The organism is Shewanella hanedai, assembly GCF_007197645.1.
GTDB classification, from domain to species: Bacteria; Pseudomonadota; Gammaproteobacteria; order Enterobacterales; family Shewanellaceae; genus Shewanella; species Shewanella hanedai.
In genome coordinates, this window is sequence record NZ_VKGK01000009.1 from 1 (window position 1) to 115,343 (window position 115,343).

Consider the following 115,343-nt stretch of genomic DNA (forward strand, 5'->3'; position numbering starts at 1 on the left):
TTGCTCGAATGGCTAATAAAGAAGACAAATGCACAGGTCGATTCTGGGAAGGTCGCTTTAAAAGCCAGGCCTTGCTTGATGATGCGGCAGTACTGGCTTGCATGGCATATGTTGACCTCAATCCTATCAGAGCTAAGATGGCGAAAATACCTGAGACCTCTGACTTCACCAGCATACAACGACGTATAAAGGCCGCATTTAATGGTGAGCAGCCAAAATCACTGCTGCCATTTGTGGGCAATGAGCGCAAAAATATGCCTAAAGGTCTGATGTTCAGTGCTCAAGATTACCTGCAGCTGGTTGATGATACTGGTCGTATTATTAGAGATGATAAACGTGGTGCCATTAGCCAAACATCACAACAGATACTGGATAGGCTCAATATTCCTCAAGAGAACTGGCTAAAACTCACTACAGATTTTGGACGGTTATTTAAGGGCGCTGTAGGGACTCTGCAAGAACTTGATGTTTACTGTGAGCATTTAGAGAAAAAACGCAGACAGGGCGCAGCAAACTGTCATCGATGGCTAGACAGCGCCTAACTCCACCATTTCATAAATTGCATAAGAATTAGCATCAAACTCCTGTTTGATGCTTTTACTGCCTACTTTTCAGAAAATCCCTCCAACTCTTTCCTTCAAATTAATTTCTATTAGCACTCAATGAGGTGATCAACCTCAGAAAGAAAAAAGAGCTTCATTTTTGATATACAAGGGCATTTACTTTTGTGAGAATAAAAATGGGTGTCTTGATAAAACCTTGAGAATAAAAATGGGTGTCTTGATAAAACCTTGACTGATAGAGAAGTGGTTGAGCATTGGCATCACTTGTTTAAAGGGACTGATATCACTCGAAAGTTTGCCAAAGACGAAGTAATAGAGAGCTTTGAGGTTAATAGTCTAAAACATTCTATTGCCCTATATCGAAGTAGATTATGTGATATATCCTGGTTTATGCGAGCTCTCAATGAACCCATTGCTCGAATGGCTAATAAAGAAGACAAATGCACAGGTCGATTCTGGGAAGGTCGCTTTAAAAGCCAGGCCTTGCTTGATGATGCGGCAGTACTGGCTTGTATGGCATATGTTGACCTCAATCCTATCAGAGCTAAGATGGCGAAAATGCCTGAGACCTCTGACTTCACCAGCATACAACGACGTATAAAGGCCGCATTTAATGGTGAGCAGCCAAAATCACTGCTGCCATTTGTGGGCAATGAGCGCAAAGATATGCCTAAAGGTCTGATGTTCAGTGCTCAAGATTACCTGCAGTTGGTTGATGATACTGGTCGTATTATTAGAGATGATAAACGTGGTGCCATTAGCCAAACATCACAACAGATACTGGATAGGCTCAATATTCCTCAAGAGAACTGGCTAAAACTCACTACAGATTTTGGACGGTTATTTAAGGGCGCTGTAGGGACTCTGCAAGAACTTGATGTTTACTGTGAGCATTTAGAGAAAAAACGCAGACAGGGCGCAGCAAACTGTCATCGATGGCTAGACAGCGCCTAACTCCACCATTTCATAAATTGCATAAGAATTAGCATCAAACTCCTGTTTGATGCTTTTACTGCCTACTTTTCAGAAAATCCCTCCAACTCTTTCCTTCAAATTAATTTCTATTAGCACTCAATGAGGTGATCAACCTCAGAAAGAAAAAAGAGCTTCATTTTTGATATACAAGGGCATTTACTTTTGTGAGAATAAAAATGGGTGTCTTGATAAAACCAACCTGGTGTGTCTAGGTGTGTGATAAACCAACAGCAGGAAGAGCTTGGCAGGCTAAATTACCATCAGAAAAATTTGGAAAATTATGAAATTAATTGAACTCGTTGATGGCTTTCCTCATCAAGAAAGTGTGAAGTTATTTAAACAGGAAATAAAAGGGCTGACGGAAAAGGAGTTACTAGAGCTATCTATTCCATTACTAGATAAAACGGAAGGGAGAGGAAGGGTAAGCTTGGTTAAGATTCTATCTATTGCACTTAAAAAGGAATCTAGCCTTTTGGTAATTTTAGATATTGGTTGTAAAAAGAAACTTGTTAGTGAGATTGGTGAATGGCTTAATTTTTTAGTCCCTAGAATAAGTTTTAATAATCTTATTAAGTTAGTTGATAGCTATAAAAACTATGACATGGATATTGTCAATATCATACTTTACAAGCTCCAATTTATCATAGAGCCGGATAAGCTTAGAGAGTTTGAATAGTATTTCTTATGGAATTATATGGCCACCCATAGTTCTGGATGAATAATCAACCTCTGACTAAGCTTTCATTATCGCTTTAGGAGGAGATTGTAATGGCCAGACCAAGAAGTACATTAATCAGTATCGAAAGAAAAAATTATATGCCCACCCATAGTTCTGGATGAATCATCAACCTCTGACTAAGCTTTCATTATCGCTTTAGGAGGAGATTGTAATGGCCAGACCAAGAAGTACATTAATCAGTATCGAAGACACGCCATTTTATCACTGTGTGTCTAGGTGTGTGCGTAAAAACTTCTTAATGGGTATTGATAAAGACACGGGTAAATCCTATGCAAAATTATATGGCCACCCATAGCTCTGGATGAATCATCAACCTTCTAGCTAAGTTTTACCCGCGAATTCAAGTAGGAGGTTCCCCCCCTACCACACAACTCTAAGTTAACATCTCAACATTACTATTCAGGTAACCACTCTAAAATAGCTTCGCCTATCTCATGGGGAGAGTCTTCTTGGATGAAATGGGCACCACTTACCGTGACTTCGGTTAAATTTGGCCAGGTTCGGACAAAGTCACGGGCATAGCCAACCAGAAATGCGCCAGGTTCTGCATTAATAAATAATTTAGGGATCGATGTAGAGTTTGCCAAATAGTCCGCATAGCTTGCGACTATGGCAACGGTATCTGCTGGTTCCCCCGCGATGGGTAACTGTCGAGGACCTGCCAGTGTCGCTCTTCTATCTTCTCCAGATTCCAAAAATGGTCTGCGATATTCAGCATGCTCTTTGTCACTTAAAGGTCGTGAGATGGTTGCTGGTAACAGGGTTTCAATAAAAAAGTTTTCATCTAAAACGAGTTTATCCCCTTCGGCAGAGCGTAAGGTTCCAATAGGACCATGGAGTTCTTTTGGAAACTCATCCCAAGTGGGGAATGGGGTGACAATCGCTTCCATAAAGGCAATGGCTTTAACAGCACCTTGATGTTGGTTGGCCCAATTGAAACCAACGCCAGAACCCCAGTCATGAAGTACTAGAGTCACATTTTTCGTTACGCCAAGTTCTTGTAAAAGAGCAAACGTGTACTTGCTGTTTTCCGACAAAGAGTAGTTTCCCTCTTCGGTATTATCTAACTTATCTGAATCTCCCATACCGATCATGTCGATTGCAATTAGGCGCCCCTTCCCCTCTAAGTAAGGCATCACGTTGCGCCATAAATAGATAGACGTTGGATTACCGTGTAGAAACACAATGGGATCCCCCTTGCCTTCATCGACATAAGCCATTTTTTTGCCTAAGACTGTTTTGAATTTTTTTGTGTATTTTAGTATTTCTGAATTGGTTTTCATTTTCTCTGCTCTTTCATATTTACATGACTGAGTCACACATTAATCCGTATTACTTTATTTGTCACTATTTATTTATGAGTGAGTCATATATAATTAGCGCTATGAAAGATGAAAAATACATATCAAATTTAATCGGTGCGTTTGCAACCTCTGTATCTACTGCTATTGAAAGTCAGATTTCAGAGCTTGGTGGACGTAGCTTGAGCCATGAAGCTGCCTTGGTGGCCATCCATAACCACCCTAATGAAACTATTGACGTCTTAAGCAAGGTATTAGGGTTAACGCATTCAGGTGCCGTTAGACTGATCAATACCTTGGAGCAAGAGGGCTTAATTGCGCGGAAAAAATCAGTACAAGATGCGCGCTCAGTGGTGTTGTGTACAACGCAAGAAGGTAGTGAGCGAGTTGCGGAGATACTCAGTAGCCGTGAAGCCGCCATTGTTAAGGTGTTAGATCACTTTAGTGAAGAACAAAAGCAGAGCTTTACGAAACTGCTTGAGGTCGCGATGGGCAATTTAACCGATAAACAGAGCGAAGCCAGACGCATTTGTAGATTGTGTAATGAAGGTGTTTGTAGAAAATTAGGCTGCCCAGTAGAGGGATCGATTAAGCCACTGTAAGTAACTGCTTCAACGCCGATGCAATGTTCTATGATGACTTGCAACAGCTAAGCACTGTCGAATTGATAACTATTATGGGCTGAATTACTACACAGTGATGATGCAAGACGACTTTTAGTCATCTCAACACTAGACACTAAGTATTTCGTCCCCGATACAAACCCACTCCGACACCGTCCATGGTGTTCGCGGATAACTACATCCATGTACAAATACTCCTCGTAATCCATCCATGGCGAGTTGCATAAATGTTCCAGACACAAAAAAGCCCCGTTGATAACAACGAGGCTTCTAATTAGCTGAACACAATCTAACTCTGCATCAGCCTGGATAAGTACTCAATACTTAGCCTTTTGGATATACGTGTGCAACGCCTTTATGACAGTCAACACAGGTCTTACGCTTGTCAGCATCTTTCTTGAAGTTGTTGCTGTGCATTCTCTTCGCCATCTTCTTCATTGTTTCAGGCTGATCTTCGTAAATGCGCGTGTGACAGTGCTGACAGTTAGCTGAATCAGTATCTTTAAAGTACTTAAGCGCTAGGTCGGCTTGTTCTTTACGATTTTCATCTAACCATGCTTGCGTGTTAAAACCGTCAATCGTTAAGTAACCGTAAAGATCTTTAGATACGATGATTTTCTTAACTAGATATTTAACTGGGTTGTGTGGCAAGTGACAATCTTGACACTGTACTGTCACGCCAGCGCTTCCTCCACCGTGAGCAGAAGCAAGCACTTCATCTTTCAAAGAGTGGTTGCTGTGACAGCTCATACAAAACTCATCTGTACTTGTCGCATGTAATGTTTGTTGTGTAGCAAAATAGCCTACTACACCGACAACAATACCTACCACTAACAGGGCTAATATCGAGTATTTCGCGCTTGGTCTAAACAGTGCCCGTAAGTTCATCACTCTTCTCCAGAATTTGAATTATTATATTTGAAACTTATTTTACTTCATCACTTTATGCCCGAATTATAAACCAGATCTTGGTCATTAATCTGGCTGCAATAGTACAAAATGAGACCTAGCTCTAACTCTATTTTGATAAATATAGAAATTGGCGCTTTGTTCAATTTATATTCACAGTTGCTTAAGTTGGACTTTAGCCTTGCATTTTGCAAGGGAATACCCTAGTTAATTGATATAGAACAATTTTTATATATTTTCAGTTATTTTTTATACTTATTGAGTCGTTAAAAGAAGTTAAATCATAAATTTATAAATATTAAATTAAATATGAAACTTATTTCTGAGTGGCTAGGTCTATTACCACAAGGCACTCAAGCACCGTTTAAGGAAACATAGGGAAATATGTCGAAGCAATTAGCACATTTGGTATTAATCATCTCTCTGGTTGGGCAGTTTTTGCTTACTCCAGCGATGGCTATGCCCAGCTTATTGCATGCATTTAGTCATACCCAAATGGTTATCATGGAACATCATTCAAGCGAGATGACAGTTCTATTGAGCACATCACAACAAAGTGCGCTGTTAGATCAGATGCCTCCCCAGAGTAGTACTTCACTTGATATCAGCAGTAACGAACAAAGCTGTGACATGATGATGTCTACCATGCAGATGTCAGATGATGCCGGTGTCGTTATCGATTGCGATGCTTTATGCGAAATGATGGGCTCTGGAGAGTGTGCTTCACATTGTGCCAGCGCGACAGGCATCTTAATTCAAGCCAAATTTGCGCTAGCGTTGCCAGAATCGAGTACCCCAATTCAAACAGGTTCATGGTCGAAGCAAACCGCTGAACCCGCTCCCTTTACTCCTCCTCCAATACGAACAGTTTAGCGCTACTGCCTTTAAGGCTGCGCAAAAATACAATTCAGCCATACTTTTTTATTTTAAATAGAGTCGACATCTGTGTCTGAATTAAGTCATGCCTATCCTATTGGCTGATGATATCGACACCATTTACGCTCGCTCTGTTTAACGCTAGTTTTACTTGGAGTTCAATATGAAAACATTAATTACTGCTGTAGCCCTTACACTTGCAAGCTTCTCATCTCTTGCTGCCAGCGTGTCGTTCCCAGAGTCTTTAGATATCACCGGGGTCAACGGTCAAACTAAGTTCAATAATCGTCAAGTGCAGCTCAATCAAGGAGAGAATCTCATTGAGCTTAAATATTATGATATTTTCGAGGTCAACGCAGATGACTCGGGAGCTTGGGTAAAATCTCAACCTCTATACCTATTAATGACATCTGATAGTCAAGAGCAGTACCAAGCCTTCACGCCTACTATCGACACGGAAGAGGAAGCCTATGCATTTATCAATAATCCAGTCATCACACTGACCGATACTGCAGGGGTGGAAAAAGAGATCGCCTTACTGACTCACCACCAGCTTATGTCTCAACTATTATTTGCTAAGCAGTAAGTTACACTCGGGAGCGATTGGATATTCAATTGGCTCTCATTTTAATTACGTGGCCGGTGCATCGACAGAATGAATAAAATCACACCAAATGCTTAATAAGATTAAGTAAAAAATGTGAATTCAGTCGATGTACTAATCCATACTCATGGTAGACTAGCCATAATTCATTATTGGAAGCTTTATGTTTACGTTTCTGTGTCGTCATACATTATTAGCCTTAACCCTGCTCGCTATGCTGAGCCAAGGGGTATTTGCTAGTGGTTCTATGATTGATATGTCGCAAACACATGAAGTATCAATGTCGGGTTCACACCATGACGCAATGATGAGTATGAAAGATGGAGCGACTTGCCACACAGAGCTGACAGATGAACCATCTCATTGCTGCGATAATGGGCAAAACAGTATGCTTCCCGGCGCTGCTCAGAATTGTTGTGATGGCGACGGTGCCTGCGAAGGTGATTGCAGTCATTGTCTTGTTGTCTCGGTGACAGGCACTCTATTCAGTTCTAAACCTTGGTCAGGGTTTAGTCCCTCTGAGTTTGTTATGGCCACTCCAATGCCTCATTTCCACTCTATATCTCTGCCTCAAGATATCAGACCTCCAATAGCATAACTTAAGGCGGCATCAGCCCCTTATATTTCAGTCTAACGGACTGAACATATGCTTTATATTTAAACAATTTATTTATCGCTTCAATTGATAACCTTGGTATAAACTCAGTCAGCCGAACGCTCTGTATAAAAGCGACGACTCTGTTCATCTAATGCGCTTATCTGTTGTGATTACATTTATTTTAGCCCTTGCTTATCATGATGATTTTTATCGCTTTAGCGATGACACCATAAGCAAAGGCAAAATGGAGTTATTCAATGAAAACCCTTTTAAGTCTAATTTTATCCGCTTTTATCTTTGTATCTATTGTTCCTGTGACCTTTGCTCACGAGCATGCTGAACATCAACAACATGCTCAACACCATGAAATGAAAACCGACCATGCTTGCCCAATGCACCCAGAGGTTACGGGCAAACAGGGAGATACTTGCCCTAAATGCGGTATGAACCTCACCCAAAATCAGGCGGCATCTGAGCAACATAAAAATTGCACATCTTGCCCGAAACATAAGACTCACTCTCATGAGCATGGTGAAACAGCCAATACTCACGCATGCCCGATGAACCCGTCTATCACGGGAAAAGAAGGCGATACTTGCCCTAAATGCGGAATGAACTTGGAGCCAATGCAGGCCAAAGCTGACACTAAGTCAGCAGAACACCACAAGCATTAATTTAGGCTGGAGATGAGGCATTATGAGTCAATTAGAGATGAACAATAAACGCAACAAGCTAGCTTATCTGCTTAGCCTATTTATGGTGGTGACCCCGCAGTTAGCTCACGCTCAACCATTATCAGCTCAGGCAACGACTGAGGACAAACACGAGCTGCATGAGCACAAGCATGCATCGGCGACTTATGTATGCCCTATGCATCCTGAAGAGACCAGCCATGAATCTGGCAGCCGCTGTTCTATCTGCAACATGTTCCTCCTTGAAACAGAAGAGGAGGAAGAGAAAGGTTCGCCAAACGAACTCTTAGCCATGGAACAGAAAACGTATGTGTGCCCTATGCATCCTGAAGAGACCAGCCACGAGGCTGGTAGCCGCTGCTCTATCTGCAACATGTTCCTCCTTGAAACAGAAGAGGAGGAGGAAGAAAAAGGTAAAATGGATCACTCTGCTCATGACATGAATACCATGTCAGCAGAAGATCACTCAGGCCATGCACATCAGGCAGCGACCACACCTGCTGATGCAGTGTTTAATGACGCTAAACCTGCTTCATTAAATGATGGTAGTAACATTAAGTACGTCTGCCCGATGCATGCTCATATCATTAGCGACGTCCCTAGCACTTGCCCTATCTGTGGGATGAACCTTGAGAAAGTCGAACTTAGCGGTGGCGGAAAAGAGATACAAATTGAGGTATCGGGTGGCATGCAGCAAGCCCTAGCCTTAAAAGTTGCGCGAGTCGAAAAAGATACGTTGTGGAAATTTGTTCAGACCGTCGGTCAAGTTGATTACGATGAAAGTCAGATAAATCACCTCCATGCACGTGTTAACGGCTGGATAGAGAAGCTCACCATCACCTCCGTCGGTGACAAGATCACCAAGGGCCAATTACTCTATGAGATCTATTCTCCAGAGCTTATCAATGCACAAGATGACTTCCTATTGGCGCAGGACACGCTCAAACGTGCAGGCAATGATGAAAGTTACAAAGACTTGGTTCGAAAAGCTGGCCTAAGACTTGAGCTACTCGGCTTTCAACCACAACATATCAAAGCCTTGGCTAAATCTAAAAAGACCCAATATCGCGTACCATTTTATGCTCAACATGATGGCATAGTAAAAGCGCTAAATGTCAGAGATGGCATGTATATACAACCTGAAACTGAAGTTATGTCAGTGGTAGATCTCTCTAGAGTCTGGGTTATTGCTGATGTATTTGAAAATGAGCAGAGCTGGTTAGCTGTAGGACAAAAAGCGGAAATCTCAATCCCCGCGATGGGCATTAAGGATATTGAAGGCAAAATTGACTATATCTACCCAGAGCTAGATCCCGTCACCCGAAGCTTAAGGGTACGTATTGTTGTCCAAAACTCAGAGATTGAACTCAGACCTAACACGCTAGCCAAAATAGGCATCTTCGGTGGTCCTAATGAAAATGTACTGGTGATCCCTCAAGAAGCCCTTATTCAAACAGGCAAAGAGAATCGCGTCATCGTCAAACTTGAAGATAATAGCTTTACCGCCCGTAAAGTGACGGTTGGGATGCTAAGCCAAGGCAAAGCTGAAATTAAGGAAGGACTTGCTGAAAATGAACGCGTAGTCACTTCGGGGCAATTTCTTCTCGATTCAGAAGCCAGTCTTAAGGGCAGTTTAATGCGCCTTAGCAGCGGCCACCAGCACTAGGAGGATTAGATATTATGCTTAAGAAAATAATAGAAGCCTCCATTAAACAGAGATTCATGGTGTTGATTATCACCATCATGATCACGGTTTGGGGCGTACAAGAGCTCAGAAATACGCCTCTGGATGCCCTACCGGATCTCTCCGATGTGCAGGTGATAATCAAGACGCCTTTCCCGGGTCAAGCACCTAAACTCGTTGAGGAGCAGGTCACCTACCCGCTCTCAACTGCAATGTTAGCAGTGCCTGGCGCCAAAACGGTTCGTGGCTACTCCTTTTTCGGTGACTCCTATGTTTATGTCATCTTCGAAGATGGCACCGACATCTACTGGGCTCGATCTCGCGTACTGGAGTATCTGAACCAAGTCAGCAGTCGCCTACCTCAAGGGGTTCAACCTTCTCTTGGGCCTGATGCTTCCGGTGTCGGTTGGATCTTTGAATATGCCTTAGTCGATCGTTCTGGCAATTTGGATCTGTCACAACTCAAAAGTTTACAAGACTGGTACCTCAAGCTTGAATTGCAAAGTGTGGCTGGTGTTTCTGAGGTCGCCACTGTTGGCGGCATGGAGCAGACCTATCAGATAGTGATAGAGCCAGATAAATTAGCTATTTATAAGCTCGATATCGCATCGATAAAAGATGCGATCTCTAAGTCGAATACCGAAGCCGGTGGTTCGGTTATCGAGATGGCTGAAGCTGAGTATATGGTTCGAGCCAAAGGTTATCGTCAGACCTTAGATGACTTTAGGGAGATCCCACTGGGGATAACCAGTCCGTCAGGCACGGGTCTATTACTCAAAGATGTGGCCACGGTGCGTAAAGGCCCAGCCTCACGACGTGGTATCGCAGAGCTAGATGGTGAAGGTGAAGTGGTCGGCGGTATCATTGTGATGCGTTATGGTGAAAATGCCTTAGCGACCATCGAAGCGGTTAAAAACAAGCTTGAACAGCTCAAGTCAGGTTTGCCGGAAGGGGTGGAGATCATCCCGACCTACGATCGCTCACAACTTATCGAAAGCTCTGTCGAAAACCTGTTTCATAAGGTTATCGAAGAGATGTTCGTCGTCGGTATCGTCTGCCTACTCTTCCTATTGCACGCTCGCTCAACCTTAGTTGCGGTCATCACGCTACCTTTGGCCATACTTATCGCCTTTATTGTGATGAATAAGATGGGGGTGAATGCCAACATCATGAGCTTAGGCGGTATTGCCATTGCCATCGGTGCGGTGGTCGATGGTGCGATAGTCATGATCGAAAATATGCATAAGCATCTGGAGCATTTTGAGGATAAACATCAACGTCGGCCCAACAATAGTGAACATTGGAAAATCGTCTCCGAAGCATCGACTGAAGTCGGGCCTCCGCTGTTTTTCTCGCTGATTATTATCACTCTTAGTTTCGTGCCTGTATTTGCTCTTGAAGCACAAGAGGGACGTTTGTTTAGTCCACTGGCTTACACCAAAACCTTTGCGATGGCGGCAGCGGCTCTGCTCTCTATCACTTTGGTGCCGATTCTTATGGGTTTCTTTATACGTGGCAAGATCCCCAAGGAGACCAGCAATCCAATTAGCCGAGTGTTAATTGCAATGTATAAGCCCTCACTGACACTGGTACTCAAATTCCCAAAAATGACGCTAGTTGTCGCCTTAATGGCCTTGATGAGTGCATGGTATCCGTTAAGCAATATAGGCAGTGAATTTATGCCTGAACTCGAAGAGGGTGATCTGCTTTATATGCCGACGGCACTACCTGGGATCAGTGCCAGTAAAGCCGCTGAAATCTTGCAGCAAACCGATCGTTTAATAAAAACAGTGCCTGAAGTCAAACGTGTATTCGGCAAAGTCGGTCGCGCAGAAACGGCAACAGATCCTGCACCTCTAACGATGCTAGAAACCACCATAATGCTTAAACCGCGAGATGAGTGGCGTGAAGGTTTTGAACTTAAAGACATCATTGAACAACTGCAACAGACGGTAAAAGTACCTGGGCTGACTAATGCGTGGGTTCAACCAATCAAAACCCGTATTGATATGCTATCGACAGGGATTAAAACCCCGGTTGGCATAAAAATTACTGGCGCTGATGTTGATGAGTTGCAGAAAATAGGCACCAGTATTGAAGCTATTCTTAGCAAGCTACCCAATACAAAGTCAGCCTATGCAGAGCGTGTTGGCGGTGGCAGATATATCGATATTACGCCTAAGTTAGATGTGGCTTCTCGCTACGACATGACCTTAACCGATATTCAAGACGTGGTGCGTTATGCCATTGGCGGCATGGATATAGGCGAGTCAGTTCAAGGGGCTGAGCGTTACCCAATTAACCTACGTTATCCGCGAGAGTTAAGGGACAACATCGAGAAGCTTAGGGAACTGCCAGTGATCACCAAAACAGGTCATTACCTGCCATTGCGTAATTTGGCTGATATTGAGATCACCGATGGTCCACCCATGCTTAAAAGTGAAAATGGTCGTCTCATCTCTTGGGTCTTTGTCGACATTGAAGGTACCTCAATTGGTGAATACATTGAGCAAGCTCAAGCGGCATTGGACAGTGAACTTGTTGTTCCGCCACGATATAGCTATGTGTTTGCGGGTCAGTATGAATACATGCAGCGAGTGGATGCCAAGTTGCAGAAGGTCATTCCGATGGCGCTGGGCGTGATCTTTATCTTGCTGATGCTCACCTTTGGCTCAACGCTACAAGCTAGTATCATCATGATCAGTCTACCTTTCGCTTTAGTCGGCAGTACTTGGTTGCTCTATTTCTTAGATTTCAACATGTCTGTTGCTGTCGCCGTCGGCATGATAGCCCTAGCAGGTGTTGCCGCCGAGTTTGGTGTGGTCATGTTGGTGTATTTAAATAACGCCATTAAGCACAGAAAAGACACCGCCAGTTATGAGTCGGTAAACGACCTCAAAGAGGCCTTAATAGAAGGTGCCGTAATGCGTATTCGTCCTAAGGCGATGACAGTGGCGACCATCTTCTTCGGGCTCTTACCCATTATGTGGGGCACTGGTGCCGGTAATGATGTCATGCAAAAAATAGCTGCACCTATGGTGGGTGGCATGGTCACCGCACCATTACTGTCGCTGTTCGTGCTGCCAGCACTGTATTTGCTGATCTACTCACGCAAGCTTAATAAAGTATAAAGCGATCATTAGAGTTACTGTAAAACAAAACGCCTGCTCACATGAGCAGGCGTTTTTCATTAGGTTAGATCAATCATTAGCTTTCTGAATTAATCGCTATCACAGAAAAGAAGCCACCTTGAGGATCGCTAATCACACTAAAACGGCCGACATCGGGGATATTTGTCGGGGGCACACAAACTTTTGCGCCCAGCTTAGTTGCCTTATCCGCGGCTTCATCACAATCTTCAACAGCAAAATAGAGCATCCAGTGTGCAGGCATCGCTCCCCACTCCTCTGTCATCTCCATCATTCCACCAAATGGGACATCTTCAACCGACCACTGCGTGTACTCAAAGTCTGGCATCGCATCTCGACGAGATTCCCAACCTAAGGCCGAAGCATAGAATGTTTTCGCACCTTGGCTATTACGGCTCGCCAGTTCCACCCAGCATAAACTTGAATTTTCATCTTTTCGAGTCGCACCAATCTGATCTCCGGCCTGCCAGATAGCAAATTGAGCTCCTTCAGGATCACTAAGAAGCGCCATTCGCCCAGCAGTGCCCACATCATGTGGACCCAACACTAGATTGCCTCCAGAAGAGATAACCGATGACACAGTGACATCAACATTATCTACTGCAAAATAGACAGTCCAAGTCGTCGGCACTCCCTGATCTGACATGTCAGCAGGCATCTGATAGGCAGCACCAATATCATAGCGCTCTCCTTCAACTTCCAAAGCAAGGAGAGAATAGACGCCATCGGGTATCGGTATATCCTGCACTTTCCACCCAAAAAGATCGCTGTAAAACTGTTTGCCAGCAAGTGCATCCTGACTCGCAAGTTCAACCCAACAAGGCTGTCCATGAACGTATTGATTCACCTTCATTGATCTATCCTTAACATGTATGAATATGAGTGTTTCACTGCATTTAGTTAAGCTTGTTTTAGGTTTTCTGTCTATGCTAAATGAGATAGGCAAAAAACCATTCGTAAAACAAGCTAATACTTAAAGCGCTATGATTGATATGGTGCGTCTATCTCACGTTCAATCTGGGATACGATGAGATATTAAATTGAGGGTAGCACATGCCATTGACACAAAGACAAATCGAACTAGTTCAACACTCCTTTAGCTTAGTTGAACCCATCTCAGAGCAAGCTGCAGACATTTTCTATGATTCATTGTTTAAAATTGATCCCAGTCTTAGACCACTTTTCAAAAGTAACATAAAGGCGCAAGGTCGCAAGCTGATCACCATGTTAAAAGCGGCCGTACAGGGATTAGAAGATCTCGACGCTTTAGTCCCCGTGCTAAAACAACTAGCCCAAAGACATAACGGTTATGGCGTCAAAAAAAGCCACTTTACTCCGGTAGGAAACGCCCTGCTCTACACCTTAAAAACGGGGCTAGGCAATGAATACACTGATGAAGTTAGACAAGCATGGATTTCAGTCATCCATATCGTGGCTGACACAATGAAAACAGAAATTCAGAACTAGCCAACTCACTAAATTGTCTGCTTTTTATCACAGATGTCGTTATCTCTTTCTTCCTATTTTCTTTACAGGCTTATCACTGATCCTTTTTCAGCTCTCTCAACCCAAGCTCCAAGCTTGGCAAGAGACCCTTGTTGAACTCCCTTATTGGTTACTCTCAATCGTTACATTAATTGCAATACAGTTTAATCGAAGCCGGTTAGCCTATTTGGCTATCCTACTGCTCGCTTACTATGTATGTATAACAGAGCCTAGACTTACCATCGAAGGGTTAGGTCAATATTCAGATCTCCTCTTACTGGGTGGTGCGCTTACCATCACTTGGTTTGCTTTCATTAAGGACAGAGGTTTACTCTCTTCCCACACCTTAGTGCGAACCATTGGAATTATACTTTGCTTCGCAGCTGCTTTTGGTTGGATCTGGGCAAACTCACATTACAGAACACAACTCGACAATTTTTTGCCAGCGCTTATCAGTCATGAGATACGTTTATTCATCCCCTTGTACTTATGTGCTTTATTGGTGCTACTACGCGGGATCTGGTCATCGAACTTAATCAGCACTGCAATCTTAATGACCTTACTGATTTGGGGAGGGCATTTTCTACTGCCCAATCCACTTCCTATCTCTGTCTCAATGTCAGCATTGGCAATCATTTACCTATTAACGGTATTAACAGAATCCTACTTTTTAGCTTATCGAGATGAGTTAACTGGACTTGCCTCTCGTCGGGCACTCTATAACTTGGTCCTTTCCTTAGGCCAAAAGTACAGCGTCGCTATGTTGGATATTGACCATTTCAAAAAGTTTAATGACACTTATGGCCATGATGTTGGTGATCAAGTATTGAAGCTGGTCGCCAGTAAAATTGCAGAAGTAACTGGCGGTGGTAAAGCGTTTCGTTATGGAGGAGAGGAGTTCACTATCGTCTTCTCTCGCAAAGACGCCTCATCGGTATTGGCTCACCTTGAAGGCGTACGTGAATCGATAGAGGAGTACGACATCGTTCTTCGCGATGAGAAACGTAAGAAGCAAACCAAGGCAAAGCGGGCTCAGGCCCAAAGCAAGAGTGGTAAAAAGACTGTTAGTGTGACAATTTCGATTGGCGTTGCCGATCATCAACATGGTGAGAACTTTGATCAAACAATGAAAAATGCAGATTTAGCTCTATATCGCGCGAAACAGAAAGGTCGAAATCAGATCTGCATTTAACATGAATTCTAGTTAACTTTGACCCAACTCCTGTATTGACAGTGAGTTGGGCATGATATCTAAATCGAGTAGAAGTAATATACTTGTGACTTCATTCTTATAATTATCCCGCGGATCACATCTAAAAAGTTGAGTAATGCTGTGGGTTTCTCGCCCGATATCCACGCTAAACCGACGGCACCCACTGGCAGATCGTACTCCCCCTCTTCCAGTTTAAGGCGCACAAAGTGATGCTTGTTATTGAGGTTCTGACCGGTTGTTTGCCGCACATTATCATCTCTGGCTAATAAACTCCCTTGTGCTTCACCCGTGGCTTCAACAATCCCCTCAACCTGAGCACGGAAAACCTTACCCGGATAAACAGCCGAGGCAAACTCTGCACTCTGACCCACTTTGACGTTACGTATCGCCTGGTGATTAACTCTCATCAGGACATATTTCTCATCGGTGTACATTTGAATACGCGGTGCCAGACCAACATACTGCCCTTCTCGCATAATAAAATTAGTCAGGTAACCGTCTGCTGGAGCGTACACCTTAGTGCTATCTAACTCCCATTGCGCCTTTGCTAGGTTTTCAATTTGTCCCTCGAGATCGGATTGCTTACCTGCAACTGCAAGATGGGATTTCTCTATCTCCAAAGCCGCTTTGTGCTCTGCAAACTCCGCCTTTTCAACACTGGCAAGATAGCTATTAACCTGAGCTTGCCCCAAGGCGACTAAGGTTTGTTGCTCATCTAATTGGCTCTTGGTAATCGTGTCTGGCACCACTCGATTTTGTTCGATGTATCGAACAAGTGTTTTCTCTTTCCAGCTTAAGTCTTCCTGCGCTGCAATGACTTGGCTATGGCTAATTTTAGTATCAGCCAACACACTCTGATGTTGCTTCAATGCGAGTTTCACATCTTCATCGGCAAGCTTTAATGCGACTTTTGCCGATTTTAGTGCCACTTCAGCCTTGTTTAGCGCTATTTGGTACGGCTCATCATCCAATTCATATACGAGTTGTCCTTTTTCAATTCGCTGGTTTGGCACAACATAGATATGCTTCACAGAGCCCTTAATTTGGGTCGATGCCGGACGTAACTGAATGTGAGGTGACTGAACCAATGAGCCACCAGAGAGATCCATCGGGGTAAAGTTTAGTAAGCCCACCCACACAAATAGCAGCCAACCACCGCCACCAATATAGGAAAAAGCCTTAGAAAATTGATTCCACGGCATGCCGACTAAACGCAATAGGTAGATAAAGAGAGCCCAAACGGCTAAACCTTCAAGCATTATTGGATACCTCTTTCGCTGATTGTTGTTCATTGATGGCTTGTTGATCTATCAGCTCTGATTTTTCATGCCAGATATCCCTCAACTTCCTTAACGCTTTTTCGCCATCCACAAAAGCAACGAAAACCGCCAGAACCCAAACCCAATGCCAGACAAATCCAATCCATGTGAGCGCGGTGATCAACCCTATCTGATGGTGATCCTCTTTATGTGCTTTATTGATAGGAAGCTCGTGGATTTTCCAGAAGCCCACACCAACAGCAGTAACTGTAGCGACCATAACAACAAGAGCGACAATATGGAGCGCTGTATCAGCACCTGTATCGACAAACGGCATTCCAAATAAACTCATGTAAAAGGCCTCTAAACAATATCAATGAGCACAGTCTGGCTTTTATCCATAAGCAAACAAGGCATACAGGCTAATTGTATCAATTTGAAGTTATTAATGATTAAATTAGCCCTCATCAATCAGGCCATTACCCATGAAATTTAACGCTTCATTTATTCGCGTCTGTTACTTAAAGCCTGTATTTGATGGCATGAAGCAGATATTTGGCATCAGTCACCAAGATCTTAATATTCCAGATGCACTGATGAAAGAGCCGATGGCACTCATCCCCTTTACGCAAGTCGGCCAGTGGCTAACTCAACTTGCAGAACTTAGCCAAGATCCTTGTTACATGGTCAAACTCTACGAGTATCTTCATTTCGATCGATTAGGGATAAGTGGTATCGATCCACTGGGCACTCCTGACATCGTCATGAGCATACGAAGGATCAATTACGGCATTAATAGTCTGCATTCGGGGGCGAGTTATTATGTGAGCCAATCGGGCAAGATAATGAAATGGTGTTATAAGACCGCTTACCTGTCTAAACACCAAAAAAGTCATGACTCCCTCAGAGTCGCGATTATGTTGCTCAATGCCCAACGCCATTTTCTTGGAAAGGAGTATCAACCTATTCGGATCCAAATAAGCGGTTCCAGTATAGGGCATCAGCAGGTTTCAGAGCTATTTGGCTGTACTGTCATTTGGAACGCACCGCACACCGAGATCTGGTTAAATATAGAAGAAACAGCTCAGTCAATAAGTCTAGAACAGACCTGCAATGCTCCAGTCACCATGCCAAGATCTCTGTTTGAAAAATACCTCAATATGCCTCAACCCCATGATGACCCAAAAGTGCTGTTTGAAATGATTAACTATTCTCGTTTCTATGGCCTGCCAACTCTCAAAACCGTAGCCCAACTTTTTGATATATCAGAGCAGCAACTACAGCGCCGCTTGCAGGGGCTAGGATTCAGTTTTTCTAGTCTGTGTAACTATATTTTGAGTAACCAAGCAGTCAAATACATGTTGGATGGTAAAAAGGTAGAAGAGATAGCCAGTTTATTAGGGTATGCCAACCAGCAAAGTTTTAGCCGAGCTTTTAAGAGACTAAGGAAATCCACTCCACAACAGTATTTGGATAAGCTGAACCTGGAGTAACTTGGACACAAAAAAGCCCTCATGAAGAGGGCTTGTAGTTCAGATGCAGTTTTTTGTTTTATACCAATCAGTATAAAGATGTGATCGCTCAGCGAGAGTTTAGCGCTTCTGAGGTAAGGCAACGAGTGAGAAGCATAGTTGTTCTACGTTTAAGCTCGTTAACACAGCATCAGAAGCGCTAAAACTCGCCCTTTGGGTGTGTTTTTGGCTACCTACTTCTGCGTTGAATGAACTCACAAGGGAATAACCATTCCATCATCCAGTCGCCTTGAATTAGATTGCCAAAAGCCACACTGAGTAGATCACTTTCTTATACTGATTGGTATTATTAACCATAAACAGGTAGTAAATCAGCCATCGCTAAGAGATGACAAGCGCCAGTGATCAGGCCAAATAGCATCACGATGACAATAACCACATTACCACCTGGTACTTTAAAGCTCGTCGCATCAGGAAATTTCTTTCTGATCTTGTACGCCATCAACGCAGGTACAATTGCAGTCCAGATTGTCGCTGCAAGGGCTGCAAAGCCAATCGCGACTAAAAAGCCGTTAGGAAATAGCAGTCCGAGTACAGTAGGAGGTAAAAAGGTCACTGCAGCTGTTTTAAAGCGTCCAGTTCTCGACTCGTCAAAACCAAAAAGATCAGCAAGGAAGTCAAATAAGCCTAAGGTCACACCAAGAAACGAAGAGGCAACGGCCAAATTTGCAAAAATTGTCAACATAGTCGTTAGCCAGCTACTGCTCATCACATCTGATAACGCAGAAACCAACACGCCCATATTACCGCCTTGAGCAATAATATCGACAAACTCAATGCGAGAAATGTTCCCCATTGTCGCCACTAACCAGCAAACATAGATCACAAACGCGATAAGGGTACCGATAACGATCGCTTTGATAATGGTACAGGGATCTTTACCGTAATATTTTACTAAACTGGGCACGTTACCGTGATAACCAAAACTGACCAAACCAAACGGAATAGCAGCTAGCATGTAAGGCAGAAACTTATCTTCCCCGCTAGGCATAAACAACTTTACGGTATCAACATCAATGAGCAGATCACCTATGGCAAGGAAGAAGGTAATAATCATGCCACCTAGCATCACAGTTGTGATCCTATCGACAGCCTTGGTGCTAATAAAGACAATAAACGCCAAGCCTAGAGCAAACACTAAACCAGCAATACTTTGCGGCAGCTCTATTCCTGAAGCTTGTAGACTCTGGTTAACGACTGACCCACCACCACTGATGTAAGCATAGGCAAGAATATAGAGGACAAAAGCGATAGATAAGCCATTCACGATTCGCCAAAAGTTACCTAAGGTTTCACGTGTGAGCGTGTCGAAACTTGCACCAGGTTCGAAATGAAGATTAGTCTCAAGCAGTAATAAACCTGAAACTAACATGCAAAACCAAACACCCAGCATCATGAGGATTGAGTAGCTAAACCACATACCAGCACCGACTACAGGCAAAGAAAACATCCCTGCACCGACAGCAGTACCCGCAATAATCATCGCGCCGCCAAGTAACGACTTACCAGCAACCTTATCTTTGGCTGCATTCATATGATTGGCCATATAACCCTATTTCTCCAAGTGTAAACGATGGCCAATGATTGCCAATATAACGAAATGCCTTTTTAACTCATGGGGCTGATTTACAGCCCCAAATTTCAAGCTATTGCTCATCAAGCAGATCTCTCCGCAGCGACACTGTCAACAATGGTTTGTCTAACAGATGCTCTTAATAAGCCATTAGCGTGAGCTCTAATTCTCTGTACGTCAGCCTTATTGCCGTTATCTTTTAAGTACCCAAGATCTTTTAACTTCACGCTCAACGTTCTGTACAAGTTCTTGTCATAGAATTCAGGGGCTGTGATGTCATGTAAAGCACCTAGACGCTTAGCTAATCGGTGACTCTGAGCTTCAAGATCTGAACGCTCCATCTCAGGAGAATCAGCTAGCAAGTTAAAGATGATAGCGTAACGCTGTAAAGTCTCACTCACCGTGCCTGCCAATAGCAATAGTTGGTTGATCTGAGTGTCAACAACAGTGAAACCTGCACCTTCAGTGACCAGCTCTTGCTCAATAAACAGATCGAGTATCCGCTCAACTAATTCAGCAGTATCCTCAACACCCATAAACAGTTCGGCCTGAAGCAGAGGATAGAAATCTGCGGTGATCGCTATTATCTCAGCTCTTGTGATCCGCTCATGTTGAGTCAAACAACTAGCAACAAGTGAAGGGATGATCATCAAGTGAATAATGTTGTTACGGTAATAGGTCATCGCAATTGAGATACTCTCATCAATTGAGACAATATCGCCTAACGGATCGCTGTCTAACTGGAACTTTTTAAGTTCTAGACCCTGTGTAACCAACTGTTTACCATCACCTTCAACCACTGAGGTGTATGAAGTGTAAGGTAGGTCTTTCAGCAATTTAAGATACAGATCCAGTTGCTTCTCAAGCTGACTTCTTTCCAGTGCATTCTGCTCTGAAGCTAACAAAACTAAGCTAGTCAGCGTCACTGAACTCACAGCGGCAGCATCGTTAATGTTAGTCATTACCTGATTTGCAAGCGTGTTCACCACAGGCGTTAACCATGTTGGTTTCTGCTCAGGATCATTTGCGATCTCTGCACGCCAATCGGGAACCTGCTCATTGAGGAAGTTATGTAAGGTGATTGGCTTACCGAAATTGACATAACCTTGGCCAAAGTTGCTCAACTTACGCAAAGCACCAAAAACCTGCCAAACAGACTCTTTCTTTTTCTTCTTACCACTCAATTCTTTATGATAAGTGGCGACTTCCATCACGTGATCATAACCAAGATAAACAGGCACAAGTGTCACAGGACGTTCCATACCGCGCAGAACACTATTAAGTGTCATTGCGATCATTCCTGTTTTAGGTGCAAGTAAGCGTCCAGTTCTAGAACGTCCACCTTCGGTGAAGTACTCGACCGAATAGCCTTTGGTAAATAGTTGATCTAAATATTCACGGAAAACGGCGGTGTACAGCTTATTCCCTCTAAAGCTTCGACGAATAAAGAAAGCACCACCTCGACGGAACATTGGGCCAGCTGGCCAGAAATTCAAATTGATACCAGCAGCAATGTGCGGCGGCACCATACCTTGATAGTAGAGAATATAAGACAGTAACAGGTAATCCATGTGGCTTCGGTGACAAGGAACATAGATGATTTCATGACCATCATGATGCAATTGCCTGATCTGCTCAGCACCTTTGATATTGATCCCTTTATAGAGCTTATTCCATAACCACGTCAGGAATCGCTCAGCAATACGCACCAAACTATCTGAATAATCAGCAGCAATCTCATCTAAGTACTCCATCGCTTTGGCTCTGGCTTCGACTTCGGAGATCTTCTTATTGGTTGCCTCTTCTTGGATCGCCTTTTTTAAGGTTTCGGAGTTAATCAATGCATGGAAAAGGGCTTGTCTCTTTGGTAACACAGGACCCGTCATCACTTTACGCTGACGGCTAAAATGCACACGTGCGACACGAGCAAGTTTCTGAGCGATACGCTTATCTGTACCATGCTCATCCGCCATGTAGCGGATCGAAACAGCATTAGAAAACTGCACAAAATTATGTCGACCTAAGAACAAGATCATCAGACATTTACGCAACCAGGTTGGATTTTCACGTTCAAGCACAGCGGCTTTCATGGTGTCATCTTCTTTACCAGGAGTTCTTCCCCAGTAAAGACTGACTGGTACAAGTTGAATATCCAGCTCTGCGCTATTTTTATGCGCCTTTAATAAGCCCATAAAACTACTCAGAAAGAACTCATTACTCTCTCTTTTCCCCATCAGAGGCTTAGCCCCTTCAAGACAAACGACTCTAGGAGTAGATTCCCCTTCAACGACAAGCGGATCATAAGGGCTAGGTAAACCTAACTCACCAGTGATTTCACTGAGCGCAGCGATATCGCTTAGAGATTCAGTTTTCATGACGTAAACGAGTGGCTTTTCAGGATCTAAATTAAGATCTTTGAAAGGCTCATGAGGCACGACAATAGTGTGCACCAACTTTTTCTGAAGCCAGCGTAGTGATTTAAACCAAAGAGAGTCTTGTTTCGACATTATTCTTATGCTGTGAGTTTTATTTAATAACTGCATAGAGTACCAGAAATTGAATAATTCCACCAAATTAGCTAACCAAAATGATAAGCACCACCACTCATTATCAACAATTAACCCCACTCTTTATGAATAAAAGCCTACTATATAAATTAATGGCGCCTCCTCTCTAACTCAATATCCATGGATGTCTTGGTCAAAATAGTTATGCATGACACAAGTCGTCGATATAACAAATAGCTGCGTAAACTTGGTTAATACTTGCACTGCATTAAATACTGTATATACTGACAGTTACTGTATAGAAAGACAGGATTAACCATGAGACCATTAACACCACGACAAGCTGAAATTCTTGAACTAATTAAGTGCAATATTGCAGAGACAGGTATGCCACCTACCCGTGCTGAGATTGCCAAACGTTTAGGTTTTAAAAGTGCCAACGCTGCAGAGGAACACCTCAAAGCCTTAGCTAAAAAAGGCTGTATTGAGATTATACCCGGCACATCTCGTGGTATCAGGCTAACTCAGGTGATTGAGCCTGAAGAGCCCGGTCTACCTCTAATTGGGCAAGTTGCTGCAGGCGAACCAATCTTGGCCCAAGAGCATGTAGAGCAACATTATCAAGTTGATCCAAACATGTTTCACCCCAGTGCTGACTTTCTACTTAGGGTACGCGGTGACAGCATGAAAAATATCGGTATCCTCGAAGGTGATCTTCTAGCCGTTCACAAATCTGACCAAGCCAGAAATGGCCAGGTTGTTGTGGCCAGGGTTGAAGATGATGTCACTGTTAAGCGTTTCGAGAAAAAAGGCAACACAGTCTATCTTCACGCTGAAAATGAAGATTACAGACCGATAGTCGTTGACCTCACTAACCAAAGCCTAAGTATTGAAGGATTGGCTGTCGGTGTAATTCGCAATGGAGATTGGCAATGAATACATTAATCGGCAACGGCCCTAGACACCCTGGATTATGGTTAGATCTCGACACTCATCACTCGAGTCAGCTGCAATCAAGCACTATCTCAACCGTCACAACCCATACCCATGGACGCGATGAACTACGTCAAGTAAGTGCTCAACTTGCCACATTAAGCCATCAGGGACAGTGGATCGTATTAATCAGCCCACCTAATATTGGTTACAAGCAAGTGTTAGCTGAAGCAGGGGTTAGAATGAACCGAGTCTTACTGGTCCATGCTAAAGATGAAGTCGAAACACTATGGGCAATGGAAAAAGCACTGACCAGTGGTACTTCAAGCGCGGTACTATGCTGGACTCAATCTTTAGATGCACGTGATAACCGCCGTCTTCAAATTGTTGCTAAGAGTGCCAGAGCTCTGGGCATAGTGATAGAAGATACCAGTGCAGCTTTGCCAATAGAAGCTCGTAGCCGCTTACTAGATTCCGCTATAAAACCAAGTTTGTTTAGCTCTGTTCACTAATATGCCAGTTAAATAATAAGCTAATAAACTGACTTCAAGCCCCTTAATGGGGCTTTTTTGTATCTAATTATTTTTAAAATAAAGAAAAAGTGATCTTGATCAATATTTCAACACCAAGTAGGTTAGAGGCATAACAACGATAATTTGTTATATCCAAACGATTTAGTCGTCTGCAAAGTAAATCAATTAACAGTGATATAACTGCATTGTTTTGCCTAGCTGAAATCGGAGCTGATATAGCTAGTAGTTGGTACAAATGCGGTTATCTCTGGCAGCAAACAAACAAGACTGCTTACTTTTTACAATAAAAAAGTAAAACCGCTAATGTACTTTGAAGTCATCGTTGCTTGTTGGGAACTTGAAGAGTTTGCATAGAGCAGAGACTTACTGTGTGACTCTTCTTTGTCTTGTATTTTGACAGAGGAGAAGTCTAGTGAAGAAAGTGTTGTATTGTTTTATGGCGTTGCTGTTTACGCCATCCATGTTGGCATCAGAAATGCCCTTGAATATGACTCAAGGAGTCACCGATATCAGTGGTCAGGTTTATAACCTCCACATGATTATTCTGTATATTTGCTGCGCCATCGGGCTCCTGGTTTTTGGTGTCATGATCTATTCCATGATCAACCACAGAAAATCCAAGGGAGCGGTTGCCTCCAACTTTCATGAAAGTACGAAAGTTGAAATAGCGTGGACAATTATACCTTTCATCATCCTCATTTTAATGGCTATTCCTGCTACTAAAACTTTGATTGCCATGGAAGACTCCTCAGATGCCGACATAACCATTAAGGTCACCGGCTCTCAATGGAAATGGCATTACAGCTATTTCGATCAAGATATTGAATTTTACAGTTTACTCTCGACTCCAAGAGCACAAATTGAAGGAACCGAAGCCAAAGGGGTTAATTACCTTCTTGAAGTCGACAAACCTTTAGTGCTGCCCATCAATAAGAAAGTACGTTTCCTGATGACTTCCGATGATGTTATCCACTCTTGGTGGGTGCCCGCTTTTGCCGTCAAAAAAGATGCAAACCCTGGTTTTATCAATGAGGCTTGGACTCGTATTGATAAGCCCGGTGTCTATCGCGGCCAATGTGCTGAACTGTGTGGTAAAGATCATGGATTCATGCCCATTGTAGTTGAAGCGCTTACTGAAGCTGATTTTGAAATTTGGTTAGCCTCACAGAAAAATGCAGCGAGCAATGCCGCAGCCGAAGCACAAGCCGCACTTTCTCAAACCTTAAGCATGGAAGATCTCATGACTCAAGGAGAGCAAGTGTATATGGCTAGCTGTGCTGCATGTCACCAACCCAATGGTGCAGGCCTACCTGGTGTATTCCCTTCTCTTATTGGCAGTCCCATTATTAAAGGCGCGGTCTCAGGTCATCTCGATATCGTATTAAATGGTAAGCCTGGTACAGCTATGCAAGCATTTGCTAAACAGCTAACAGCAACACAAATTGCTGCTGTCGTCACGTATGAACGTAATGCTTGGGGCAATGATTCAGGTGATACAGTTCAAGCATCAGATGTCAGCTTAGGCACTGCTAGTCCTGCAGCATCAAGCGAATCAAATACCGACATTCCAGTGAATTTACCTGTGGCAGAACAAGCCAACACAGGCGTCATTGATACTGTCATTGATGATGTTAAAGAAGCTGTAGAGGAAGTCGATCTTTCTGATTTAACCATGAGTGAACTTATGGCATTGGGTGAAAAAGTCTATATGACCAATTGCGTTGCTTGTCATCAAGCAACAGGTACAGGTTTACCAGGTGCTTTCCCCTCATTAGTTAACAGCCCCATCATTACAGGGCCTGTAACTGATCACCTTGAAATGGTTATGAATGGTAAACCCGGCACTGCAATGCAGGCATTCGGAAAACAATTGACGGCGCAAGAGATTGCAGCCGTGATCACTTACGAACGAAACGCATGGGATAACAATTCTGGCGATACGGTTCAGGCGGCTGATATTGTTCAGCACGGCCAATAGGGGGGAGACGCAATGACTAGTTTAACGCACGAAGAACATGACAAAGTTGAGCCAGAACTCAATGAAGCGGATCACCATGATGAACATCATGAACCACTACCGACCGGTATCAAACGCTGGCTTTTTACTACTAACCACAAAGATATAGGCACACTCTACCTCTGGTTCAGTTTCATTATGTTCCTGACTGGTGGCGCCATGGCTATGATTATCCGAGCTGAACTTTTTCAGCCCGGATTACAACTTATCGAGCCTAACTTTTTCAATCAGATGACCACAGTCCACGGATTGGTAATGGTATTTGGCGCGGTAATGCCTGCTTTCACCGGATTAGCCAACTGGCTAATTCCGATGATGATTGGCGCACCAGATATGGCACTTCCCAGAATGAATAACTGGAGTTTCTGGATCTTGCCTTTTGCCTTTGCCATCTTATTGAGTTCGCTCTTTATGGAGGGCGGTGGACCTAATTTTGGTTGGACTTTCTACGCTCCTCTATCGACAACCTACAGCCCAGACAGTACAGCTCTGTTTGTTTTCTCAGTACACATTATGGGAATTAGTTCCATCATGGGTGCGATTAATGTCGTCGTGACCATCGTCAATATGCGTGCACCAGGTATGACTTGGATGAAGCTGCCACTGTTCGTATGGACTTGGCTTATCACGGCGTTCTTACTGATAGCTGTAATGCCCGTACTGGCTGGCACTGTCACTATGGTACTGACAGATAAGTACTTCGGCACTAGCTTCTTTGATGCTGCTGGCGGCGGCGACCCTGTGATGTTCCAGCATATATTCTGGTTCTTCGGACACCCCGAAGTTTACATCATGATTTTACCCTCCTTCGGTATCATCTCAGCCATTGTGCCTACCTTTAGTCGAAAACCGCTCTTTGGTTACTCATCGATGGTGTATGCAACAGCAAGTATCGCAATACTTTCATTCCTCGTCTGGGCACACCATATGTTCACCACAGGTATGCCGGTATTTGCAGAACTATTCTTTATGTACTGTACGATGTTGATTGCTGTCCCCACGGGGGTAAAAGTATTTAACTGGGTAGCTACGATGTGGCGAGGCTCTATCACATTCGAAACGCCTATGTTGTTTGCTATCGCTTTCATCATCCTCTTTACTATTGGTGGCTTCTCTGGCTTGATGCTCGCGATTACGCCTGCTGATTTTCAGTATCATGATACCTATTTCGTTGTTGCTCATTTCCACTACGTACTCGTTACGGGCGCTATATTTTCAATAATGGCAGCAGCCTATTATTGGCTGCCGAAGTGGACAGGCTACATGTACGATGAGAAATGGGGCAAGATTCATTTCTGGTGTTCAGTCATTTCTGTAAACGTGTTGTTTTTCCCTATGCATTTCTTAGGCTTAGCAGGTATGCCACGACGTATCCCTGATTACGCGGTGCAATTTGCCGATGTAAATCAAATCGTGTCAATTGGTGGCTTTGCCTTCGGCCTATCACAATTCATCTTACTTTATGTGGTGATTAAGTGTATTCGTGGAGGAGAGAAGGCGCCGGCAAAACCTTGGGAAGGCGCTGAAGGGCTAGAGTGGACGATACCAAGTCCCGCTCCATATCACTCATTTACTACACCACCGGAAGTAAAATAACGATGAGTGAAGAGAAGGTTAAGTCAAACAAGAGATTGATTACTATGCTTATAGCAGGTGCTATTGGCATGTTCGGGTTTGGCTTTGCCTTGGTTCCGCTCTACGACGTATTGTGCGAACAACTTGGTATCAATGGCAAACCTAGTAATACGGCAAGCAGTTATAAGCCGATGATCATAGATACGAGTCGCTTAATCACCGTAGAGTTTATGGCGCAGATACAAAGTGATATGCCTTGGGAGTTTAAGCCTGAGATGAAGCGCATGCAGGTCCATCCTGGTGAGCTTATCAGAACAAACTTTAAGGCCGTTAATCTCTCATCTGAAGAGATACTCGGCCAAGCTATCCCATCTGTATCACCTGGTCAGGGAGCCGCCTACTTCAATAAAACTGAATGCTTCTGCTTTAACCAACAAAGGTTAACAGCCGAAGCCAGCGCAGAGTTACCGCTGATATTTTTTGTGGATCCGGATTTACCAGAATCCATATCAACGTTGACTCTCTCTTATACCCTCTACAACATCACAGATCGTGGATATGTCGATGATGTAGAGCAAGGAGCGACAAGATGACAACGAAGCACGAAAATTATTATGTACCGGCTCAGAGCGCTTGGCCCATTATAGGAGCCGTTGGATTATTCCTTATCGCGTTTGGTGCAGGTAGTTATGTACAACAGCTTAAAACCGAAGGTGGTAGTGGTGGGTACATTCTGCTCGCTGGAATAGCCGTTATTATCTACATGATTTTTGGTTGGTTCAGGACCGTTATTGCAGAGTCCATGAGCGGACTCTATTCAAAACAGATGGATCGTTCGTTTAGGCAAGGAATGAGTTGGTTTATCTTTTCTGAAGTGATGTTCTTTGCCGCATTTTTCGGCGCCTTACTCTATGCCAGAATGATTGCAGTACCTTGGCTTGGCGGCGACTCTAACAATGCCATGACCAATGAAGTCCTTTGGCCTGGTTTTGAAGCAGTTTGGCCACTAGTTACAACACCTGATGGCACAAAAACTGAAGCAATGGGTTGGACTGGCTTACCGCTTTACAACACGATAATCCTGATTATCTCCTCTGTTACTCTTCATATGGCCCACGTTAGTCTCGAAAAAGGTAAGCGTTCAGCAATTGCTGTATGGCTTGGGATAACCATCTTACTCGGTATCTGCTTCTTGGGTCTTCAAGTCGAAGAGTATGTACATGCTTATCAGGAGATGGGGCTTACATTAGATGCTGGTATTTACGGTAATACTTTCTTCCTACTTACAGGCTTCCATGGCATGCATGTTACCTTAGGTACCGTGTTCTTGTTTGTACTGTTTGTGCGTGTGCTAAAAGGGCATTTCACCCCTGAAAAACATTTCGCTTTTCAAGCGGGTAGCTGGTATTGGCATTTTGTCGATGTCGTTTGGTTATGTCTATTCCTCTTTGTTTATGTCCTTTAATACCAATACTTCACATCTCTATGTGAGGCAGTAAGTAAGCTGAAAGCGGGATTGAATATTGACCCGCTGACAGCTGCTTTATCTAGAATATCTCAGCTAAAATCCATAATTGAACATTCATTAATAGGGTCTTGAGTTGGGAGTGATAACTCCTGTTGCCAAGGCGCCTAACAACAATAGAACCACCAGCACTGAGAAGATAACCCTTCGACCAAGATATTGGCTCATAGGGACTTTACTCTCTCCCTTCACGAGTATAAATAAGGCTCGAGCAAGATTAAATAAAATGAAAAGCAGTAGCAGTACTAAGACTAATTTAAACACTAATAATGTATTCACTCGCAATCCTCGACTTTTTTGGGGAGGCACAAAAGTGCTGCTCACTATTGCTACTGTGAGTCTGTTTCTGCTTTTGGTCAAGTTAGGTTTCTGGCAACTGTCTCGTGCAGAGCTTAAAGAGAATATTCAATCTCAGCTAACAGCTAGACAGGCATTAGCGCCACTCTCTTTTGATCAACTTCTTGCACTCCCTCCAACAGAAACCCTGACAGGTTACCGACTTGATGTCATGGTATCTCCAATAGGGGAGAAAGTATTTCTGTTGGATAATCAGACTTTTAATGGCCGAGTTGGCTACCTCGCCTTGCAAGTTTTACAGGTTATGCCTGACAGACCTTGGTTACTGGTCGAATTAGGGTTTGTTCCTGCTGGCAATGATAGACGGCAGCTTCCAACATTCCCCCAGATTACCCAAACTCAAACCTTAGATGGGCGTTTATATCAGAAGCAAGCCAACCCAATGAGCTCAGCACTTATGGCTGAGAGTGGTTGGCCAAAAAGAATTCAAAATTTGAATATCCCTCAAATTGAGGAAGTATTAAACCACCCTGTCGCATTAGCGGTATTTCAGCCTACCAGCATCCCTGAAATCGCTCTGCCACATCCATGGAAGCCAATCCCAATGTCGGCTCAAAAACACTTAGGTTATGCCTTACAGTGGTTTTCGTTGGCATTCGCTTTTGCTTTACTAATGATCTTTTTCATTCGAAGTAGATTGAAAAAGAAATAATAAAAACAAAGAGATGACAATAAACCAAAATGACTATTGCCAATAGAAACAAGACCACGTAGGTTAGGGAATAAGCAGTTTTATCGTCATGAAGTCGTTTCCTAGCCGTCTCGGGGAACAAGATGAGTACTACCCGTATGGATCATATTGCCTATTTGTAGGCCCATATGAGGTACCTAACTAGAGGAGAGAGTATGAACTCCCCCAAAAAGAGCGGCAAAAAACCACTTCTCATTTTACTACTGGTATTCCTATTGCCGGTAGTTGCAGCCAAAATTGTGCTGAGCATGAATCTGTATCAAGGTGGAGCAACCAATAAAGGAGAGCTTCTGTCTATAGGTACTAGTTATGCCTCTCTGGCCATGGAAAATCCAAAACCAAAAGAGTGGCAACTACTCTATCTCCTTCCAGAGCATTGCGATCAATTATGTCTCGATCGTCTCTACATACTGCAGCAAAGTCATGTCGCATTAGGCAGAGAGCAAGACAGAGTTCACACGCTGATTTTACTAAGCGATAAAAGTGATACATCGGCTTTATCTGGTATTTTATTTGAGACAGCCAAAGTCAGTGGTTCTCTGGCTGAGATGCTTAATCAACAACAGATGATTATTGTAGACCCACTCGGCAGTTTAGTGATGAGCTATCCATCGGTATCTGGTCGTGATAATCAAATATTGCAAGGAAAAGCCTTAGTTTCTGATCTCAGAAAAATGCTAAAGCTGTCGAGGGTGGGTTAATGCAGCTCCCCTCTCTGCTCAAAATCACCATTATTTTCACCTTTTGCGTCATCTTAATGGGCGCCTACACTCGACTCTCAGATGCAGGTCTTGGTTGCCCCGACTGGCCAGGTTGTTACGGCATGATGAAGGTACCTAGCCAAGACCATGAGCTCACTCAAGTTCAAAATAACTTCCCAGGTCATGAGGTCGAGCCTAAGAAGGCCTGGCTGGAGATGATACATAGATATATCGCTGGCGCCTTAGGGTTGTTGGTCTTGCTAATATTTATTCTCTGCCTTAGAAATAATGAAGCGCCTAAAAAGCTGCCTACCATTATTGCACTGCTGATCGTATTCCAAGCAGCACTCGGAATGTGGACTGTAACGATGAAATTAATGCCCATTGTGGTCATGTCTCATCTGATCGGCGGTTTCAGCTTAGTGTCTCTATTGCTTTTACTCTACTTAAGAACCAAACCGTTAAGGATACCTGGAGGAGATGCGATCGCACGTAAATTGGCACCTCTGGCCCTGACATGTCTCGGTGTATTAATTTTACAAATAATGATCGGCGGCTGGACCTCTTCAAATTATGCAGCACTTGCTTGCACCGCTTTGCCCATTTGTGAAGGAGACTGGTACAACAATCTCAAGCTCACTCAGGCGTTTAATCCTTTCCAAGAGGTTCACGACACCTATGAGTTCGGGGTCTTAGATTACGCTTCGAGAATGACAATACATGTAGTGCATCGATTTTGGGCGATAGTGACAGCCGGAATGCTATTTTGGTTAGCCTTTAAATTATATAAACAATCACAATCTTCAGTGTTAAAGCGTTCAGCTGTCCTACTTGTTTTGCTGGTGTGTTTACAAGTCGGATTAGGGATCAGTAATGTGGTACTCCACTTACCTTTAGGCATCGCTGTTTCTCATAATGCTGGTGCCGCTTTCTTACTACTCAATTTAGTATTTATCAATTATGCCCTATGGCGAAAAGCATAAGTAAGACCTTAGCTTCAGCCCACAGCAAGTATGATAGCAAGAAGTAAAACAAAAGATTACGCAATATAAAACCAATAATATGGCGTAACGCCAAAGAGAGGAATGAGTATGGCAAAACCACTTTCAATTTCATCTACAAGCAACGAAGTACCGAGCCAACCACTCCAATGGCGAGCTTATTATGAGATGACGAAACCTAAAGTTGTCGCGCTTATGCTGCTAACCGTTTTGGTTGGTATGTGCCTCGCAGTTCCAGGCTCGGTTCCGCTGCAGCCTCTAATTTTTGGAATGCTCGGCATAGGTATGATGGCCGGGGCAGCTGCCGCTTTCAACCATTTGATCGATCGTCGAATCGATGGATTAATGGCTCGAACGTATAACCGTCCTTTACCAAAAGGGAGAGTATCGATCACTAAAGCGCTCACTTTCTCTATCTCTTTGGCTGTTGTCGGCTTTGTCTTACTTTATACCTTAGTCAATGCGTTAACCGCTTGGCTAACCTTCGCCAGCTTACTTGGTTATGCTGTCATTTATACCGCTTATTTAAAGCGAGCAACACCACAAAACATCGTCGTCGGTGGACTCGCCGGAGCAATGCCTCCCCTATTAGGCTGGACATCGGTAACGGGCGAGTTTCATGGTAACGCTCTTCTACTTGTTATCATTATCTTTGCTTGGACACCTCCACACTTTTGGGCGCTGGCCATTCACAGAAAAGCAGAATATGCCAAGGTCGATATTCCGATGCTACCTGTAACTCACGGCACTGAGTTTACTAAAACCTGTATATTGCTCTATACCATATTACTCGCAATCGCATGTCTTCTACCTGTGTTAGTTGGTATGTGTGGACCGGTATATTTGGTGGGTTCAACGTTACTGAGTTGTGGCTTTATCTATAAATCTTGGGAGCTAAAATATGCAGACAAACCTGGTCTTGCAATGCAGGTATTCCGTTTCTCTATCTATCATCTAATGTTGCTATTTATTGTACTCTTAGTCGATCACTATCTTTGGGTTTAGCATTTGAAAAATTTAACAATAAATAGCAGGAACACACTATGATCAAGCAGCTGTCGACTCTAATTTTTGTAGTATTTGGCCTAGTGTTATTAGGATTAGGTGGCGTGACGGCAGTCCAATTAAGAGCAAATAATGCAGAGCCCGAACTGTCAACGAGTTTTCTTTTCCCAACCCCTAAAAAGCTAGCGCCATTTGCACTCAAGGATCAACATGGCGAGTTGTTTTCAAACATACAACTCGCCAACAAATGGAGCCTATTTTTTATTGGCTACACTTCGTGTCCAGATGTGTGCCCTACAACAATGGGGAAACTATCAGCTGCATACCCTGAACTATTGAAAGATGTCGATCTACAAATTATCTTCCTCTCCGTTGATCCACAACGAGACACTCAGGATAAATTACTCTCCTATATGGATTTCTTTAATCCAGAGTTTACAGCTGTAACCGGAGAGCACTCCCAACTGTTCCCACTCACTCGTGATTTAGGTTTTGTTTATGCGATGGTTGGAGAAGGACAGAATTATCAAGTAGATCATAGCGCTTCTATGGCACTAATTTCTCCTGAAGGAGACAAAGTTGCGGTCATCAAACCTAAGTCATCAACACCTGGAACCTTGCCACAAATTCTAACCAAAGAATTAATCTCAGATATACGAAATATCGTCGACACTTATTAATCATAATCATCTGTTATATAACAATTTAAATACAACATCTTAGCCCCTCAAACTGCCCCTCATTGACTCCATTCAATATCCGTTAACCAAATGTATTCAAAAAATTTTATTCTAAAAGAGGAAATACTCCTATTTGCAGACTATCTTTTGATCTTGCAGGGATGGAAAAAAGTAATCCAAAGGAAAATTAAATGTCAGATCAAACTATTAAATTGGATTCAGAAATAACGATTAGAAATATTCAGCCGGTATTTGCTCAACTCTCTGAGCTATTTACACAAACTGAATTACTTCATATCGACGCAAGCCAATTATCTAGAGTAGACACTGCTGGTGCTCAGCTGCTTCATCTATTTTCCAAAACATGTGATGCCCGTTCTTTAAAAGTCGACTGGTTAGGTTGCCAAGCAGACCTTTTAGCAAACTTAAAAGAGCTCGGGGTCATACTTCCACAATTACAAGTGAGTACGCTTGAGGAGGATCCCCAATGAAGAAGATACTTGCAGTCGATGATTCAGCTTCAATGCGCCAAATGGTCGGTTTCACGTTAAAAACCGCTGGATTTGATGTAACTGAAGCCTGTGATGGTGACGAAGCCCTTAAAGCGGCACAAATAGGTGAGTTTGATCTCGTCATCTCCGATGTGAACATGCCCGTTATGGATGGGTTGACGTTAATTCGTAATTTACGAACTCTTCCAGCCTACAAATTCACACCATTATTAATGTTAACGACTGAGTCTGGAATCGACAAAAAACACGAAGGACGTTCAGCAGGTGCTACGGGTTGGATAGTCAAACCGTTCAATCCAGACCAATTACTTGCAACGGTACGCAAAGTACTAGGTTAATCACAACAAATGGACCTCATGGTGGCAACTCAATATGGAAATCGATCTCAGTCAATTTAGTCAGGTATTTTTTGAAGAGAGTTTAGAAGGGCTTGAAAGTATGGAGTCAGAGCTCCTCAAACTTGATGTCAATGAGCCCGATGATGAGTCTATTAATACCATTTTTAGAGCTGCCCATTCAATTAAAGGTGGAAGTGCTACCTTCGGATTCTCTCAAGTTGCAGATTACACTCACCTATTAGAAACACTTCTTGACGAGATCAGAGACGGACGTCGACAGATGACGAGTGATCATCAAGATATGCTACTCCTATCTGTCGATCTGCTACGTAATATGATTGATGCATTAATGCGAAAAGTGGATTTTGAAGACCCTTTACTAGCAGAACTAGAGAGACGGTTTACCGCTGCATTAGCAGTCAATAACGCGAATGATGACTCCCATGATGAGAATACAGTTGAAGCGACAAGTAATGAAGATGATGCCAACCAAATGGCAACTTGGACCATAGACTTTCAACCTGGCATCGATATCTTACGTTGCGGTAACGATCCTAGTTTAATGTTTAATGAGTTAAGGCTTCTGGGTAACCTAGACGTCAAGATAGTAGATTCAACTCTCCCTGACTTTTCAGATATGGATCCTGAAGCCTGCTACCTAAACTGGCAGCTTACTCTGGTCACTGAGCAGACTTTAGAACAGATAAAAGAAGTATTTGAGTGGGTAGAAGATGAGTGCACGATCAACTACCACAAAAAGGTTCATTCACCTCAAGCAGATCAAGCATCAGCATCTGAAAATCAAGAGACAACTCAGTCAGACACTCCTCAACAAAGCCCAGGGACTGAGCTTACAACAACTAAGCCTAAAGCCGTAACACCGGCTAAAACACCAGAGGGCGGATCGATACGAGTCAGTATTGAGAAGATCGATATTCTGATCAATATGGTCGGTGAGCTAGTCATAACCCAAGCAATGCTAGGTCAAATAGGCCAACAAGACTCGATAGATGAAGAGTCTCTACTCTCCATGAAACAAGGGTTAGAACAACTGGCTTCCCATACTCGAGATCTACAAGAAAGTGTCATGCAGATCCGTATGCTCCCCATTAGTTTCGCCTTCAACCGCTTTCCCAGACTCGTTCGAGATATAGGCCAACAACTCGGTAAAAAAGTCGAATTGATTCTCAAGGGGGAAGAAACTGAATTAGATAAAACCGTTATGGAAAAAATTGTCGATCCTATGGTTCATCTCGTCAGAAACTCGCTTGATCACGGACTTGAAACCCCAGAGGTTAGAGTCAGTAAAGGTAAAGAGGAAGTTGGAAGCATCACCCTCAATGCATTTCATCAAGGCGGTAACATCATTATTGAGATCATCGATGATGGAGCAGGATTAGATACGGAGTTAATCCGTAAAAAAGCGCTAGAGAAAGGGCTTATCAGTGAAGATGAAGAGCTCAGTGAAGACGCGATCAACCAGCTCATTTTTAAAGCTGGGTTTTCAACTGCCGAAGCCGTATCGGATCTGTCTGGTCGTGGTGTCGGCATGGATGTAGTACGCCGAAATATTCATGAGCTTAATGGCACAATTGAATTGAAATCAACCAAAGATAAAGGCAGTCGCTTCACCATACGCTTACCACTAACCTTGGCTATACTTGATGGACAGCTGGTCAGAGTGGGTAAGCATACCTATGTTGTGCCTCTAGTCTCTATTCATGAATCTTTACAGGTAGAGGAACAGAGAATTAATCGTATTAGTGAGAGTCACGAACTGATTAGGCTTAGAGATGAATATCTTCCCGTCATAAAAGTATTTCAGGAGTTTGGCCATGATGCAGATTCACATGAGATCAGAGATGGCTTAGTGATGGTAGTAGATTCAAACAACGAAAAAATAGGCTTGCTTGTCGATGAGCTTCTCTCTCAACAGCAGGTCGTCATAAAGAGTCTTGAAGACAACTACTACAAGGTACCAGGAGTGTCAGGAGCAACTATTTTAGGTGACGGCACCGTAGCACTAATTATCGATATTTTCGGGTTAGTCAATTTAGCTGGAATAACCAATGCAAGTGAACATGCCGCTTAACGACGAATGGAATTAAAATCGCATACAAGGAACGACGGAGTTTGAGATATGACGCAAATAACCCAACAAGAACAAGCCAATACAGATGAAACAAGCCAGCAATACCTTACTTTCATCATGGCGAGTGAAGAGTATGGGGTCGATATTCTTTCAGTGCAAGAGATTAGAGGTTGGGAAGCAACCACCATCATACCTAACTCTCCCAGCCATGTTAAAGGGGTAATTAACCTAAGAGGCACTATCGTTCCTATCATAGATCTAAGACAACGGTTTGGAATTGAAACGTTAGAGTATGGTGCAACGACCGTTGTGATAGTCGTTAAGGTCGCAATTTCAAGTGATCACAAGATTATCGGTATCGTTGTCGATGCTGTATCCGATGTATTTAGTGTCAATAATACAGATGTACGTAGTGCTCCTGATTTTGGTGATGACACTGATTTAGGCTTCATAAAAGGATTAACCAACGCACAAGAAAAGATGGTTATTCTCTTGGATATTAATAAGCTTCTTGGAAGTGAAATTCTACCAGAAGCTTCTCAGCTATCTAATTTAATTAATAATATTGATGCTCAACAGCCAAAAGCAGTCAATGAATAAACCGGTATAACGAGGACACACGAATGGAAGCAAATTACGCCAACATCTCAAACACCAAGAGCTTGCCTATCGCAGGTCTCGTGGTCAGTGCTATCGCCTTAGCCTTAACCTTAACGGGACAGGCGACAAGTTGGATAGCAGCATCTCAAATTATCGCTATCGCATTGATCGCCTTTGGCGTGATGAAGCTCAATCAGTGGCAGGAACGAACAGATAAGGCCCTAAATGAAGTCAGTAATGCCTTACTTAATAACGAGACGCCTAACTTCTCTGATATTGAACTGCCTAGTTGGGAGGTTTTAACCAACAGAATTCATGAGCTGCATCAAAAACGAATCAAAGATGAAACAGCAATCAAAGCACTGGATGTCTGCCAAGCAAATGTAATGATGGCCGATAATGACTTTAATATCAGTTATATGAACAATTCAGTTATTGAAATGCTGAATGAAAATGAGAAAGTACTACAGAAAACACTTAATAATTTCGACGTCAAAAACCTCCTTGGACAAAGCATAGATGTATTCCATAACAACCCTGCGCATCAGAGGAGAATACTAGAAGGGATAAATAGTAGCTATGAGGCAAATATTGAAGTCGCTGGATTAAAATTTAATTTAATTGCTAGCCCAATATTTGTTAACGGTAAGCGATCAGGCACTGTTGTCGAATGGCTAGATATGACCGAGAAATTAGCGAAAGAAGCTGATGAGCAACAAAAGTCAGCTGAAACGACTCGAATTAAGCAGGCTCTTGATGTGTGTAAAGCCAACGTAATGATGGCCGATGCGAACTATAATATTATCTATTTCAACGATTCACTTAAAGTGATGCTCACCGACAATGAACGCAAACTACAAGAGAGCTTGAGCAAGTTCGACATGTCTACTTTAATGGGCTGCAATATCGATATATTCCATAAAAATCCTGCCCACCAAAGAGGAGTGCTAGATAACCTAACCAGCACCTACGAAACCGATATCGTCGTCTCAGGACTTACCTTCAGCTTAATCGCAACACCAGTGTTCGATGACGGTGTTCGCACTGGCACTGTCGTTGAGTGGCAAGACATTACAGCTAAGCTTGCCAAAGAGACTGAAGATAAACAATTAATAACTGCCACTGGACGTGTAAAACAGGCACTTGATGTGTGTAAAGCTAACGTTATGATGGCCAACGCTGATTATGACATTATCTATTTCAACGATTCATTAAAAGTCATGCTATCAGACAATGAAAAGGAGCTACAAAAAGAACTCGCTAGATTCGACATGTCTACTTTAATGGGTTCAAATATTGATATCTTCCACAAGAACCCAGCTCACCAGAGAGGGATGCTAGACAGACTCACAAGCACTTATGAAACTCAAATTTCAGTTTCGAGTCTCACATTCAGTTTAATCGCAACGCCCGTGTTCAATAACGGTGAACGCACAGGCACGGTCATTGAATGGCAAGATATTACAACCAAATTAGCAAAAGAGACTGAAGAAAAACAACAAATTGCCGAAACTGGACGGGTGAAGCAAGCACTTGATGTGTGTAAAGCCAATGTCATGATGGCAAACACAAATTATGAAATTATCTACTTCAATGAATCGCTAGAAGCAATGCTCAGCGATAACGAACGTCAACTTCAAAAAACATTAACCAAATTTGATATGTCTACTTTGATGGGCACCAATATTGATATCTTCCATAAGAACCCATCCCACCAGAGAAATATGTTAGATAAGCTCACCAGTACCTACGACACCAGTATACAAGTGTCGGGCTTAACCTTTAATTTAACCGCAACACCCGTATTCAATAATGGTGAACGAACAGGCACAGTCGTTGAATGGCAGGATATTACCGCTAAACTTGCTAAAGAAGCCGAAGATCAGAAAGTATCAGCAGAGAACTCACGCATTAAACAAGCACTAGACAGTGTGTCAGCCAATACAATGGTTGCTGATGGTGATCTTAACATTATTTATATGAACCAAGCTGTTACCAGTATGTTCAAAGCAGCACAAAGCGATATAGTAAAAGATTTGCCGAATTTCGATGCAAGTAGTCTCATCGGCGTCAATATTGATGGATTCCATAAAAACCCAAGCCATCAACGTAATCTACTGGGTAACTTGACCAGCACTTATTCAAGTCAACTCATGGTGGGGGGCAGGACTTTCAAAGTAGTCGCCAACCCAATCAGGGACATTGGCGGTGATAGAATAGGCACTGTTGTCGAGTGGACTGACCGTACTGCAGAAGTCGCCATTGAACATGAGATTGACTCAATCATCTCATCGGCCGCTGCAGGTGATTTAAGTAAGAGGGTATCAACCGAAGGTAAAGAGGGTTTCTTCCTCAATTTATCAAATGGACTTAATCGTCTAGTAGGGATTTCCGATAATGTTATTTCAGACGTTGTGAATATGTTTGATGGGCTGGCGAAAGGCGACTTAACTCGCCAGATCAATGGCGACTACGATGGGCAATTCAGTAAACTGCAATCCGATGCCAATACAACCGCATCTCGTCTCACTGAGGTCATCGGTGGCATTAACGAATCCGCCAATACCGTTACATCAGGCGCAGAAGAGATAGCACAAGGTAACTCAGATCTAAGCCAGCGAACTGAAGAGCAGGCTGCCTCATTGGAAGAAACAGCATCAAGTATGGAAGAGATGACTGCCACGGTCACCCAAAGCGCTCAAAATGCGACCCTTGCAAACGAGCTAGCTCAAGAAGCTAACAGCAAAGCTAACCACGGCGGAAAAGTCGTAGAGCAAGCTGTTACAGCAATGGAAGCCATCAATGACTCTAGCAAGCGCATCTCGGACATCATAGGCGTGATAGATGAGATTGCATTTCAAACCAACCTACTTGCATTAAACGCTGCCGTTGAGGCCGCCAGAGCAGGAGAACAAGGACGTGGTTTCGCCGTTGTCGCCGGAGAAGTACGTAACCTAGCCCAACGAAGTGCAGGAGCGGCTAAGGAGATTAAAGAGCTTATCCGGGACAGTGTAGGCAAGGTCACAGATGGTACTCAACTCGTTAATCAATCAGGTGAGACACTACAAGATATCGTACAAGCAGTGACAAAAGTCGCCGATATGATTAGTCAGATTAGTATCGCTTCAGATCAGCAATCAACGGGGATTCAAGAAGTGAACAAGGCTATATCTCAGATGGATGAGATGACCCAACAAAATGCCGCACTAGTTGAGCAAGTATCCGCAGCCGGTGATGCAATGGCCGAGCAAGCAAGAAATATGAAGGGCCAGCTAAGTTTCTTTCAAGCCAAAGAGCAGAGTAGCTCAGGACTTACTTCTGCCCCACTTGCTTTAGTCTCTGGTGATTCTCACGGTAATTTAAATATTAGCGATGAAGAGTGGAATGAGTTTTAGGAGAGGCAATTGGAAATCATAGACGAAAAGGAATTTTCTATGACGAAGGCAGATTTCGAATTCATCCGAAATCTTGCCTACGACAGTACAGGAATTGTTCTTCCGGAAAGAAAGAAACATATGGTGTATTCACGGTTAAGCCGTCGGCTACGTCAACTGAACCTAAAGGATTTCACTCAATATTGTTCATATGTTGCTAATACTTCAGATGAGCGAATTAACTTTATTAATGCGTTAACCACTAACTTAACAGCATTCTTTAGAGAGGAGCATCACTTTAAATACCTCGAACAAGCCATCGTTCCAGAGTGGAAGAATGGCAATAAAAAACGTCTTAGGATTTGGTCGTCAGCCTGCTCAACAGGAGAGGAGCCTTATAGCATTGCCATGACGCTAGAAAAACATTTTTCATCCCCCCAATGGGATCTGAAAATATTAGCGACTGATCTTGACACTAATGTACTCCAGACTGCATCAACAGGGCGTTATTCCAAAGAGTCGATCACGAACCTTCCTGCCCATTATGCTGAAAAATATATGAATAGCACCTCTGCCAGTCAACATGTAGAGATATGTTCAAATATCAAGAAAATGATTCATTTTAAACAGCTTAACTTACTGGAGAATTGGCCAATGAGTGGGCCCTTCGATGTGATATTTTGTCGAAATGTGCTTATCTATTTTGATAATGAAACCAAGCAAAAAATTATCGCTAAATTTAGAAAAATGCTCAGTCCACAGGGCTACTTATTTATTGGTCACTCGGAAACCTTGATGAATATCTCCGAAGAATTCAAGCTTATTGGCCAAACAATATATAGACCACTAGGTTATAGCGATATAAAAATCAATGACAACATTAATGAGAACTTACTTTTAAAATGTTGAACCAAAACGATTTTGTATTCGTTTGGGCGTGCAAAAATTAAGAACAATAACCGATCCCTGCAATGGTATGCATGTTCAAAAATAAGGATAACGTTATGATAAAAGTTTTAGTCGTCGATGACTCCCCTCTTGTTAGACAATTGCTAAGCCACCTGTTAAGCGATGCTCCAGATATCAAGGTCGTCGGCACTGCAGAAGATCCCTATGAAGCTAGAGAGCAAATAAAAAAGCTCCACCCAGATGTACTTACTCTGGATATAGAGATGCCCAAAATGGATGGCATCGCTTTTCTCAGAAACCTGATGAAATTAAAACCAATGCCCGTCATTATGGTATCGACTCTCACAGAGAAAGGAGCTGCGGTTACCCTTGAAGCTCTCTCTTTAGGTGCGGTTGATTTTATTCTGAAACCTAAATCAGATCTGACCAATAGATTAATGGACTATCGTGAAGAATTAATTGAAAAGATACGCTTTGCATCCAAAAGTAAAATTCGCCCACAAACACCGATACCTAAACCTAGTTCGGTTAACTCTACATCCTCATATGCACAAAACAAGGTTATTGCCATAGGTGCTTCAACAGGTGGAACTGAAGCCATTCAGCGTTTGATATGCCAACTTCCCGATAACATCTCGCCTATCGTTATTGCTCAGCACATCCCCGCCGCTTTTAGCACCTCATTTGCAAAACGCCTTAATAAAAATGTAAGCATGACTGTCATAGAGGCACAGGGAGGGGAGAAACTCATGTCTGGAACAGCTTATTTAGCGCCTGGTAATGCACACTTGGTTGTAGAAAGAAAAGGTATCTCTTTATACACAAAACTATTAGATACCGATCCAGTTAACCGCCATAAACCCTCAGTTGACGTGCTTTTCGATAGTGTGGCCGAATCAATAGGTCAATCAGCCCTTGGCGTAATTTTAACCGGAATGGGAAAAGATGGCGCTAAAGGGTTACTCAATATGAAAAACAAAGGTTCCTTCACCTTAGCTCAAGATGAGGCAAGCTCTGTAGTATGGGGAATGCCTGGTGCCGCTGTCGAAATAGACGCCACCAGCGAAATATTACATATCGATAGAATTCCACCTAAGCTTCTCTCACTATTAAATAAACAATGATCGACATGGCGGTACTTATTCTGTCGTGTCACCCGAACTTCTAACCCAAGCCTGAGAAAACCAATAGTAACCCGTCTTACTTTTACTCGGCACTGTACAGTTATATCGAGAGCGACCTACAGGAAGATCGAATTCTGCTCGTATGCTAAATTCATTTCCACTTAGCCAGAGTGGCTTTTTGGCTCCCTGCCCCTGGATATAACACATCATTTGATGGGGGTAGATATCAGCCACATCTAAAGTTACCTTTAACTCAGGTCGCCAGTGACCATTTTTCAGCTCAGGATCTGTCATATTTTGAGATATCACTGGCATATTTAGGCTATGTAATTTCACTTTCAAACTCGTCAGGTCGGCATAGACTCCAGCGACAGGAAATCTCGGCAAAGCAGTCAGTGAAGAAAAAGCGCCAGCGGCCCCAGATTGCTGCCCTAATCCAATAAAACCATTACGCGTTAACATTGACTCTATATCTTGATTATACTCACCGTAAGGGTAGGCTAGCATCTTATGATTCTGCCCAGTTGCTTGACTAATCTCCCTCTCCGTTCTTAATATATTATCTTCAATTCTTTCAATCCATTGCTCTTTGGACTCACCTTTAACCTTTCGAATTAAGTGTTCATGTGCCCAGCTATGGTTTGCAATTTCAGCCCCCTCTTTGGAAAGAGCGATAAGCTCATCCCAACTCATCATTTCTCGATATTTTGCCTTAATCGGTTCAATAGAGACAAATAGCGTGTAGGGAAAACCATATTCCTTTAAAATAGGATGTGCTGTTTTTGCGATACTTCGATATCCATCATCAAAAGTAATCACCACGGTTTTAGCGGGTATGTCCTGATTATTCTTGATTGCATCGACCACCTCTGAAAGGGGTTTAACAATGAAATCATTTTCGGATAAATACTGCATCTGTTCACGAAATTGCTCTGGTGTCACACTCGTGATAGCGGGCGTCGATGCTGAGACATGGTGATATTGTAAAATCACCGCTGCCTGAGCCGAAAAGCCAATCATAACAAACAGTATTACTAACATGCTTTTAAACATAAAATATCGAACCTCTGAGATAATATGACCCCTGTTGAACTTCTATTAAACAAACAGAAAAACAGACAACTATTGGCACTAGCTTTGCCTATGATATTGTCCAATATCACCGTTCCCTTGTTGGGACTGGTAGATACTGCAGTGGTGGGGCATTTAAGTAACGCCTACTATTTAGGCGGAGTGGCCGTTGGGTCTACCATCATCACGCTTATATTATGGATGCTTGGTTTTCTAAGAATGGCAACAACGGGCTTAGTCGCCCAATCTTACGGTGCAGGTGATACACAAACCCAATATAAGCTGCTACTTCAAGCGGGTAGTTTAGCGCTTATTTTAGGGGTAAGTGCTGTAATACTGCAACTCCCTATTCTAAATGGCGCGTTATCGCTCACAGATGCAAGTGCAGAAGTCGAGCGCTATTGTCGTGAATATTTTAACATCAGGATCTGGTCAACCCCCTTTGCATTGCTCAATTTGGTACTTTTAGGCTGGCTGTTAGGCAGACAACAACCTAAAGCAGCCATGTGGCAACTCATTGTGGCAAACCTAGCAAATGTTGGTCTTGACTTACTCTTTGTCCTAGGTTTGGGATGGGGAGTCAAGGGAGCAGCTTTAGCTTCAGTATTTGCTGATATTGCAGGTTTCCTTGTTGCATTTACGATGGTTTATAAGCAGATTCAACTCACGGGGGAGTTCAATTTTCCCCGACTCTACAAAAGTTTGAACCTTAATAGCTACCGAAAATTACTTAGCTTAAATGCTGATATATTTGTGCGCAGTTTATGTCTGCAAATATCTTTTGCCTTTATGACCTTCCAAGGTGCCGGCCTAGGAGATAATACCGTTGCGGCAAATGCTGTATTACTCAATCTATTACTGCTTATCTCTTATGCGCTAGACGGCATTGCTTACTATGCAGAAGCTGAAGTTGGCAGAGCTTATGGCCAGAAGAATAAAACCTTAATGCGGCAAAGTGTCACATTAGCTTGGCTCTGGTCCGCAATATCAGCCATCCTATTTACGCTGCTTTTCGCTTTTGGGGGAGAAAGTATTATCGGCCTGCTGACCAGTATTGATGATGTCAGAATTGTTGCTAATGAGTACCTATTCTGGATTGTACTTCTGCCACTACTCTCCTTCGGATCTTACCTTTTTGATGGCGTTTATATTGGCGCAGCTAAAGGGAAAATCATGCGAAATAGCATGATAATATCGACTTTTGGTATATTTTTCCCTGTATGGTTCCTGCTTCAAGACTCAGGAAATCACGCATTATGGGCCGCCATGAGCGCCTTTATGTTGGCCAGAAGTCTGACACTCACATTCCACTACAGATATCGGTTAAGTAACATTATCTAGTTTTCAGTAGATACAAAAAAAGCGAGTAGGTCTGAAACCCGCTCGCTTTTTCTATCAGAACCTATCAACTCTTACTGGTAAGAGTGATCGCCCGCTTGGTGCTCTGTTACATCTTTAACACCCGTTAACTCACCAGGGAACATTTCAAGCAGTTGCTTTTCAATTCCATCTTTTAAAGTCACATCAACCATAGAGCAACCGTTACAGCCACCGCCGAATTGTAGAACAGCGGTGCCCTCTTCAGTAACCTCAATAAGCACGATGTTACCACCATGGCTAGCAAGCTGAGGGTTAATTTCAGACTGAATAACATACTCAATGCGCTCATTAAGTGACGCATCAGAGGACACTTTACGCATCTTAGCATTGGGTGCTTTAAGCGTTAATTGTGAACCTAATTGATCAGTAACAAAATCGATGGTGGCGTCTTCAAGGAAAGGGGCTGATTTCTCGTCAACCATGGCATTAAAGCCATTAAATTCGAATTCCATATCATCAGCCTCAACAGCATCAGGCGGACAATACGAAACGCCACACTCAGCTGTTGCTGTACCTGGGCTAATTACGAATACACGAATATGAGTTCCGTCGGGCTGATCTGCTAACAAGGTAACAAAATGAGCCTGAGCGGTTTCGGAAATGGTGATCATTAAGACAAGCTCCGTCAGGTAAAACTTGAGTGTTTTAGTATGGATTACCCTATGATACTCTGACTGGGTTCAGCTTTGTAGTCCTCAATCAAATTGGTTTACCCTTTTTATTAAAAGAATTAAGTAATAACAGGCTCCGAACAAGGAAGTATTTTCAATAAAACATGTGGAAAAAACAGCATCTAAATGCTAATTTAACGTTACATTACAAGTATAAAGACACTCACAATGTTAAGAGCTCTGCTTTATTTTTTTGCGGTAAGCTACGTATTCGGTATCCTGCCTTCAGCATCTGCTGTTACCACTCAAAATTTGAGCTCAGTCGCAAATTTGAATCCGAGTTCCCAACTCACTTCACCCGAAGCATTCCTAGGCTATCCGTTGGGTAAGTGGCACTTGCGCCATGATCAGATCAATTATTACCTACAGCAGCTAGCGAATGAAAGCGACCGGTTGTCCATAGAAAAAAGTGGGCTGAGCTATGAAGAAAGGCAACAACTCACAGCCGTGATCACCTCCAAGTCAAACCAAGCCAACTTAAAGAAGATTCTAGCTCAACGTAAGGAAGTTAAATCAGGTAAAAAACAAGATGGCCCACTGATTATCTGGTTGGCTTATTCCATACATGGCGATGAAGCCAGTGGCGCTCATGCAGCCTTAGCACTGAGCTATCAACTTGCCAGCAGCAACGACCCATGGATTAAACAGCTACTAGACGAAGCAATTGTGCTGATCACTCCGACTCAAAACCCTGATGGTTTTGATCGATTTTCTAACTGGACCAATAACTATCGTGGTCAAGTAGAAGTAAGCGATCCTCGTCACAAGGAGCACAAACAAAACTGGCCAACAGGAAGAACCAATCACTATTTTGCCGATCTCAATCGAGACTGGTTATTCCTACGTCATCCTGAATCTAGAGGCAGAGTCGCACTTTTTCACAAGTGGCAACCTCACTATGTGGGTGACTTTCACGAAATGAACAGCAACGGCAGTTATTTTTTCCAGCCAGGTGTCCCTGATAGAACTCACCCTTTAACGCCTAAGAAAAATCAGGTTTTAACCGAGAAATTAGCTCAATTTCATCGCCAAGCTCTCGATAAAAAACAGCAAGAATACTTTAGCCGTCAGATATTTGATGATTACTTTTATGGTAAAGGCTCAACATACCCGGATATTAATGGCTCCATTGGCGTCTTATTCGAACAATCGAGTACTAAAGGCCAAGCCTTGATGACTGAGAATGGTAAACTTAGACTAAGCGACGCTATCGATAACCACTTAACCACGTCGATATCCAGCCTAAAAGGTAGCTTAGCGCTCAAAGATGACCTACTTGATTATCAAAGCCAGTTTTACAAAGGCAGAGCTAAAGCCGCTATAAAGGGACGCCAATCAGGCTATTTAATTGGCTCACAAGCGAATACAGGCAGAATTGCAGATATAGCTAACCTATTCAACCAACATCAGATTACATTTTACTATTTAACGGAGTCGGTGGCACAAGGTGATAAAGAATTTAGCGCTGCAAGCAGCCTATTTATTCCTCTTCATCAGCCTCAAAAAGACTTATTACTGGCGATATTTGATCAACGGAATGAGTTTGCAGATCCCACATTTTACGATGTGTCGAGCTGGAACCTAGAACATGCTTATGATTTAGATATGGTAAGAAACGCCAAGTTAGATCTTGATGTACTGTCATCTACAGCACCTGATAGCCATGAGTTTGAAGCCGACTCTCAAGCCGTTGCTTTACTCATTAATTGGCAACAAGATGGCGCAGCCTTTGTATTGCAGCAATTACTTGAGAATAAAATCCAAGTAAAATTTGCTGCGAGCCCATTTACCGTCAAAATTGACAGTGTGGAACACAATTTCCCTGCTGGCAGCTTACAAATCCCGCTTAAGCAAGCTAACGTCTCTAGCGATAAGATAACAGCAAAGATTGCCCGTTTGATGGCCATGACTCCTTTAGACATTGCCACGGTAAACAGCAGCGCATCAGTCGCAGGAATTGATTTGGGCAGCCCTGACTTCCACTCAATTAAGCCCGTTAAACCCTTAATCGTTACAGGGTATGGGATTGATGAATCAGAAGCCGGAGAGATTTGGTATTACTTAGATACTAAACTTGGCGTACCAGTCACCTTAGCCGATACTTCACATCTCTCTAAGATTCCCTTGAGTGGCTACACTCATATCTTCCTTCCTGGAGGAAGATACTCCTCACTCAATGAAACACTGACTCGAAAACTAGGTCAATTTGCCAGTCAGGGTGGCATCGTCATCGCCCAAAAAGGGGCACTTAGCTGGCTAAATAAAGGTAACCTATTAAAAGCCAACCTCAAGGAGTCGCGCTTCTTCAAACTACTCTTTGACAGCAGTGACCTAACCTTTGATGAAAAAGAAAAATTATCCGCTCGTCAAGCCATAGGCGGTGCAATACTCGAACTCACTTTGGATATCAGCCACCCACTGAGTTTTGGGATACCTAACGCTCGACTACCAATATTAAAAAATAAGGCACTCGGACTTGAAGATAGTTCGACACCTTTCAGTGTCGCTGCAAAATATGCTAAACAGCCACTGTTAAGCGGTTATCTCGCTAAAGAGTATCAGCGCAGCTTATCTCAAAGCCCAGCCATCTTAGTCGAATCAAGAGGTAAAGGAGCTGTTGTCGTATTGGCCGATAATCTTATGTTTAGAAACATCTGGCTGGGATCAGAAAAAATATATGCTAATGCCCTCTACTTTATCCCCGCATTACACTAATGAATGAGATAACAGCGAGAATATCCTCGCTGTTATTGTCGTACACAAATTAAAGAATATGAGCAGCTAATTAATCCAAAACCCCTGGCGCTTCAGCTCTTGCCAAACACCAGACCTGAACATGAATATGTCGCTTTTCAAACAGCCCAGCTATCTCTTTCGCTGTAGCCCCAGTGGTCACCACATCATCAATTAACGCAATTCTCTGATAGGGAAAGTCATTTGTGAGAGTGAACGCCTCCGATAAATTCTGACGCCGCTGCTTACCGGTAAGTCCGGCTTGTGACTGAGTATCTAGAGTGCGCGCTAAACCCTCAGTCACAATCGGTATGTTAAGTTGCCGATGAATTGCATCGGCAATCAACCAAGCCTGATTAAAACCTCGTTCTCTCTGACGGTTAGGATGTAATGACACTGGAACAAGTACTTGGGGAAGTTGCAACAATCCCAATGCTTCAAGTTCTAAAATACGACCAACCAAAGCTTGAGACAGTGCAGGTAACACGGCAAACTGCCGCTGATATTTAATTAAGCCTATCCACTCGCCTAATCCCTTATGGTAGCTGCAAGGTGCAATCACATTCAGAGGTTGCGTTTTCATGCATTGGCCACAAAATCGAGTCTGAATCTGCATACCACAACCACATCCTAGACAGATAGGTTGATGATACAAGCCACTATCGAGGCACACAGCACACAAACCCTTTGCCGGCAGGTCGATACTTTGATGGCACATAAGACATCGATTAGGTAAACTCCCAGAGAGCAACTGCATCAAATTCATCAGCACTAAACACCAGTTTTATCTATACAAATACGATCTAAAAAGACTCTTTTCAAAGGCCTTATGCGCTTAACCCTAGACGTATTGTTAAGGGAATAATCTCGCCATGATGGGTTAATGAGACCACGAAATGAGCTTGGGTGTGTGGTGAGTTGATAGCACCACTGGATATTATTTAAGTATTAGGAAATCAACTCCATGAGTTCAACCTTACATATAGACTCTATTGGCCAAGGCCAAGAGATAGTTATACTCCATGGCTGGGGAATGAATAGTTCGGTGTTCACACCACTTCACTCTTCTCTCTCTGAGTATAGAGTCCACTATGTCGACTTGCCCGGTTTTGGGTTCAGCGAGGCAATTGAGGGCGACTTAGATACTTGGGTTGACGCTATTATTGCCAAACTGCCAAATAAGGCAATTTGGGTGGGCTGGTCATTAGGGGGCTTAGTCGCAACTAGAGCTGCTTTACGATACCCAACTCAAGTGACAGGACTAGTGACTATCGCTTCCTCCCCCTGCTTTATGGCACATGAAGATCAATCTTGGCCAGGCATACCACCTCAGGTATTGGCGCAGTTTTCTGTTCAACTACAAGATAATATCGGTAAGACAATCGAACGATTTCTTGCAATCCAAGCCATGGGGAGTTCAACGGCGAAAGAGGACATCAGACAACTCAAGAATCTTGTGCTTGCAAGGCCTTTGCCTAAAGACTCTGCACTACGACAGGGACTGGAAATGTTAGAGAAGGTCGACCTTAGATCCCAGCTCACTCAGATAGAGCAACCTTGGCTCAGGATCTGGGGACGCTTAGATGGGCTGGTCCCTAGACGAGTACCACCTTTAATGCCAATAAACTCGGAACTCTATCAAGACTTAGTCCTGCAAAAGGCATCACACGCGCCTTTTTTTTCACACAAGGATGAGTTCCTTGCAGGCTTTACCAGCTGGTTAAATAACATTTCCGGCTAGAGACTTTATCTATATACCAGTCGGTATAAAGATGTGATCGCTCAGCGAGAGTTAGCACTTCTGAGGCAAGGTCATTAATTGCTCCTGCATTAATGACATTCACCACATCCATGTGGCTTGCAACGAGTGAGGAGCATAGTTGTTCTACGTTTAAGCTCGTTAACATAGCATCGGATGTGCTAAAACTCGCCTTTTAGGCGTGTTTTTGGCTGCCTACTTCTGCGTTGAATAAACTCACAAGGGAATAACTATTCCATCATCTATTCGCCTTGAATTAGTTTGCCAAAAAACACGCTGAGTAGAACACTTTCTTATATCGATTGGTATTACGCCCCAAATACGGTTATTATTTAGTCATAGGTCGGAGGTAAATATCATGCTGGTTGTCACCAACTATCCCAATGTGCCCATCGCGACAACTAATGCCGCTACCGATGCTGCGCGCACAGATAACCTGCAAAAACCTCCCGTCATTCCTCCTCAAGAAGCGACAAAAGGACATAATGAGCGTCCTTTTAATTCTCAGCATGAGCGCACTGCACAACAGGCAGAAGTGCTCGCTAGACTCAATGAAAAAAGTCAGGGCAAGCAACAAGGCGCAGCACAGCAAGAGAGTGCAAAACAGCATCTGCAGCAAACCAACCCAGCTGAAGCCCTAAAGCTTAATAATTTACTCAAGGGTAAGCCGGCGCTACAAAGACGGGATATTCGAACTCAACAACAAATAGATACCACTCGAGATGAAGGTAAAAAAGAGGCAAGGCAGGGAATGCTTGGACAAGCACCTGAGGTTTACCAAAAGTTTGGTCAACACATAGAAACATTTTATCAACAGCAGACTGAACCTAAAATCCAGTCTGCTGTTTCCGCACTAATTTAACGCTTATCTTCACTCGACTCTGTACGATATAAGCCTTTCTGGTAAGCCATACTTCCCCATAATGCCCAGCTTAATGCCGCTTGCTTCATCTCTTCGCTCTGGGGACTAGTCGATAACGTCTCAGTTTTGGAGTCATACTTAAACCCTACAGGCTCACGCTCTGGCTGAAGGATAACCACATCATCACCTCGTACATACGCCATATTCTTATCGTATTGCATCAAAGCACGACCAGGCCAATCTTCACTTGTCTGGCTTAAATCACGACCTAACATAGGATAAGAATCAGACACGCCCATTAAAGAGAGCAAGGTTGGCGCCAAGTCTATCTGACTTACAACGCGTTCATCGTGTTTAACCTCAACACCTTCGCCTAAAATAATACCAGGGATCCTAAAACGTGGAATAGGCACCAAGCTTGCTCCGCCAACTCGACTATCATGATCCGCGACCACTAAAAAGATGGTGTCTTTCCAATAATTCGATTTTTTTGCAAGTTTAAAGAACTCCCCAACCGCATAGTCAGCATACTTAGCCGCATTATTACGCGTCTGTTTTGGTTGTTCATATAACTCAATGCGATCATCAGGGAATTCGAATGGATCATGATTACTCGAGCTAAACACTAAACTAAAGAAGGGCTTTCCTTCACGATAAAATTGCTCAAACTCACTGTTAGCTCTGCGCATCAAATCTTCATCTGACACTCCCCAAGAGCCGACAAATGCTGGATCTTTGTAATCATTCTCATCGACAATGTCACTAAAACCATTGCCTAGAAAAAAGCTCTTCATATTATCAAAGTGACTTTCACCACCATAGACAAACTGGGTCTCATAACCGTGGCTTTTTAATAGTTCAGCAATCGAGAAGAAACCATTTTGGCTCTTACCCAGCTTAACCACAGAGCGTGCAGGTGTGGGGGTAAAACCGGTGACGACTGCTTCTATTCCGCGTACAGAACGAGTACCAGTTGCGTATAGATTTTCGAATGACCATCCCTCTTGAGATAATGCATCGATATTCGGTGTTAAAGGTAATCCACCTAAGCTTCCGACGAATTGAGCACCAAGGCTCTCTTGTAAAATGATAACCAGATTTTTCGGTCTACCTTGATAGCTAGCTTGATTAAATGACATGCTTGGCAGTTCTTTCGAAGTAAACGCTTCCAAAGGACGACCACTGTCACGACGCACATTATCGATAACGGCTTGGTCATCCATATGGCCATAAATTTTAGCGGCGTTTGCTTCATTCCCCATCTGGTTAATGGCAAAAATCAAAGAGTACGCCGAGTTAATCACAAGTGAGTTAACTAGCGGATCATCATTAAAAGCAACCATAGCAGGGTTTAATGGGCGATGTCCTAGGGTCGATCTCGCCCCCATTAAGGTCACCGCAATCACAACCAGTGCGATAACCGGACGCCAGAACCAACGTGGATAAATTAGGTTTTTAAGCAGTGCGCCGCTCAGTTTCCAACCTCCCCATAAAGTTAATCCGCTAACTAATCCACCTAAGAGCAGCTCTAGTTTACGCCCACTCCACAACATGGAGAGAACCTCTTTAGGGTAAATAAGGTATTCAACATAGAGACGATTAGGACGGATGCCATACTCTTCAATAAATGACGGTGTCGATATCTCCAAAAATACGATCAACCATAACCCCAAGGTTAACCAGACTCGTAAGATCGTATTCCATGTTCGGCCGATAACATGATCGCCTGAAAAAATAGCGGTACCAAGTGCGGCAATACCCCATAACCAACATAAACCTGCGAAATCGACCCTTGCACCTTGTATCAATAAATGAGACCAACCATCGACCGCAGCGACACGATCGGCTTGCCATATTCCTAAGCCAATACGGCTAAGGGTCAGAAAAATAAATGCGATGATGCAAAAGATGAGAATAGAGCGAAATGGCCCTAAATGTGAGTGCCGAGTCTTCATAAATGTCCCAGAGTTTTTGTCGACCCTCTATGGAGCCCTTATCGAGTAATACTGACATACTTGGAAATATTTAGTTCAAAAAACCCACCTAAAAACTCACATTTATTCAATAAGCATATATTTTGATATAAAAAAGCCGAAGTTATTACTAACTTCGGCTCATTTGTTTCAATTTGTATTATTACTTTTTAAGTTTAGCCAGCGCATCAGCAAAAGCATTACCCATTGCAGCGTTGGCTGGCTGAGCCTTCTGCTTAGGACGATTCTGCGTTTTGTTGTTACCAGTGTAAGGTTTACCACCTGTACTAGGACTTGGACTTGGACGACTCGCAGACTTCTCACCCACTTTCTCATCAAGACGCATGCTCAGCGCAATACGTTTGCGCTCTACATCAATCTCCATCACTTTGACTTTTACCACGTCACCCGCTTTTACAATCGTATGGGGATCGCTAACAAACTTTTCAGTTAAAGACGAGATATGCACCAAACCATCTTGGTGAACTCCAATATCCACAAAAGCACCAAAGTTAGTTACGTTGGTCACAACACCTTCTAGAATCATCTCAGGTTTTAAATCTTTGACCTGCTCGATACCCTCTTTAAATACTGCTGTTTTGAACTCGCCACGTGGATCTCGCCCCGGCTTATCTAATTCTGCCAGTATATCGGTGACAGTTGGCAGTCCAAAAACCTCAGTAATGAAATCTTCAGCTTTTACACTTTTAAGCAATTCTGAATTACCCACTAACGTTTCTAGTGCTTGCCCTTTCGCTTTGGCAATCGACTCAACCAAAGAGTAAGCCTCAGGATGCACAGATGAGGCATCTAACGGATTGGCACCTTTTAGGATGCGTAAGAAACCAGCTGCCTGCTCATAAGCCTTAGGTCCTAAGCGAGCAACTTTAAGTAACTGCTTACGTTCTGTAAACTCGCCATTTTCATCGCGATAAGTGACGATGTTTCTCGCCAATGTCTTATTTAGTCCAGCGACTTGAGCTAACAAAGGTGCTGACGCCATGTTCAAATCGACCCCAACGCTGTTCACACAATCTTCCACTACACCCTCTAGTGACAGAGAAAGCAGACTCTGACTCACATCATGCTGATATTGTCCGACACCGATAGCCTTAGGCTCTATTTTTACGAGTTCAGCAAGAGGATCCTGCAGACGGCGAGCAATCGATACCGCGCCTCGAATCGACACATCAAGATCTGGAAACTCGTTTGCAGCAAATTCAGAGGCCGAGTAAACCGACGCCCCCGCTTCACTTACCATAATCTTAGTGATCTTAGGCAGTTCATCTTTCACGCTAGCGATCAATTCTGCAGCCAACTTATCCGTCTCTCTAGACGCAGTACCATTACCAACAGCAATCAAGTCAACTTTATGCATCTTTGCCAAATTGGCTAAAGTACGCACCGACTTATCCCACTGATTCTGAGGTGCATGGGGGAAAATGGTCGTATGTGCAACCAACTTACCCGTATTATTCACGATAGCGACTTTCACACCACTTCTTAATCCAGGGTCTAACCCTAGTGTCGCCTTAGCACCCGCTGGTGCAGCCATCAGTAGATCGCCTAAATTACGGGCAAACACCTTAATAGCTTCGGTTTCTGCCAGCTCTCGCATTTTAGAAATAAATTCAGTTTCCATCTGTAGCGCGATCTTAATTCGCCACGTCGCAGTCACAACCGTTTTCAACCAAGCATCGACATCACTACTGCCCAAGTTGAGCTTAAAGTGCTCTGCAATAATCACTTCACAATAGCTACCTTGCTTAGATTCATTGCTTGGATCTGCATTCATATTTAAGCTAAGCACACCTTCATTACGACCACGAAGCATGGCTAATGCACGGTGTGAAGGGATCTTATTTAGCGGTTCAGAATGCTCGAAATAATCTCTAAATTTAGCGCCTTCTTTCTCTTTTCCTTTCACCATTTTACTTTCAAGAACAGAGCTCTGGCTTAGGTGCTTTCTAACTTTCTGCAATAATGCTGCATCTTCAGCAAAGCGCTCCATCACGATAAAGCGAGCGCCATCGAGTACTAATTTAGTATCAGCAAAGTTCGCCGTGGCATTAAGAAACTTGCCAGCTTCCTGCTCAATGTTTGCCTGACGATTATTCAATAATAAGTCGGCTAACGGCTCAATGCCTGCTTCAATAGCTATTTGTCCTTTCGTACGACGCTTAGGCTTATATGGCAAATAAAGATCTTCTAAAAGGGTCTTACTGTCGGCATCAAATAGTGCCTTTCTCAATTCAGGGGTGAGTTTTCCCTGAGTGTCAATGCTCGACAAAATCACGGTACGTCTATCATTCAAATCACGTAGGTAACCCAATCGGCTAAACAAGGTTCGCAGCTGAGTATCATCTAATCCCCCAGTCGCTTCCTTACGGTAACGAGCCACAAATGGTACCGTAGCACCGTCATCCAGTAACGCGATGGTAGAGACAACTTGTTGTTCACGAACATTCAGTTCTTGAGCGATGATTTGAGCAATATTGTGCGTCATTTGCATAGGAAGTATTGTCGAGCCTAGATTAAAAACGTAGTGGCGCCCAAGATAGCACAGGCTATATACCCAAGCCACTTGGAAATGCAGGATTCAGTGGGAATTTAATACGCTTTAAACAAGGCATTGATTGCAGGATTAAGGTAGTCAAAAAGTGACGCAGTTCAAGCTTGTTTAAGCCTGACAGAAACAGAATAAGAAATATTAACTGGTTAGCTTTCTAGCCAAGATGGTGTGCTCAGGCATGCCTCTGCGATTTACCAACACCTCAAAACCATGGCGATTCAGCAGTGAAGTAATATCTTGCTTATGCCAAGCTGGTACGAAGGGTTCGTAAACATGCTTAGCAAGCCATTTAAAATAGAAACCAGTAAAACCATAGCCCTTAAACATCGGCCACCAGCCGTCTTTAAATTGAATAGATGAAGGTTCGCAAATAGCGAGTAAGCCTCCCTCATCGAGCACACGATGACACTCACTTAAAGCCCTGTCGATATGTTTAGGCGGCATCTCATGAAACACGAAACTGACAGTAATGCCATCGAAGCGTTTATCGGAAAATTGAAGGTCTTCAGCTAAGCCTTGGACAAACTTAATCTCAGGATTTGCCTTTGCTCCATGCTTCAACAGATAAGGCGAAGGGTCTAATCCCCATACATCCACAACACCTTGAGCTTTTACTTCCGCGGCCATCTGACCGCCAGCACAACCAATATCAAGCACGCTTTCAGCTGAATCAAACCAAGAAGCCATCTCTTTACGCACCGGCTTCATCTTGCCTAGCATAGTGCCATCAAACGCACTGATATAACCTCGGGTAATGTTGTTTGAAAAATTACCATTAGGAATACCGTGGAACTCCTGCTGTAGATATTTAGGCAACAGCTCTTTACCCATCAAGTTATCAGGAAAAACATCAGGCAACTCTATTCGACCATTGCCTTTCTTGAACAGCGAGTGCCATAAACGCCCCACATTGGTCCAAGTTTTAAAGTTAATCTCATCAGCCCAGGTTTTAGGTAGCTCTATGTTGTCCCAATCGGGAACAAGCGGGTCTTTAATTCCCTCTCTAACATCAGCTACCATGGGCTCACTCATCCTTAAATGCCTTATATTGAATCTTATTCACATACCACTCCTTGGATCCTGATGGTGTTGTTACTGTCACTTCATCGTCGACCTGCTTACCGATAAGCGCACGGGCCATTGGCGAGTCGATAGTAATGTAACCTAGCTTGGTATCCAGCTCGTCTTTACCCACTATGCGATATTGAACAATATCACCGGCCTCATTTTCAAGTTCGATCCAAGCTCCAAAGAAGATTTTACCCTCCTGCTGAGGTGAATAATCGACAATAGTAAGATTCTCAACCCGCTGTACCAAATAACGAACCCGGCTATCGATTTGTCTTAGCAAGCGTTTGTTATAAGTGTAATCAGCGTTCTCGGAGCGATCCCCTTGGGCAGCTGCTTCCTGCACCTTCTTGGTGATCTCTGGGCGATACTCTTTCCACAAGTACTTAAGCTCTTTATCTAAGGCCTGCCAGCCTTTCCTTGTGATCAACAAAGCTTTCATATTCGTCTCTATTCCACATCTGCGTAAGCGGTAACTTAATCAGATTCTAGTTTTTTATGTTCGCCAGCCTCTATTGGATTAAGCAGCGACTCAGTCTGATGCTAGTTTACTACGAGGGATTATCCTGTTGTCATCTAATTCTATCTTAATCACCAAAATGATTAGAATCGAGATCCAATTTCCCCTTAAAGCATTGAGATCCAATTTAGTTACAATTTCATTACCGATGAACGGATGATAGTGAAATAAATAACCTTTTCAAAAAGTTAAATACAGCTTAAATTCTTGAAAATCTATAAAATGTAAACACAAAGAAAATAGCTGCTAGTCTTAGACAACAAAAAACAGCTATATTAGCTTACATAAAGAATACTAATATCAGCCAGTTGGCTAGCATAGCCATCGAATCCCTACCGGAAAGGATAATAAGCATGGGACAGGAAACCTCTAAAATACTCGTTGTAGATGATGATATGAGACTAAGAGCTCTACTCGAACGTTATCTAATGGAGCAAGGTTATCAGGTTCGCAGTGCTGCCAATTCAGAGCAGATGGATCGCTTGATTGAGCGAGAAAATTTTCACCTACTGGTTTTAGATTTGATGCTTCCTGGCGAGGATGGCCTTTCAATCTGTCGTCGACTTCGCCAAAACGGCAACCCAATCCCTATCGTCATGTTAACCGCTAAGGGCGATGAAGTAGACCGTATTATCGGTCTGGAACTCGGCGCCGATGATTACCTGCCAAAGCCATTTAATCCTCGTGAGCTGCTTGCCAGAATTAAAGCAGTCATGCGCCGCCAAGTGCAAGATGTACCTGGAGCACCGACTCAGCAAGAGGAAGAGATCACCTTCGGTGAGTTCGCGCTCAACCTTGCGACACGCGAGATGTACCATGGCGAAGAAGCGATTTCACTCACCAGTGGTGAGTTTGCCGTATTGAAGGTGTTGGTGAGTCACCCACGGGAACCTCTCTCTCGAGATAAGTTAATGAATCTCGCCCGCGGACGCGATTATTCCGCCCTCGAACGCTCTATCGATGTGCAAGTATCACGCCTACGACGCTTGATAGAGAAAGATCCCGCTAACCCAAGATACATTCAAACTGTTTGGGGTTTGGGGTATGTGTTTGTGCCCGATGGGGCTGCGCGTCGATAAGCCAGCGAATGAACCTCACTAGATCGAATCTCAAACAGAAGGTAGAACTGAGTTGAAGTGGTTAAAAAAAATGCTTCCCCGCAGCTCGTTCAGTCAAACTGTGATGCTAATTGGCAGTCTATTGCTGATAAACCAATTAGTATCCTATCTTTCTGTTGCCACTTATTTTATTCAACCTACCTATCAGCAGATCAATCAGCTCATCGCGAGACAAGTAAAATACCTTTTCGTCGATGGCGTTGACGTTGGCCGTGAACACCTGACGATGGTCGATGCCCTCAACGCTAAAGTCCGTGGCGATGGCATGAAGATATATAACCAGAAACAAGCACGAGCATCAGGCTTAGAGCAAACCACTTACTATGGTTTTTTATCGTCACAGATGTCCGAACACCTAGGCGGGAAAGCAGAAGTCAGAATAGCGCAAGGCGATGATTTCGAGATCTGGATCCGTCCTCCTCAAGCCCCTTCTATCTGGATAAAAGTTCCCTTAACGGGTTTCAATGAGTACGACCTGTCGCCGTTAACCCTCTATTTAATGGTCATCGGTGCGCTTAGTGTCGCTGGCGGATGGTGGTTTGCTAGACAACAAAATAGACCGTTAAAACGATTACAAAAAGCCGCAATATTAGTCTCCATGGGCGATTACCCAGAGCCTCTTCCGCTAAAGGGGTCAACTGAAATTGTTGAGGTAACCAACGCCTTCAATCAGATGTCCCACAGCATGAAGCAGCTTGAGCAAGACCGAGCACTCTTAATGGCTGGGATCTCCCATGATCTTCGCACCCCCTTGACCCGAATTCGACTCGCCTCGGAAATGATGGTTGAAGAGGATGAGTACCTCAAGGATGGCATCGTGCATGATATTGAAGATATGGATGCCATTATCAACCAATTTATTGCTTATATACGCCAAGATCAGGAATGCGTGCGTGAGCAAGAACAGATCAACTACCTTATTCAAGATGTTGTACTCGCAGAGTCTAACCGTGAAGGTAAAATCGAGGTCGAACTCGCCAGTTGCCCAGATATCCCGATGCAAGGGATCGCCATTAAACGCATACTCAGTAATCTGGTTGAGAATGCCTTTCGCTATGGCGAAGGTTGGGTCAAATTAAGCTCTCACTTCGACGGTCAACGAGTGGGTTTTAGTGTTGAAGACAATGGCCCCGGTATACCTGAAGATCAGATCCCTAAACTCTTTCAACCCTTTACTCAGGGAGACATAGCCAGAGGCAGTGTCGGTTCTGGTTTAGGACTTGCCATCATCAAACGTATCGTCGATCGACATCAAGGAGAAGTGGTACTGACAAACAGAGCCGCTGGAGGCCTGCACGCCCAAGTTTGGTTGCCACTTAACTAATTCTCCTCAACTCACTCCCTCCAAATACACCACTCAGTAATATCCAACTTGCCTTTAGTTATCGTCGTTACGATGGTTTGTGGAAATACGACGATAACAAGTCGTACACCTTGAACGATGTTGCTTTCAGTGTTGTCATTCCTCTAACAAATCAGCGTAATTTACTACGTTTTCAAACTCAGTATATCAACAGAGAATCAGAGCAAGACTTAATCGGATTCGAAGACACCTTATACAGAGCCAGCGTCGAGTACATTCACTATTTTTAACCGTGATGAATGCTAATCGCTATAAAGTAAAAGGAACCTTTATGGTTCCTTTTGACTGTCTTAGCTAATAGTGCCGTTATAACAAATCTAACACCACTTCGGCCTTACTCACTTCAAACATTTTAGGTGCCTCGACATTCAGCTCGGTCACCACTCCATCTTCCAACACCATGGCATAGCGTTGTGAACGTATACCACCAAAACCAGCTGTATCCATCTGTAGGCCTAGTGCCTGAGTAAAGCTCGCATCACCATCCGCCAGCATCATAATTCCAGCAGCCTGTTGGCTATCGCCCCAAGCTTTCATTACAAAGGCATCATTCACTGAAACACACGCAATGATATCAGCCCCTTTGGCTTTGAACTCTTCCAATAAGGCCACAAAACCAGGCAAGTGCGATTCTGAACAGGTCGGTGTAAATGCTCCAGGAACGGCAAATAACACCACTTTCTTACCCGCACATAAATCCGTTACGCAATGAGTTAACATTCCTTCATTGGTTAACTCTCCCAACATGACACCATCAGGAATTCTTTCTCCTTGTTTAATCATCAATCACCTCAGTTAGTAATGAAACTTATAGATTACATATTAGGCTAAGATAGCAGTTGCTGACCCAAAAAACTTATCTCAATGACATCTGAATCGTTAACTTTCATTCACTGTATTTATTATACCAATCAGTATAAGAAGTTGATCTACTCAGAGTGTCTTTTGGCAAACTAATTCAAGGCGAATGGATGACATAGTGGTTGTTCCCTTATGAGTTCATTCAACGCAGAAATAGGCAGCCAAAAACACTCCTTACAGGCGAGTTTTAGCGGTTCTGATCCTGTGTTAACGAGCTTAACCGTAGAATAACTATGCTCTTCACTCGCAGCCTTGCCTCAGGACCGCTAAACTCTCGCTGAGCGATCAAATCTTTATACTGATTGGTATTAGCCCCACTTGGCATAATTTCCTCAACAAGGGATCAAGAAATTAATGCAATGAAGTCATTAACGAAATAAGGGCATTAACAGAATGGAATCAATTAACCATGTATAAGCTCACAGTCAGCATTACCTTAAGCTTCCTTGTCTTTATCATATGGGCTATCTATCAGGCTAACACCGGAAGCAGTAATCCTATTTTTGAACTTGTAGGATCACTCCCCTATGGTGACAAAATCGGGCACTTTAGTTTGTTTGGCATACTGACACTGATGTTTAATTTAACCTCCCGGTTCAAAACTTTCTCCCTAGGCCGCATTAACCTTTATTACGGTACTGCCATCGTCAGTATTTTTGTACTTTTAGAGGAGCTAAGTCAGGGACTAATCCCAACAAGAACATTAGATATTATGGACTTAGCAGCAGATAGCATCGGCATAACTCTGTTTAGCTTACTCAGCTATGTCATCGCCAAACGATTTAAAATGAATTAAATAAGGAAGGAGTGATTAGAAAGTACAAAAGAAATGGACATCTTGCCTTTTAACTCTTGAACTTATATACAACTACACCCCATCGACATACCAGTGAACTTTAAGTTTATTGTAATACTCAAACAACCAAATAATATCAATAACATACTTGGATATTTACCCTAATTACCAACGACACCATGTGTCTCTTTCCATGCAACTATCGAGCATATTAGTAAATTGATACTTTTCACCTACTGCATTAAATGTCTCAATCTTAGTTTGCTTGCTATCATATATTCTCTGCCCTGCTGGACAAATATTCTTTAGCACTCTAGTTTTAATTAACAATCTTTGTAGATTTTGCCTCTTTGATAATCAAGAATAACCAAAGTCGGTCAAGGATGAGATAAACCTACGAGGTAACGTCATGGATTCTGCTCAACTCTATCGGATGCTGGTATTTGCCAATGTTGTCGAACAAGGCTCTCTCACTGCGGCGGCAGATGAGCTGGGGATCAGCCGCTCGATGGTGAGTCAGCATCTTAAAAAACTTGAACAGAGGTGTGACACCAAGTTACTTCAGCGAACCACGCGCAAAATGGCACTGACTGAAGATGGTCAGCAACTCTACCATCACTGTGCAGAGTTATTGTTATTGGCTAAGCAGGCGGAAGAAACCACCCAACCTAAAAATAAAGAGTTAAGGGGGCGCATTACCATTTCAACGCCCATCTGTTTTGGAGAGAAGTTCATCACTCCACATATTGGAGAGTTTCATCAAGAATTCCCCAAAATACAGATAAATGTGCAGTTAGATGATCGGCGCATGAATAGGTTGGAAGACAACGTCGATATCGCCATTCAGAACGAATCCCACGCACCAACTGATTCTGCCTTTATCAAGTTAGGGCAGTTCGATGAATATATGGTTGCCACTCCAGAATATGTAAAACAACATGGGTCACCCTTGCACCCCGATATGCTGTTAGATCATCAATGGCTTCTGCAAACGGCAAGTTACTTACCTCAATCATTCCTGCTTAAAAATAGCTATGGAGATACCTTTACCATTAAGGTGCCACCTTTTATTTGCTGCAATAGCAGACATGCGATTGCACAGATTGCAAAGCAAGGAGTGGGAATTGCCATACTGCCAAGTTACTTAGTGGATGCTGAAATCGCACAAGGGGAGTTGACTCACATCCTACCGGACTATCATCTCAATGAAACGGATGTCTATGCTATACACCCTTTTAATAGCGCTATCCCACCGAGAGTTAAGGCCTTTTTAGAATTCATCCAATTGAAGCTAAAAACAGCATATAATAATTGAATCAGAGTCGAATAAATCTGACCATAGAATAATAAGCTAAGATTATGGTGGCGCAGTTTATTTGAACACCACAATAATGCATATCAATTAGGGGAGATAAGTGATGGAGTTGTTTTATCATCCACTTTCCCGTTATTCGCAAAAAGTGCTCTTGGCACTTTATGAGAAACAAGCCAACTTTTTCCCCAGAGTGATAGAACTATCAGATCCACTTTCTAGACAGGACTTTAGCCTTTTTTACCCTCCAGGAAAAGTGCCATTATTAAAGAGTAAGCAGGAAATTCTAATCCCAGAATCCAGCATTATCATCGAGTATGTTGATAACGAGTTTCCTCAAAAAGGAACCCGTTTAATCCCATTAGATACCTCGATATCCCTAGATACTCGGCTTCAAGATCGATTGATCGATCTGGAATTAAGCAATACGCTTTTTGAATTTGAGCAACAACAGTTAAACCCCGAAACCAGTAACCAAATAAAGCTCAAACAGTTAGAAAAACACATTAACCGTTTCTTGCAATATCTCGATGACATACTTGAAAAAAATCATTGGTTATGTGGCGACAGCTTAACCTTAGCCGATTGTGCCCTTATCCCTTGCTTGCCCTATGCTCGTACGCATTTTCAGCTTTTTAAATACGACAACCTGAGCCGATACTGGGCACAAGCCCAGCTACGAGGGGCTTATCTACAAGTTAAAGAGGAGATAGAGTTAGCACAAACAGAGGTGTTAGTAGGCCGTAGGCCGATACCTTAAAAGCAGATTCTAGGCTTGGATACTAGCTGGCTCTAGGCTAGTGTATTAGCTGGTTCTAGGTTCTAGGTTCTAGGTTCTAGGTTCTAGGTTCTAGGTTCTAGGTTCTAGGTTCTAGGTTCTAGGTTCTAGGTTCTAGGTTCTAGGTTCTAGCAAAAATTTAATGATTAAAATGCACTCGGTTCTACATGTTGCGCTCTTTCTTTAGCTGTAAGAACTCTTTCCACTTCACCACTTCTGGTGGTAACTCTGGTGCTGGACCTTCAAAGTTAACCTCTTTCACCATGGTATCAATCGGCACTTGTTTACCCTTGCATACAAATACGCCACGCACATGCACGATACAATGGAGTTTGTTTTCACTCACAAACTTTTGCTCTATATAAAAATACTTCTCATCCCAGCCCACTAATTTAGTTTCAATCTCAAACTTAGTGAACGGTTTGATATCCTTGATATAAGTGAACTCCGCCGCGTTAACAATCGGCATCCATTTAAGTTTAATAAACCGTTTAAGGAAGCCCATCTCAGCCAGCATATAGGTTCTGGCCAAATCCATAAAAGCCGGATAGCGTGAGTTTGTCACATGTAAATTAATGTCACAATCCAAAGGTAAGGCGCGGTATGCGATACGACTGGTGCCTAAAAAACCAATAGAATTGCAGTGTCGTACACGCCAAATAAACAACCAAAATAACCTAAAATAAAGATTCATCTGCAGCTTTGCCTACATCCTTGAGCAATAAGAACCGAAAGGCTATCAGAGGTCATACCAGATAACAAGGCAAGCTATACCGCTTATCCTTTATCTGGGTTACCTCTAAGTAGAATACGAAGAGAGTAAAGGTACCAGCAAGATGCTATTCCGCTTATATCTCAGAGTGATTTGTATGCCATACTGTGGATAATTTTCTTTTATAAGCAAGAATATAACGAATGAGAATCTTAATTGTTGGCGCTGGAATAGCAGGATTAGCTCTCGCTCGCCGTCTAGATAAGTTACAGCTAGATTACACATTAATAGAGCGTTCGCTAGGATGGAGCAACGACGGAGCAGGTATTTGCTTACCTGCTAATGCTGTTGCTGGGTTAGAAAAATTAGGCTTGAAAGATAAATTACTAGCTATCTCGTATGCTGTTCATAAAATCAGATATGTTAAACCTAATGGCACCTTGCTCTCTTCAGCATCGCTAAAGATCCCACCATTCAATCAACAACCGTTTTTGGCTCTCCCTAGAGCAGAATTGCTCAATCTGTTACGCAAAGGAATGGAGAGTAAAGTTAGGTTTGGCAAGACATTGCTGTCCATTGAGCAACTGACTAATGGGGTATCAGTGACATTCAATGACGGAAAAACAGAGCAGTTTGATTGTGTTATTGGCGCAGATGGCATCAATTCTCAGGTACGTGAACTTGCTTTTGAGGAGCCTGATCTTGAAGATCTGCACGTGACTAACTGGCGCTTTTTAATCGACCAAGAAACTGCAGATCTGCAACCCACCTATTATCTGGGTTCCGATAGTTTTTTCATGCGTTATCCAATGCCAGATAATAAGATCTATTGCTACGCTCACATCCTCGATAAACAGCAGAAATGGGCTCAGAAGCAAGATAAACAGTGGCTGTTAACACGCTTTAACGGGTTTGAAGATAAAGTGCTAGAAGCGATTAAAGCCATCCCCTCAAATGATGACATTATTCCCGGACGCTTAAAGTCAGTCGTGTCCAGAGAGGTCTATTCAGGCTCAATTCTATTAATCGGTGATGCATTGCATGGCTGTCCACCCGCACTGCAACAAGGTGTGGGGATGGGATTAGAGGATGTCCATTGTCTTGCCGATCTACTCGCTAAATATCAAAATGTTGAAACGGTTTTTAGCCACTTTAAACAGCAGAGATTAGAACGGATCTCTTGGGTCATTGACGAATCAAACCGAGTCATCAGATTAGCCTCCAAAGGACGAACATTTTTGGGCCGGGTGATACGCAACTTCATCATCAGAAAGAATGGGCCTGCTAATGTGAATGGGTGGCGTAAGTTACTTCTGTGGGATCGCTAACCTAATACCAATCAGTATAAGAAGTTGATCTACTCAGAGTGTTTTTTGGCAAACTAATTCAAGGCGAATGGATGACATAATGGTTATTCCCTTGTGAGTTCATTCAACGCAGAAATAGGCAGCCAAAAACACTCCTTACAGGCGAGTTTTAGCGGTTCTGATGCTGTGTTAACGAGCTTAACCGTAGAATAACTATGCTCTTCACTCGTTGCCTTACCTCAGTACCGCTAAACTCTCGCTGAGCGATCAAATCTTTATACTGATTGGTATAAGCCAACGTTCACGGCACCGTCAAAAGCAGCGCACAAAAAAGCCTAAACTTTCGTTTAGGCTTTAACAGTGTAACGACGATTACATATTACTTGCTGATTTAAGCATTAATGCCTGAATGACGTAGCAGTGCATCTATTTGAGGTTCACGGCCACGGAATCGTTTAAACAACTCCATTGGCTCTTCGCTACCGCCCATCTGCAATACGTTTTCAAGGAAGCTACGCCCTGTTTCAGCATTAAATATGCCTTCCTCTTCAAAGCGTGAGAAGGCATCAGCTGAAAGCACTTCTGCCCACTTGTAGCTGTAGTAACCAGCGGCATAACCACCAGCGAAGATGTGAGAAAAACTGTGCTGAAAACGATTGAAATCAGCAGGTTTTATCACCGCGACCAGACTACGGACTTCATCAAGTTTACCTTGAATATCAGCGCCAAGCGTTGGGTCGAATTCCAGATGCATGGCAAAATCAAACAGAGAAAACTCAATCTGACGCAGCATTCCCATACCCGATTGGAAGTTCTTCGCCGCCAACATCTTATCTAACATCTCTTTCGGAAGAGGCTCTCCCGTTTCATGGTGGCCAGAAATTTCAGCTAAAGCCTCCTCTTCATAACACCAGTTTTCCATGAACTGACTTGGTAGCTCAACAGCATCCCAAGGCACACCATTGATACCCGATACACCACCGACGTCGATCTTAGTCAGCATATGATGAATACCGTGGCCAAACTCATGGAACAAGGTGGTCACTTCGTCATGGGTAAACAGTGCAGGCTTACCATCCACAGGGGCATTGAAGTTACAGGTTAAGTAAGCCACTGGATTTTGCAGACCATTAGGGGTCTGACGACGACCACGACAGTCATCCATCCACGCACCACCACGTTTACCTTCACGGGCATAGAGATCTAAATAGAAACTCCCTCTGTGGACACCTTCACTGTCTTCGATACTAAAGAAGCGCACATCTTTATGCCAAGTGTCGAACTCTTTCTGCTCAGTGATCGTCAGTCCAAATAAGCGATTCACAGTGTAAAAGAGACCAGATAACACCTTATCTTCAGGGAAATATGGACGTAGAAGCTCTTGAGAAATCTCATAACGATGATGCTTTAGCTTTTCGGCATAGAAGCTTAAATCCCAAGGCGTTAAATCTGTTGCCTGATACGCTTGCTTAGCAAATTCGGTTAATTCAGCCAGCTCAGCTTTACCTTGATCTTTTGAACGCAAGGCTAGCTCATTGAGGAACTCGAGAACCTGCTCTGGGCTTTCTGCCATCTTAGTTGCCAAAGACTTATGGGCAAAACTGTCGAAACCGAGTAACTGAGCGAGTTCATGGCGAAGAGCCAAAATTTCATCCATCAATGGACCGTTATCGAACTCGCCAGCATTGGGACCTTGATCGGAAGCTCGTGTCACAAAAGCACGATAGCACTCTTCACGCAATTCACGGTTTTCACTGTAAGTCATCACAGGTAAATACGAAGGGAAATCTAAGGTAAACAACCAGCCATCCAATTCTTTAGCGACAGCCATCGCTTTTGCAGCCGCAACGGCGGATTCTGGTAGTCCTGCAAGTTCAGCCTCAACTGTGACTAACTTGCTCCACGCTTGAGTTGCATCAAGTACTTGATTTGAAAAGCCACTGGTTAATTCTGACATACGTTTAGCCAGCTCACCGTAACGTAGTTTATCGGCATCATTAAGCCCAATACCTGACAGCTCAAAATCCCTCAAACTATGTTCGATAACCGTTTGTTGTGCCTTACTCATTTGCTCGAATTCGGCTGAAGCTCTCAGGGATTTATACGCCTGATATAAGGGCTGATGTTGGCCGACAAAAGTGCCATATTCAGACAGTAACGGCAGACAAGCATCGTGAGCGGCGCGCCACTCTTCGGTACTCACCACAGAATTCATATGAGAGATAGGAGACCAGATTTTGCCTAGCGCATCATCTGTTTCCTCAAGAGGAACCACCAAGTTGTCCCAAGTAAACGGCTCAGGTTGTGCTAATACTTTCTCAATGTTACGACGACAATCGGCGATGCCTTGCTCAACAGCAGCTTGAATATGTTCAGGTTTAATCTTAGAAAAAGGCGGTAAGATGGAACTGGTTAACAAAGGGTTGCTCATTGTTATTCCTCAGCATCTGTTGATTAGAATGATCGAAAGCTCTATACCCGAGCTTAAAAAAATAGCTTACTCATTAAGTATGGGCTAATGACACAATATTCAAGAAATATCACCATTTAGCCCCATAAAATATCTGCCTATCAGGCTAAACAGGGAGAAACCTTGACCAGCCTCAAACAATTTACTTTACTTAATTTTGACATTGCTCGGTTTGATAACCTGATCGCAAATGTAAAGCGTTATCATTTACATAAGGCCATTAAACCGTACTATTCGATCATTTAAAACAATTACTCTGGTTGCATTAAGCCGCTTATGAAAAAACACATAGCACTATTTTTCCTGACAAGTCTCAGCATCATGGCATTTAGTGCCTATGCCGATACCAATTCAGCCATAGACGATTCGCACAGCACCAGTAAATTTAGCGTGCAAGAATCGAGTGAGGCGCAATATTTATTAGATCTCGGTTGGGATTCTAACTATATTTCTGAAGGCCGAAACAATCTTGAAAATGGCGGCATCTTTTGGAGTACTGCGGCGGTTCAATATCAAAACGTCAATGTCTATGCGATGTTAGGGCGTGGTGATAGTGAACACTACATTGAGTGGGATATTGGCATTGAGTACACCATCACGCTTACTGAGAACCTTGAAACCACACTCGGCTACCAAAGGGTAGAGAGTTATGGCGATGAGCGCTTTAGCGATAATGAGCTATGTGGCTCACTGACTTATGCCGGCGTTGAATGGCTCACACCATCAGTTAATTACACTTATTCGATTGGAGCTGGAGGTTACTTTGTTGAAGCTAGCCTTCACAGTAGTTGGGAGCTAACCGATAAGTTAACGCTGACCCCTTATGTCACCCAAGCTTTTGATTTTCAATATGCAACCGAAGATTACAATGGCCAAAACCACTTCCAATTCGGCGTAGAAGCTGAATATCTATTAAGTCAGAATATCAGCCTATCTGGGCACGTCAGCCACACAATAGCGCAAGAAGATATCAAGCTTGAAGCTGAGATGGATGACATGACATCTGGCTTAGATCAATCCTTTGCCGGTGTGCACTTAACCTGGTTCTTCTGAACTTAAGTCCGCACCTCAAGTAAGTGATCTTAATGCATATGAAGACAGGGAATGTCTTTTACTTTTAGCAAATACAGAGGAACATGGAATGTCACTCTTAGCCCCATTAAAACCCATTGTTGTTCATCGCTTCTTGGCTCTAATCGCCATCCCCCTTTTCAGCTTGAGCACACAATTACATGCCGATACAACACCACTCCCCCTTGGTGCAGTACTCGATAACCAAGGAAACCCTATCCCTATGCCATCTCAGCAACAAAGCGCACTAGAGATACCTTCAATAAAACCCTCAAAATCAAGTAAAGCCACTCAGTATAAGCCCACCAAAAAAACCTCACGTACCAAACCTAAAAAGCGGGCTTTGTCACCAAAGCAACAACTCGCCAGTCGAACCAGTGTGGCGAATGACCCCAGCTGTCGCTGGCTAGATACTCGCATGGATCAACTTGAGAAAAAGCTCACCTATGAAGGTAATTCAGGCTCTAAGGGTTACCATCAAAAAGAGTTAAGTGCCAGAGAACGTGAGTGGAAATGCATGAAGTGCGGCACCGAGGGGCCTAACCGAGTCGATCGTGATAAGTGCCAACAAAAGCGCTAACTATCGCTCGCTTCAGAGACTTTGCGTGAGTTCAATTCTAGTCGTATCTGTATTGAAATGGTAAGTCATAAACCAATCGCCATTTATCCGTAATAAAGCCGCGGTCCATCGGGTCTGGTATAAACGGGGAATATACACAAACAATATCAGACCTTGCCTTCAACCTTTTGAAACTTCGTCGAATGAACTAATAGTAATATGATTGGTATTGCTGGTTTGCTCTATGCTTTCCCCCTACAATGTGAACAATGCTTTTTATAAACCCCTTTTGGAGATAACAATGGCCCAACATTTTGACTATATCTGTCTTGGCGCAGGTAGCGGTGGTATTGCATCGGCAAACCGTGCGGCAATGCGCGGCGCTAAAGTACTATTAATCGAGGCTAAAGCCCTAGGTGGAACCTGTGTCAACGTGGGTTGTGTTCCTAAAAAAGTGATGTGGTACGGGGCTCAAGTTGCCGAAGCACTTCACCTTTATGCAAAAGATTATGGTTTCGACGTTACCGTCAATAAGTTTGACTGGAATACGTTAGTGGCTAGTCGTGAAGCGTATATCGACAGAATTCATGGCTCATACGATCGTGGTTTAGAGAGCAACAAAGTCACGTTAGTTCGAGGTTATGGCCGTTTCGTTAATGAACGTACCATAGAAGTTGATGGCCAAGAGTACAGTGCCGATCATATCCTTATCGCTACCGGTGGCTCACCAAGCATCCCCAATATTCCAGGGGCAGAACTCGGTATCGATTCAGACGGTTTCTTTGCACTCAGAGAACAGCCAAAGCGTGTTGCTGTTATTGGTGCAGGTTATATTGCTGTAGAACTTGCAGGTGTACTGCATTCACTCGGCAGTGAAACTCAGCTTTTTGTGCGTAAACACGCACCGCTACGTAGCTTCGACCCAATGTTAAGTGAAGCACTAATGGAGTCAATGGCAACAGACGGCCCTACGCTTCATACCCATAGCACACCAGAATCGGTCTGTAAAAATGCTGATGGCAGCCTGACACTTAAGCTAGAAAATGGCCAAAGTTTCGAGGTTGATACGCTAATCTGGGCGATTGGTCGTAAACCATCTACGGGTAACATCGGTCTAGAGAACACTCAAGTGAAGCTTAACGACCGTGGTTATGTGGTTGTTGATGATCAGCAAAATACCACCAACCCAGGGATCTACTGTGTCGGTGACATTATCGAAGGCGGCGTCGAGCTAACACCTGTTGCCGTTAAAGCGGGTCGTCTGCTTTCAGAACGTCTATTCAATGGCATGACTGAAGCCAGAATGGATTACAAACTCATCCCAACAGTTGTCTTTAGCCACCCAGCTATCGGCACCATGGGACTTTCTGAGCCTGAAGCCGTTGCCCAATATGGTGCGGATCAAGTTAAGTGCTACAGCTCAGGCTTTACTTCAATGTACACCGCAGTCACTGCTCATCGTCAAGCTTGTAAGATGAAGCTAGTTTGTGCCGGTCCTGAAGAAACCGTCGTCGGTATCCACGGCATTGGTTTTGGTATGGATGAGATCCTGCAAGGTTTTGGTGTGGCAATGAAAATGGGCGCAACAAAAGCGCAGTTTGATGCAGTTGTTGCGATACACCCAACCGGCGCCGAAGAGTTTGTCACCATGAGATAGTTTTACGACTATCCGTTAATACTGCTGCGTCTCGCGTTATAAATCCGTAGGCGCAGCTTTTAATTCTAAGCTTCATCAGTACTAAGCCAAAACAGAGCAAAAAATAACGTCAATCATTTCAACTTCTCCTTTACTGCTCCTCAGTATCCCCCTCTTTAAAGCTCTATTCTATATTTTAAATAACCAATTAATTGCCAAATATACATATTGGTTACCATGGCCATTAAATAAACCCATTATCAAACCAAACACAAAATCACTCACTTGAGATGAACAACAACGCAGCCACTAATACTAATAAAAGAAGCTTTACACCCTATTTTTTCAAATTATCGCATTAACTACGCTTATCTCTATTCTTGAATATTTACACTCAACGCGGGGCATGCGTGCGTCACTTACCTGCTGGCTAACACGATTTACCCAGAGAAAAAATGCTGAGCAGCAAAATCGAAGTATTTCGTAAATTTGGACAATTTAGGCTTTGATTTGACGTCATATTCAGATCTATTTACCGATGTAATCCTTATAGATATTGTATTAGACAAAATCAGAAACCCACTCAATTACATGTTTTTAAAAGGTTTTGTATTTATTTGTATTTACAAAAAAATATTATCAGACAATAATCGCGGGATTTTAAAAAAATCCAAGTGATGCACTTGGTGAAAAAGGCAAAACGCATGAAAGTGCGTGACGCAAAGCAACCAGCCTAAGGGTTTCAACCTAAGGTAGTGGAGTTACCACAAGTGACACGTGCAGTTCTTCTGAACCTGTTACTTTTCTATGTACTTATGAAAAGGACATGATTTAATGACATCGTTTAAATTAAGCCTACTCGCTAGCAGTCTAATCTTAGCTGCCTCGGCTTTTAGCACACCTGCTTTCGCAACAAATAACTCAGTTAACCTAGCTAATACAATGAATACGATTCATCAAAAAATAGATGATCGCATTGCTGAGTTAAGAGAATACGCGTCGGATGAGAGTAATGTCATCATTCAAGACCAAACACGCTATATCAAAGTGAATAATAGCCAATACGAACTCACTCAAGATAATTACATTATGTTTGATTTGCCGTCGTCATATACTGATGGAACCGCTTTCCGTAACGTATTTGATTTCATTGACGATGACTGGGAAATAAGTTGGTACGGCTTTGGAATGGTTCTCGTTAATAAAATATACGGTAACTATAACTACGGTAATGGCTGCTTGATTGAATATGGTCCAAGAGGTGATGTTTACACCCCCACTGGATCGAAGCATTTGGTGATTGAAACCGCTAGCTGCGGAGTAGAAGAAGGTGAAACCCTAACCGAAAAATCATTTTTAGGCGAAGGCCGCAAGCTTGATTACTCGACTTTTGGCTATGAAAGCGCTGATAACTTTTCGCCAGAATCGGTCGCAATAAATCGCGATAAAGTTTATGTGGGCAACGTACACAGCAGCTTCTCTAAAATCGAACGCTTTGACCTGAAAACCCAACAGGCATTACCGGCTATTACCGGGTTTACCTTGAATGGTATCGATGAAACCTACCGGGTGGTGAGTGACGTGACCGAGCACAATGGTCGCCTTTATGTGGCATCATTATCCTCTAATCGCGTTGATATTTATGACACAACCAATAACGATAATATCGTTATGTCACTGGGTACGGGCTCATGGTCGGGTAACACCTTTGATAAAACACTGACCCACCCACACAGTGTTGCTGCTAACAATGACTACATTTTTGTTGCCGATGTTAGTGGTAAAATTTCAGTTTATGCACAAAGCGACGTTAAACAGGCTAATCACAAAAACACCAAAAAACATGCGTTCTTAAGTCTACCTGAGAGCAACAGCATTTACCGAAATCTGAAAATGGAAGTCGTCGGTAATGAGTTGATTGCTAGTTTTGATAGCTCTGCAACCTATGTGTTTGATATCGCTAATATAGAAGCAGGACAACATCTTATCGAGCCAAAACAAACATACGCTAAGACTCATCGTCGTAATGTGTATGAATCAGCACGAGGCGATGTCTTTACCGGTAGCACTTCCGGTAATGTTGAGTTATTCCCTGCTGGCACTTTAGTATTTACAGATTCTGGCGTAGCAACGCCTTCTACTCAGCAATACAGCGCTTACTTTGATATTAATACCAACACTGAAGCCACATCCAAAGTCGCTTTCGATCTGGCTGTTGAAAACGATATTCTGGCGATGTTACAAGATCGAACAGTACTCTTAGCTGATATCGAAACTTTACGTATTCATCAATCTAATAATACCGTTAGTTACACCAACGATATCGACTTAACAGGCTCAGATGTAAGCCACACACCTTTGTTATTTAATGGCGAAAGCTGGGAAAGTTTAACCACAAACCATGAAGTGCGTATCAACCGTCTGCTCTCCGGTAAGCAAACCTTAGATGCGCTAGAAATTACCAGTTATGTCGCACAGCCAACTCATGATTTAACAGTTGAAGCACGTTTTAATAATGACGGAGCATGGGTTCAGTTGGGCTCAATTACCCAGTTAGATGCCTTTTCTTCCTTTAAATTGGGACAAACGCTGCAAGATAACCTTTATTACCCAACGGCAAATGGTCTGCAATCGGTTGCCATTAAAGGATTAACGGATCTTAGTTATTTACCGGCAAATATCATCGATATTCGTCTAACTTCGAAAACCGATGAGTTAGTAAAGAAGATCACTGATTTAAAACCAAAATGGCGCCTACGTTTTGGCACATTCAACACAGGAAATTGGGCGAAGATAACACCTGCCTATGCAAGGGAATGGATGATCATCATAGCGAACTTCGCTTATATGATTGATAGCCCTGAATTTGAGCATTTGTGGTTCAATTACAGAGACAGCATTGGTCAGGGGAATAATGAATTCTTTGGCAATGCAGGCCCTATCGATGGTTCTGGTGGTAACTTTACAGCTGAAGATTACAAGCGCGTATATGATGAGTTTATGAATCGCGATCTTATCAACTTAGGGATCTCGACCATAGGTGGTGGCTTAGGCGGTGGAACAACTCTGGGAATTGATACCTGGAACTATTATTCACACTACTATAATTCTGGCATGGGTGTTGTTGGGCATGAATTTGGACACCACTGGGGATCTCATGACAGTAGTTTCTCTAATTCCTCGCGTGGCTTGCAACTGATGACTCAAGATCTGCATCAAATGATGATCCGCTGTCAGTCTCTGCCTTACTTAGATGATGAGATTAACGCCTTCTACAAAACTCCGCGTGAGGAGATGTACAACGGTGTCGATCATAGATTCCGTACTCCTCGCCCTGCTGACAATGTGAATCTGGTTGAAGGTTACTTTGCTGAAAAACCACTGCTATTTGTGCGTTAAGTTTGATTAGAGCATATAAAGTTATCGACATAAGACTAAGCCAATCAAATCCTTGATTGGCTTTTTTATGAGTCGTTGGCTTGAAGATACAACCAGAGTCCAGCTCATTACCACACAGAAATGAAATATAGATATTTAAATACAACTGCTTACGGAAATTCGCAAGTGTTAATCCTGAAGAACATTATTTGTTTCAGATCCAACTTCCACCCAGTTTGATTCATGTCACACACAAGCACCAGCACTTGTGACTAAGATCTCAATACTACCCTCTATTTTCCTTTGTGAGTGATTAAAATCCAAATTAAGTGAAAAAAATTCTCATCGCTTTAAACACATTACAGAGTCACATTTACGATATACCAATGACTGATTAAGCCTCATTAGATAAAAGTAATGGCGTCTCCAGGGTGGCTTTAACTCTGTCCATGACCACAATGGTTCTAAACCATTTTACATTCGGATTGTTATAAAATAGTCGGCCACTGATCGCATCATATTCGGCCATGCTTGCAACCGTGAGTACCAACATAAAATCTGCTTCGCCCGTAACATAGTAACACTGCTGTATTTCGGGGCCTGAGAAGCACAACTTTAACTCTTTCATATCAGATGCACGCACATGAGCTGCGTGAACCTCCACAATAATGGTGATCGCTTGCCCCACTTTATCGGGGGAAATAATGGCTGAATTGGCTTGAATCACTCCTGAATCTTCTAAGCGCTTAATTCTACGCTGCACAGAAGCTGTCGATAAATGAACGAGTTCAGCAATCACCCGTAATGGGGTGATATTGTTTTTTTGCAAAATGCTCAAAATGGCATGATCAAAGCTATCAATTGGTTGGTTCATGTGAAAATTTTTCTCATAAGCACTAGTTAATTCGAGCGCTATTCTCAAGTGAGGAAGAATAAGATTACTGCCAATATCTTTCTTCCCGATTTGGAGCAGTAAAATGCATTGGCATAGCAGACTCGTTCAACCACAGACTTTAGCGACGTCAGGATTTCAATCATTAGCAACACCCACGTATCGCGGCTCTACCGTATTATTTAACAAACAAGCTGATATTGTCGATGATTGGAATCAGGCAGAAAACGGCTACAGCTATGGCTTATACGGTACACCAACAACATTAGAGTTATCGGGACGTATTGCACAATTAGAAGGTGCACTACACAGTTTTGTTGTACCCGGCGGACAAGCCGCTATTGCGTTAGTTTATTTTGCCATGTGCCGAGCTGGCAGCCATGCACTCGTTCCTCACAATGCCTACGGTCCGAACAAAGAGATGGCCCAAGGACTACTAAAAGATCTAGGCATTGATGTCGAACCCTACGACCCACTGATTGGTGCTGGGATCTCTGATCTGATCCGTGATAACACCAGCTTGATTTGGGTAGAAAGCCCAGGTTCAGTGACCATGGAAATTCAAGATGTGCCCGCTATTTGCGCTGCGGCACATGGAAAAGGCGTCATGGTTGCGTTAGATAACACCTACGCTGCCGGTGTGCTATTTGATGCCTTTGCACATGGTGTTGATATTAGTATGCAAGCACTGACTAAATATGTTGGCGGCCACAGTGATCTATTACTTGGCACCGTTTCTGTCAATACCGAAGTCCTAAAAGCCAAAGTGGGTGTGACCTTCAAACAACTCGGTTTAGCCGTCTCTCCTGATGATTGCAACTTGGCTCTAAGAGGCCTGCAAACCCTTGGCATTCGCTTAACCCATCTAGAAAAATCGACGCTAGAAGTTGCCCAGTGGCTTTCTGAGCAAAAAGGGGTTGCTCAGGTCTTCCACCCTGCATTCCCATCGTGTCCAGGCCATGAGCTTTGGAAACGTGACTTTACCGGTTCAAGTAGCGTGTTCTCCTTCCTATTTACCGAGGAGTTCAGCGCCAGCCAAGTTGAAGCCTTCATCGATACTTTATCAATGTTCAAAATCGGCATGAGCTGGGGCGGCGTCACCAGTTTGGCCTTGGTCTACCCAAACATTGAGCGTCCAGGTAAAGACTACGCAGGCCGTTTAGTCAGACTCAATATCGGTTTGGAGCACACTCAAGAGCTTATCCAAGATCTTGAGCGTGCCATCAAAACGGTCTCTTAAAAGACAAAAAAATCAGCAAAGTGAAGTTACGCCACGCATAACTTCACTTGACGAACAATCAACTAAAAAAACTAATAATAGCTTATGTAAGGTGCATCAAATGACGAATCTAACTCGTGGTTTTACCCTGCAAGAATTTGAGCAAAGAACTGTACGCGCCCAAAAAGTCATGCATGACATGAAACTAGACGCGATGATATTTACCACCGAACCCAACGTTCGTTACTTCACTGGTTTCCACTCGCAATTCTGGCACAGTCCAACCCGTCCTTGGTTTGTAGTGGTACCTGCAGAGGGCAAGCCTATCGCTATCATTCCTGAAATCGGCGCCAAAGGCATGTCGCAAACATGGATTGATAACATTATTACGTGGCCTGCGCCTCGACCAGAAGATGACGGCATCAGCCTAGTTGCAAACACCTTAAACGCGCTACCGCGCCGACATGGCCGTGTTGGTGCAACCTTAGGCATCGAGTCTCACCTGCGTATGCCGGTCAATAACTATCTCAAGCTGACCACCATGGTTAACAGCGAGTTTGTCGATGTAGCGCTTGCCATGCACGGGCTTCGTCAGATCAAGTCAGCAGCTGAGATCGCTAAAACTCGTGAAATTTGCCGTATCACTAACATCGGCTTTAACCGTATCCCCGAGTACGCCCAAGTCGGCATGACTGAACGCCAAATCTGTAAGCAGTTCGGTATCGATATGCTACTAGCAGGCGCCGATGAATGCCCATTTATCATCGCCGGATCGGGTCCAGATGCCTATGACGATATCTTGATGGGACCGAGCGATCGCATTATCGAATCTGGTGACGTACTGCTGATCGATACCGGCGCAGTATGGGATGGTTACTTCTCTGATTTCGACCGTAACTGGGCCTTTGGCTCTGCAAGTGAGCAAACCAAAGCGGCCTACCGCGCCACTTATGAAGCGACAACCAAAGGCTTTGAAGCTGCACGCCCTGGTAACACGACCACCGACATCTACAACGCTATGTGGAACGTACTGGAAGCCAATGGTGCACTAGGTAATGACATTGGCCGAGTGGGTCATGGCCTAGGTATGGAGCTCACTGAGCGACCTTCAAATACGGCAACTGACAACACAGTACTCAAGCCAGGCATGGTGATGACACTTGAACCTGGCATGACCTACGCAGCGGGTAAAACCATGCTGCATGAAGAGAATATCGTGATCACCGAAGATGGCGCTGAATGGCTATCGGAACGTGCTGCGCCGGAGTTGATCATTATTAACTAACCACACCTTCGAAATGCCTCCGCATTTGAGTGGAGGCTTGCTTAATCCTAAGGAATAATATTTTGAACAATATTAATAAAGATGTGTTGTTTGGATGGTGCGCTGCAATTTCGGTGGCGATGATTTGGGGTGTAACGGGCGTTGTATCTAAACCGCTATCGATGGCGGTAGACCCGATGACGCTGGTATTTTTCCGCTATGTCACCGCAGTTATCGGTTTGTCAGTTATCTTTATGCTGACATGCAAGAATACAAAAATAAACGGTGAACTTGGTAAATCGTTAAAAATTGAAAAATCTGATTACTTCAAAATCGCCATGTGCGGCATCATTGGCCAAGGCCTTTTCTCTCTGTTTAATTTCCTATCACTTGCTCATATCGGCGCCACTGAAAATGGTGTAATTCAGGGCATGAACCCTTTCGTGACTGTGTTCTTTGGCATGATATTCATGAACTTCCGCATGAATAAGATTCAGTGGTGCGCATTCCTCGTATCGGCACTTTGCATCTACGCTATGAGTATTGGCCCAACAAACCAGATCCAAGGTGGCACACCACTTTTAGGCTACTTATACGTCTCATGTTCAGTGCTATCTATCGCCTGTACCGCGCACTTGCGTGCCAGCTTAGCGGACAAGTACGGCTCTGTTGTCTCTATGTTAATGCAATATATTGCTGTGGCCATTTTTGGTTTAGTGATGGTGCTATCGATGGGATTAGACCTGTCACAAATTACCATTATTCTTTCTGATCCACTGCTGATCGGTCTGCTGATTTTCTTAGGCACAGGTATCTCAGGTGTCAGCTATGTCATCCAGCTCTATTCATTTAAAAAGATTGGTGTCGAAAAATCGACATTAGCACTTAATTTAATGCCCCTAGTTGGCTACATCGTTGCCGTTCTGACGCTTGGTGAACAGTTATCTTTTTACAAAACCGCCATAGTACTGACTATCGTTGCAGCCCTGTACGCCTTTAACGCTTTTGAGTCTAAAACTAAAACGATAACAGCAGTAAAACCCGTTACGGCTTGATTATCTAAGAACAAAAAAGAGATAGGACAACACCATGAATTTTGAACAATTTAATGATTTTGAAGTAAAGCTAACCTTTGAACCTGCACCTAGACCTCAGCGAGTCCATATTGGCTTAGTCCAATTGGCCAACGACCACACCTTAGAAACGGATTGGTCTCACCTGCTTGGCGAACAAGCTGCACTGTTTAGTACTCGCATCTTTAAAGAGAATGGCATGACACCAGAAGCGCTAGATTCTGTTGCTGCCAGCATTAGTGACGGCGCGGTATTGGTCGCAGACGGCTTACCCATGGATGTGATGGCATTTGCCTGCACCTCAGCTTCAATCATCATCGGTGAACAGAAAGTCTCTAAGCTACTCACTAAAGGGCGTGGAGATATTCCAACCACCAACCCATGGTCAGCAGCTCAAGCCGCTTTTAAACATCTGCAAGCGAAAAGAGTGGCGGTTTTCTCCCCCTACCCAACGGAGGTTAACTTCCCCTTAAGAGAGCAATTAATTGATGCGGGCTTTGATGTGGTCGCGATAACAGCATTGGGCATTATGGACGACAACATCATCCATAAAGTGCCATTAAGCACATTTGAACAGGGAATTGAGATCCTATTAAAGGATAACAATGTCGATGTTATTTTCATGTCCTGCACCAGCTTAAGAGCTGTCGAGAATATTCAGCATCTTGAAGATAAATATGGTGTTGCCGTTGTTTCCAGTAATTCAGCTCTATTCTGGCATTCAATGCATCTGTGTGGGCAAACAGCAAACTGCCCAGGCTATGGCAAGTTACTTTCTGGAATTTAACTCTTGTGTAGGAATATGAACCATGTCTGAACGTAATAAAGGTTGGATTGCAGCGGTATTTATTGGTTTTTTATGGGGAACACCTTGGGTTGTAGGGACACCTCTTATGGAGGTGATGGATTCAAAAATGTTGGTGTGGTTGCGCTATGTTGTCGCCTCTATCACCCTGTTTGTGATTCTTGGGGTGATGAGTAAGTCAGCAGTAACTCAAGAGTATCAAAAGTTTAGCTATTCTTGGGATAACCGTATCGATGTATTTAAGACATTTGCCTGCGGCTTTATCGGTCAAGCCTTGTTTAGCTATTTTGCTTTCTTATCACTGGATTACATTACCGCATCTGAGAATGGCGTCATCATGGGACTGATCCCAATTCTGATCCTTTCCGTTGGCTTCTTCGCCAGAGGTGCACGCTTTACCATGTTACAGCTAGGTGCAGCTTGCCTTGCATTAGCCGGGGTCACCATGTTGGTGTATGTACCTGAATCTAGCTCTGGTGGCTTTAACTTAGGCCATGTTCTGGCATTTTTAAGTGCATTTGCTTTCGCTTCAACGGCCTATACACGCGCAGACCTTGCAGAGAAATATGGTTCAATCTCAACCATGTACCATCAGTTCATCTTTGCCGCAGTAGGCTTCACCTTTGTGGTGCTTTTCTATGGCCTAGACTTCACCACCGCCCTACAAGCCTTTACCTCGCCAAGTAGGATATTGAGCATCTTCATTCTTGGAGTGTTTATCTCAGGTATTAGTTACTTAATTTATATCTATGGCATCAACAGAGTCGGTGTTGATGGCACCGGTATGGCGCTTAACTTAATGCCACTAGCGTCATTTGCCTTGGCTGCACTCGTGCTATCTGAGCCTTTCACCACCTGGAAGTGTGTAGCCATCGCTATTGTTGTCTCGGCACTGATGATTTTTGTGAAGGCCAAAGCTAAAGCTCCTGCTGCAAACCCCAAGAACTGCATAAAACCTGAAGTTGCAGGCGAAATGTAAACCTGTAGAGGGCATAACCTAATGCCCTCTTCTTTTAATGAAGAATTAACACGATGTTAGATAATAAAATTATAGAGTGGCGTCACTACTTGCACACGATCCCTGAGATAGGTTTTGAAGAAACCATGACCTCAGACTTTATCGCCAATAAGCTTGAAGAGTTTGGCATCGAAGTGTGTCGAAATATCGGTAAAACCGGCATGGTGGGCATCTTAAAGCGTGGTACCTCAGACAAGTCCATCGCGCTACGGGCGGATTTCGATGCCATTGCTGTGACTGAAAAAAATGGCTTCGATTACGACTCAAAACACCGTGGCATGATGCATGGCTGCGGCCACGATGGTCACAGTGCAATGCTACTCGGCGCGGCTTATCAGCTGTCGCAACAAGCAAACTTTGACGGCACGGTTTACTTTGTGTTCCAACCCGCAGAAGAGCAAGGTACAGGAGCAAAAGCCATGATCGACGATGGCTTGTTTACTCGCTGGAAGATTGATTCTATCTACGCCATGCACAATATGCCCGGTATCGAAATCGGCAGTTTTTTGATCAGCCCTAGCTCAATTATGGCCAGTGAAAATCATTTCAAAATTGAAGTGCTAGCCTCAGGCGGACATGCAGCAATGCCGCATCTAGGCAGCGATCCTGTCCTTGCTGCGTGCAATATTGTATCAACGCTACAGAGCATCATTACCCGCAACCTAGATGCCATACACGAGCCAGCAGTCTTGTCGGTCACCGATATCAACACCAATGGCGGCGCAAATGTTATCCCAACTGTAGTCACTCTTACAGGTGATACTCGCTGCTTCTCAGATGACACCCAAGCATACATTAAAACCGCCATGGAGCGTGTTGTTGCCGGAGTCACCTCTGCAGCAGGTTTAGGTTACAACTATGAGTTTTCTAACTGCGTACTGTCAACGGTCAATAGCAGCGATAAATCAGATATCGCGGTTAGGGTCGCGAAAAAAGTGGTTGGTGAAAACAAGGTAAATGATAAGTGCAAACCTTACTGCACCTCCGAAGATTTCTCCTTTATGCAACGTGAAGTACCGAGTTGCTATATTTTGGTCGGCAATGGCAGCAAAGGTGAGAAAGGCGGCGTCGCGCTGCATCTACCTAACTATGACTTTAACGACCAACTCTTGATGATTGGCGTTAACTTTTGGGTAGAGCTGGTTCGAGATCAATTAGCAATCTAGCCGTTCAAGCCGCTGGAGAGCAACTCACCTGCTCTCCAGTATTGATGAGGTACATCCGATGTGGTTATCTGGTAATTCAATCGCAATCCTTGCCTTTTTAACGTGGGGATTACTACCGCTTTATTTCCAATTTATCCCTAATGCTAATGTGTTCGAGATATTATCCATTCGCGTAGTATTTTCCATTCCCTGTATTTACCTGCTGCTTAAAATCATGTCTCTTCCGATGGAAAGGATATGGACTGCAATGCAAAACAAGCGAGTGTTACTAATCTGCTTTTTGGCTGGGATATTTAACCTTACTTCGCTATATAGCTTTACTTGGGCGGTCACCAACGGGCAAGTACTGGCTGCCAGTTTAGGCTACTTCATGAACCCCATCTTCTCTATTGCCTTAGGGGTACTATTTTTAAAAGACAAACTATCAACTTTTCAGTCGATTGCCGTTGCGCTATCTATTGCAGGTATTGGTTGCCAAGTGATCTATTACGGAGAGCTACCTTGGATATCAATCATAATGGGCGGCGCTTTTGCACTGTACGGCTTGATGAAGAAATTTGTCGATTTGGATGCACTTAGCATCATGATGATTGAACTTATCTTAATATTGCCCATTGCCTTGTGCTTGATCATGAGTGATCTATGGCAGCAAACTTCCGTTTTATACTCAGGTGATAACAGCAAAATTTTACTCTACCTACTCTCAGCGCCAGTCACCTTAATCCCGTTAGTTTTATTCTCGCTCGCAGTGGAAAAAATCAGTCTGATCATGATTGGCTTCATTCAATATATCGAGCCAAGTATTCAATTCTTGTTGGCGGTGATGATATTTGGCGAAGTATTACTTCCCGTAAAAGTCGCAAGCTTTAGTTTGATCTGGCTAGGCTTACTGCTTTGTATTGCCGATATTATCGTTAAAAAGCGGATCGGCCCTAAGATATTAAGGCTCTAGCCCTCAATATATTACACTCACTAAAAAGGCCATAAAACTGTGTTTATGGCCTTAATCTTCAGTTCCAGAACCAAGCATAACCTTTCACTTATTACCAAGAGGTCAAAAGGCATGCTATTAACGATGAATATCTATATGTCTCTTAATAGGATTAATTAGGTTCTGATTTATGCTGGGAAGCATCATATGGAATGACATCATGCAGCTCTAATGTATAGGTGCTGGTATAAATATGGTCAATTGTTTGCTCTACACGGATCTTACCAAACGCATAGAATGGCTGCTCTTCGCTGGCGACCAGTTCAATGTTTTTAGGATTCTCAACAAGTATTACCTGGGTTGGCATTGGAATACCTGTGTGCTCACATATTGTTGGTATGTTAGCAAAGACCCAGTTGTATGAATCGTTATTCTCGGCATCCATCCAAGTTTTAGTGAACCATCCAGCCAGAACAACTTCTTTGCCATCAATCTCTTGGTTGATTTTTTTCAGTGGATTAGTTTCCCCTTCAAGTTCAACATGTAACTGTGGAAAAGGTAATGGAAAATAATCATTATGAGTGACGGACTCATATGCCGCAAAGGAGGATGATGAAATAGCCGATAATGCCAAAAATGCGATTGTCTGAATGACTTTCATGTTATTTACTCTTTTAAAAGGAAGGCGATATCTTGCGATACCGCCTAACTATTACAACCAATTAGAAACCGTAAACTGCGTTGCCGCTACGAACTTCTTTAGAGTAGTTGTAAGGTAACAATTCGAACATAACCTTGATGCCAGCTTTGTCTTCTACCCACTTACTTTCTGGCCAAGTGTAACCAAAAGTAGAGAAGTTACCGTCCATTGGGAACCAGTAAGGCCAGACCATGTCGGTTTTACCTGTTACGTTGGTGTAGTGCATCGCCTTAGACTCAAGGAACAAGAAATCGCCCTTTTCGAAATGGTTCATCTTGCCGTTAGCCCAAGTGTGAGATGTACCATCTAGGCCATAGTAGCACTCAGGCTCTTTGTGATAATGTGGGTGCAGTTTCTTTCCTGGTGCAACAGCAGCGATACCCATAACGATTGGCTTATCAGACAGCTGTAACCAACAAACACCATCATCAGAATCAATAGCGCCACCTTTTGGACATGCGCGCAGTTTGTAGATGTCGTCTGCAGTACCCCATGTAACCCAACCATCGTTAGGAACACCAGATGCACCGTGGCGGTTTGGCTGGATGTCACGATAGTGAACCGTTTGAAACTCTTCAACATAACCTACAGCAACTGGGTGCTTACATGCCGTTGGCATGGTTTTAGTCAGGTTGTGTGGAGTTGACAGACTAGGATACTCTGCGTGGTGAGGCTTGGTTGGAGTATCTGGAGTTGCCATGGCAAAACCAGTAAATAATACAGAAGCGATTACCACAGAAAGATTCAACATTTTCATCATCAATTACCTTAGTTTATTATTTAATTTATTTTTGTATAATTATTATTTTTTGACTTAGTCAATCCATTGACCAAATGGAATATTGTCCTTTAACGCCTTGAAATTTATAACCAACAGTACAAACAAGATAGATTAAAACCCAATAAAAATTAATCCACCGTTTAAACCTGAGTTCATTTTTATTCCGTTAAAGACATGAGTAATGTGATACCAGTCAAATATTACGACTAACAACTTATTAAAAAAACAAAAACAAACCACTCATTACAAAATATAAATACTCATGACAAAAAAATACTTGATGTCGGGCCGGAACATTTATTTCACAACAAGATTAAAAACAAAAATCGACTTACCAAAAATTTAAAACATTAGAGACGCATATATAATTAATATACATTTACTTTATGAATTAATTAGTGAAGACTGGAGAAGAACATTGTATTTGTGGTGTGGTAAAATGCAGAAGGAGCTATCAATAATTTAATGATGCTGATAATTAATTATGAAAATTAAGTGGTCTGATATACTGGTGTTTTATCTATGCTTAATCTGACAGGAGAGCCACTCTATTCTATAACGCTGTTAATTACTCGCGGTAAAGCTATCCCAATAGATGGCCTGTATTAGCTCATTCAGTAATGGTTCTACAAATGCCATCCATGGAACTTTCTTGTGTACTTTTGAAATATAGACAGCGCTCACAGGTTATGTTCTGTCGATATTGTTCAAGATAAGCAATGACTAACCCATATACCATCCTAATGTCTTCTAAGCTTGCAGGTTCCCGCCAAGAGAATAGATTAACTTGAGCCAACAATCCCTCAAGCTCATTATTTTTCATTCTCTCTATCGGCCTATAACTGTTTATAGTAGAGGCGATTGCAAAAATTTTACCCATACTATAAAAGTACAAAACATCCCCTAGTTGCCTAATACTATCCTCATCACTCTGCATTAAATGCCCATCTTGAGCAGATCGTTCAGCCACACTCTGCATACTATAAAAATATCGACCTTCTATATTTCTCATGGTTTTTACTTTGTCATCGGAAGACAATTTCCATACCCCACAATTCGTCGCTGATAAGCATGCCGTCAGATAAACAGGATCTTGTCTTGATATTTCAATACTCAGTAATACTGGTGTAAAAACCAAAAGATTTGAAGGGAGATCACAATGGACTCTTAAGAAGTTTTCAATATCGTAAGTAACACTACGTCTTAATAAAGTACAAACTAAAATATCCTCCCTTGAATTAAAGTTATTATAAAACGTTCTGGATGAACATATTTTATTTTTAATAATGCTAGAGTGTGTAAAAGAAATAACGCCATGTTCAAGTATTAAATCCTCAGAAGCAATGAGAATTTGATTGCACACTTCACGACTAGCCTTAGAATCAAAACACTTCAATGTATTCCTTCCGATAACCATGTAACCATTACTTGTGAAGGCAGTCTATATTTAAACTGAATTCCAATATGAGATAGAAATACCATTATCGTTTATTGCTATACAGCATTAATTCAAAGATACGAGATAGCTCATGAATAATAAAAAATACAGACATACATCCCAATTAAGTAGCATGACCATTTGACATAAAAAATAGCGATTCACCTTAGGCCGGCGGCATAAAAAAGGCTATGAACCTAAGTCCATAGCCTTCTATCTGTACCCATATTCAACTCAAGAGCACCAAGACTTAGTTAAAGTCAGCACTACCGAGTCATATGGAAATTACTTAGCCAAGCGCTGTTCAACAAGCACTTGCCAGTATCTCAAACCTGCACTCAAGATGTTGTCATTAAAATCATAAGTTGGCTTGTGTAGCGCCACGCTACCACATTCACAACCTGCACCATTGCCCACTAGGATATAACAACCTGGCGCTTCACGTAGCATGAACGAGAAATCTTCACTGATGGTAAATGGCTGACAACTGCCATTCACTTTGTCTTCGCCCACCACCGCTTGAGCAGCTTGAACGGCATACGCCGCTTCATCTGGTGTATTGATCGTCGACAAGAAACTATTGTTGAATTTGTAGGTGTATTCGACACCTGCAGACATGCATTGGCCAGCAACCACACGCTCAAGTGCTTTTTCGATTTTATGCAATGCACCGTCGGTAAAGCTTCGGGTATCGCCAGTAATGGTGACTTTAGTCGGAATAACGTTAACAGTGCCGTTAGTGGCGAATTCAGTTACTGAAATAACTGCTGTCTCGTCAATCGCACTTAGGTTACGCGAGACGATCGTTTGAATTGCCGTTACAATCTGCGCGCCAACAACAATTGGGTCAGTGCCCATGTGCGGCATTGCTGCGTGACCGCCTGTGGCGATAACTTCAATCTCAAAGCTACTTTCACTGGCCATTAATGAATGTGGACGTGTTACGAAGTGACCCGCTGGTATACCAGGCAAGTTGTGCATCGCGTAAACGGCATCAATGGTCCAACGGGTAAATAGGCCGTCAGCGATCATCGCTTTTGCACCTGTGCCACGCTCTTCATCTGGTTGGAAGATGAAGTAAACCGTGCCATCAAAATTTCTCGTCAGTGCTAATTCGTGAGCAGCAGCAAGTAACATCGCAGTATGGCCATCATGGCCACAGGCGTGCATTGCACCTTCGTTAACCGAGGCATAAGAGAAAGTATTCTCTTCATGAATGTGCAGTGCATCCATATCTGCGCGAAGGCCAATTGAACGTGAGCTATCGCCGCACTTTAAAATACCGACAACACCAGTGCCACCAATACCACAATGAACTTCAAGACCAAACTCTTCCAGTTTACTCGCCACAAATGCAGCGGTCTCGTGTTCTTGGGTACCAAACTCTGGGTGTTGGTGAATGTGTTGACGCCACTCAATAACTTTCTGCTCGATATTCATATTCTTTTCTCTTCTAACAAGAACCGGTGACTGGGTCACCGGTGATAACATTAATTTAATTTACTTACTGAATTAATCAGTTACTGACTGCGGCACGGCTTAGGCATTTTTGGTATTTCCAGTTCTACTGGCTTATCCAACTTCTTACTACCTAACTTCATGAAGGCAATCATTGAAGTGATAACGACTGCGATAGCAACGAGACGCATTGGTGTTACCTGCTCACCTAGAGCAAATACTGCTAGGATGAATGAAGACAGTGGCATTAGGTTTAACGCCATGCCGGTACCATCAACACCTACACGCTCCATACCGTAGATGTACACTAGGTAGCTCATACCTGAGATACAGACACCTAAGATAACGATGCACAGAATACGCAGTGGTGAGCTGAACACGTTCAATGCAGAGCTGAAATCAGCGCCAACAACGAACAAGTACAAACCAAAGCCTAATGATGCAAACACAAACTGGTGGAACATGGTCGCAACCGATCCATACTTTTCAGCGAGCTTGGCACGAGCGTAAGCCATACAAGCAAAACTTGCTGCTGAGCCGAAACAGATTAGGTGACCAATGTTGAAGCCCTTCGTCTCAGACTGTGGGTCCATCACCAGAATTGCCACACCGAGGAAAGCACCCAGTGCACACATGATTTGCATGACAGTGAAACGCTCACCGTGACGTAAAAAGCCAACACTTAAGATAAGGATTGGGATTAAACCCTGAATAACACCGTTTTCTGAAGCGGTAATATAATCCAATGACAAAAATGATAAGAAACTGAATGAACCTTGGCCGATGATGCCGCAACATGCCGCCCAAAAGATATCGTCACGATTTTTCCAGTTAAGCTTAAAATCGGTTTTCTTTTTCATCTTGCCGCTGGCAAGACCAATATTGAACACTAAACCTAAGGTGATAAAAGCAACCGTGTAACGCAACCAAACTAAAACTTGTGGATCCATAACCTCAAGAATGGGTGTCCCAACAATCCAAGGGATACCCCACAACAAACCAACGAAAATTGCAGCCAACCAACCTTTCTGTGTATTAGTCATTATCATTCTTCCTAACAGTGGTGTATCTGGTGCAAATAGCGTTAAGCTACTTGATCATTAAGTAATTTTCCGAAGCCGGGACATGTGGCAACTTTGCCGGTCAAATGCATTGCGTGCCAGAACATGGCTGAGTTACTGCATACAACTGGAATGCCGAATTTTGCTTCAATCTCTTCGATATAATCTAAAACACGTAGGTTGGTGCATGACATGAAAACCAATTCAGCGTCTGAATCTTTCAACATCAATTCCAGCGCTTCGAACATGGATTCCTTCGATACCAAGGTGATATCGGTATCGCGCTCTATTCCTAATGAACCTAGTGTCACTACATCAAAGTCGGCATCGGTTAGCTGCTGGTAAAGAGGGTAGTTAACACTGGTTGGGTAAGGTGAGAACACCGCAATTTTTTGTGCATTTAGATGTTTAAACGCCGCTTTAGCTGCTGTCCAAGGATTCGTCGCTGGAATGTCACCGCGGTTTTTAGTCAGCAGTTCAGCCACTTTTTCTTGACCGATAATGATTGACGCTGATGTACAACCAAATGCCATCACATCCATGGTTAAACCCGTTGCAATCAAATCAGATGCATCGCTGATCCCGGTAGCAATTTCATCAAGCGCTTCTGGCGTCATTTCACTTGAGTAGTACACACGAGAGCTAAACACTCCGGCTTGTGTACCTAGCAACTTAGCCCAATCCATTTCAAGGCTGTGATCCGTACTTAGCTGTACTAACCCTATGTGTACGCGATTAATTCTTGGCGCCTGCTTGTGTGCTAGCGGCTGTTCAAACGATGTAAATGCTTCAAAACTCATCATAATGAGATGCTCTTAAGTAATGATTTCTTTGGTCCCCTCCAAAGAAATCAATGGCTATTAAAATTATTTGATAATCAGTAGTTCAGGTTCTGCACGCTTACTTAGCCACTCAGCACCATTTTCGGTAATCACGATATTCTCTTCATGCACCATAGACTTACCCGGTGCGTAAACCATGCCAGGCTCAAGTGTCATCACCATGCCTGGTTTCAATACGGTATTATCAGTCGCGGTATTTGATGGACGTTCTGTTAGCTCGATACCTAAGCCATGACCAAGACGACCTACGTCATTTCCTAATGCACCATTCGCTTCTAGTACTTGCCACATTGCGTTATAGATATCTGAAGTGGTGTTACCTGGACGTGCCGCAGCAAAGCCCATAGTTGTCGCTTCATAAGTCGCACGGTAAGCCGCTTTGGTCTGCTCGCTTGCATGGCCAAAAGCCCAGTTACGGTCGAAATCAGAGAAATAACCGTCACGCACAGCACCAGTATCGATAATCAACACGTCACCATCTTCGATGATGCGATCCGTTGGTCCCATGATGATACTGTCGTAACCATCTTGGCCTGAGCCTGCGATGATGTATGGACATTCATCAGCGCCTTCAATCAACATGTCGATACCAAACTGCTTACAGATTTGACGCTCTGTCATGCCCGCTTTGGCGTAACCTGGGATCTTGTCAAAGCCCACATTAGTAATGCGGCAAATTTCACGTACTTTTTCAATTTCAGTCACTGACTTAACTTGACGGATATCGTGAATAGCTAAAGAAACGTCAACAAACTCTTTGCTTACTAACGTCGTCAACTGTAGATAGTTACTGACTGGCATACGTAGGTGAGATTCGATGCCTAAGGTTGCACCGACTCGGCCAAAACGTGATGGTAGGCTATTAAGCACACTCGCAACGATACTGATACCGTCGTCGTCTGGGCGTGGTGATGCCCAAGTATGAATATCTTCAACCCAAGTACTTGCCATGCCGCTGGCACCAATTTCAGGAATAACCGCAATTGGCTTACCTTCAGCAGGTAAGATTAAGAACCAAGGACGCGTAGGACTGTGCCAGAACTGGGTGTGGAAACCTGAAAAATAGCGCACATTGGGCTCAGTCGTTAATAGGATGGCGTCAACTTCTAGTTCACGCATCTTTTGTTGAGCTTTAGTCGCTCGCATTTCAAACTCAGCTGTTGTAAATCCACGCTGCAATATGCTTTTCATTTTTATCTCCACATCTCACACAACTGGCCTATTTGCCAAAAGGTCACTAAAGTGACCGGAAAATCAATTCTAGTTAACTATCGTTAACTTGGTGAGCATAGTACTGTTTGCAGAATATAAAAACGTGATCTAGATCTTGCAGTTAAAATTTGTTAACTGAAAAATAGGATCTAAGCGAAAGAAACATGACCAAAGTCAAATATTGTTAACTAAAACTAAAATCAACTTGCATTAAATCGCTATAAAACGTTCCATAGTTATATAAAGTTAACTTTAGACTTGAATTGAAAAGTATAACAGTTGACAATAACGGCATCTAAAGTTCACAAAAAGTAACCCTAAATGACTAAAACGACTGAACATACATACAGAAATGAATTCACTCAAAGCGATCGAGAGTTATTAGAAGGTTACTTTCGCTTAGCAGAAAGCATGGCGGATCTGATTGGTCCCCATTGTGAAGTGGTGATCCACTCTTTAGAGAATTTTGAACAATCAGTCGTGAAAATTGTAAATGGACACCACACAGGCCGTAAGGTCGGTTCTCCCATTACAGATTTAGGCTTAAAGATGTTGCGCCTTTATGAGCAAACCGGAGAGGTAACCCCTAAAAGTTATTTCAGCAATAACAAGGGTGGCGCAATGCTGAAATCGAGCACCTGTATTCTTACTGGCTCAGATGACAAAGCGATTGGGATGTTTTGCGTAAACATGAATTTGTCGCATCCATTTCCGGAGATCATAAAAACCTTAATGCCGGATATGTCTCAACATCAGAGTTTTGATATGACTGAAAACTTCAGTGCATCAGCTGGTGACGTGGTTGAGCAAGCGTTAACTCATGCGGTATCAGAGGTTAATGCAGATCCTAGCGTTAACCTTAAAGGGCATAACAAAGCTATTACCAAGATATTGTTTGATAACGGTATTTTCGAATTAAAAGAAGCAACCAATATCGTTGCTAACCATTTAAGTATTACCAAACATGCGGTGTACAAATACATCCGTGAATTTAAATCCTAATGATCAGAGAAGACAAAACAATGAAAACTGTAATCCATACACAAGATGCTCCTGCTGCCATTGGTCCATACTCTCAAGCACTTGCTTTTGACAAATTGGTATTCACCTCAGGCCAGCTTCCTCTGGATCCAGCGACAATGGCATTTGTAGAAGGTGGTATCAAAGAGCAAGCTTATCAATCTTTGAAAAACCTTAAAGCAGTACTAGAGCAAGCAGGCGCTGGCATCGATAGCGTTCTGAAAACAACTTGTTTCCTAGCTGATATGGAAGATTTCATCGCGTTCAATGAAGTATACACAGAAGTATTCGGCACAGATGCTGCGCCAGCTCGCTCATGTGTACAAGCAGCTCGTCTTCCAAAAGATGCGCTTGTAGAAGTTGAAGCTATCGCCTTCATTAACCTAAATTAAGCAGTTGAATCACGGATAGTAGCGCACCTCCTTGATTCACTTGGTTATATGAAAAGATGATTCATCACCAATAAGGTGACAGCACGTCTTTTCATTACACCAATTAAATCAGATAACTACACTCTTATCTCGTGCCGAACTGCCCAATCTAGGATTAAGTAATTAAACTCTGGCCATTTCCAACATTAAATGGAAATAGCCAGCAGTTCTCTTTTATACATAATTTATAGTGATTACCATGCTAAAGCTGACTCAAAATGCATTCTTTAACGGCGAAACTTCTGCTCTGTTTACAGCTCAAGTCGCTGAACAAACTCGTCAATTCCATCAGCAGATTGAAGCTTACCAGCCAACACCGCTGATCTCTTTAGCGCAGTTAGCAGCACGCTTGGGCGTTAAAGCTATTCTGGTAAAAGATGAATCACACCGCTTTGGTTTGAACGCCTTTAAAGTACTCGGCGGTTCATACGCTCTAGGTCAGCAATTAGCTGAGCACTTAGGTGTGGATATCACTGATATTGATATGAAAACAGTGGCAGCCAAACTTAGCGAACCGCTCGTTTTTGCTACTGCAACAGCCGGTAATCATGGAACAGGTGTCGCGTGGGCTGCACGTGAAATGGGCCAAAAAGCTGTTGTTTACATGCCAAAAGGTTCATCACAAGCCAGTGTTGATCGCATTAGAAATCTAGGTGCTGAGTGTATCGTCACCGATTGCAATTATGACGACACTGTCCGTATTGCTAACCAAACAGCCGCTGAAAATTCATGGATGTTAGTGCAAGACACTGCATGGGAAGGTTATGAGAAAATCCCAACATGGATCTCTCAAGGTTATATGACCATGGCTGTCGAAGCCCAAGAGCAAGCTGTTGAAATGGGACTTAACCCAACACATTTAATGCTACAAGCAGGTGTTGGCGCTATGGCCGGTGGTATTCTTGGCTACTTCGCCGATAAATTAGGTGCGGCTAATTTCAGCACCATTATCGCAGAGCCAAGCAAAGCAGATTGCATCTATCGTTCTGGCGAAAAAGGCGAAATGGTTGCAGTGACAGGTAGCCTGAACTCAATCATGGCTGGTTTGGCGTGTGGCGAACCTAACCCGATCACTTGGCCTATTCTTAAGCAGTGCAGCAGTTTCTTTGCCTCTGTCGATGATCAAGTCACAGCAACAGGTATGCGTGTTCTAGGTAATCCGTTAAACGGTGACACTAAAATCATCAGCGGTGAATCAGGCGCGTTAACCTTAGGCCTGCTGTATATGCTTGCTAGCCACGAAGAATTCGCACAACAAAAAGAGCTACTCGGACTAAACCAAGATTCTGTTGTTATGTTATTTAGCACTGAGGGTGACACTAACCCAATACGCTACAGACAGATTGTTTGGGAAGGTGCATTAAGCACCGCTAACTAATTTATACCCATACTTAAATAATGATAATCCCCCTATATAAGAAACCGCCTAACCAGCGGTTTTTTATTATCTATTCACAATAGAGATTAAGTAAAATTGACTCTACAGCTAAAAGAAATTGAATTTAATAAATCTATTATCACTCTATAATAGTGTCATCATTGCCTAACTTATGGCTGTTCTGCGCCTAGATGAATTTATTTACCGACAAGACACAAAGAAACCATCTGCTACTCTTTGTTGTGATTGGCGCACTTTGCCTATTACCTCAAGTATCTTCACCGATCGCCTTGGTTCTGGGCTTTACGTTAGCCAGCCTAGGTTTGGTTCCTACAAATATTGATCTTGGCACGTTAACCAAGAAGCTCTTGTCTTACTCCATTATCGGGCTTGGTTTCGGTATCCATCTGCAAACCGCAATAACAGTCAGTTTAGATAACCTGCCGCTCATCCTAGGCTCAATAATCTTCACCTTAGTGTTAGGATTTGTACTCACTAAAGCGCTCAAGTTCGATGCCAAAACAGGTCACCTGATTTCAGCTGGCACAGCGATTTGTGGCGGTAGTGCGATTGCAGCGGTATCGCCAGCCATCAACGCAAAAAGCGAGCAAACCGCCATCGCGCTGGCAACCATATTTATCCTTAACTCAATCGCCCTATTCCTGTTTCCGGCCTTGGGGCATCTGTTGTCAATGAGCCAGTATGATTTTGGCGTTTGGAGTGCAATTGCCATTCATGACACATCTTCTGTCGTCGGCGCTGCATCCGCCTATGGTGAAGAGGCACTCGTCACAGCAACCACCATCAAGTTAGCTCGTGCATTATGGATCATTCCCATCGCCCTCATCAGTGCCATTATCTTTGGTGGGGATAAGAAACGCATCACTATTCCCTACTTCATCGGCTTCTACTGTTTGGCCATCGCCATCGCTCACTTTCTACCTCAAGGACAAGCTGCCTATGAGGTGATATTCGACCTGTCTAAACGCGCTTTGGTTCTTTGTCTGTTTTTAATCGGAGCAGGGATAACGGTTAAAAAGATGCGCGCAGCTGGCATCAAACCTCTCGCATTAGGGGTGATGTTATGGCTAGCAATCGGCATTAGTTCACTGCTTTATATTTTGTATCTATAAAATAATAGAGCAGGATGATGAGAGTGGGTTTTAGTATTGAATTGGGCGGGATCTAGAATAACGACAGCGGAGTGTAGACTGAGCTTGAGCTAGGACACGGGATCTGATTTCATTCCAAGTACGATCCAGAGCAAACATCCAAAGGCTATTAGATCGATAAGCGCACGAGTTAATCCACTGGTCAGCAGAGAAGCCGCAACGAATACAGTACAAGATAAAACAATTAACCACTTCTTCATGTCAGCCCTCCAGCTGGTTAGACTCCTTTACTTTGGATCTAACTCATAAAACGCCACTTAGTGGCTTAAATAGAGATGCGAAGTAGCTCTATTATCTATTTGAAGGGGCATTATTTCTTATATATGGGTTATTTCACAAATACTCGTTTTTAATAACAAATAGCTATAACAGCTAAGGGAGGCATTTCGATTAGATCTCAACGGCATAGGGATCTTTGGCTGAATCATCATTCCAATGGTATTCCGTTAACCTTTCGATGCGTCTAGCTTCGTCGTCACCGCGTAGCTGTCGCACATAAAATAACGCGGCATCTGTTCCAGCAGAAACACCTGAAGAGGTCAAAAACTTACCTTCATCGACCCAACGCGCACTTGGCTGCCAATGCACCTTATTCGATAAGCTCATCACCCATTGATAGGCCATTTTATTGGTGGTGGCACTGACACCGTCTAACACCCCAGCTTTGGCCAATAATGCTGAACCAGTGCAGATAGAAAACACCTTGTTTGATACCGCAGCCTGAGCGTTAAGCCAGCTAAGCAGCGTTGCATCCTCCACCAGCGAACGAGTGCCTAAGCCACCAGGAACGATAAAGAGATCGCAAGGTGTGACTTGCTCCATCGATACATCGGTCACCACCCTAGGTCCTTGATAGCTTCTGATGATGGATTTAGCTCCCACTAGCTTAATCTGCACATTCTTCATGTGACCCAGCATCTCAACCGGCCCATGTAGATCCAGTGTTTCATAGTCATCGAACACTAAAGCCAATATTTGCAAAGGTTTCTCCTGAGTCGCGGCTAACAGTTGTGGTGCCAACATGACGCCGACTAAAGCGACGCTTCCAGCGGCTAAAAAATCACGACGTTTCATATCGTTCTCTATCTATAAGTAATACCAATATCATAAGCATTAAACTCAATTAAATACTTAAGCACCCACAAACTTGTGAGTTCCTACCGACCAAAGGAAAAAATGGGAGCTGACTCATGCCTCTTTTGATTGAGGTAACCCGAGCTCTGGTTCTTCCACTCTGGCCTTAACCAGATAAGTGCTAAAAATAGAAAACAAGCAGTAAGCGGTGAAATAGTAGAAGCCGACCTCAAAGTTAGCCGAGGTTTTAAGCAGCTCTCCCATTCCAGCCGACGCATTACCGGCCATATAAGTCACAATAAGGGCGACCACAAAAACATCGGCCATCGACCACTTGCTTATCATGGAAGTAAAACGGGTAATAGCTTGTCGAAACGATGCTGTAATGGGGAGTTGCTGTAACAACATTAAGCTGAGCTTTAGCACAGGAATAATAATGCTGAATAGCATCACCAACGTAGCAACTGGCGCATTGCCCGACTTAAACAGCTCCTCCACGGTGCCCCAGATACTACGGGTCTTCTGAAAAACTTCGACTTCACCCTTTATATCATTGAGTCCTAACATGTCACTGAACATGGAAAGCATGCCCATGGTGCTGCCATTCGCTGAGTTATCACCCAGGCTTGTTGCCAGTTGGTCAATGCCCGCTTTAGTCAGCTCTGACTTTTCAATTGAGCCACTGATACTCAAAATCGGTTGGGTCACACCAGGGATCAATAACGCCAGAGAGATAAATAAAATGATAACGGTAAAAATGCGATTTTTTGACAAGAGAAACACCTGAATTGAGCCGAAATGAAAGTAAATGATATCAACTTTCGGCTCATAAGACGAAAAACGTCAGTAAAAGATGAAGTTCCCTTTAAATATAAGATCTTAGTAAAATGGTGAGCAATCGACTTCCAGATTACAGGGTGATAACCCCCGTTCTATGTGCGCCTCACTTTTAAGTAAGTCAACGAAAGCAACCTCTATATAACGTTTATTTTTTAACGAATAGAAACACTTAAGCATTGGATTTAAAGTATCTCTTCCCTTCGAATCCCATACAATTCCAACTCGGCCATCAGAAAGTTCCACCAAAGACCCCACAGGGTAAACACCAATACAACGAATAAACTGATAAACCAGATCTGCATCAAGATGAAAAGGCGCTAAACTGAGTAACACTTTAAACGCAGCAGCCGGACTCATTGAGTCCTTGTAGCAACGTTTAGCCGTCAGAGCATCGAAAATATCAACAATACAGCTCATGCGTCCATGGATTGGAATGTTATCGCCCTTTAATCCATTCGGATAACCGCTACCATCAAGCTTTTCGTGGTGCATAAGACAAACATCTTTACTGATCTGAGACATCCCACAGGCCTTACTCATAGCATCAATGGCAAAGGCCTGATGCAATTTCATATGCTCGAACTCTGTCTCGGTAAGTTTTCCAGGTTTGTGCAATACACTATCTGCAACTTGGACTTTACCTATATCGTGTAAAATCCCACCCACGGCCATCTGCCTAAGCTGGTCTTTATCAAGATTGAGGTATTGCCCAAAAGTGATTAATAAGAAAGCCACATTAACGGAATGTTCGAGCAGATAGGCATCCTTGTTTCTCAACGCTGACACGCACTTGAGCGCATCAGAGTCGAGTAGTACCGACTTGATCATATTATCCGCTAGTTCCTCAAAAGGAGCGATTTCAATCGCTTTACCTTCGAAGGTTTCAGTCAAGACTTTAGCCAGTAAGCTTTTAGCTTCAGTAAGGAGGTTTTTGGCCTTTTTTTGCGAAGTTTCTCTTGAAACTGGAGACTTACTTACAGCTAAGGGAATCAAGGTGACTTTATCGGGTTTATCCGTTACAACAGAGCGTTCGAGATCAACCCATACATGTTTAATACCGTTTTTCAGCAGCTTTTTGATCGCTTCAGTATCTTTGATCTGCCCTGCATTTGTAATGGTCACTTGTTCATTACAATCAATGCTTGTGACAAACATTCCAACTTTTAACTTAGAAACATGAAATTTAATATGAGCATTAGACTCTACCAACCCCACCATATATAAAAAATCTCCAAAGTAGATAACAAGAGTAAGCATTTATCTGTCACCCATAAATACTTGGGGAGAGGGGCTGGCTTACCTGATTTAACATTTGCTCAGAAGATTACACACTATCGATATTAAACCTATTAATATTTTAATGAAAAACCATTAAAATCAAAGACTAACAATTATTTAACAGCAAGAGATGTATGTACGCAACATATCACTTAAACCCGTTTTATACTTTAACCAGCCACAGCTGAGGTTCATTTGTACACTCCATGCCGTCAGCTAACCAGCGTCTATTCATGCAGTTATAACAAGAGATTGGCGTATCATCTATCTGCTCATCCTCATCATCGGGTATAAAGAATCCACACTCGCTAGCACAAGCACGTGAAGCGGGTTCGTCATCAACACCAAATTTAAAACGATAAACCTGTCCATCAAACTCAAAATGACTACTCATTCTGTCCATCATTAATACGCCTTCAGGTGTTTTTTCAGCGCATTACACCAACGCTGCTCATGTTGATAAACGAGTAATGCAAACTGATGGCGACAATAGATTGCCTTAACTTTTTGGCTCAAGTGTACGGTCTCACTCAAATCCAATACCTCTCCTTCTAAGTTAATCACCATACCTAAACCTGTACGTTCCAGCAGTTCAGCGACACTGATAGCTATCCCCTCTTCACACTCCTCTTGACCTAGGTTTATCTGACCTTTCACTCGGCCATCATGCCCATATAAACGTAAACCAAGCCCCGCGAGGGCACCGATCACTCCTTGGCCAGTGCCGCCGTGTTCAGTCAAATCAACACCGAGTCGCTCAGCCAAATCATAAGCTTGCTCTTTCGTCTTCACCTCTTTTTTAGTGGCTAAACCAAAGTCAATCAAGGCCTGACGGTCGAACTCAGTATCTAGAGCAATAATCGCCAAGCCTGGATCTGAAGCGGGTGCGCTCTGTTCCAATAGGTGGGCTACCGCAACCTGCTTTATCTCAGCAAGAGAAGCTCTGCTCTCCAGTTGAAAACACATGGCGCTGTTATGGGATGTGTAGGGAATATCCGGATGGACAAACAGCTGATGTCGGGTCACCCAACACAGCTGAACCTTATGCTCAGACAGAAGGCTGGCAATCTCTTCAGCGATCTCTCCGGTGCCTTTAGTGCCAATGTCATCTGTATCATCGATACAGATCAACCAAGATTTCAGTGGAGCTATAGTCATCTTTTGTTCCTAGAAAACGTTTATTTTATTTCTTCATTAAAGAGAAGGTCGTGTGCTCTTAAGCGATTCAATACCGGCGGTACCATTAGGGCAGCCAAAAGCGTGAAAGCGCCCCCTCTGAGCATGCTTAATCCAAACTGCACTAAGGCCACTTGTATGGTCATTCCCATTAATAGGTTTTCCACCCACACCTTTGCAGCCCAAGCAAAGCACCCTACCAAACCAACGACAACACAGCGCCACTTTAACGTCAGCAAACCTGCAAACAGCATCATGCTCAGATCCATTGCTAGCGCCGGTAAACCAAATTTAATCAAGATTAGCGGCCCACCTTTACCGACACTCAACATCATGGCGACTAACCCAGATAGGAAGCCGCAAGCGGTAATACTGCCGACACGACCAACCACCCCATAACAAATGAGATAGAAAAAGGTCATTAAAAACATAGAATGCCCAGCGACACCGAGCTTGAGGCGCAGCATGCTCTTTAAGGCCACCAGTAACGTGGCGCAAAAGCCGATAAAAAGTGCATCTTGTAAACTAAAATTGAAAACTTTACGCATAACATTCTTCTTTAAATGAGTTAGGTCACTAGCTAATGCTAGCGCCAATGAGTGGTTTTTTTATGTTTGCCAAAATGACGTAATTGAGCCGCCATCGCGGTTTGTTTAGATAGCTTTAATAACTGAATCAGTAGAGGGAAAATCACGCAATGGATCAATTCAGACCAGTTTCTAGGATCTTTCAACGCCTTCGGCGTAATACGTGCTCCGCGTAAACATTGAATTTGGTATATCTCACGAACTTCTCTCGTCATGGTCGGCAATAAACTCAATGACGCCGCAATCACAAACGCCCATTTAGCAGGCAGTATCCACGTCAGTACTTCGCCTATTTTTTCCGGTCGACAGGTAACCGATAACCACCAGCCTGGAATAAATGCCATTAATACCCTAAGTACAACGGTAGCCCCTTCAAGCAGTTGATCTTTACCGTGCATCAAGTAATACAGGCTTAACGTGATCACCAACTGAGCCAGAAAAACTCGCCCTATTACCCAGAAATCACCACGGCGATAAACACCGTGAATAATCAAACCGAGATTGCAGATAATGAGTCCGAACAGGTACTGTGTTGCGATAAAAAAAGCCGCACTAGACAAGACAAGGGCTAAGATGAGCCCTGTGGCAGTCCAACCAATACCCTTGCCGCTCTTGATGACAGTATTCGCGCCGTTAACCGAGTTGCGACAATGCCGACCTCCGCTAGTTTTCATCAATCAAATCCACTTACGCAGCCCCTAGCGCTTGGTTTTCGCCATCACTGCATAAGACGCCATCATGGATCAGCCAATGCCCTGTTACTGGTAGTGTTAACATTTGTCTGTGGCCACTGAGTAAAATGGCACAGCCGCCCCGACTCAGCTTGGTCAGTAGATGCCATACCCGGTTAAGGTATTCACCATCGAGTCCAGCAAAGGGGTCATCGAGCAACAAGACTTTAGGTTTAATGACAGCTAAAGAGGCTAAGGCCACCATGTGCTGCTGCCCATAGGAGAGTGTGTGCGGGGAGTGATCTTTGAGATGTAGTAACCCTAATTCATCTAGCAGCTGTTCAGCCCAGAACAGAGGAAGCTCAAAACGTTTAAGGCTAAATTGAACCTCTTCTAACACGCTGCTTTCAAACAGCTGACGATTAGGGCGTTGTAACAAGAGCCCCAGATCAGCACCAAAAGCCCCCACCTTGGCTTGCTTACCCAGCACTAATAACGGAAGCTCGTTAATATCAGATTGAATGCCGGCCAAACTCTTTAAAAAACTGCTCTTTCCTGTGCCATTATCTCCCACTAAGGAGACAATCTCACCACTGTAGAGCTTTAATGGCTGCATACTTTTGAACAATGGGTCTTGATTGGAAAACCTGAATTCAAATGGCTTGATTTGCATCACACAGACATCAAACTGCACTAGCCCAGCTTGAATATTATCCACAACAACAGGTGTAGGGCAGCCTGCAATTAACTCGCCCGCTTTAATAAAATAGTAGTGATCAACCACATCAACAAATGCATTTGGATTATGATCCACGAGCACAATCGCGACGCCCCCCTCTTTTAACTCAGACAAGACCAACAAGAGTTCTTCAACACCTGCATTATCGAGCTGAGCCCAAGGTTCATCGAGCAGGAGAATGTCAGGTTCAGACACCAATTGAGACGCGATCATCACTCTGTATTTCTGACCTAAAGATAACTGTTCAATGGGCATATCTAAGCTAACAAACAAGCCCACTTTTCTGAGAGCTGACTGTACCTTCCCACGCATGAGTTCAGTAGGGACACATAAGTTTTCCAGTGCAAAAGCGATCTCAGCACCAACACTTTGACGAATAAACTGTACATTGGGGTCTTGCATCACCAAACCCAAAACCAAGCCATCGGCAATATGGAAGTTACCTTCCCATGGCCGTGATAGGACGCCCATGATCAACTTAATTAGCGTGGATTTACCTGAACCTGTTGGCCCACTAATGCAGTGACACTCTCCTCGATTAACCTTCAAGTTAATTTCCTGAAGAACCAATGCTTCATCACAGCGGTAACGATAACTGACCTTATCTAGCTCAAGTAAACTCATGAGTAATAAACAACCTAAGTAAGCCCTAAATCTGTCAGTGCCGTACCACAAAGCCGCTGTCCAGATCGATTATCTGCAGCTGGTAATTTGTGATAAATCACTATTTTCTATGTTAGTTATCGATGATTTCAAACAAGATTAACGTGTCATTACTCGCATTGTTGCTTCACTCTGATTCGCTCTCAAGCAATAAAAAGCTAAAAACAAACGTAGATCGACTAATTCTTATTTTATCTTATGGATATCAGATAGATGAAGGACAAAATGTCCCGCAAACACTGGGAGGTGGACAAATGTATGCACAAAATACGTTTAATATGGACACTTTAATATTGAATATATGGCTAACCTCACAGCTTGACAGGCTACAACTTGACACTTTTTCTCCTGCACATTAGTTTGTCCTTAAGACGATGTCCTAGTGGTTTGCCTATATTCAGTACTTTCAGGGCCCAACCATAACTTTCATGTTTGTTTTTCTGATATGTTTTTGGAGTTTTAATTGGCTGCCTTTTCGTTGTCACAGGCTATTTCATCCCTAACTGACACTCTAAAAAAACTGACATTTCAAACACAAAGCGATCCTATCATTCAGCTTTCCATTCCGATCAAACCTGTGCCCGCTATTGCGTGGTTAGCAGCTCAACCTTGCTACCCTAGAATCTATTGGAAAGGAAGAGATACCGAAGAGGAAGTCGCTGCGATTGGTTGCTGTAAAGATTTTTTTTATGCTGATGGTATCGATGATAATCAACTATCTGCTGAATATCAGAAACAACGTGCACTCTCAAATAATCAAGATATTCGTTATTACGGGGGCGTAGCCTTCGACAGAACCACTGAATGCTGGCCCGAGTTTGGCCGAGCACACTTTGTATTGCCACGTATAGAACTAAGACGAAATGGTCATGACTACAAACTGTTAGTTAACCTCAATTGTGATAGCGAAAATGCGGAGTCTGAGCGTAAACAAGCCATAGATAGCTTAATGGAATTGGCCCCACCAAAGCCGCTGCCACCGCCAAATAAGATCAGCTTATTAAGTCGAAGCGATAGACCTAATCGTTACCGTTGGACCGAGCTGGTTAATCAAGTTACTCATCAGAAGTTTATCAAAGAGACACCTAAAGTGGTGCTGTCACGATTAACTCAACTTGAAGTGAACCAAGTCGTTGACCCGTGGATGTTACTCGCCTGCTGGCAGGGACGAAATCAGAATAGCTTCCAATTTGGCTTTCAGTTTAGTGCCGACAGAACCTTTATATCCTGTACTCCAGAGCGATTATATCGACGTCGACAACGCGAGCTTTTTACTGAAGCCCTCGCAGGAACCACCACTCGTGGGTTAAATCTCGAGGAAGATGACGTTCTGGCGCAAACGCTTTTGGAAGATAATAAAAACAGTCATGAAAATCGACTGGTCAAAGATCATATTGTCGGTGCCTTGGCTCCATTGAGTAATTACGTCGGAGCCGAAAGCTGCCCTAAAATTTTTAAACTGAGTCATATTCAGCATCTTCATCGCTCTATTCGCGCCGAGTTAAAACCTGGCGTTGATGACTTTCAGCTGCTGCAAGCGCTCCACCCTACTCCAGCTGTGGGCGGGTTACCGAAAGAGCCTGCAATGAATTTTATTCGACAAAGTGAAGGTTATGCCAGAGGTTGGTACGCTGGGGCTTGTGGCTATTTCAATAAACACGAGAGTGAGTTTGCCGTGGCAATTCGCAGTGCACTTATCGAACCAGGCCGCATCAACTTGTTTGCCGGAGCTGGAATTGTCTCAGGTTCCGAGGCCGATGCTGAATGGGTAGAGCTTGAAAATAAACTCACGACCATTCTCTCAATTCTAACCGAACTTTAAAGCCGATTAGCATCTGGGCCAACGTATTGACGAAAAAGTCGATCTAGCTCTCCGCTATCGCTCATTTTCTGTAATTCAATGTCGAAATGCGCTTTAAGCAGCTTTCCTTTCTCATTCAAGGCAAACGCAAAATAGATCTCAGTTCTAAATACGTTCTCTATGATCACAAACTGCCTAGGTTCACTTAACTCGGCCGCCTTAGCCAACATAGACGGTTTATAATCCAGTACTGCATCTATGTGCCCTCTGTTTACGCGGTCAAGCATCTCCAGCAGACTGCTGCTCTCCCCGTAATACATGGGGACATCAATAAATTCGTCATAGCGGTATTTCAACATCGCCTGCACTTTCTTGAATGACAAGCTCTCAATACCATCCCAGTTCTTAGCCATTTCAGGTGTCAACGCAATATCGGCACTGTCGACTTCAATGGGCTGATCACTGTAGATAGCCTTAGTTGTATCACCAGCATAGAAGCCTAGCGCCATATCGGCTCGTTCATGATTAAGCAGGTATCTCACTCTTGAAAAAGGGGCGATATCGATCTCAACCTGCCAATTTTCATCTGGGAAAATCTGCTTTAAAACGTCGAAGTAAAAACCTGAGCCGTCTTCATTGGTATAACCCAGCCAAGATTCTGTGACTATGTGTATTGTTTGGGGAGCAGAGGTTGACTGGAGAGGAAACCAGCTTAAACAGAGGAGTAAAAAACACTTAATAGGTCTATTCATAATCACACTGATTTTCCGTTTTAAAGATGAGAATGGAATATCATCAACTAACTTTAGAACAGTTTGTGGTTTTTTGAATTAAATCTTAGCAATGCTCTTGTTCATGGCCAAAAGATCTCTATAATTCCTCGCCCCTAACGGGATAGTATAAATTTGATATCGCCACTGAAACAGATGTCAGTCAGCTGACTAAGCGACACCTAAATAGCGGGTTCCCTCACCCCGCGACCATGAACACGTAATTAAAAAGGCCACAAGATGTTAACGTTAACGACCACACAGATCCGTCGTGCACTATTGCTGCTCGTCGGTTTTCATATCTCAATTATCTGCGCCAGCAACTATCTGGTTCAACTTCCCTTTCAGATCTTTGGTATGCATACCACTTGGGGAGCTTTTAGCTTTCCGTTTGTCTATCTGGCCACCGATCTTACCGTACGGATATTTGGCCAAAGCCCAGCAAGGCGCATCATACTTAAAGCAATGCTGCCCGCTCTGCTTATCTCTTATCTAATGGGTGTATTGTTTCACCAAGGCAGTTTTCAGGGGATAGGCTCATTATCTGAATTCAACACGTTTGTATTTCGTATCGCCTTTGCCAGCTTTGCCGCTTACCTTATTGGTCAGCTAATGGACATTACGGTGTTTGCCAAAATACGCCAAAGCCGTTCTTGGTGGGTAGCACCTGCTGCATCAACACTCATAGGTAACTTAGTTGATACTCTGGTGTTCTTCGGTTTGGCATTTTACGCCTCAACAGACAGCTTTATGGCTGAGCATTGGCCAGAGATCGCCAGTGTCGATTATGGCTTTAAACTGATCGTCAGTTTAGGACTATTCCTACCAGCCTATGGTGTACTGTTAAAAGTCCTTGAGCACAAGATTGTTAGCCCTTCTCAGCCATCGAATAACGACCATAATTTAGCTTAGTAGCAAGCTTGGTCGAGTAAGCATTAATACTATTGGTATTAATGCTTACTGATTAATGGTTTACAAAATATCCATATCCTCGATAGTCAATTCTTACACAACAAGCTGGACTGACCAGTTGTTTTTATACCCAAGCTTCGATTAAAATAGCCGCCTTCCCAATTTCATGCGCGGCTAATGTCTTTTCATCTAGCTAAACAGAGAGAATTAAGATGTACCGAGTCGAAGTAGTGCAAGCAACGTTAGTCACACCTGAGTTATTACACAACCTTGTGGAACTGAGCCAGGCAATTCCTGAATTTGATAATGCGTACCCAGTCGCAGAGTATCAAACACGACTGTCAGACAAACCTATGCTGGCACTATTTATCAAGGTAGAGGAGGAAGTTGCAGGGTTTAAGCTGGGATATGAACTCGGCAATGGTCAGTTCTATAGCTGGCTGGGCGGTATCTTACCTGAGTTCAGAGGCTTAGGTTTGGCAAAGCAGCTATTACTAGTTCAAGAGCATTGGGCGAGAGAGCAGGGCTACCACCAGATTGAAGTAAAGACATTAAACTGCTTCGCTTCCATGCTTAAGATGCTTATTTCAAATCAATATCAGATCACTAGCCTTAAGCAAGATACTGATAATAAATCACTTAATAAGATCAGTTTGCAGAAATCACTGCAGGTGTAATGTAAAGATTAGCTTAAGTTTCAATAAAAACTTGCCACACCAAATGATAATGATTACTATTTGCATGCGTTCCAAGAACTTTGAATACATCACTGAACGGATAAGCACTTCATCTCTGCTTATTTGCTCTCCCTTCAGAACGTTGTCGGGTTAAGGTTATGTAGGATAAGTTTGCAAAGCACGACATTGCTCACACACTCTTATCGCCGAGAATTTTATTTTTCTCGGCATTTTTTTATCTTTTTTTCGAGTACTTACCTTTCATACCAGACATTCAGCAGTGAAAAACACACAGATAAACAGACTTAAAAATCATTAAATTCATAATCTTAATATAAGACTCAGTAAACAATTCAACTTAAGTAGATAAAAGTGAATAAAACAGTTGCAAACACAAATGATAATGATTACTATTTGCATGCGTTCCAAGAACTCCGAATACATAATTGAGCAAATAAGCACTTCATCTCTGCTTATTTGCTTACCCCTTCAGAACATTGTCGGGTTATGTAGGATGAGTTTGCAAAGCACGACATTGCTCACACACTCTTATCGCCGAGAATTTTATTTTTCTCGGCATTTTTTTGTCTGACGTTCAGCTAGTTGTCGTTGAAGTGCAAGCCTTTATATGGGGTATCATTCTGATCTTCTTTCGCTTTATGGTAAAGGCCGATGGTAAATAGTGTGCCTTTTCCTAATGTTGAGCTGACTTCTATGGTGCCGCCAATACGCTTAATGATCCCGTAACTGAGCGATAAACCTAAACCAGTACCATCGGCTCTTGTGGTGTAGAAAGGATCGAAAATACGGCTAAGCTGATCCTTTGGAATCCCCATGCCTTCATCTTCGACCTCAATTTTCACACCAATGGGTTCATCATTATGCACCCAGTCATAAGTGCGGATCCAAATGCGTCCTTTTTCATCCATCGCATGGGCAGCGTTCACAACTAAGTTAATTAGCACCTGCAGCAGTTGAGGACGATTAACCTCTATCGGGAAACTCGCATTGAGCTCTTGGCTCAATATCACTTCCTGCTCCTGTATAGAGTGACGAACGAGCACCAACATCTCTTCTATAATCGGCGTCAGTTGATGCATCTCTAGAGGCGCGTTGAACTCGCCAGGACGACTGTACTGCAACAGGCTACGAATAATGGTACTGATTCGACCGACCTGTTGAATAACCAACTCGATCTCCTCCTCCACACATTCGGCGTTTTCCCCTAACTCATACTTCAACAACTCCATGTTGCCTAAAATAACAGCCGTAGGATTATTGATTTCGTGGGCAATACCGGCGGTTAACTCACCCAAGGCCGTCAGCTTTTCATTGGTCACCAGCTGTTGTCTGGTTTCATTGAGCAGTTCGACGTTATTTTGTAGCTCAACCGTCTTGTCTTGTAAGCTACGAGTACGCTCTTCCACTTTCACTTCAAGCTGTTCTGCCGCCGCCTGAATTTGGGTATTACGCTCCTGCAGCAGATCGAGCATGCGATCAAACTGTTCAGCCAAGTTAGAAAGCTCATTTTCACGCTCAAGCCCAAGCGAGCCAATACGTAGATTTCGACCCGATTGCACCGCTTTAACTACGTGATGAATCCGCTCTATTGGCTGAAGTAAACTGTAGGCACCTCGATAAACCAACAAGCCCGACACCAGCAGCACCAACATCAAAATAGTGCCGAGCTCAATAATGTTCAGCAAGTAGTTATGGATAAATGGAGACTCTGAAAAACCGGTATAGATCATACCGACTCGCTTACCCTGCACATCAACAAGTGGCGCATAAGCCGAGATAAACCAATCGTTAAATACAAAAGCGCGATCGACCCAAAGCAAGCCTTGGTTGAGCACTTTAGATTTCACTTCCTCGGATACCAAACTGCCTAATGCACGACCGACGGTTTCGTTACCTTGAGGAAAAAAGTGAAGAGGTACATTGGTACTGATTCGGGTGTTATCGAGAAAAATGGTCACGGTACCGATTGAACGCTCAGGCAGTGTTCCCTCGTCGTAAACCAAATCTCGAATATGATCGACAATGCGAATATCACGGTTAAGCAGTATGCCGCCATCAAGGTACCAAGACACAAAACCATCGGCATTAGGTACGGGCAGCAAACTACGACTTAGCATGCCTCGCTCTTCGACACTCTTGTTTGGCTTTTGTGAGCGTGGTGTCTCCACCAGCGTAATGCTGGCAAGCGGGACTAAGTCAGGATCGATTCTGACTAAACGTTCTGGAGATAACACCATGAGTCCAGAATAGGGAGAGCTCCCTTGGACTTTCTGTAACATCTGACGAAGATCAGGATCTTCAGCCGCTTCTTCTACGCTAACCAAGCGTAAAAAATCAAGATCGAGCAGGATTTTCTGTTGATTAAGTAAACTGTCTATTTGATCTCGGTACTTTTGTTTATTCGCATCAAACAATCTAAAGTCATTTTGAAACGGCCAAGACTCCATCACGAGTTCTAACTGTTTCTCCTGACTTTCCTGAACCGATATCAAGGTATTATTCGCAACCGTCAGGTCCGCTTTAACCTTCATAAACAGCTGTTGGCCGGTATAGCTTATGTTCCAGTAGATGGTAATGAACACCAAGCTCACCAGAGTCAACAGTATCGGCAACAAGGTTAAGATAAGAATGCGATAGCGCACTTTTGCCTGCATCTGCTGCCAATTAATACCAAAAATGCGCGGGAAGAATGACATTTAAACCTCTCCGGGATGTTCGATACCGAACCACTCTTTATATTTTCTATCTAAGGTTTTTCTGGAGACACCTAAATCTCTCGCTGCCGCGGACTTATTGCCGTTATGGGCATCGACAACTTGCGTGACATGGTGCTTCTCCACATCTTTAAGAGACCACTCTAGCGGGTAACCTGATTCAACCAGCACCTCAGCCTTAGGTTGTTGTTTCCAGTACTCAGCGGGAGGTTTGCCAAGTAAAATACAACGTTCAATCATATTTCTCAGTTCACGAATATTACCCGGCCACTCGTGTTGCTGTAGTTTGACCATATCTTCATGGCTCCAAACAACCTCTTTCACGCCAAGTTCAGCCGCTAGCTGTCTGGTAAAATGATGAGTAAGCTCCACTACATCTTCAGGTCGATCTCTTAATGGCGGAATTAAAATATCCAACACATTGAGACGGTAATAAAGATCACGTCTAAAGTGTCCCGCTTCAACCTCTTCAGCCAGCTTTCTGTTAGTGGCAGCCAACACTCTTACATCAATTTTGGTTTCTTTTTCACTACCGACAGGACGGATAGTACGCTGCTCTAAAACACGTAATAGTGCCGTTTGCATCTTCAGCGGCATCTCACCAATTTCATCTAAGAAAATCGTGCCGCCGGATGCAAAGCTAAATAGGCCTTCACGATTGCCTTTAGCGCCGGTAAATGCACCAGCACAGTGACCAAAAAGCTCACTTTCAAGAAGCTCTGGAGCGATAGCACCACAGTTAACGGGTACAAATGGGCCTTGTCGGCCACTCAACAGATGCAGTTGTCTAGCAACCAGCTCTTTACCGGTTCCCGACTCACCTTCAATAAGAATAATGGCATTGGTCGGAGCGACGCGTTCGATAATATGCTTCACCTCCTTCATGGCCTCACTGCTGCCAATAATCGTCGAAGATTGGCCAATAGAGACTTCACGGCGAAGCATCAAGTTTTCACGTTTGAGTAAACGACGTTCGATACAACGATCGACCGCTTTCATCATCTGTTCGAGATGGAATGGCTTCATGATGAAATCAGATGCGCCAGCACGTAATGCCTTAATCGCGACATCCATATCGGCATAACCCGTCATAAAGATAATATCCGAGCGACGCTCCTGATCGTTTAAGGCTTCATGCCATTCGATCCCTGAACGTCCAGGCAAACGGATATCAACAATAAGCAGGTCAAAGTGACACCGACTTCGCAACTGCTCAGCGTCTTCCACGCTGGACGCGGTCTCAACTAAGGCAAACTTTTTTGATAGCGCTTTTTTTAAAAAGCTACGCATACCAGGCTCATCGTCAACAATAAGCACGGAAACGGCTGAAGGAAGTGGTTTTAACGCTTTATTTATCTGGCTCATATTGTCATCTTTAGGACATTTTGTCTCATCTATTGATGATTCTATCACCATAGCAAGCCAAATAGGTCACTGTGAACCAAAGAATGAGGCCTGTGGGACAAAATGTCTGTCTTTCATGATGTTAACTTGCGACAAAGATCCCAAAAGCGACTGATTTGTGAAGTTAAATTTCAGTACAAGCTGTTGGCATTCATTTTGCTATATAAGTTATTAAGTACAATACAAAATTTTAATGGCCCATCTTGGCAGGTGGGCCGTATTCAAAACATCCAGGAGCAAGAATGTTAAACCTCAAATCGATCTTCAGCTTAGCCTTAGCTGCAACCCTGCTTATTACAACACCAGCGAAAGCCGAAGACGTTATCAAATTAGCAACTACTACAAGTACTGAAAACTCAGGCCTTTTGAACAACTTACTGCCTAAATTTGAAGCTGAAACAGGTTACACAGTACAGGTCATTGCAACAGGTACTGGTAAAGCATTGAAACTTGCCAGCCAAGGTAATGTTGATGTCATCATGACTCACGCACCAGCAGCGGAAGCTAAATTTGTCGATGAAGGCTTTGGACTTTTACCTCGTGGCATAATGGAGAACGATTTTGTGATCTTGGGCCCTAAAAATGACCCTGCAAAGATCCGTAGCAGTAAGACAGTTGAAGAGGCTTTTGCTAAAATAGCCAAGTCTGGTGCACCTTTTATCTCTCGTGGAGATAACTCAGGCACCAACATGAAAGAATTGATCATCTGGAAGAACGCTAACATTGATCCTTCATTCACAGGTTATACCTCTGTTGGACAAGGCATGGGTAAGACCCTGCTTATGGCAGATGAATTACAAGGTTACACGCTATCTGATCGCGGTACCTTCGTGGCTTATAAAGCGAAACTTGATATGGCAATTGATTTTGATGGCGGACATGCATTAGCTAACCCATATCAAATTATGCTAATTAACCCTGCTAAATATCCTGAACTTAACCACAAAGGCGCAAGAGCCCTTAGTGATTGGTTGATCAGTGCTGAAGCTCAAAGCATGATCAACAGCTATAAAGTTCAAGGTGAGCAACTATTTAAGGCAACTTATAGCGAATGATTTTAAGGTTCTGGATAAGCCATTATTTAACATGGTATGCGCAGGTAACACCTCAGATTGTAGGTGTTCGATTACTTAACTGGGTATATCATAAATGAATGACGGCTGGTTAGCCCTTATACAGCAGGCCTTTGGCCTGCTGTTTTCATTGGACCCTGATGTGTGGGCCATTGTTTCGGTTTCTTTTTCTGTCTCTTTCGCTGCGCTAGCAATCACCTTGCTGCCGTCGATGATACTAGGCTTCATGCTGGCTTTCGGACAGTTCCCCGGTCGCTGGTTTATCACCAACATGATCCAAACTCTGCAATCTATCCCTACTGTTGTTATCGGTCTTCTTGTTTACCTTATGCTGACTCGCATGGGCCCCTTAGGTGATTTAAGGTGGCTATTCACCCAAAAGGGCATGATACTCGGTCAAATGCTGATTTGCGCCCCAGTACTTGTCTCTATGAGTCAGGCAGCATTTACCAGTGTTGATAGACGCGCATGGGAAACCTCTCGTACCTTAGGAGCCTCTTGGCTTAGGGCTATTTGGACCTTGTGCAGAGAACTAAAAGTTCCCCTGCTACTCGCCATTGTTGCAGGCTTTAGCCGCATATTAACCGAAGTGGGTTGCTCGATGATGGTCGGTGGTAACATTGCTGGTGTCACACGTAATATCCCCACAGCCATAGCACTTGAAACCAGTAAAGGCGATTTTGCACAAGCTATCGCACTCGGTCTGGTTCTGCTTATTTTGTCGCTGATTCTCAACTTCACCTTAGGTACCCTAAGAGGTAAAGCTGAGCCAAGGAGCCATTAAGATATGGTTAAAGTGATTGCACAAGATATCGAGATGCGATTTGGTGAGCGTACGCTTTTTACTGTCGAGAGATTGCAACTCGCTCAAGGCCAGACCATACACCTTCAAGGCGATAACGGTAGCGGTAAAACCACCTTGATGAAACTGCTGGCAGGATTAGTCTCCCCAACCAAGGGAAAGGTCTCGGTTCAAGGCTTTGCACCATTACCCTGGTGGCGTTCAAACCCACTACTGGGCAAAGCTGTTTATCTGCACCAACACCCTTACCTGTTTGACGGCAGCGTCGAGTATAACCTCAACTACCCACATCCCTTTTGTGAGATGAGTAAACAGCAGCTTGAACAGAGAACCCAAGATGCAATACACAAAGCGGATTTAGTACATCTCACTAAACAAGCCGCATCAAGCCTATCCGGCGGTGAAAGACAACGTCTGGCCATCGCCAGAGCGTGGATAATGCAGCCTAAATTACTCATGTTAGATGAGCCGACATCGAACATGGACACCTATTCTCAAGAGCTGGTATTGAGTATGGTGAAAGATCTTCAGCAAATAGGCACCGGAATGTTAGTCAGTAGTCATCAATCTTGTGTACTTACCAGCCTATGTGATCAAAGCTGGCAGATAGCGGATCAAGGTATTCGTTCATCGACGCCTTCAAAAGAGGGTATTAACAGCGACCCTATAACATTACAGGAACCAAGATATGTCATTGCAAATTGATGCTGTCATCTTAGCTGGCGGCATGGCCAGACGTATGGGCGGAAATGACAAAGGTCTGGTCGAGCTATTAGACCAACCTATGATAAAGCATACGATTGATCGAATTAAACCTCAGGTTAACGAGATCATGATCAACGCAAACCGTAATCAAACCCAGTATGCTGAATTTGGTTATCCAGTTTTCAGTGATGAAGACTCAGGCTATTTAGGCCCTTTAGCTGGCATGATCACCGCAATGGCGAAAACTCAAGCTGATTACCTACTTGTGGTTCCCTGTGATTGTCCTCTACTGCCATTAGATCTCGTTGAGCGTATGCTAGCTCAAATACAGAGTGAAGATGCTGAACTTGCAGTCGCCAGTGACGGCAAGCGTGAACAACCAGTCGTGCTGCTATTAAAACCCAGCTTACGAGACTCAATGAAAGCCTTTTTAGACGGTGGTGAGCGTAAAATTGATTTTTGGTACGCCAAACATCACTGCATGGTTGCTGAGTTTGCCGATCAACCCAATGCCTTTGTAAATGTGAATACGCCAGAACAAAAACAACAACTTGCTGAGGCAATAGCCAAATAATATTCGAGGTTTCAATGTCTACTCCCTTTACCAATCCGCTGTCGATCCCTGTCCTCGGGTTTTGTGCTTATAGCGGCACAGGAAAAACCACACTGTTAAAGAAACTCATTCCTGAGCTAAATCGTCGTGGCGTTAAACTCGCTGTGATTAAACATGCTCATCATAATTTCGATGTGGATATTCCCGGTAAAGACAGTTACGAGATGCGCAAATCTGGCGCCCGTCAGGTATTGGTAGCCTCGCATATTCGTTGGGCGTTAATGACTGAAGATGCGGTTGATGAAGCCCCTGAGCTCCCTCACCTGCTGCAGCAAATAGAACAAGACAAAGTCGATATCGTTTTAGTTGAAGGGTTTAAGAAACTCGAACTGCCTAAAATTGAGCTGCATCGTGCCGCCCACGGCAAACCCTTTATCCATACTCACGATAACAACATTCAAGCCATAGCCTGCTGCGACGACACACAACTCCCTAGTGAACTGCGCCGCCTTGATATCAACAACGTCGAGCAGATTGCCGATTTTGTTATCGAGTATGCTCAAAGCTGGCAGCCTAATACAGTAAGCTTACCACTGGCACCACAAGCGCCCGAGTGCGGCTGTGAAGTCGATACCAGTAAAACGCTTTCGGTACGTCAAGGTATCGATAACATTCTCTCCTTCGTCAATCCAGTGAGCGAACATGAAGTCATCGAACTCGATGAACTCAGTGGTCGAGTGTTAGCACAAGATGCTATCTCTCCTGTGGATGTACCACAACAGACTAACTCTGCGATGGACGGTTATGCGTTCAAATATTCAGAGTCAATGTTGCCAAGTTACACCATCGTCGCCGATGTGATGGCGGGGCACCAATACGCTGACATACTTCAGCAAAGCGAAGCAGTGCGCATCATGACTGGCGCGCCAGTTCCCGCTGGCGCTGATACAGTGCAGATGAAAGAGCTGGCAACAGAGAATGGCGATAGCATTAGTTTTCAAGGTGACATCATTTTAGGCCAGCATGTCAGGCTTGCAGGTGAAGATATTGCCAAAGGTAAAACAGCACTTGCTGCCCATAATCGCTTGCAAGCACCAGAGCAAGGGATGCTGGCGTCACTTGGCTTCGGCCAGTTACCCGTTTTCAGACGCCCTAAAGTTGCCGTATTCTCAACTGGCGATGAGGTTTGCCAACCCGGCGAGCCGTTAAAACCTAGCTGTATCTATGACTCTAATCGTTTCACCATCAAATCTATGGTGAGAAAGCTGGGTTGTGACGTGATCGATCTTGGCATCATACATGACTCAGAAGAAGCCCTAGTCGACGCACTCAGCCAAGCGGCTGTTGACGCCGATGTGGTCATCAGTTCTGGCGGTGTCTCTGTTGGTGATGCTGACTTTATCAAGCTCGCACTGGCGAAAGTGGGACAGATTAACTTCTGGCGTATCAATATGCGCCCCGGCAGACCATTAGCCTTTGGCCAAATCGGTTCCAGCCTCTTCTTCGGCTTACCGGGCAATCCCGTTGCCGTCATGGTTTCCTTTATGCAATTTGTTCAACCTGCACTCAGAAAGCTAGCAGGAGAGAAAGCATGGGAGCAAACCATGGTTCCCGCCGTTGCCGATTGTAAAATGCGTAGCCGCGTTGGGCGCACCGAGTTTATCCGCGGTATTTTCCACTTAGCACAAGATGGCAAGCTGCATGTAACGACAACAGGTGCACAGGGGTCAGGAATGCTGAGCTCAATGGTGCAAGGAAACTGTTTTATCGTTATTGGTGAGCAAGATGAACAGCTAAATGCGGGTGATACTGTTTACATTCAACCTTTTGCCGATCTGTTATAGGTAACTCTGTAGGGTTCTAATATGAGTTTAATCGTCGACGCCTTCGGCCGTAAGGTGGAATACCTGCGTCTTTCTGTTACCGATAGGTGTGATTTTCGCTGCGTCTACTGCATGGGTGAAGATCCCTGCTTTCTTGAGCGAGAACAGATACTGAGTTTAGAGGAGCTTGCGTGGGTAGGCCAAGCCTTTACCGAGTTAGGCGTGAAGAAAATTCGCTTAACAGGCGGTGAGCCGTTAGTGCGTACCGATTGCGATCAACTGGTGAAGCGCTTAAGCGCGCTACCGGGATTATCAGAACTGTCCATGACCACCAATGGTTCGAGACTGACTAAGTTTGCTCAAAAGATGAAAGGCTACGGCCTTGCCAGATTGAACATCAGTCTAGATACGTTAAAACCTGAACTCTTCACCGAACTCACTCGCAATGGCAAACTTGAGCGTGTGATTAAAGGGATCGATACTGCCAAAGCCGCAGGCTTTAAACGCATCAAGATTAACGCAGTGATTTTACGCGGCCAAAACGATGATGAAGTGTTAGATCTTATCGAATTTTGTCGTGACCGTGAGCTCGATATCGCCTTTATCGAAGAGATGCCATTGGGTGTCATTGATGAACGTAAAAAGAGCCGCCACTGCAGTAGTGAAGAAGTAAAGGCCATCATATCTCAACGGTATGAACTGACGATTTCGGATAAACGTACCGGCGGCCCAGCCCGTTATTACACGATGCCGGGAAGCCCTATCCATATTGGCTTTATCTCCCCCCACAGTAATAACTTCTGCCATGAATGTAACCGAGTTCGAGTGACAGTCGAAGGACGTCTACTCCTCTGTTTAGGCAACGAACACTCGGTGGATCTTAAAGCCATTGTGCGTGAGTTTCCTGCTGATATTGAGAAGTTAAAAACCGCCATTTTAGATGCCATTAAACTCAAGCCTAAAGAGCACGTATTTGGGGA

104 protein-coding genes, 1 pseudogene and 1 riboswitch (1 of these 106 running past the window's edge) are annotated in these 115,343 nt (G+C 43.4%); of the genes and pseudogenes, 66 read left to right on the top strand and 39 right to left on the bottom strand.

The genetic code is table 11. The features are described 5' to 3' along the window. The 4 genes and pseudogenes from FN961_RS08985 to FN961_RS09000 form a co-directional block, all read left to right on the top strand. The coding region (locus FN961_RS08985; protein WP_483409541.1) for a transposase at positions 1 to 542 on the top strand (542 nt) is incomplete at its 5' end. A 249-nt stretch (positions 543 to 791) separates the two neighbouring features. Beyond that, a complete protein-coding gene (locus FN961_RS08990) occupies positions 792 to 1,517 on the top strand; it encodes a transposase (protein WP_143564223.1) in 726 nt (241 codons plus the stop codon). 301 nt (positions 1,518 to 1,818) lie between these two features. Further along, positions 1,819 to 2,214 carry a hypothetical protein gene (locus FN961_RS08995; protein ID WP_143564224.1) on the top strand — a complete coding sequence of 132 codons (396 nt, stop codon included), beginning with the start codon at positions 1,819 to 1,821 and terminating at the stop codon, positions 2,212 to 2,214. 214 nt (positions 2,215 to 2,428) lie between these two features. Further along, positions 2,429 to 2,548: pseudogene (locus FN961_RS09000) on the top strand (transposase); the annotation flags it as partial. Positions 2,549 to 2,672: 124 nt separating this feature from the next. Here the strand turns inward: FN961_RS09000 and FN961_RS09005 are convergent. Further along, a complete protein-coding gene (locus tag FN961_RS09005; RefSeq protein WP_143564225.1) occupies positions 2,673 to 3,560 on the bottom strand; it encodes a haloalkane dehalogenase in 888 nt (295 codons plus the stop codon). A gap of 101 nt (positions 3,561 to 3,661) precedes the next feature. Between FN961_RS09005 and FN961_RS09010 the strand changes: the two genes are divergently transcribed. Beyond that, complete coding sequence (locus FN961_RS09010; protein WP_143564226.1) at positions 3,662 to 4,180, top strand: MarR family winged helix-turn-helix transcriptional regulator; 519 nt, start codon at positions 3,662 to 3,664, stop codon at positions 4,178 to 4,180. A 47-nt stretch (positions 4,181 to 4,227) separates the two neighbouring features. Here the strand turns inward: FN961_RS09010 and FN961_RS25810 are convergent, their stop codons facing one another. Both FN961_RS25810 and FN961_RS09015 read right to left on the bottom strand, forming a co-directional pair. Continuing rightward, positions 4,228 to 4,386 carry a hypothetical protein gene (locus FN961_RS25810; protein WP_185972763.1) on the bottom strand — a complete coding sequence of 53 codons (159 nt, stop codon included), beginning with the start codon at positions 4,384 to 4,386 and terminating at the stop codon, positions 4,228 to 4,230. A gap of 139 nt (positions 4,387 to 4,525) precedes the next feature. Continuing rightward, the gene (locus FN961_RS09015; RefSeq protein ID WP_144039994.1) at positions 4,526 to 5,089 is read right to left on the bottom strand and encodes a NapC/NirT family cytochrome c; all 564 of its coding nucleotides are present in this window, start codon (positions 5,087 to 5,089) and stop codon (positions 4,526 to 4,528) included. A 405-nt stretch (positions 5,090 to 5,494) separates the two neighbouring features. On the opposite strand from FN961_RS09015, the gene FN961_RS09020 reads away from it, so the two are divergent. The 6 genes from FN961_RS09020 (at position 5,495) to FN961_RS09045 (ending at position 12,695) form a co-directional block, all read left to right on the top strand. After that, a complete protein-coding gene (locus FN961_RS09020) occupies positions 5,495 to 5,983 on the top strand; it encodes a hypothetical protein (RefSeq protein WP_143564227.1) in 489 nt (162 codons plus the stop codon). Between the two features lie 166 nt (positions 5,984 to 6,149). Next, entirely contained in the window at positions 6,150 to 6,572 is a 423-nt protein-coding gene (locus tag FN961_RS09025) for a DUF2057 family protein (RefSeq protein ID WP_143564228.1), read from the top strand. Between the two features lie 181 nt (positions 6,573 to 6,753). After that, on the top strand, positions 6,754 to 7,188 hold the full coding sequence (locus FN961_RS09030) for a hypothetical protein (RefSeq protein WP_143564229.1): 435 nt from the start codon (positions 6,754 to 6,756) through the stop codon (positions 7,186 to 7,188). Between the two features lie 257 nt (positions 7,189 to 7,445). After that, positions 7,446 to 7,862 carry a heavy metal-binding domain-containing protein gene (locus FN961_RS09035; RefSeq protein ID WP_143564230.1) on the top strand — a complete coding sequence of 139 codons (417 nt, stop codon included), beginning with the start codon at positions 7,446 to 7,448 and terminating at the stop codon, positions 7,860 to 7,862. Positions 7,863 to 7,884: 22 nt separating this feature from the next. Further along, positions 7,885 to 9,546 (top strand): efflux RND transporter periplasmic adaptor subunit, encoded by a 1,662-nt coding sequence (locus FN961_RS09040; protein ID WP_143564231.1) that lies wholly within the window; start codon positions 7,885 to 7,887, stop codon positions 9,544 to 9,546. Between the two features lie 14 nt (positions 9,547 to 9,560). Next, the gene (locus FN961_RS09045; protein ID WP_143564232.1) at positions 9,561 to 12,695 is read left to right on the top strand and encodes an efflux RND transporter permease subunit; all 3,135 of its coding nucleotides are present in this window, start codon (positions 9,561 to 9,563) and stop codon (positions 12,693 to 12,695) included. A 76-nt stretch (positions 12,696 to 12,771) separates the two neighbouring features. On the opposite strand, the gene FN961_RS09050 is transcribed toward FN961_RS09045, so the two are convergent. After that, positions 12,772 to 13,566, bottom strand: coding sequence for a VOC family protein (locus FN961_RS09050; protein WP_143564233.1), 795 nt, complete (start codon positions 13,564 to 13,566; stop codon positions 12,772 to 12,774). Positions 13,567 to 13,766: 200 nt separating this feature from the next. On the opposite strand from FN961_RS09050, the gene FN961_RS09055 reads away from it, so the two are divergent. Next, on the top strand, positions 13,767 to 14,180 hold the full coding sequence (locus FN961_RS09055) for a globin family protein (RefSeq protein ID WP_143564234.1): 414 nt from the start codon (positions 13,767 to 13,769) through the stop codon (positions 14,178 to 14,180). Positions 14,181 to 14,193: 13 nt separating this feature from the next. Next, positions 14,194 to 15,390, top strand: a complete 1,197-nt coding sequence (locus FN961_RS09060; protein ID WP_143564235.1) for a GGDEF domain-containing protein — start codon at positions 14,194 to 14,196, stop codon at positions 15,388 to 15,390. A gap of 59 nt (positions 15,391 to 15,449) precedes the next feature. Here FN961_RS09060 and FN961_RS09065 read toward each other — a convergent pair whose 3' ends face one another. Further along, entirely contained in the window at positions 15,450 to 16,670 is a 1,221-nt protein-coding gene (locus FN961_RS09065) for an HlyD family secretion protein (protein WP_143564236.1), read from the bottom strand. Next, complete coding sequence (locus FN961_RS09070) at positions 16,663 to 17,022, bottom strand: MFS transporter (RefSeq protein WP_143564237.1); 360 nt, start codon at positions 17,020 to 17,022, stop codon at positions 16,663 to 16,665. Before FN961_RS09070 ends, FN961_RS09065 begins: the two co-directional genes overlap by 8 nt. Before the next feature lie 133 nt (positions 17,023 to 17,155). Between FN961_RS09070 and FN961_RS09075 the strand changes: the two genes are divergently transcribed. Next, the gene (locus FN961_RS09075; protein ID WP_143564238.1) at positions 17,156 to 18,163 is read left to right on the top strand and encodes a helix-turn-helix domain-containing protein; all 1,008 of its coding nucleotides are present in this window, start codon (positions 17,156 to 17,158) and stop codon (positions 18,161 to 18,163) included. A 328-nt stretch (positions 18,164 to 18,491) separates the two neighbouring features. Here FN961_RS09075 and mtr read toward each other — a convergent pair whose 3' ends face one another. Next, the gene (gene mtr / locus FN961_RS09085) at positions 18,492 to 19,748 is read right to left on the bottom strand and encodes a tryptophan permease (RefSeq protein ID WP_143564239.1); all 1,257 of its coding nucleotides are present in this window, start codon (positions 19,746 to 19,748) and stop codon (positions 18,492 to 18,494) included. A 110-nt stretch (positions 19,749 to 19,858) separates the two neighbouring features. Further along, a complete protein-coding gene (gene plsB, locus FN961_RS09090) occupies positions 19,859 to 22,282 on the bottom strand; it encodes a glycerol-3-phosphate 1-O-acyltransferase PlsB (RefSeq protein WP_143564240.1) in 2,424 nt (807 codons plus the stop codon). 318 nt (positions 22,283 to 22,600) lie between these two features. Here plsB and lexA point away from each other — a divergent pair, with 318 nt between their 5' ends. From lexA to FN961_RS09120, 6 genes are all read left to right on the top strand, one after another. Further along, positions 22,601 to 23,218, top strand: coding sequence for a transcriptional repressor LexA (gene lexA, locus FN961_RS09095; RefSeq protein ID WP_143564241.1), 618 nt, complete (start codon positions 22,601 to 22,603; stop codon positions 23,216 to 23,218). Further along, on the top strand, positions 23,215 to 23,727 hold the full coding sequence (locus FN961_RS09100; protein ID WP_143564242.1) for a cell division inhibitor SulA: 513 nt from the start codon (positions 23,215 to 23,217) through the stop codon (positions 23,725 to 23,727). Before lexA ends, FN961_RS09100 begins: the two co-directional genes overlap by 4 nt. A 433-nt stretch (positions 23,728 to 24,160) precedes the next feature. Next, on the top strand, positions 24,161 to 25,726 hold the full coding sequence (gene coxB, locus FN961_RS09105; protein ID WP_143564243.1) for a cytochrome c oxidase subunit II: 1,566 nt from the start codon (positions 24,161 to 24,163) through the stop codon (positions 25,724 to 25,726). 12 nt (positions 25,727 to 25,738) lie between these two features. After that, positions 25,739 to 27,361, top strand: a complete 1,623-nt coding sequence (gene ctaD / locus FN961_RS09110; RefSeq protein WP_143564244.1) for a cytochrome c oxidase subunit I — start codon at positions 25,739 to 25,741, stop codon at positions 27,359 to 27,361. 2 nt (positions 27,362 to 27,363) lie between these two features. Then, entirely contained in the window at positions 27,364 to 27,933 is a 570-nt protein-coding gene (locus FN961_RS09115) for a cytochrome c oxidase assembly protein (RefSeq protein ID WP_143564245.1), read from the top strand. Further along, positions 27,930 to 28,805, top strand: coding sequence for a cytochrome c oxidase subunit 3 (locus FN961_RS09120; RefSeq protein WP_143564246.1), 876 nt, complete (start codon positions 27,930 to 27,932; stop codon positions 28,803 to 28,805). Before FN961_RS09115 ends, FN961_RS09120 begins: the two co-directional genes overlap by 4 nt. Before the next feature lie 120 nt (positions 28,806 to 28,925). Here the strand turns inward: FN961_RS09120 and FN961_RS09125 are convergent, their stop codons facing one another. Beyond that, positions 28,926 to 29,144, bottom strand: coding sequence for a DUF2909 family protein (locus tag FN961_RS09125; protein ID WP_143564247.1), 219 nt, complete (start codon positions 29,142 to 29,144; stop codon positions 28,926 to 28,928). A 34-nt stretch (positions 29,145 to 29,178) separates the two neighbouring features. Between FN961_RS09125 and FN961_RS09130 the strand changes: the two genes are divergently transcribed. The 12 genes from FN961_RS09130 to FN961_RS09185 all read left to right on the top strand — a co-directional run bounded on the left by FN961_RS09130 (position 29,179) and on the right by FN961_RS09185 (position 42,249). Next, positions 29,179 to 29,874 carry an SURF1 family protein gene (locus FN961_RS09130; protein WP_143564248.1) on the top strand — a complete coding sequence of 232 codons (696 nt, stop codon included), beginning with the start codon at positions 29,179 to 29,181 and terminating at the stop codon, positions 29,872 to 29,874. A 194-nt stretch (positions 29,875 to 30,068) separates the two neighbouring features. Then, positions 30,069 to 30,614 carry a hypothetical protein gene (locus FN961_RS09135; RefSeq protein ID WP_143564249.1) on the top strand — a complete coding sequence of 182 codons (546 nt, stop codon included), beginning with the start codon at positions 30,069 to 30,071 and terminating at the stop codon, positions 30,612 to 30,614. Further along, on the top strand, positions 30,614 to 31,597 hold the full coding sequence (locus FN961_RS09140; RefSeq protein ID WP_143564250.1) for a COX15/CtaA family protein: 984 nt from the start codon (positions 30,614 to 30,616) through the stop codon (positions 31,595 to 31,597). The genes FN961_RS09135 and FN961_RS09140 overlap by 1 nt, the downstream gene beginning before the upstream one ends. A 108-nt stretch (positions 31,598 to 31,705) precedes the next feature. Beyond that, the gene (cyoE, locus tag FN961_RS09145; RefSeq protein ID WP_143564251.1) at positions 31,706 to 32,620 is read left to right on the top strand and encodes a heme o synthase; all 915 of its coding nucleotides are present in this window, start codon (positions 31,706 to 31,708) and stop codon (positions 32,618 to 32,620) included. 38 nt (positions 32,621 to 32,658) lie between these two features. Continuing rightward, a complete protein-coding gene (locus tag FN961_RS09150; protein ID WP_143564252.1) occupies positions 32,659 to 33,300 on the top strand; it encodes an SCO family protein in 642 nt (213 codons plus the stop codon). A gap of 191 nt (positions 33,301 to 33,491) precedes the next feature. Beyond that, positions 33,492 to 33,791, top strand: coding sequence for an STAS domain-containing protein (locus FN961_RS09155; protein ID WP_143564253.1), 300 nt, complete (start codon positions 33,492 to 33,494; stop codon positions 33,789 to 33,791). After that, entirely contained in the window at positions 33,788 to 34,150 is a 363-nt protein-coding gene (locus FN961_RS09160) for a response regulator (protein WP_143564254.1), read from the top strand. The genes FN961_RS09155 and FN961_RS09160 overlap by 4 nt, the downstream gene beginning before the upstream one ends. Before the next feature lie 34 nt (positions 34,151 to 34,184). Continuing rightward, on the top strand, positions 34,185 to 36,242 hold the full coding sequence (locus FN961_RS09165) for a chemotaxis protein CheA (protein ID WP_143564255.1): 2,058 nt from the start codon (positions 34,185 to 34,187) through the stop codon (positions 36,240 to 36,242). 48 nt (positions 36,243 to 36,290) lie between these two features. Continuing rightward, positions 36,291 to 36,842: a chemotaxis protein CheW gene (locus tag FN961_RS09170; protein WP_143564256.1), complete on the top strand. Its 552-nt coding sequence runs from the start codon at positions 36,291 to 36,293 to the stop codon at positions 36,840 to 36,842. Positions 36,843 to 36,865: 23 nt separating this feature from the next. Beyond that, on the top strand, positions 36,866 to 40,237 hold the full coding sequence (locus FN961_RS09175) for a methyl-accepting chemotaxis protein (RefSeq protein WP_143564257.1): 3,372 nt from the start codon (positions 36,866 to 36,868) through the stop codon (positions 40,235 to 40,237). A gap of 39 nt (positions 40,238 to 40,276) precedes the next feature. Continuing rightward, positions 40,277 to 41,125 carry a CheR family methyltransferase gene (locus FN961_RS09180; RefSeq protein ID WP_143564258.1) on the top strand — a complete coding sequence of 283 codons (849 nt, stop codon included), beginning with the start codon at positions 40,277 to 40,279 and terminating at the stop codon, positions 41,123 to 41,125. A 95-nt stretch (positions 41,126 to 41,220) separates the two neighbouring features. Next, the gene (locus tag FN961_RS09185) at positions 41,221 to 42,249 is read left to right on the top strand and encodes a protein-glutamate methylesterase/protein-glutamine glutaminase (protein ID WP_143564259.1); all 1,029 of its coding nucleotides are present in this window, start codon (positions 41,221 to 41,223) and stop codon (positions 42,247 to 42,249) included. A 15-nt stretch (positions 42,250 to 42,264) separates the two neighbouring features. Here FN961_RS09185 and FN961_RS09190 read toward each other — a convergent pair whose 3' ends face one another. After that, positions 42,265 to 43,302 (bottom strand): polysaccharide deacetylase family protein, encoded by a 1,038-nt coding sequence (locus FN961_RS09190; protein WP_143564260.1) that lies wholly within the window; start codon positions 43,300 to 43,302, stop codon positions 42,265 to 42,267. 24 nt (positions 43,303 to 43,326) lie between these two features. On the opposite strand from FN961_RS09190, the gene FN961_RS09195 reads away from it, so the two are divergent. After that, positions 43,327 to 44,661: an MATE family efflux transporter gene (locus tag FN961_RS09195; RefSeq protein WP_143564261.1), complete on the top strand. Its 1,335-nt coding sequence runs from the start codon at positions 43,327 to 43,329 to the stop codon at positions 44,659 to 44,661. A gap of 71 nt (positions 44,662 to 44,732) precedes the next feature. On the opposite strand, the gene nfuA is transcribed toward FN961_RS09195, so the two are convergent. Beyond that, positions 44,733 to 45,311, bottom strand: coding sequence for a Fe-S biogenesis protein NfuA (nfuA, locus tag FN961_RS09200; protein WP_143564262.1), 579 nt, complete (start codon positions 45,309 to 45,311; stop codon positions 44,733 to 44,735). Positions 45,312 to 45,539: 228 nt separating this feature from the next. Between nfuA and FN961_RS09205 the strand changes: the two genes are divergently transcribed. Continuing rightward, positions 45,540 to 48,086 carry a M14 family zinc carboxypeptidase gene (locus FN961_RS09205; RefSeq protein ID WP_143564263.1) on the top strand — a complete coding sequence of 849 codons (2,547 nt, stop codon included), beginning with the start codon at positions 45,540 to 45,542 and terminating at the stop codon, positions 48,084 to 48,086. A 70-nt stretch (positions 48,087 to 48,156) separates the two neighbouring features. On the opposite strand, the gene FN961_RS09210 is transcribed toward FN961_RS09205, so the two are convergent. Beyond that, the gene (locus tag FN961_RS09210) at positions 48,157 to 48,870 is read right to left on the bottom strand and encodes a ComF family protein (protein WP_373293376.1); all 714 of its coding nucleotides are present in this window, start codon (positions 48,868 to 48,870) and stop codon (positions 48,157 to 48,159) included. Positions 48,871 to 49,059: 189 nt separating this feature from the next. On the opposite strand from FN961_RS09210, the gene bioH reads away from it, so the two are divergent. Then, positions 49,060 to 49,845 (top strand): pimeloyl-ACP methyl ester esterase BioH, encoded by a 786-nt coding sequence (gene bioH / locus FN961_RS09215; RefSeq protein ID WP_373293378.1) that lies wholly within the window; start codon positions 49,060 to 49,062, stop codon positions 49,843 to 49,845. 376 nt (positions 49,846 to 50,221) lie between these two features. Continuing rightward, positions 50,222 to 50,725: a hypothetical protein gene (locus FN961_RS09225; protein WP_143564266.1), complete on the top strand. Its 504-nt coding sequence runs from the start codon at positions 50,222 to 50,224 to the stop codon at positions 50,723 to 50,725. Here FN961_RS09225 and FN961_RS09230 read toward each other — a convergent pair. The 4 genes from FN961_RS09230 to greB form a co-directional block, all read right to left on the bottom strand. Further along, a complete protein-coding gene (locus tag FN961_RS09230; protein ID WP_143564267.1) occupies positions 50,722 to 52,680 on the bottom strand; it encodes an LTA synthase family protein in 1,959 nt (652 codons plus the stop codon). The two genes, FN961_RS09225 and FN961_RS09230, sit on opposite strands and share 4 nt — an antisense overlap. Positions 52,681 to 52,861: 181 nt before the next feature. Next, entirely contained in the window at positions 52,862 to 55,210 is a 2,349-nt protein-coding gene (locus FN961_RS09235; RefSeq protein ID WP_143564269.1) for a Tex family protein, read from the bottom strand. Between the two features lie 198 nt (positions 55,211 to 55,408). After that, positions 55,409 to 56,302: a class I SAM-dependent methyltransferase gene (locus FN961_RS09240; RefSeq protein ID WP_143564270.1), complete on the bottom strand. Its 894-nt coding sequence runs from the start codon at positions 56,300 to 56,302 to the stop codon at positions 55,409 to 55,411. Further along, on the bottom strand, positions 56,295 to 56,780 hold the full coding sequence (gene greB / locus FN961_RS09245) for a transcription elongation factor GreB (protein WP_143564272.1): 486 nt from the start codon (positions 56,778 to 56,780) through the stop codon (positions 56,295 to 56,297). Before greB ends, FN961_RS09240 begins: the two co-directional genes overlap by 8 nt. Positions 56,781 to 57,211: 431 nt before the next feature. On the opposite strand from greB, the gene ompR reads away from it, so the two are divergent. Both ompR and envZ read left to right on the top strand, forming a co-directional pair. Beyond that, positions 57,212 to 57,937, top strand: a complete 726-nt coding sequence (gene ompR / locus FN961_RS09250) for an osmolarity response regulator transcription factor OmpR (protein ID WP_143564274.1) — start codon at positions 57,212 to 57,214, stop codon at positions 57,935 to 57,937. Positions 57,938 to 58,007: 70 nt separating this feature from the next. Further along, complete coding sequence (gene envZ, locus FN961_RS09255) at positions 58,008 to 59,300, top strand: two-component system sensor histidine kinase EnvZ (protein ID WP_144039996.1); 1,293 nt, start codon at positions 58,008 to 58,010, stop codon at positions 59,298 to 59,300. Positions 59,301 to 59,645: 345 nt separating this feature from the next. On the opposite strand, the gene FN961_RS09260 is transcribed toward envZ, so the two are convergent. Then, complete coding sequence (locus FN961_RS09260; RefSeq protein ID WP_143564275.1) at positions 59,646 to 60,122, bottom strand: peroxiredoxin; 477 nt, start codon at positions 60,120 to 60,122, stop codon at positions 59,646 to 59,648. 487 nt (positions 60,123 to 60,609) lie between these two features. On the opposite strand from FN961_RS09260, the gene FN961_RS09270 reads away from it, so the two are divergent. The 3 genes from FN961_RS09270 to FN961_RS09280 all read left to right on the top strand — a co-directional run bounded on the left by FN961_RS09270 (position 60,610) and on the right by FN961_RS09280 (position 63,068). Then, a complete protein-coding gene (locus FN961_RS09270) occupies positions 60,610 to 60,996 on the top strand; it encodes a VanZ family protein (protein WP_143564277.1) in 387 nt (128 codons plus the stop codon). 409 nt (positions 60,997 to 61,405) lie between these two features. Continuing rightward, positions 61,406 to 62,311 (top strand): LysR family transcriptional regulator, encoded by a 906-nt coding sequence (locus FN961_RS09275; protein WP_143564279.1) that lies wholly within the window; start codon positions 61,406 to 61,408, stop codon positions 62,309 to 62,311. Between the two features lie 103 nt (positions 62,312 to 62,414). Beyond that, positions 62,415 to 63,068 carry a glutathione S-transferase family protein gene (locus FN961_RS09280; protein WP_144039997.1) on the top strand — a complete coding sequence of 218 codons (654 nt, stop codon included), beginning with the start codon at positions 62,415 to 62,417 and terminating at the stop codon, positions 63,066 to 63,068. Positions 63,069 to 63,249: 181 nt separating this feature from the next. Here the strand turns inward: FN961_RS09280 and FN961_RS09285 are convergent, their stop codons facing one another. Continuing rightward, positions 63,250 to 63,780: a thioesterase family protein gene (locus FN961_RS09285; RefSeq protein ID WP_143564281.1), complete on the bottom strand. Its 531-nt coding sequence runs from the start codon at positions 63,778 to 63,780 to the stop codon at positions 63,250 to 63,252. A gap of 221 nt (positions 63,781 to 64,001) precedes the next feature. Between FN961_RS09285 and FN961_RS09290 the strand changes: the two genes are divergently transcribed. After that, entirely contained in the window at positions 64,002 to 65,126 is a 1,125-nt protein-coding gene (locus FN961_RS09290; protein WP_143564282.1) for an FAD-dependent oxidoreductase, read from the top strand. Positions 65,127 to 65,496: 370 nt separating this feature from the next. On the opposite strand, the gene prlC is transcribed toward FN961_RS09290, so the two are convergent. Continuing rightward, positions 65,497 to 67,536 (bottom strand): oligopeptidase A, encoded by a 2,040-nt coding sequence (gene prlC / locus FN961_RS09300; RefSeq protein ID WP_143564284.1) that lies wholly within the window; start codon positions 67,534 to 67,536, stop codon positions 65,497 to 65,499. A gap of 315 nt (positions 67,537 to 67,851) precedes the next feature. On the opposite strand from prlC, the gene FN961_RS09305 reads away from it, so the two are divergent. The 4 genes from FN961_RS09305 to FN961_RS09320 all read left to right on the top strand — a co-directional run bounded on the left by FN961_RS09305 (position 67,852) and on the right by FN961_RS09320 (position 74,240). Continuing rightward, positions 67,852 to 68,628 carry a hypothetical protein gene (locus tag FN961_RS09305; protein ID WP_143564285.1) on the top strand — a complete coding sequence of 259 codons (777 nt, stop codon included), beginning with the start codon at positions 67,852 to 67,854 and terminating at the stop codon, positions 68,626 to 68,628. Positions 68,629 to 68,716: 88 nt separating this feature from the next. Then, on the top strand, positions 68,717 to 69,226 hold the full coding sequence (locus FN961_RS09310) for a hypothetical protein (RefSeq protein WP_143564287.1): 510 nt from the start codon (positions 68,717 to 68,719) through the stop codon (positions 69,224 to 69,226). A 280-nt stretch (positions 69,227 to 69,506) separates the two neighbouring features. After that, entirely contained in the window at positions 69,507 to 70,862 is a 1,356-nt protein-coding gene (gene gorA / locus FN961_RS09315) for a glutathione-disulfide reductase (RefSeq protein ID WP_143564289.1), read from the top strand. A 663-nt stretch (positions 70,863 to 71,525) separates the two neighbouring features. Next, positions 71,526 to 71,610, top strand: a riboswitch (cyclic di-GMP riboswitch). 65 nt (positions 71,611 to 71,675) lie between these two features. After that, positions 71,676 to 74,240: a YncE family protein gene (locus FN961_RS09320; protein ID WP_143564291.1), complete on the top strand. Its 2,565-nt coding sequence runs from the start codon at positions 71,676 to 71,678 to the stop codon at positions 74,238 to 74,240. A 373-nt stretch (positions 74,241 to 74,613) separates the two neighbouring features. On the opposite strand, the gene FN961_RS09325 is transcribed toward FN961_RS09320, so the two are convergent. After that, entirely contained in the window at positions 74,614 to 75,093 is a 480-nt protein-coding gene (locus FN961_RS09325) for an Lrp/AsnC family transcriptional regulator (RefSeq protein WP_143564292.1), read from the bottom strand. 103 nt (positions 75,094 to 75,196) lie between these two features. On the opposite strand from FN961_RS09325, the gene FN961_RS09330 reads away from it, so the two are divergent. The 7 genes from FN961_RS09330 (at position 75,197) to rarD (ending at position 82,608) form a co-directional block, all read left to right on the top strand. Beyond that, on the top strand, positions 75,197 to 76,351 hold the full coding sequence (locus FN961_RS09330; RefSeq protein ID WP_143564294.1) for a cystathionine beta-lyase: 1,155 nt from the start codon (positions 75,197 to 75,199) through the stop codon (positions 76,349 to 76,351). Positions 76,352 to 76,451: 100 nt separating this feature from the next. Beyond that, entirely contained in the window at positions 76,452 to 77,615 is a 1,164-nt protein-coding gene (locus FN961_RS09335) for a M24 family metallopeptidase (protein ID WP_143564296.1), read from the top strand. Between the two features lie 62 nt (positions 77,616 to 77,677). Next, a complete protein-coding gene (locus FN961_RS09340) occupies positions 77,678 to 78,649 on the top strand; it encodes a DMT family transporter (protein WP_143564297.1) in 972 nt (323 codons plus the stop codon). A 34-nt stretch (positions 78,650 to 78,683) separates the two neighbouring features. Then, positions 78,684 to 79,454: a maleate cis-trans isomerase family protein gene (locus FN961_RS09345; RefSeq protein ID WP_143564299.1), complete on the top strand. Its 771-nt coding sequence runs from the start codon at positions 78,684 to 78,686 to the stop codon at positions 79,452 to 79,454. A 22-nt stretch (positions 79,455 to 79,476) separates the two neighbouring features. Then, positions 79,477 to 80,451: a DMT family transporter gene (locus FN961_RS09350; RefSeq protein WP_143564301.1), complete on the top strand. Its 975-nt coding sequence runs from the start codon at positions 79,477 to 79,479 to the stop codon at positions 80,449 to 80,451. 53 nt (positions 80,452 to 80,504) lie between these two features. Next, entirely contained in the window at positions 80,505 to 81,656 is a 1,152-nt protein-coding gene (locus tag FN961_RS09355) for an amidohydrolase (protein ID WP_143564302.1), read from the top strand. Positions 81,657 to 81,714: 58 nt separating this feature from the next. Then, positions 81,715 to 82,608 carry an EamA family transporter RarD gene (gene rarD, locus FN961_RS09360; protein ID WP_143564304.1) on the top strand — a complete coding sequence of 298 codons (894 nt, stop codon included), beginning with the start codon at positions 81,715 to 81,717 and terminating at the stop codon, positions 82,606 to 82,608. Between the two features lie 151 nt (positions 82,609 to 82,759). Here rarD and FN961_RS09365 read toward each other — a convergent pair whose 3' ends face one another. The 7 genes from FN961_RS09365 to FN961_RS09395 form a co-directional block, all read right to left on the bottom strand. Further along, entirely contained in the window at positions 82,760 to 83,248 is a 489-nt protein-coding gene (locus tag FN961_RS09365; RefSeq protein WP_143564306.1) for a DUF3299 domain-containing protein, read from the bottom strand. A gap of 61 nt (positions 83,249 to 83,309) precedes the next feature. Beyond that, positions 83,310 to 84,047, bottom strand: coding sequence for a cupin domain-containing protein (locus FN961_RS09370; RefSeq protein ID WP_143564308.1), 738 nt, complete (start codon positions 84,045 to 84,047; stop codon positions 83,310 to 83,312). 631 nt (positions 84,048 to 84,678) lie between these two features. Continuing rightward, positions 84,679 to 85,464, bottom strand: coding sequence for a hypothetical protein (locus FN961_RS09375; RefSeq protein WP_143564310.1), 786 nt, complete (start codon positions 85,462 to 85,464; stop codon positions 84,679 to 84,681). A gap of 327 nt (positions 85,465 to 85,791) precedes the next feature. Next, positions 85,792 to 86,946 carry an amidohydrolase gene (locus tag FN961_RS09380; protein WP_143564311.1) on the bottom strand — a complete coding sequence of 385 codons (1,155 nt, stop codon included), beginning with the start codon at positions 86,944 to 86,946 and terminating at the stop codon, positions 85,792 to 85,794. A gap of 80 nt (positions 86,947 to 87,026) precedes the next feature. Continuing rightward, a complete protein-coding gene (locus FN961_RS09385) occupies positions 87,027 to 88,007 on the bottom strand; it encodes a DMT family transporter (RefSeq protein WP_143564313.1) in 981 nt (326 codons plus the stop codon). A 41-nt stretch (positions 88,008 to 88,048) separates the two neighbouring features. Further along, positions 88,049 to 88,828 carry a maleate cis-trans isomerase family protein gene (locus tag FN961_RS09390; protein WP_143564314.1) on the bottom strand — a complete coding sequence of 260 codons (780 nt, stop codon included), beginning with the start codon at positions 88,826 to 88,828 and terminating at the stop codon, positions 88,049 to 88,051. Between the two features lie 63 nt (positions 88,829 to 88,891). Next, positions 88,892 to 90,058 (bottom strand): M24 family metallopeptidase, encoded by a 1,167-nt coding sequence (locus tag FN961_RS09395; RefSeq protein WP_143564316.1) that lies wholly within the window; start codon positions 90,056 to 90,058, stop codon positions 88,892 to 88,894. A 342-nt stretch (positions 90,059 to 90,400) separates the two neighbouring features. Here FN961_RS09395 and FN961_RS09400 point away from each other — a divergent pair, with 342 nt between their 5' ends. The 4 genes from FN961_RS09400 (at position 90,401) to FN961_RS09415 (ending at position 94,041) form a co-directional block, all read left to right on the top strand. Continuing rightward, positions 90,401 to 91,081 carry a helix-turn-helix transcriptional regulator gene (locus tag FN961_RS09400; protein ID WP_143564318.1) on the top strand — a complete coding sequence of 227 codons (681 nt, stop codon included), beginning with the start codon at positions 90,401 to 90,403 and terminating at the stop codon, positions 91,079 to 91,081. A 20-nt stretch (positions 91,082 to 91,101) separates the two neighbouring features. Next, a complete protein-coding gene (locus tag FN961_RS09405; protein WP_143564319.1) occupies positions 91,102 to 91,491 on the top strand; it encodes a RidA family protein in 390 nt (129 codons plus the stop codon). A 238-nt stretch (positions 91,492 to 91,729) separates the two neighbouring features. Continuing rightward, positions 91,730 to 92,908, top strand: a complete 1,179-nt coding sequence (locus FN961_RS09410) for a diaminopropionate ammonia-lyase (protein ID WP_143564321.1) — start codon at positions 91,730 to 91,732, stop codon at positions 92,906 to 92,908. 191 nt (positions 92,909 to 93,099) lie between these two features. After that, complete coding sequence (locus FN961_RS09415) at positions 93,100 to 94,041, top strand: YeiH family protein (RefSeq protein WP_143564322.1); 942 nt, start codon at positions 93,100 to 93,102, stop codon at positions 94,039 to 94,041. An 89-nt stretch (positions 94,042 to 94,130) separates the two neighbouring features. Here FN961_RS09415 and FN961_RS25815 read toward each other — a convergent pair whose 3' ends face one another. From FN961_RS25815 to FN961_RS09455, 9 genes are all read right to left on the bottom strand, one after another. Continuing rightward, complete coding sequence (locus tag FN961_RS25815; protein WP_185972765.1) at positions 94,131 to 94,280, bottom strand: hypothetical protein; 150 nt, start codon at positions 94,278 to 94,280, stop codon at positions 94,131 to 94,133. Between the two features lie 190 nt (positions 94,281 to 94,470). Further along, the gene (locus FN961_RS09420; protein WP_143564326.1) at positions 94,471 to 95,154 is read right to left on the bottom strand and encodes a DJ-1/PfpI family protein; all 684 of its coding nucleotides are present in this window, start codon (positions 95,152 to 95,154) and stop codon (positions 94,471 to 94,473) included. 114 nt (positions 95,155 to 95,268) lie between these two features. Next, on the bottom strand, positions 95,269 to 95,928 hold the full coding sequence (locus tag FN961_RS09425; RefSeq protein ID WP_143564327.1) for a paraquat-inducible protein A: 660 nt from the start codon (positions 95,926 to 95,928) through the stop codon (positions 95,269 to 95,271). A gap of 105 nt (positions 95,929 to 96,033) precedes the next feature. Continuing rightward, positions 96,034 to 97,212 (bottom strand): cyclic di-GMP phosphodiesterase, encoded by a 1,179-nt coding sequence (locus FN961_RS09430; RefSeq protein WP_144039998.1) that lies wholly within the window; start codon positions 97,210 to 97,212, stop codon positions 96,034 to 96,036. A 223-nt stretch (positions 97,213 to 97,435) separates the two neighbouring features. Then, the gene (locus FN961_RS09435; RefSeq protein WP_229814649.1) at positions 97,436 to 97,678 is read right to left on the bottom strand and encodes a hypothetical protein; all 243 of its coding nucleotides are present in this window, start codon (positions 97,676 to 97,678) and stop codon (positions 97,436 to 97,438) included. Continuing rightward, positions 97,678 to 98,415, bottom strand: a complete 738-nt coding sequence (locus FN961_RS09440; protein WP_144040000.1) for a DNA-binding protein — start codon at positions 98,413 to 98,415, stop codon at positions 97,678 to 97,680. Before FN961_RS09440 ends, FN961_RS09435 begins: the two co-directional genes overlap by 1 nt. Before the next feature lie 35 nt (positions 98,416 to 98,450). Continuing rightward, on the bottom strand, positions 98,451 to 98,996 hold the full coding sequence (locus FN961_RS09445) for a core component of ECF transporter (protein WP_143564328.1): 546 nt from the start codon (positions 98,994 to 98,996) through the stop codon (positions 98,451 to 98,453). 38 nt (positions 98,997 to 99,034) lie between these two features. Beyond that, positions 99,035 to 99,709, bottom strand: a complete 675-nt coding sequence (locus tag FN961_RS09450) for an energy-coupling factor transporter transmembrane component T (protein WP_143564329.1) — start codon at positions 99,707 to 99,709, stop codon at positions 99,035 to 99,037. Positions 99,710 to 99,722: 13 nt separating this feature from the next. Continuing rightward, positions 99,723 to 101,069: an ATP-binding cassette domain-containing protein gene (locus tag FN961_RS09455; RefSeq protein WP_143564330.1), complete on the bottom strand. Its 1,347-nt coding sequence runs from the start codon at positions 101,067 to 101,069 to the stop codon at positions 99,723 to 99,725. A 502-nt stretch (positions 101,070 to 101,571) separates the two neighbouring features. Here FN961_RS09455 and FN961_RS09460 point away from each other — a divergent pair. Next, entirely contained in the window at positions 101,572 to 102,930 is a 1,359-nt protein-coding gene (locus FN961_RS09460) for an isochorismate synthase (protein WP_143564331.1), read from the top strand. Here FN961_RS09460 and FN961_RS09465 read toward each other — a convergent pair. Next, positions 102,927 to 103,661: a substrate-binding periplasmic protein gene (locus FN961_RS09465; RefSeq protein ID WP_143564332.1), complete on the bottom strand. Its 735-nt coding sequence runs from the start codon at positions 103,659 to 103,661 to the stop codon at positions 102,927 to 102,929. The genes FN961_RS09460 and FN961_RS09465 overlap by 4 nt on opposite strands. A gap of 258 nt (positions 103,662 to 103,919) precedes the next feature. Here FN961_RS09465 and FN961_RS09470 point away from each other — a divergent pair, with 258 nt between their 5' ends. Together FN961_RS09470 and FN961_RS09475 are read left to right on the top strand one after the other, a co-directional pair. Then, positions 103,920 to 104,591, top strand: a complete 672-nt coding sequence (locus FN961_RS09470; protein ID WP_144039937.1) for a 7-cyano-7-deazaguanine/7-aminomethyl-7-deazaguanine transporter — start codon at positions 103,920 to 103,922, stop codon at positions 104,589 to 104,591. Positions 104,592 to 104,803: 212 nt separating this feature from the next. Then, complete coding sequence (locus FN961_RS09475; RefSeq protein ID WP_144039938.1) at positions 104,804 to 105,268, top strand: GNAT family N-acetyltransferase; 465 nt, start codon at positions 104,804 to 104,806, stop codon at positions 105,266 to 105,268. Between the two features lie 599 nt (positions 105,269 to 105,867). Here the strand turns inward: FN961_RS09475 and FN961_RS09480 are convergent. Continuing rightward, complete coding sequence (locus FN961_RS09480) at positions 105,868 to 107,985, bottom strand: sensor histidine kinase (protein ID WP_144039939.1); 2,118 nt, start codon at positions 107,983 to 107,985, stop codon at positions 105,868 to 105,870. Then, positions 107,986 to 109,368: a sigma-54-dependent transcriptional regulator gene (locus tag FN961_RS09485; RefSeq protein ID WP_144039940.1), complete on the bottom strand. Its 1,383-nt coding sequence runs from the start codon at positions 109,366 to 109,368 to the stop codon at positions 107,986 to 107,988. Positions 109,369 to 109,649: 281 nt separating this feature from the next. On the opposite strand from FN961_RS09485, the gene FN961_RS09490 reads away from it, so the two are divergent. From FN961_RS09490 to moaA, 6 genes are all read left to right on the top strand, one after another. Further along, a complete protein-coding gene (locus tag FN961_RS09490; RefSeq protein ID WP_144039941.1) occupies positions 109,650 to 110,462 on the top strand; it encodes an ABC transporter substrate-binding protein in 813 nt (270 codons plus the stop codon). Between the two features lie 94 nt (positions 110,463 to 110,556). After that, a complete protein-coding gene (locus FN961_RS09495) occupies positions 110,557 to 111,264 on the top strand; it encodes an ABC transporter permease (protein WP_144039942.1) in 708 nt (235 codons plus the stop codon). Positions 111,265 to 111,267: 3 nt separating this feature from the next. Continuing rightward, entirely contained in the window at positions 111,268 to 111,987 is a 720-nt protein-coding gene (locus FN961_RS09500; RefSeq protein ID WP_144039943.1) for an ABC transporter ATP-binding protein, read from the top strand. Further along, positions 111,971 to 112,561 (top strand): molybdenum cofactor guanylyltransferase MobA, encoded by a 591-nt coding sequence (gene mobA / locus FN961_RS09505; RefSeq protein ID WP_144039944.1) that lies wholly within the window; start codon positions 111,971 to 111,973, stop codon positions 112,559 to 112,561. The genes FN961_RS09500 and mobA overlap by 17 nt, the downstream gene beginning before the upstream one ends. Before the next feature lie 14 nt (positions 112,562 to 112,575). Then, positions 112,576 to 114,384 (top strand): bifunctional molybdopterin-guanine dinucleotide biosynthesis adaptor protein MobB/molybdopterin molybdotransferase MoeA, encoded by a 1,809-nt coding sequence (locus FN961_RS09510; protein WP_144039945.1) that lies wholly within the window; start codon positions 112,576 to 112,578, stop codon positions 114,382 to 114,384. Between the two features lie 21 nt (positions 114,385 to 114,405). Further along, positions 114,406 to 115,343, top strand: the 5' portion of a protein-coding gene (moaA, locus tag FN961_RS09515; protein ID WP_144039946.1) for a GTP 3',8-cyclase MoaA. Its footprint extends 49 nt past the window's final position; only the first 938 of its 987 coding nucleotides appear in the window; its start codon is at positions 114,406 to 114,408; the stop codon falls past the right edge of the window.

What these genes read in the sequence shown, in the direction of transcription:
- FN961_RS08995 (WP_143564224.1), top strand. Translation starts at nt 1,819, where the DNA reads ATGAAATTAATTGAACTCGTTGATGGCTTTCCTCATCAAGAAAGTGTG.
- FN961_RS09005 (WP_143564225.1), bottom strand. Translation starts at nt 3,560, where the DNA reads ATGAAAACCAATTCAGAAATACTAAAATACACAAAAAAATTCAAAACA.
- FN961_RS09010 (WP_143564226.1), top strand. Translation starts at nt 3,662, where the DNA reads ATGAAAGATGAAAAATACATATCAAATTTAATCGGTGCGTTTGCAACC.
- FN961_RS25810 (WP_185972763.1), bottom strand. Translation starts at nt 4,386, where the DNA reads ATGGATGTAGTTATCCGCGAACACCATGGACGGTGTCGGAGTGGGTTT.
- FN961_RS09015 (WP_144039994.1), bottom strand. Translation starts at nt 5,089, where the DNA reads ATGAACTTACGGGCACTGTTTAGACCAAGCGCGAAATACTCGATATTA.
- FN961_RS09020 (WP_143564227.1), top strand. Translation starts at nt 5,495, where the DNA reads ATGTCGAAGCAATTAGCACATTTGGTATTAATCATCTCTCTGGTTGGG.
- FN961_RS09025 (WP_143564228.1), top strand. Translation starts at nt 6,150, where the DNA reads ATGAAAACATTAATTACTGCTGTAGCCCTTACACTTGCAAGCTTCTCA.
- FN961_RS09030 (WP_143564229.1), top strand. Translation starts at nt 6,754, where the DNA reads ATGTTTACGTTTCTGTGTCGTCATACATTATTAGCCTTAACCCTGCTC.
- FN961_RS09035 (WP_143564230.1), top strand. Translation starts at nt 7,446, where the DNA reads ATGAAAACCCTTTTAAGTCTAATTTTATCCGCTTTTATCTTTGTATCT.
- FN961_RS09040 (WP_143564231.1), top strand. Translation starts at nt 7,885, where the DNA reads ATGAGTCAATTAGAGATGAACAATAAACGCAACAAGCTAGCTTATCTG.
- FN961_RS09045 (WP_143564232.1), top strand. Translation starts at nt 9,561, where the DNA reads ATGCTTAAGAAAATAATAGAAGCCTCCATTAAACAGAGATTCATGGTG.
- FN961_RS09050 (WP_143564233.1), bottom strand. Translation starts at nt 13,566, where the DNA reads ATGAAGGTGAATCAATACGTTCATGGACAGCCTTGTTGGGTTGAACTT.
- FN961_RS09055 (WP_143564234.1), top strand. Translation starts at nt 13,767, where the DNA reads ATGCCATTGACACAAAGACAAATCGAACTAGTTCAACACTCCTTTAGC.
- FN961_RS09065 (WP_143564236.1), bottom strand. Translation starts at nt 16,670, where the DNA reads ATGCTTGAAGGTTTAGCCGTTTGGGCTCTCTTTATCTACCTATTGCGT.
- FN961_RS09070 (WP_143564237.1), bottom strand. Translation starts at nt 17,022, where the DNA reads ATGAGTTTATTTGGAATGCCGTTTGTCGATACAGGTGCTGATACAGCG.
- FN961_RS09075 (WP_143564238.1), top strand. Translation starts at nt 17,156, where the DNA reads ATGAAATTTAACGCTTCATTTATTCGCGTCTGTTACTTAAAGCCTGTA.
- mtr (WP_143564239.1), bottom strand. Translation starts at nt 19,748, where the DNA reads ATGGCCAATCATATGAATGCAGCCAAAGATAAGGTTGCTGGTAAGTCG.
- plsB (WP_143564240.1), bottom strand. Translation starts at nt 22,282, where the DNA reads ATGTCGAAACAAGACTCTCTTTGGTTTAAATCACTACGCTGGCTTCAG.
- lexA (WP_143564241.1), top strand. Translation starts at nt 22,601, where the DNA reads ATGAGACCATTAACACCACGACAAGCTGAAATTCTTGAACTAATTAAG.
- FN961_RS09100 (WP_143564242.1), top strand. Translation starts at nt 23,215, where the DNA reads ATGAATACATTAATCGGCAACGGCCCTAGACACCCTGGATTATGGTTA.
- ctaD (WP_143564244.1), top strand. Translation starts at nt 25,739, where the DNA reads ATGACTAGTTTAACGCACGAAGAACATGACAAAGTTGAGCCAGAACTC.
- FN961_RS09115 (WP_143564245.1), top strand. Translation starts at nt 27,364, where the DNA reads ATGAGTGAAGAGAAGGTTAAGTCAAACAAGAGATTGATTACTATGCTT.
- FN961_RS09120 (WP_143564246.1), top strand. Translation starts at nt 27,930, where the DNA reads ATGACAACGAAGCACGAAAATTATTATGTACCGGCTCAGAGCGCTTGG.
- FN961_RS09135 (WP_143564249.1), top strand. Translation starts at nt 30,069, where the DNA reads ATGAACTCCCCCAAAAAGAGCGGCAAAAAACCACTTCTCATTTTACTA.
- FN961_RS09140 (WP_143564250.1), top strand. Translation starts at nt 30,614, where the DNA reads ATGCAGCTCCCCTCTCTGCTCAAAATCACCATTATTTTCACCTTTTGC.
- cyoE (WP_143564251.1), top strand. Translation starts at nt 31,706, where the DNA reads ATGGCAAAACCACTTTCAATTTCATCTACAAGCAACGAAGTACCGAGC.
- FN961_RS09150 (WP_143564252.1), top strand. Translation starts at nt 32,659, where the DNA reads ATGATCAAGCAGCTGTCGACTCTAATTTTTGTAGTATTTGGCCTAGTG.
- FN961_RS09155 (WP_143564253.1), top strand. Translation starts at nt 33,492, where the DNA reads ATGTCAGATCAAACTATTAAATTGGATTCAGAAATAACGATTAGAAAT.
- FN961_RS09160 (WP_143564254.1), top strand. Translation starts at nt 33,788, where the DNA reads ATGAAGAAGATACTTGCAGTCGATGATTCAGCTTCAATGCGCCAAATG.
- FN961_RS09165 (WP_143564255.1), top strand. Translation starts at nt 34,185, where the DNA reads ATGGAAATCGATCTCAGTCAATTTAGTCAGGTATTTTTTGAAGAGAGT.
- FN961_RS09170 (WP_143564256.1), top strand. Translation starts at nt 36,291, where the DNA reads ATGACGCAAATAACCCAACAAGAACAAGCCAATACAGATGAAACAAGC.
- FN961_RS09175 (WP_143564257.1), top strand. Translation starts at nt 36,866, where the DNA reads ATGGAAGCAAATTACGCCAACATCTCAAACACCAAGAGCTTGCCTATC.
- FN961_RS09180 (WP_143564258.1), top strand. Translation starts at nt 40,277, where the DNA reads ATGACGAAGGCAGATTTCGAATTCATCCGAAATCTTGCCTACGACAGT.
- FN961_RS09185 (WP_143564259.1), top strand. Translation starts at nt 41,221, where the DNA reads ATGATAAAAGTTTTAGTCGTCGATGACTCCCCTCTTGTTAGACAATTG.
- FN961_RS09190 (WP_143564260.1), bottom strand. Translation starts at nt 43,302, where the DNA reads ATGTTTAAAAGCATGTTAGTAATACTGTTTGTTATGATTGGCTTTTCG.
- FN961_RS09195 (WP_143564261.1), top strand. Translation starts at nt 43,327, where the DNA reads ATGACCCCTGTTGAACTTCTATTAAACAAACAGAAAAACAGACAACTA.
- nfuA (WP_143564262.1), bottom strand. Translation starts at nt 45,311, where the DNA reads ATGATCACCATTTCCGAAACCGCTCAGGCTCATTTTGTTACCTTGTTA.
- FN961_RS09205 (WP_143564263.1), top strand. Translation starts at nt 45,540, where the DNA reads ATGTTAAGAGCTCTGCTTTATTTTTTTGCGGTAAGCTACGTATTCGGT.
- FN961_RS09210 (WP_373293376.1), bottom strand. Translation starts at nt 48,870, where the DNA reads ATGAATTTGATGCAGTTGCTCTCTGGGAGTTTACCTAATCGATGTCTT.
- FN961_RS09225 (WP_143564266.1), top strand. Translation starts at nt 50,222, where the DNA reads ATGCTGGTTGTCACCAACTATCCCAATGTGCCCATCGCGACAACTAAT.
- FN961_RS09230 (WP_143564267.1), bottom strand. Translation starts at nt 52,680, where the DNA reads ATGAAGACTCGGCACTCACATTTAGGGCCATTTCGCTCTATTCTCATC.
- FN961_RS09235 (WP_143564269.1), bottom strand. Translation starts at nt 55,210, where the DNA reads ATGCAAATGACGCACAATATTGCTCAAATCATCGCTCAAGAACTGAAT.
- FN961_RS09240 (WP_143564270.1), bottom strand. Translation starts at nt 56,302, where the DNA reads ATGAGTGAGCCCATGGTAGCTGATGTTAGAGAGGGAATTAAAGACCCG.
- greB (WP_143564272.1), bottom strand. Translation starts at nt 56,780, where the DNA reads ATGAAAGCTTTGTTGATCACAAGGAAAGGCTGGCAGGCCTTAGATAAA.
- ompR (WP_143564274.1), top strand. Translation starts at nt 57,212, where the DNA reads ATGGGACAGGAAACCTCTAAAATACTCGTTGTAGATGATGATATGAGA.
- envZ (WP_144039996.1), top strand. Translation starts at nt 58,008, where the DNA reads ATGCTTCCCCGCAGCTCGTTCAGTCAAACTGTGATGCTAATTGGCAGT.
- FN961_RS09260 (WP_143564275.1), bottom strand. Translation starts at nt 60,122, where the DNA reads ATGATTAAACAAGGAGAAAGAATTCCTGATGGTGTCATGTTGGGAGAG.
- FN961_RS09270 (WP_143564277.1), top strand. Translation starts at nt 60,610, where the DNA reads ATGTATAAGCTCACAGTCAGCATTACCTTAAGCTTCCTTGTCTTTATC.
- FN961_RS09275 (WP_143564279.1), top strand. Translation starts at nt 61,406, where the DNA reads ATGGATTCTGCTCAACTCTATCGGATGCTGGTATTTGCCAATGTTGTC.
- FN961_RS09280 (WP_144039997.1), top strand. Translation starts at nt 62,415, where the DNA reads ATGGAGTTGTTTTATCATCCACTTTCCCGTTATTCGCAAAAAGTGCTC.
- FN961_RS09285 (WP_143564281.1), bottom strand. Translation starts at nt 63,780, where the DNA reads ATGAATCTTTATTTTAGGTTATTTTGGTTGTTTATTTGGCGTGTACGA.
- FN961_RS09290 (WP_143564282.1), top strand. Translation starts at nt 64,002, where the DNA reads ATGAGAATCTTAATTGTTGGCGCTGGAATAGCAGGATTAGCTCTCGCT.
- prlC (WP_143564284.1), bottom strand. Translation starts at nt 67,536, where the DNA reads ATGAGCAACCCTTTGTTAACCAGTTCCATCTTACCGCCTTTTTCTAAG.
- FN961_RS09305 (WP_143564285.1), top strand. Translation starts at nt 67,852, where the DNA reads ATGAAAAAACACATAGCACTATTTTTCCTGACAAGTCTCAGCATCATG.
- FN961_RS09310 (WP_143564287.1), top strand. Translation starts at nt 68,717, where the DNA reads ATGTCACTCTTAGCCCCATTAAAACCCATTGTTGTTCATCGCTTCTTG.
- gorA (WP_143564289.1), top strand. Translation starts at nt 69,507, where the DNA reads ATGGCCCAACATTTTGACTATATCTGTCTTGGCGCAGGTAGCGGTGGT.
- FN961_RS09320 (WP_143564291.1), top strand. Translation starts at nt 71,676, where the DNA reads ATGACATCGTTTAAATTAAGCCTACTCGCTAGCAGTCTAATCTTAGCT.
- FN961_RS09325 (WP_143564292.1), bottom strand. Translation starts at nt 75,093, where the DNA reads ATGAACCAACCAATTGATAGCTTTGATCATGCCATTTTGAGCATTTTG.
- FN961_RS09330 (WP_143564294.1), top strand. Translation starts at nt 75,197, where the DNA reads ATGCATTGGCATAGCAGACTCGTTCAACCACAGACTTTAGCGACGTCA.
- FN961_RS09335 (WP_143564296.1), top strand. Translation starts at nt 76,452, where the DNA reads ATGACGAATCTAACTCGTGGTTTTACCCTGCAAGAATTTGAGCAAAGA.
- FN961_RS09345 (WP_143564299.1), top strand. Translation starts at nt 78,684, where the DNA reads ATGAATTTTGAACAATTTAATGATTTTGAAGTAAAGCTAACCTTTGAA.
- FN961_RS09350 (WP_143564301.1), top strand. Translation starts at nt 79,477, where the DNA reads ATGTCTGAACGTAATAAAGGTTGGATTGCAGCGGTATTTATTGGTTTT.
- FN961_RS09355 (WP_143564302.1), top strand. Translation starts at nt 80,505, where the DNA reads ATGTTAGATAATAAAATTATAGAGTGGCGTCACTACTTGCACACGATC.
- rarD (WP_143564304.1), top strand. Translation starts at nt 81,715, where the DNA reads ATGTGGTTATCTGGTAATTCAATCGCAATCCTTGCCTTTTTAACGTGG.
- FN961_RS09365 (WP_143564306.1), bottom strand. Translation starts at nt 83,248, where the DNA reads ATGAAAGTCATTCAGACAATCGCATTTTTGGCATTATCGGCTATTTCA.
- FN961_RS09370 (WP_143564308.1), bottom strand. Translation starts at nt 84,047, where the DNA reads ATGATGAAAATGTTGAATCTTTCTGTGGTAATCGCTTCTGTATTATTT.
- FN961_RS09380 (WP_143564311.1), bottom strand. Translation starts at nt 86,946, where the DNA reads ATGAATATCGAGCAGAAAGTTATTGAGTGGCGTCAACACATTCACCAA.
- FN961_RS09385 (WP_143564313.1), bottom strand. Translation starts at nt 88,007, where the DNA reads ATGACTAATACACAGAAAGGTTGGTTGGCTGCAATTTTCGTTGGTTTG.
- FN961_RS09390 (WP_143564314.1), bottom strand. Translation starts at nt 88,828, where the DNA reads ATGATGAGTTTTGAAGCATTTACATCGTTTGAACAGCCGCTAGCACAC.
- FN961_RS09395 (WP_143564316.1), bottom strand. Translation starts at nt 90,058, where the DNA reads ATGAAAAGCATATTGCAGCGTGGATTTACAACAGCTGAGTTTGAAATG.
- FN961_RS09400 (WP_143564318.1), top strand. Translation starts at nt 90,401, where the DNA reads ATGACTAAAACGACTGAACATACATACAGAAATGAATTCACTCAAAGC.
- FN961_RS09405 (WP_143564319.1), top strand. Translation starts at nt 91,102, where the DNA reads ATGAAAACTGTAATCCATACACAAGATGCTCCTGCTGCCATTGGTCCA.
- FN961_RS09410 (WP_143564321.1), top strand. Translation starts at nt 91,730, where the DNA reads ATGCTAAAGCTGACTCAAAATGCATTCTTTAACGGCGAAACTTCTGCT.
- FN961_RS09415 (WP_143564322.1), top strand. Translation starts at nt 93,100, where the DNA reads ATGAATTTATTTACCGACAAGACACAAAGAAACCATCTGCTACTCTTT.
- FN961_RS25815 (WP_185972765.1), bottom strand. Translation starts at nt 94,280, where the DNA reads ATGAAGAAGTGGTTAATTGTTTTATCTTGTACTGTATTCGTTGCGGCT.
- FN961_RS09420 (WP_143564326.1), bottom strand. Translation starts at nt 95,154, where the DNA reads ATGAAACGTCGTGATTTTTTAGCCGCTGGAAGCGTCGCTTTAGTCGGC.
- FN961_RS09430 (WP_144039998.1), bottom strand. Translation starts at nt 97,212, where the DNA reads ATGGTGGGGTTGGTAGAGTCTAATGCTCATATTAAATTTCATGTTTCT.
- FN961_RS09435 (WP_229814649.1), bottom strand. Translation starts at nt 97,678, where the DNA reads ATGATGGACAGAATGAGTAGTCATTTTGAGTTTGATGGACAGGTTTAT.
- FN961_RS09445 (WP_143564328.1), bottom strand. Translation starts at nt 98,996, where the DNA reads ATGCGTAAAGTTTTCAATTTTAGTTTACAAGATGCACTTTTTATCGGC.
- FN961_RS09450 (WP_143564329.1), bottom strand. Translation starts at nt 99,709, where the DNA reads ATGAAAACTAGCGGAGGTCGGCATTGTCGCAACTCGGTTAACGGCGCG.
- FN961_RS09455 (WP_143564330.1), bottom strand. Translation starts at nt 101,069, where the DNA reads ATGAGTTTACTTGAGCTAGATAAGGTCAGTTATCGTTACCGCTGTGAT.
- FN961_RS09465 (WP_143564332.1), bottom strand. Translation starts at nt 103,661, where the DNA reads ATGAATAGACCTATTAAGTGTTTTTTACTCCTCTGTTTAAGCTGGTTT.
- FN961_RS09470 (WP_144039937.1), top strand. Translation starts at nt 103,920, where the DNA reads ATGTTAACGTTAACGACCACACAGATCCGTCGTGCACTATTGCTGCTC.
- FN961_RS09475 (WP_144039938.1), top strand. Translation starts at nt 104,804, where the DNA reads ATGTACCGAGTCGAAGTAGTGCAAGCAACGTTAGTCACACCTGAGTTA.
- FN961_RS09480 (WP_144039939.1), bottom strand. Translation starts at nt 107,985, where the DNA reads ATGTCATTCTTCCCGCGCATTTTTGGTATTAATTGGCAGCAGATGCAG.
- FN961_RS09485 (WP_144039940.1), bottom strand. Translation starts at nt 109,368, where the DNA reads ATGAGCCAGATAAATAAAGCGTTAAAACCACTTCCTTCAGCCGTTTCC.
- FN961_RS09490 (WP_144039941.1), top strand. Translation starts at nt 109,650, where the DNA reads ATGTTAAACCTCAAATCGATCTTCAGCTTAGCCTTAGCTGCAACCCTG.
- FN961_RS09495 (WP_144039942.1), top strand. Translation starts at nt 110,557, where the DNA reads ATGAATGACGGCTGGTTAGCCCTTATACAGCAGGCCTTTGGCCTGCTG.
- FN961_RS09500 (WP_144039943.1), top strand. Translation starts at nt 111,268, where the DNA reads ATGGTTAAAGTGATTGCACAAGATATCGAGATGCGATTTGGTGAGCGT.
- mobA (WP_144039944.1), top strand. Translation starts at nt 111,971, where the DNA reads ATGTCATTGCAAATTGATGCTGTCATCTTAGCTGGCGGCATGGCCAGA.
- FN961_RS09510 (WP_144039945.1), top strand. Translation starts at nt 112,576, where the DNA reads ATGTCTACTCCCTTTACCAATCCGCTGTCGATCCCTGTCCTCGGGTTT.